Consider the following 112,439-nt stretch of genomic DNA (forward strand, 5'->3'; position numbering starts at 1 on the left):
CGCCGCCAAAGCCCTGATGGAAACTGCCGGCGTGCCGCTGGTGCCGGGTTATCACGGTGAGGCGCAGGATCTGGACACCTTCCGTGACGCGTGCGAGCGAATCGGTTATCCGGTGTTGCTCAAAGCCACCGCCGGCGGTGGTGGCAAGGGCATGAAGGTCGTTGAAGACGTCAGCCAATTGGCTGAAGCGTTGGCCTCGGCCCAGCGTGAAGCGCAGTCATCGTTCGGCGATTCGCGGATGCTGGTGGAGAAATACCTGCTCAAGCCGCGTCATGTGGAAATCCAGGTGTTTGCCGATCAGCATGGCAATTGCCTGTACCTGAACGAGCGCGACTGCTCGATTCAGCGTCGGCACCAGAAGGTCGTTGAAGAGGCGCCGGCACCTGGGCTAAGTCCGGAATTGCGTCGGGCGATGGGTGAAGCGGCTGTGCGTTCGGCGCAGGCCATCGGTTACGTCGGTGCCGGCACGGTGGAGTTTTTGCTGGACGCTCGCGGCGAGTTCTTCTTTATGGAGATGAACACGCGGTTGCAGGTCGAGCACCCGGTCACCGAAGCCATCACCGGGCTCGATCTGGTGGCCTGGCAGATTCGTGTTGCGCGTGGCGAAGCGTTGCCGATCACTCAGGATCAAGTGCCGCTGAAAGGGCATGCGATTGAAGTTCGGTTGTATGCGGAAGATCCGTCGAACGATTTCCTGCCGGCGACCGGGCGTCTGGATCTGTATCGCGAATCCGCAGCAGGGCCGGGGCGCCGTGTAGACAGCGGCGTTGAGGAAGGCGATGAGATTTCGCCGTTCTATGACCCTATGCTCGGTAAATTGATTGCCTGGGGCGAGGATCGTGAGCAGGCGCGGCTGCGGCTGTTGAGCATGCTCGATGAGTTTGCGATTGGCGGGTTGAAGACCAACATCAACTTCCTGCGGCGGATCATCGGTCATCCGGCGTTTGCAGCAGCGGAACTGGATACCGGGTTCATTCCTCGCTATCAGGAACAGTTGTTGCCAGCGCCTGCTGCGCTGAGCGATGAGTTCTGGGATGCGGCGGCGCAGGCTTTCGCGCAGAGTCTGCCGGGAGCAGCTCGGGCGGATGATCCAGCTTCGCCTTGGGCGCTTCACAGTGGTTTGCGGGCCGGATTGCCTCGTGAAATTACTCTGCATTTGAGTTGCGAGGGACAGGATCGGGCGCTGACGCTCGGTGCTGGCAGCAATGCAAAACTGATCGGCGAGCATCTGGTGCTCGAGCACGATGGGCTGCGTCGACAGCTGCGTGCGATTCGTCGTGGAGAGGTTCTGTACCTGCAATGGGACGGCGAGTTGCGGCGTGTTGAAACGTACGACCCGATCAGTGCTGTCGAGGCCAGTCACAGCCATCAGGGCGGTCTGACGGCGCCTATGAACGGCAGCATCGTGCGGGTTCTGGTGGAGGCCGGGCAATCGGTTGACGCCGGCGCGCAATTGGTGGTGCTGGAAGCGATGAAGATGGAACACAGCATCCGCGCGCCCCACGCCGGGGTGATCAAGGCGCTTTATTGCCAGGAGGGCGAAATGGTCAGCGAAGGCAGTGCACTGGTCGAACTGGAAGAAGCTTGAAAGGAGGATCGATCCTACGCCTGGCGAGGATCGATCTGACTAGTATTTGGCCGTCGCCTGAACCACAACGCCGATAATTCGGCACTCGTCGGTCAACAAGGCTTTCGGCCAGGTCGGATTGAGCGGCACCAGGTAACGCTGGCCGCCCTCTTCGATCAGTTTGCGGAAAATCGCCTCATCACTGTCCGGCCACTGGGCGATCACCAGTTTGCCGGGCTCGGCTTCAAGCGCCGGATCCACCAGGATCATCATCCCCTCGCCGATGCTTTGCCCGGTGGGCGCGGTCATCGCATTCCCCATCACGGTGAGCCAGAACGCCGGGCCGCGGGCGTGGTAGTCCGTCAGTTCGAAACGTCGCTTGTCCTTGGCACTCGAATACGCTGGCTGGCTCTCACGGGCCTCGATCGGCGCATTCCACTCGCTGACCGGATAGCGAAAGTAAGGGTTGTACTTCTGCGCCAGGGGCATTTCGTCGTCCGCATCGATCTGCGGTTCGCGAATCACCACTGCGACCTCGAGATACTCCATGCCCAGTGCTTTCAGCACGCGGTTCATCTGCGTGATGCCGGGCTCGCGGCGCTTGTTCAGCCAATGGCCGATACCGCCCTGAGACATGCCGACGCGCTCGCCGAGCTCGACTTGAGTGACGTTGAGTTCACTCATTTTGGCCTTGACCAACTCAATCCATTTATCCATGTGCGGCACCATACGTGGACGCCTGCGGCCAGCAAAACACATATTGTAGTATTTAAATTCTGGTCACAAATACCAATAGTACTATTCTTGAGTCACGGATTTGAATCGACCAAGGAGTGACCTTTCACCATGAATATCACCAGCAAAGACTTGCCCGACCTGCAAATGGACACCACCTTCACGTCCCCGCAAGGGTGTGCCGCTGCGCAACGGGCGTTGGACTATTACTTGAAACCAGCTGTGTCAGAACCGGAAGTGGATGAGCGCTTTTTCGGCGTAAACAGCAATCTGAGTGGCGAAGAATCGCTGGTCCACGCCTCGGATCTGCTGCGATGTGCAGCGGCTACGGCGTTCAAGGCAGCGGACAGCTTGCAGGGCGTCAATCGGGATCTGGCGTTTTCGGTCGTGCACATGGTGGACATGGCGCGGGCGATGGTTGATCACTCGCTCGATGGCGCGGTTCGCTGAAGACGGGAGTTCGGACGGACAGGAAAGAATTTTCCAATCGCGCAGATAAAAACATTTGACTTGCAAATGATAATGATTATTATTGCAAGCAGCTGGTCGCGAGATCAGTCGATGGACCAGAGACCTTAGGTCGGTCTTCTGGACTATCTCCTCATCAGGCTAATCACGGTTTTTGACCCGGCTTTTTGCCGGGTCTTTTTTTTGCCAGTTTTCTGGCTTGTGGCTTCAGGCTAATGAAGTCTTTGGGTGCCGCAAATTCGATGGCGCGGATAATATCAAAAGAATATTGCTTGGCAAGCGGACCCCGGCCACATTGGGGCAAAGTAATGCCAATTAGCACTTGAGAATCAATCGCACAGCCACTAAGCTGCGTTCGCGTCATGGAGGACGCCCCCCGCCGCAACCCGCAATTTACCTCGGTTTCACCCCTGTCTTGCGTGTAAAGTAGCCGCCATAAAAATCATATTCAGGAACCGATTATGACCGTGGCCAAATCTTCGTTCGACATCAGCGCCAACTTCGACAGCGGCAACATCCAAGTCATCGACATCAGCAATCCGCTCAACCCGGTTCTGGCAATTCGGCCAGATACCCGCAGCGCCCATTTCCAGTGGTTCCACTTCAAGGCCAGCGGCCTGCACGTCCATCAGGAACACTGGTTCCGTCTGGTCAACGCCAGCCAATCCTCATACAACAAAGCCTGGACCGGCTATCAGGCGGTCGCTTCCTACGACCACGTCAACTGGTTCCGCATTCCGACCCAATTCGAAGGCGACAGCCTGCGCTTCTGCCTCGAAGCCGAGCAGACTCACGCCTGGTTCGCCTACTTCGAACCTTACAGCCGTGGCCGTCATGACTGGCTGATCGAGCAAGCACTGACCAAGGCCGGCACCGAACTGCTGGCCACCGGCAAAAGCGTCGAAGGCCGCGACATCCAGCTGCTGCGCAAAGGCACCGGCGCTGAAGGTCGCCGCAAGATCTGGATCATCGCCCAGCAACATCCCGGCGAGCACATGGCCGAGTGGTTCATGGAAGGCGTGATCGAACGCCTTGAACATCACGACGATCCGGTGTTGAACAAACTGCTGGCCAGCGCCGATCTGTACCTGGTGCCGAACATGAACCCGGACGGCGCCTTCCACGGCCACCTGCGCACCAACGCCATGGGCCAGGACCTGAACCGCGCCTGGCAGAACGCCAGCCAGGAAGTCAGCCCGGAAGTACTTTTCGTACAACAGCAGATGGAAAAGTACGGCGTCGATCTGTTCCTCGACGTACACGGTGACGAAGAAATTCCCCACGTGTTCACCGCCGGTTGCGAAGGCAATCCGGGCTACACGCCGCGCCTGGAGAAACTCGAAGAGCACTTCCGCAGCCACCTGAAGCACACCACCAAAGATTTCCAGACCAAGTACGGCTACACCCGCGACGAACCGGGTCAGGCCAACATGACCCTGGCCTGCAACAGCGTCGGCCAGAAGTTCGACTGCCTGTCGCTGACCCTGGAAATGCCGTTCAAGGATCACGACGACGCACCGAACCCGCTCACCGGCTGGTCGGGCAAACGCTCGAAGCAACTGGGCAAAGACGTGCTGACCACCGTCGCGGACATGGTCGACACCCTGCGCTGATCCCCCCTGATTTTCGCTTCACGAAAGATCGCAGCCTGTCTGCGATCTTTTTTTTGCGTCGACTTTATCCAATCAGGTTGCAAATCAAAACCGGATTACTTACCGTCAATCAAGTTTCAAATTGAAACCTAAAAGGATCCGGGACATGAACACTGCAACCCTCGATAAAGGTGTCGTTCTGCTTTTCGCCATCGCCTGCGGCCTCGCGGTGGGCAACGTGTATTACGCCCAGCCGCTGCTGGATGCGATGGCCGACGCCTTTGGACTGTCACCGGGCAGTATCGGGATCGTCATGACGCTGACCCAGGTCGGCTACGGCCTCGGGCTGTTATTGCTCGTGCCACTTGGCGACTTGCTCAACCGCCGGCGACTGATCGTCACGCAAACGCTGTTGTCCGCCGCTGCCTTGCTGATGATTGCCATGGCCTCGAACAGCGCCTGGCTGCTGATCGGCGTCACCCTGACCGGCCTGCTTGCCGTGGTCACCCAGGTGTTGGTCGCCTACGCCGCAACCCTGGCTGTCCCGGCGCAACGTGGAAAGGTTGTGGGCGTGATCACCAGCGGCATCGTCGTGGGCATTCTGCTCGCGCGCACGGTGGCGGGCGGCATGGCCGATCTGGCCGGCTGGCGCTCGATTTATCTGCTGTCGGCGGGACTGACGCTGGTGATGGCCGTGCTGCTGTTTCGGGTGTTGCCCAAGGATGAAGAAGCACGACCGGGCACACGATACGTGGTACTGATCGCTTCAGTATTCACTCTGTTTCGTGAGGAACCGGTGCTGCGCCAACGAGCGATCCTGGCCCTGCTCACCTTCGCCAGCGCCATGGTGCTGTGGACGCCGATGGTGCTACCGCTCGCCGCCCCGCCGCTGTCGCTTTCCCACAGTGAAATCGGATTGTTCGGACTCGCCGGCGCGGCAGGCGCACTGGCCGCTGCCAGAGCCGGACATCTGGCGGATCGAGGATGGGGACAAAGGGTCAGCGGGCTCTCGCTGATGCTGATGCTGGGCTCGTGGCTGCCGATCGCACTCACCCAGTCTTCATTGTGGGCGTTGCTGCTTGGCGTCATCACCCTGGATCTGGGCTTGCAAGCCGTGCACGTCACCAGCCAGAGCATGATCTACAGCGTCCGCCCAGAGGCGCAGAGCCGACTGACTGCCGGCTACATGCTGTTTTACTCAATTGGCAGCGCCTCGGGCTCAATCGCCTCGACGGCCATGTATGCCTGGGCAGGATGGCCAGGAGTCTGCTGGCTGGGTGCCGCAATCAACATGGTCGCGCTGTTTTATTGGTGGCTCACACTGGCCACACCGAAACGTGGCGAGGCTGCTTGCGCCCTCGCCACGTCGGACTGACACCCTATCAACCGCGATGGCGTCCCCGCAGCATGCTGTCGAGCACCTCGTCGCGGCGCACCCAGCCATGGAACAGCGCCGCCGCCAGGTGCAGCAGCACGGTCAGGAACAACAGATACGCCAGATACCCATGAGCCTTGCGCAGCAACGCAAACACCTGCGCATCCGCCGGCACGATCGACGGCAATTGCAGCGACGTGCCAAGCATCACCGGATCCCCCGCCGCGCTGATCATCGCCCAGCCCAGCAGCGGCAGCACCAGCATCAGCGCGTACAGCAACAGATGAGAGGCCTTGGCCGCCATCACCTGCCAGCCCGGCAGATCCGCCGGCAGCGGCGGCTGACGAGTGCCCAGTCGCACCAGAATGCGCACGATCACCAGCAACAGAATCGCGATGCCCAACGGCTTGTGCAGATTGATCAGCCATTCATGCCGCGCCGACACCGAGGTCACCATGCCGGCGCCGATGAACAACATCGCGATGATCATCAACGCCATCAGCCAGTGCAGCAACCGCGCCAGCGGATTGAAATGAGTCGGTTGCGTGCTCATGGGCGAGCCTCCTTTTTGCCGGTCGGCAGTTGGCTGACTTCGCTGGTGCGACGCAGGTAGGAATCGGCGTAACCGGCCGAGCGCGCGGCCAGCAAGGGGTCGTCGGAACCCTGAATGCCGGCCGGCAGCACCAGCGGATCGTAGTTGATGTCACGGCATTCGCCGCTGAGTTGCGGCTGGGTCTTTTCCAGCACCAGAGTGCCGGCGTTCAACATCTTGCGACCGGCGGGCCAGCTCTTGCTCGCATCGTTCACCGGATCGTCGGCATTGGCCAACGTGATGTTCAACTGAAAGCGCAGCGGCCCTTCGGCCAGGCGTTGCACCAGGTCCTTCTCAAGGAAGTCGCTACCTTCAGGCGCAGTCGCACCGGCAGCGTCCTGGGCCAGAGGCGTCATGCTCCAGCGCACTGCCTGCTTCTTGCCGCTGGCATCCACCAGATAGAACGCGTTGACGCTGTTGTAGGTTTCCGTCGCGTAACTGGCAGAAGGTTTGGCGGTTTTAATCCAGGTCAGAAACGGCACGGCTTCCGGGTGTGCGGCAAAAAATGCCGGCACCTTGGACGGATCCGGCTTGCCCGTGGCAGGATCCGGCGATTGCGCCTGCTGCAACTGATAGAACGCCTCGGGCGTGCCGACCGGGAACACAGGCATGCTGTTCATCCCGGTGCGCCACTGCTGGCCGTTGGCTTGAGAGAAACGCAGCGCCAGACTGCGGATCGGTACGGCGCTGTCCGGCGCATACGGACTGCCGGCCGGCAAAGCGAAACGCCCGACCACCGGCGTGCGCGGCTCGTTGAACACTTGCGCGACAGAATACGGGCGAGCCTCGCCGCTGCTCTCGAAATGTCCGATCACGCAAACACCTTTGGCGTGATTGCGGCGAAAGCCGGGATGCACGCCGTTGTTCTTTTCCAGCACGTCGACCAACGCTTTTGGCGTCAGACGTTGTGGGTCAAATGAACCATGAACGTAGGCAAACGCCCCGGCCAGGGCTGCGACCACCACGGCGATTCCGCCAAGACGCAACACCAGGCTCGCGGCACTCAGTGGCGGGCGTTGTGGCCCGCCGGGCGATGAGCTGCGATCAACCATGAAGCACTCCAGGGCCATCGGCCACAAGTAGGAAGAATCAGCAAGACGCACGCCATCGGGATTTATTCCACGGCCCGGTATTTATTTTTCAGGACGTGGAATAACCTCCAATGCCGGGCGTCTTCCTAGTCCACAGCGTAGTGACTAGCAGAACTTCATGAGCGAATTCGACGAACAACTGAGAGAAATCATTCCCAGATTGCGGCGCTTTGCCGTGTCGTTGACCCGCAACGGCAGCAGCGCCGACGACCTGGTACAGGCCAGCCTGGAGAAGGCGCTGTCGGGTTGGGGCGACAAACGCGCCGATGGCGATCTGCGCGCGTGGCTGTTTTCGATCCTGTACCGGCAGTTTCTTGATGCGCATCGGCGTTCGCGGCGTTATGCGCGGATGCTCGAATTCTTCACCGGCCGCGATGACACCGAGCCCTCGGTGGAACGCACCGTGATTGCCCAATCGACCCTGCAGGCCTTCGACCGATTGCCCACCGAACAGCGCGCGCTGCTGCTGATGGTGTCAGTGGAAGGCCTGACTTATAAGGAGGTCGCCGAGATTCTCGACGTCCCCACCGGCACCGTGATGTCGCGCCTGTCCCGTGCTCGCCAGGCCCTGCGCCAGCTCAGCGACGGGGAAATCAACAGCCCTTCCTTGCGGATACTCAAATGATCAGTCTGCCCCCCAACGAACGTGACCTGCACGCCTATGTCGACCACCAGCTCAGCGAGGCCGACCGGCATGTGCTGGAAACCTGGCTCGCCAGCCATCCGGACGAAGCGGCGCAGGTTCGCGCCTGGCAACAGGATGCCCAGCACCTGCGCGCCGCCCTCGGTGGTGCGTTGCAACAACCGGCCAATCCGGACCTTGATCCGTCGCTGATCCGCCAGCGACTCAAACGCCAGTCGCGCCGCCAATGGGCCAGCGCGGCGGTGCTTTTGATTGCTGTCAGCCTCGGCGGTGTCGGTGGCTGGAAGGCCCGGGACATGACCGTGTTTCATCCCCCGGCACCGATGACGGACGCCTTGCAGGCGTACCGCTTGATCGCCCAGCAAGGGCTTCTGCCGGCGGACTACAAGGTCGACGGCGACGGCGATATCCAGCGCTGGCTCGACCGCTATTTCACTCAGGCCAATCGCCTGCCGGACCTGACGTCGGCGGGTTTTGCACCGGTCAGCGGCCGTCTGCTGAGTACCGATGAAGGCCCGGCGGCGATGGTGATGTATGAAGACCAGAACGGGCACAAGGTCAGTTTCTACGTGCGCCCACCGGGACCGAAAAATACCTTTCTGCCCCGGGGCAGCCGTCAGGACGGGGATCTGCAGGCCGAATACTGGTCCGGCAAGGGCTACAACTACGCGATGGTCAGCCCGACCGATACCCCGGCGGCGAAAATGCTCAAGCAATCCGTGAGTTTCTAGCCGCTTCAGAACCCCACATCCAGTACCACATTGTCCAGGTAGGTTCCGGCGGGCGGTGTGGTCTGGTCGGTGTAGATTTTCGCGTTGTAATTGAAGATCTGGCTGCCGGTGCCCAGCCCGTTGCCGGGGTTGACCTCGGCATCGCTGCTGGCCCGGCGGGCCGCGCCGACACTGCCCCAACGGGTGGTCCCGGCGCTCTTGAAAATGTCGTAGGCCAGATAGTTGCTGCCGGAAATCATCCGCCGCCGCCCGCCGACACTCAGCGCATTCTGCCCGTCGTTCAGCCCCACGGTGTAGGCACTGCCCTTGGTGCAGGCCAGGTTGATGGTCTGCCCGGTCACCACGGTAAAAGCGCTGATGACCGGCGCACTGCCAAAGGCGATGTTCGGCGCAGTAATGGTGCAGTCGTTGGCCACCGTCAGGTTGACCGTCAGCGTCGTGGTGCCACTGCTGATATCGCGTCCCAGACAGATGCCGCCGACGCCGATCCCGGAGCAGTAGTTCCAGTTCCAGAAGATGCTCAGGGTTTCGGTGTATACCCCCGCCGCCACGTTGCTGCCGATGGTGGTGCCGAAATAAAGCGGCACGGTTTTCGGCACGGTGCCGGCCAGCAAGCCGAGGGCATCAATGATGCCGTTGCGGGCGAAGTCATAGGCGGTGCCGCGCGTCAGCGGGTAACTGGTGCTGTTGTTGGCGTAGATCGTGTAGCCGATCACATCGCCAGTGGGCCCGAGCAAACCGCTCTGGGTCGAAGTGACGGTGGCCCAGAAATGGTCATTGTTGGTCAACAGCGACAGCAGCGAACCGGTACAACTCAAGCCGCCGTTCAGGGTGGAACTGGGTTGCGAGGTGGTGCGCACGGCGATCGAGCTGATGTTCCCGAACCCGGCCGGCGTGGTGGTGACCACCGAACACAGCGCCTGCGCCAGCCCCGGCAGCAGCAACAGCAGCCACAGAACAAGCCGCGCCCGGATCATTGGCACACCAACGGGCCGATCAGCGGCACTTCGTTCTGCTTCAGATCGACGCTGAATTGCGCCTGGCAGGTTTTGCCGTCCGCCAGGGTCACCCGCAGCGAATTTTGCGCCTGGAGGTTTTCCAGGTAGACCAGTCCGTCCCAACCGACCACCGTCCGCGCGCCGCTCTGTTCATGCAAAACGCCACTGCCCAGCGGCAATTCCTTTTGCTGCGCATCCACCAGCACGATGCTCGCGGCGATCACCCGGCTCAACGGAAACTCCAGCAGATAGCCACTGCCCCGGCGCACGGCAACACGTTGCTCGACATTCGGGCTGCGCACGTTGGCCGGCAGGTTCAGCGGATCGATTTCGTACTTGCCCCGGTAATAGGCGCTGCTCCACGGCACCAGCAAGTGACCATTGCGGTCGGTCTGACCGACCTGCTGGTTCTCGTAACGCACCGGAATGTCCGCGTAGCCATCAGTGCTGACCACCACGAACGCATCGTCGATACGATTGGCGGCGAACACTTGATCATCCATCCACACCAGCGAGCCGCTGGCATCGGCCCAACGGGTTTCGGCGTCGGACGTCCCGTAGACGCCCGCCTGCAATTGCACCGATTGCAGACGCCAGGTCACGTCCGCCTGGCGGTAATCGGCGCCGTCACCCTTGGCGTAGCCGAGATTGAAGCCCACCCCGCCCTCGGACGGCACGGCGCGGCTGTAGTTGACCCGCTGCTGCGTCTGCCCGGTCTTGCTGCGTTCGCTGCTGATGGCCAGGCTGCCGCGCAGGTCGAACGGAATCACCAGTTGCGCCTGCACCGCCCAGTTGCTGTCACCGATTTCACGGTTGGCCGACAGGTAGAAACTGCTGTTGCGCCACAGCGGTTTGCTCCAGCTCAGGTTGAGCAACCGTGTGCGGGTTTCGTCTGCCGCGCGAATGTCGAAATATCCGACGCCGAGACTGCCCCAGCGTTCGAGGTTGAGGCTCAGGGTCGCCTGCTCACTGCGCTTGCTGAGCGTGGTGTAAGGGCTATCGACCACGGTCAGGTCGGCATAGCGATCGCGGCGTTGCAGACGCTGATAGGAAAAGCTGTAGCGCTGACCGCTGTATTGATAACCGAGGCTCAGTTGCTGGCCACCGTCACCGTCGAAACGGCTCTGGCTGATCGCGCTGTTGAGCACCCCGAAATTGCCCAGCCGCAAGTTACCGCCCAGCCCCCCCAGAGTCAGGGAATCCGCCGCTTCGGCATGACTCTCCAGAGTAAACGTGTCGCTGACGCCATAACGCAAACTGCCCGAAGTCACGCCCGGCCCATAGCTGAAATCCTTCAGGCCGTAATCCCGGCGTAGCGTACCGGCGGCCACCGAAAAGTCGCTCAGGCCTTTCTGCAACAGGCTGCTGGTGACATAGAACGGCACCGTGGTCGACACCTGCCGGCCCAGCGCATCAGTGGTCACCACCACCGCCTCACCCGCGCCGTTGATAAACGGAATGTTGGTCAGGGTGTACGGCCCCGGTTGCAGATCGGTGCTGCTGGATTTGTAGCCGTTGATGAACAGATCCACCGAGGACGGCACTGCCGCTTCCCCGGCGAACTGCGGCAGCGGGTAGGTCACCAGATCCGGACGCACTGCAAAATCCCGCGAGAACTGCACGCCGCCCAGGCGCACCGAACTGCTCCAGGGCAAGGCGCCGCTGACCACGTCCCCGGCCTCGTAGGTCAGCATCCGCTCGTCGTCGGAATAGCGCCAGGTGGTGTCGTAGCGCAGATAACCGTTGTCCAGCGTGCTGACCGCATCCCCCGACAGCGTGCGGCGATATTGCCCGGTGTTCAACAACGTGCCCCAACTGTCGAACACCCGCACCTCGTTCCACGCCGCCAGATAGGTGCCGGCGTCGTCGGTGTCATTGAGGTACAGGTCATAGTTGAACAAGGCGCCGAAACTGCTCAGCGCCGGGGTGCGTGGATAGACTTCACGGTTGCCGATGAACTGCTCCGGCAGCCAGTCCGGCGGCACGTCGAGCAGCAAGCGCTGGCTGACGCTGTCGTAGTCGCTGTGCAGGCCCGGCAGGCCGTCGAGATCGACTTCGGCACCAGCGTCTTCCGGCAGCTTCATGCCGGTGTCGCGCAATACGCTGGCCGGCAGGAACAGGCGACCGCCACGCTGCTCCACCGCCACCACCCGACCGGTATTCATCTGGTTGACCACCAGTTCCAGAAACAACTGTGCATCGCTGACGGCCTCCATGCCGCTGGGAGGCGGCGGCAGTTCGCCGGCCCCGGATGGATGAATGAACATCAGGCACCACGCGCCGGTCATGAGCCACAACGGACGCTGAATACGGCGAGCCCATCCCGGACTCATTAGCGTGTTCTGTCCGTCAATGGACTGATTCCTCCTGAAACCGCTGGCGCCGAAGCCCGAAAGCTTCGGCATGACTCGCTACGGCTACCGCGCCGGCGGAATGCTCTGCACCTTTGCCGCGCCATTGATCCGCCCAGCCAATTCTCCCGCCACCGGTGCCGGTGCCGGCCAGCGCATCACCGCGCCGGGCAGCACGTAACCGAGCAGGCCTTCGGCCAACGGTTTACTTTGGCTGCCCTGCTTGATGGCGACATCAGTCAATCGCGCATGAACCGCGCCCTGATTGCGCACTTCCACATAAGGACGGCCCTCCACCGCCACCGTGCGCCAGCTCAATTGCGGCAGGCCGACGCCCTTGGGGTCACGCTGACGGGTGCTGTCTTCCTTGCTCCACAGCCCAGCGCCATACGCGAACAGGGGCACCGAGTAGCGCATCTGGAAGCGGATCGCCGCAGCGGTCTTGCCGTCTTCGGCAACGGGGGGCTGAGCCGAGGGGATTTCATCGATGATGATCCGGTACGCCAGTTCCTGGCCTGGCGGCACGTCCTTGGTTCGGGTCAGGCGTACCAGTTGCTTCTGACCCGGCTCGATCTTCGCCACCGGCGGGCTGCCGATCACCTCGCGCTGATTGCGGTATTGCTCTTCGAAACCGCTCTGGCTCCAGCCGAACACGCGGATCTGCAGGTTGGCGGTTTCAGTGCCGCGATTTTCCAGCCACAGCGCACTGGCCTGCTGGTCGGCCTCCAGCACCGGATCGATCGGCCAGATCAGCACCGAACTGGCGGCCTGGGCGTTGAGCGTCCCGAACATGACCAGCGCCAGGACGGCGCAACACACGGACGAATAGCGTGACGTGAAAAACCCCATGAACCTGCTCCTTGTCATTTCACATCACCACGACAGCTGCACCTGCAACACATCGCTGTATGTCCCCCCGGGCTGATTGCCCGGCAATTGCACCTGTCCGTAGATCGGCAGACTGATGTTGTTCGCATCGCTGTAGGCCACCGCCACACTTTGGCCGATGCCCAGGCTCTGGCTGTACGCCGCATCGCGAAACAACGCATAGGCCACCTTCGCGCTGCCTCCGCTGATCTGCATGCGTCGCCCGCCGCTGTTGTACTGGCCGCCATCGACCGTCATGTTCAGGGTCACGCCCGGCGTGCATTGCAGCGTGACGCCACCGGTCAACGCGACCTGCACCGTGCCGGTGGCCAGCGCCGAACGCGAACCGAAATTCAGCCCGCCATAGTTCGATACGCCCCCCACCACCAGACAGCCCGGTGTCACCGTGGCGCTGACCTGAAAACTCTGGCTGGTCACCGCCGCCAACGGCAGCGGCAAGCTGCCCGCACACAGCAGGAGCAGCGCCGCACAACCATGACGGCCCATGGCACTAGAACGTCAGTTCGACGGAAATCGTGTCGGTGTAAGTGCCCGCCGGCAGTCCGGCCTTGCCCACCGCCTGACCGTAGATGTTCACGGTCTGCGCCACACCGGTGCTGGCGGCGAGGTTGATCACCCCGTCGATGGCCAGCAATTGCGAGTGCCCGGCGTCGGTGTACAGGTCGTACGGCACATAGTTGGCGACCCCGTCGTACAGCGCCCGGGTGCCTCCTGGCGAGAGCCCGTCATGGGCGCCGGCCCGAACCTTGACCGTCGGCGTGGTGCCGGCCGAGCACAGGATCGACAGCGCCCCGCCCCCGCCGCCCAGCACTTGCCCGGTCGCGGTGGTGAACAGGCTGTTGGCGGTGCCGAAGTTCAACGCACCGAAGTTCAGCCCGGTAGAGCCGCCGGAGCCGTTGACCTGGCAACTGCTGATCAGGATCAGGCTGGAGGTGATCTGGCCGGTGACCGTGGTGGCGGCATTGACGCTGGAAGCCAGCGTCAGGCCGAGCAACGACAAACCTATCCTTGATGCAATCGTACGCATGGTGTCCGTCCTCTACGGGGTTACCAGTCGAGCGTCACCGTCAGGGTGTCGGTATAGACACCGGCCGGTACCGCGCGGGTGTTCGCCACCACCGAGCCAAATACCGGGATGGGTATCTGTGCGCCGCTGGTGACAGCGAAATTGTGTTGTTGACCGATGCTGTAGCTCTGGCTGCCCGAGGCATCGAGAAACAGCTGATAGGGGAGTGTCTGGCGCCCGTTGCTCAGGCGGCGTGTGGTGCCGTCGCCATGGGTGCCGCCGTCGATTGTCACGGTGAACCCGGTGACCGAAGGGTTGCAGGCGACATTGAGCTGGCCGCTGCCCGCTTCGCTGAGGCTGGCCTTGATCGGTGCGTTCCAGGTGGGGCCCTGCTGGCCGAAATCGAGAGTACCGAGCCCGTCCACCGGGCTGGCGGGGCTGGTGGCGTTGGTCACTTCGCAGCCGGCAATCAGCGTCAGCCGCGCAAGGATCTGCCCACTGACCGCCGCTGATGCGACCTCGGTGAACAACAGCAGCGTGGCTGTGGCGATTACCCGCCCGTGTCTGCCCATCATTGAGCCCCTACTCCTTCAGGATCACTCGACCACTGCGCTCATCATTGAACGCCCTTCCCTGCGCCACCCGGCTCCACCGGATGGCTGAAAAATCTCCACGATCACCAGGTGACCGTGACCTTCACCAGATCCGAATACCGGCTGACCCGTGGCACTTCGGCCATCCGCTCGATCCGCCCGTATAACGGCAAGTCGACCGTGCCGCTGTCCGGCACCCGGCCGCTGACCGGCACATCCACCACCAGCGGCACCCGCCGCGCGGCGTCCTGATACAAGCGATAAGGGATCGGCTTGCTGCCGGCCTCCCCCGCCATGTAGCGCACTTCACCGACTCCGCCGTGCAAACCGCCGTCGACGCGCAACTGGTACGGGGTGTCCGGGTTGCATTCCAGACGCGGCAGGCGCGAATGGGTCAGCGCCGCTCCGAGTGGGCCGTCGTGGTCACCGAGCCGCGCCGTGGTGCCGAAGTCGAGAACGCCCAGTTGCTCGATGCCGGCCTCGCGTTGCTGGCCGATCAACTGGCAACCGCGCTGCACATCGACCCGCACTTCGACCTGAAGGTCGGCGGCGTGGACCGGTAATATGAGCCCGCCCAGCAATGCCCAGACCATCCCTGCATTCACTGCCTGTTCCTTGATGGCGACAGCGTCTCTGCCGTTACAGTGTTTCAGGTTAGCAACGGACGGCAATTGCGCCAGTCGATTGGATCCAGCTATCCGCCGGGATATGTTTCGAAATCTTGGCAATACGTCGATTTATAGTGTTGAAAAAACCTGTACGCGCCGAAGATTGCTGTCTGGAAAAACGCCGGCCCGATAAAGCGCAGTGGAAGCAAAACTACCCGCCTGGTTACACTACGCCGCCGCGCTCGGGGGGAGCCGGCCCGATGATGACGGAGTGACTGAAGTGCCCGCCCGACCGCCCGAACGTTCGCGTCTGACCCAGCGTTGGTCAGCCTTGCGCCGCCTCTTCGGCAAACGCTCCACTGCCGCCAAGGGCCAATGTACCGCCAGCGCGCAATCGGTCCGTGACTATTTCCGAAACAAGGCCCACGGCCAGGGCTACACCCTCAGCCACAGCCAGCAGCGGGTCATCGACTGCATGGCCCATCAGGCCGGCCTGTTGTTCGGCACCCCTGCGCAAACCCCGCCCAGCCTGTATCTGCACGGAGCGGTCGGGCGCGGCAAGAGCTGGTTGCTGGACGGATTTTTCCAGGCGTTGCCGATCCAGCAAAAACGCCGCCTGCACTTCCATGGGTTTTTCGCCCAGTTGCATCAGGGCATGTTCGAGCACCGCGACCGCGACGACGCCCTCGCCGTCACCCTCGACGCGCTGCTGATGGACTGTCGGGTGCTGTGTTTCGATGAGTTTCACGTGCATGACATCGGCGATGCGATGCTCATCACCCGCTTGTTCAAGGCGCTGTTCAAGCGCGGGATCCTGTTGCTGGTGACCTCCAATTACCCGCCCGAAGGCTTGCTGCCCAACCCGCTCTACCACGCGCGGTTCAAACCGGTGATCGACCTGATCCATGCGCGCATGCAGGTCATGGAAGTCGGCGGCCCGCACGATTACCGCAGCCAGGCGCGCCGTCATGCGCATCAAATGTTCACCCAGGGTCATTACGTCTGGCCGGCCACCCCGGCGCAGCGCCTCGCCTTGAACCTGCCGCCCCTCAACGCCACGCCGTTGCCTTTGGCGGTCGGCAGCCGGCACTTGCAGGCGCGGCTGTGCGAAGACCGGCGCGTCGGTTTCACCTTCAACGACCTCTGCGAACAGCCCACCGCCGTGATGGATTATCTGGAACTCTGCCGGCGCTTCGACCACTGGATCATCGATGAACTGCCGGAACTGGGCGAATGTTCGATCGCCGCCCAGCAGCGTTTTATCAACCTGATCGACGTGCTCTACGACCAGGACAAACACCTGACCCTGCTCGGCCAGCTCCCGTTACGTGAAAGCCTCGGCGGTCAGGCGATCGATCTGGCCCGTACTCGCAGCCGGCTCGGGCAATTGCGGGAAGTGCACGAACCGGGCTGATTTGCCGTTATCATGCGCCCCATTTCCGGCGCCCCGGCGCCTTCTCGATAGCGATCATTTTCATGCACACCCTTGCACAACTGCGCGCCGGCGAACTGTCGGGCATCACCCGGCTGGATCTGGCTGAAGGCCTCAGCGAATTTCCGCCAGAGATTTTCAACCTGGCCGAAACGCTGGAAGTGCTCAACCTGAGCGGCAACGCCCTGAACCGCCTGCCGGACGACCTGCACCGTCTGACGCGCCTGCGCGTGCTGTTCTGCTCCGACAATCAGTTCACGCAATTGCCGGTGTGCCTGGGTCAGTGCCAGGCGCTGACGATGATCGGTTTCAAGGCCAACCGGATCACTCAGGTGCCCGGCGCGGCGCTGCCGCCGAACTTGCGTTGGCTGATCCTGACCGACAACGCCATCGAAACCCTGCCCACGGAACTGGGCGAGCGCCCGTTGCTGCAGAAACTCATGCTCGCCGGCAATCGCCTGCGCGCCCTGCCGCCGTCACTGAGCCAGTGCCATCGGCTGGAGCTGATCCGCATCGCCGCCAACCGGTTGACCGAGTTGCCGCAATGGCTGCTGACCCTGCCGAGCCTGACCTGGCTGGCCTACGCCGGCAATCCGTTGGAAACCGAAGCCGATGCCGCCGCGCTCGACGCTGCGCCCCTGATCGACTGGTCGGCGCTGCATCTGGATCAACGGCTGGGCGAAGGCGCTTCCGGGGTCATTTACCGGGCGCATTGGCAACCTGACAATCAGCCGGCCACGCCAGTGGCGGTCAAGCTGTACAAGGGCGAAATGACCAGCGATGGCTCGCCGCTGCATGAAATGAACGCGTGCATCACCGCCGGGCTGCACCCGAACCTGATCCGCGTCGAAGGCCGCATCGACCAGCATCCCGATGGCCAGCAAGGCCTGGTGATGCAGTTGATCGATCCGAGCTACCGCAACCTGGCCGGGCTGCCGAGCCTGGCGTCCTGTTCACGGGATGTGTATGCCGATGATTGCCATTTCAGCGCCGACGTTGCCTTGCGCATCGCTCGGGGCATCGCCTCCGTCGCGGGGCATCTGCACCGTCACGGCATCACCCATGGTGATCTTTACGGACACAACATTCTGTTGAACGATCAGGGCGACTGTCTGCTGGGGGATTTTGGTGCGGCGTCGTTCCATGCCATGGCGGACACGCCTGAAACCCGCGCGCTGCAACGCCTCGAAGTGCGGGCGTTCGGAATTTTGCTGGGGGAACTGCTGGCGCGCATCGACTCGGGGTTGAGCGATGAACAGCGTCAGGTGCTGGAAGCCCTGGAACAGCGCTGTTGTCAGCCGGATGTGCTGGCGCGGCCGGGGTTCGGCGAGATCAGCCAGGTGTTGCAAGACGCCTGAAAAAAATCGCAGCCCGAGGGCTGCGATTTTCTGGTGTGTCAGCCGGCCAGACCGACGAACATGTCCTGCACGTCGTCATGGTTGTCGAGGCCTTCGAGGAACGCCTCGACTTCAGCCATCTGCTCGTCGCTCAGGCCGCTGACCGGGTTCTTCGGCTGGTAGCCCAGTTTGGCCGACAGCACGGTGAAGCCTTGTTCCGGCAGGGCTTTCTGCACCGAGTCCAGGTCAGTCGGGTCGGTCAGGAACAGGGTCGCGCCCTCTTCGCCCGGCTCGAAATCCTGGGCGCCGGCTTCGATCGCGGCCATTTCCGGATCGGCGTCCGGGGTGTCCGGCGACGCTTCGATCATGCCGACATGGTTGAAGTCCCAGGCAACGGAACCGGAAGCACCCAGTTGGCCCTTGCGGAACGCCACGCGGATTTCCGCCACGGTGCGGTTGATGTTGTCGGTGACGCACTCGACGATCAGCGGCACCTGATGTGGCGCGAAGCCTTCGTAGGTCACGCGATGGTATTGAACGGTTTCGCCCAGCAGGCCAGCACCCTTCTTGATGGCGCGATCCAGGGTTTCCTTGGGCATCGAGGCTTTCTTGGCCTGTTCGACCACCAGACGCAGGTGTGCGTTGGTGGCGGTATCGGCACCGTTACGCGCAGCAATGGTGATTTCCTTCACCAGTTTGCCGAAGATCTTGCCCTTGGCGTTGGCTGCCGCTTCTTTGTGTTTAACCTTCCACTGTGCGCCCATTACTCACTCTCTTGATCTGTGGCGCCGAGACATCTATTGGCCGACGCATGGCGCCAAGTTTATACGGCCTAAAGTCGGCAATCGACCAAAAATTCCGATGCGCATCGACATCTTCTACGCGCCTTGTAGGGCGATTCTGAAAAACCGGTTTGCCACGTCCATTCAACGTCGCGTTTTCGTACCCTCTGTCGCCCGTATTGCCTGACAGAGCCCGCCCCCATGCTCAATGACAAGGAAAGTCCGTTTACGCTGACCCTGGCCGAAGGCGGGATAAGCCTGCCGGTCCTGCGCTTCAGCGGTCATGAAGCGCTGAATCAGCCCTATCGGTTCGAGATCGAGGTCATGGGTCTGGCACCCGCCTGGTCACCCGGCACACTGTTGCATCAGGCAGCGTTTCTGCACCTGGATGACGACCACGGGATTCACGGCATCATTCAAAGTGCCAGTTGCGAACACCGGGCGACGCACCGGATCGCCTACCAACTGGTGCTGGTGCCCCATCTGCAATCGCTCGAGCAACATTCCGTACGCCGGGTCTTCACACAATTGAGCGTGCCGGACATCCTTGAGCAACTGATCATCGAACATCACCTGCCTGCCCACAGCTATCGGTTCGAGATGACCGTCGGCCACTACCCGCTGCGCCCGTTCTGCATTCAGTACGAAGAAACCGACCTGGCCCTGTTGCAACGGCTTTGCGAGGAGGAAGGCATTCACTATCACTTCGAACATCAGCCGGACGGCCATGTGGTGGTATTCGCCGATGACAGCCTGAGCCTGCCGCAGCAACCGACGGCCATTCCTTTCAACACGCAGATCGATGCGCCGTCCACCGGCCTCAGCAGCCTGTTCCAGCGCCACGAGGCAGTGCCGCCTCAGATGCCCACCGGCGTGCGTGAACGAGGACAGCCGATCAGGGGCCAGGAGGCCGCTAACCACACGCTGGGAAGCGCCATCGCCCCACCGGGATTTCTGCCGAGCGCACAACGCTACGTCGCCCAACGCAGTCGCCGACTGCTGGAGCGCCAACGTTGCCGGTCGCGCTCGATCCTGGGGCGCAGCGATTGCCTGCGACTGCTCAGCGGGCGCCTGTTGCAGGTCATGGAGCACCCGGTGAGCGGGTTCAACGAGCAGTGGCTGATCACGGAATTGCGTCATCAAGGCCAGCAACCTTCGATTCTCGATCCAGTGCCGACGGTTCGTCGCTATCACAACGACTTCACGGCGCTCCCCTGGTCAACCCCGTTTCGCCCGCCGCAGAAACAACCGCGTCCTGGCATTCCGGGGTATCACCCGGCACAAGTGCTCGGCGCGCCGGGGAAACCGGCACAAGTGGACGATCAGGGGCGCATCGCCGTGCGGTTATGGCCCGAACAGCCTCATGCAGACGCAAGTGAAGGGCTGTGGTTGCCGGTGGTCATGCCCCATGCCGGCGGGGGCCTGCCTCGGGAAAATCTGCCCTGCGCCGGCAGCGAGGTCTGGGTGAGTTTTCTCGACAGCGATCCCGACCGGCCGATCCTCTGCCTCGACGCCTGCCGCCCGCGAACGTCGCAGCCCACAGAAACCGAGCCTGACGACGACCTCTTGCTCGACTGGCTGCTCAACCGCTCCGCCCCGCCGCGCTGACGATCAACCTTTGTCGGCCTTGCCCGCCGCCGCCGCGAATTTTGCCAGACGCACGTCAAGGTGCCGGGGCCGCCGACCGTGATCCTCGGCGCGCTCCTTGCGGCGAATGGCGTTGCGCACCATCAGCGAGCCGAGGTAGCGGATCGGCTCCGGCGGAAAGTAACCCAGCGGCCCGTTGACCAGCGGCGAGCGCGTCCACGGGTTGTCGAGGCCCTGCACCAGCGAAGCGAGAATCTGCCCGCCCATGTGGCACGGCCCGACACCGCTGCCGGAATAACCGAAACCGTAGAACACATTGCCGCTGGCACTCATCTGGCCGAAGAACGGCAGGCCGGTGACCGAGCGATCCGAAGGGCCGTTCCAGGTTGCGTCGACTTTCACATCGGCGAACGCCGGGAAGAAGTCGTCGAGGCTGCGCTTGAGCAGCCCGGTATAGGGCGATGGCTGGTCGAACACCGGCAGCATCCGCCCGCCGTAAGCGAAGGTGTTGCCACCCTTGCCGAGCATGATCCGGCCGTCCGGGGTGTTGTGGTAGTAGTGCACGAAAATCCGCGAGTCGAGCACGGTGACGCCGCTGGTCAAACCGATTTCCTGCAACAGATCCGGACGCGGTTCGGTGATCAGCATGTCGCTGGAAACGATCGCCACGCTGCGCTCGAACTGCGGAAAAGCACGGGCCATCCACGCGTTCATCGCCAGCACCACGCGGTCGGCGGTCACCCGGCCGTTCGCCGTGTGAAGGCGCGCCGGACGGCCCTCCTCCAGCCCGGTCATCGCCGTGCCTTCGTGAATCCGCACGCCCAGTTGCAACGCCACCCGGCGCAAGCCGCGCACCAGTTTGCCCGGCTGCACACTGGCGGCGGCCGGCGAGAACCAGCCTTCCAGATGTTTTTCCGATCCGGACATGCGCTGTACATCGGCGACCGGCCGCTGGGTAAACGAGTTGATGCCGTTGCGCTCCAGTGCCGCAATCACCGCATCGGTGGAGCCGCATTGCGCGCGGTTGGTGGCGGTGTAAAGCGTGCCATCGAGCCGGTAATCGGCATCGACGCCGTACTGCTCGCAGAACTCGCCGATGGCGTGGATGCTGCGCTCGGATTCCTTGACCAGACGCACCGCCTCTTCGACGCCGAACAGCCGCTCCAGGGTGAAATACTTGGCCGACCATGACAGCGCACAGCCGCCATTGCGCCCACTGGCGCCGGCGCCGCAGATGTCGGCTTCGATCAGCAACACGTCGAGTTCGGGGTTCTGCTGCTTGAGCATGATCGCCGTCCACAACCCGGTGTAACCGCCGCCGACGATGCACACGTCGGTGCGCACATCGCCTTGCAGCGGCGGGCAAGGTTCGGACGTGTCGAGCTGCAAAGCCTGCTCCAGCCAAAACGGTCTCATGAAAATTCTCCAGTCAGTTGGCCACGGCACAGCCTGCCGCGAGTGCCGCAGCAGGCCGCGAGGCAAGGGTTTTCAGTTACGCAGGGGTTTGATGGTCAGGGCGCGATTGGGCACTGAGGCACGCGGTTCCATGACGCCGACGGGGCGGCTGTTCCAGTGCGGAATCAGCACCAGCGCCGAGAACAGCGCACAACCGGCGAACACGATGAACACCGTCACCGAATCGAAGTAACCCGGCAGCAACCCACCGAGCACCGCACCGACGGAGCCGCAGCCATTGACGAATCCGGCCGCCGTGGCGCCGGCCTTGGCCTTGCCGAAGTCGATGGCGGCCGCGCCGCTGATCATCGAGTCCGGGCCGTACAGGGTCAGGCCCATCACGAACAACAGTGCGACCACCAGCATCACGCTGCCGGTGTGCAAGGCACCCATGAACAGCGCCAGCGTCACGGTCAGCGCCAGCAGGCTCAACACGCAGGCCGGCATGCGTCGGGCACCGAACAGTTTGTCCGACGCCAGACCAATCATGATCGGACCCAGCAGACCGGCCAGTTCAAACGCGGTGGGAATGATCGCCGCACCGACTTTGCCGACCGAGGGCATCTGTTCGAACACGATCACCGGCCCCCACAACAGAATCGCGTAACGCGCCGGTTTCAGCAGGAAATACGCCAGACCCAGCACCAGCACCGTGCGGTTGCGCAGGATTTCCTTGAGCGGTTCCCACATGCTGAGTTTGCTGTTGGCTTCGGCTTCTTCGGCGCTGATGACCGGCTCCGGCTCCACGGCGGGCAGGCCGACGTCTTCCGGTTTGTCGCGCTGGAAGATGAAGAACAACACCGCCACCACCGCGACCACCGCCGCACTGGAAATGAACGCCGCGTGCCACGATCCAATCAGCGTGTACGCCCACCAGCCGGCGAACGGCGACGCCACCAGACCGCCGAATGCATAACAGGAACTCCACAACCCGAGCACTCGCCCGCGCTGTTCGGAAGGGAAGAAACTGCCGAGGTTCTTGCACAGCCCCGACCAGCCGGTGGACTGCGCCAGCCCTTGAATCAACATACAGGTGGCGAAGATCGGCAAGGTCGCGAAACTGCCCATCACCAGCGCCGCAGCGGCGGAAATCAGCAAACCGCCAAGCACCACAACTCGCGGGCCGAAGCGGTCGGCGAGCATGCCCCAGGTGAACTGGCCGATGGCGTAGGCCGCCAGGTAAATCGCGTCGAGGTTGGCCATGGCCATTTTGTCGAGGGTGAAGCTGGGGTCTTCGGCGATGCCCAGTTTGGCCACCGAAAAGGCTTTGCGGGTGAAATAGAACGCGGCGTAAGCGAGCCAGGTGACAGCGAAGATCTGCATGCGCCAACGCGCAAGGGTGCCGATGTGCTTGTTCATTGTGGTTCTGACCTCAGGGTGTGAGTGTGCCGGCAGAATCGATGAGTAAACGCCTGTGTTTTTTATTGTTGAGCACTGCGATATCACCCCGTCCCTTCGGCGATACCGGTCAGATGAGTCCTGGTGTTGCACGCACAGGCTCATGGCCAGCGTCGCTGCCCGAGCGGGCAGTCAGCGTTGGCGTGAGCCGATCAAAGCAATTACTGTTTAATAAATAAAATCGATTTATCGTATTTCACACATAAGCTCAGCTTGTTACTGAGCTGCGCCTGTAAACGAGGTATCAGTCATGTCGGTTTCCCACGCCCAGCTCAAAGCCTTTCACGCCGTGGCGGTGCACGGAAGCTTCACCAAGGCCGCCGAGCGGCTTTATCTGACGCAACCGGCGATTTCCGACCAGGTGCGCAAGCTCGAAGAACGTTTCGGTGTGTTGCTGTTCCACCGCAACAAGCGCTCTGTGCGCCTGACGGATCTCGGTGAACGCTTGCTGGCAATCACCCAGCGTCTGTTCGTGGTCGAGGCCGAAGCCCAGGAGTTGCTGCAGGAATCCCAGGCGTTGCAGACCGGCAGCCTGATTCTGGCGGTGGATGCGCCGGTGCATGTGCTGCCGCAGATCGCCCGGTTCTGTGAGCGCTATCCGGGGATCAGCGTGAAGATCGAAACCGGTAATACCGATGAATCGCTGTTTCGACTGTTCAACTATCAGGCTGATCTGGCGTTGCTTGGGCGTGATGTCAGCGATGAACGTTTGTTGTGCGTGCCGCTGCGCAATGATCCGATGGTGGCGTTCGTGTCGCGCCATCATCCGTGGGCCGAGCGTGAATCGATCTGCCTGGAAGATCTGGACGACACGCCGCTGGTGCTGCGCGAACACGGCTCGGTGACTCGTCAGACGCTGGAAGAGGAAATGGCCCGCGCCGGGTTTCGCATCCGCCCGGCGATTCAGGTCGAAGGCCGGGAAGCGGCGCGGGAGGCAGTGGTGGTGGGGATTGGCGTGGGTGTGGTGTCGGCGGCGGAGTTTGGCGCGGACTCACGGGTCTGCGCGCTGCCGATTACCGACTGCACCCGGCGGTTGACCGAAACGCTGGTGTGCCTGCGCGAGCAGAGTTCGCGGCGGGTGGTGGCGACGTTTCTCGAGATGGTGCGCGAAAGCCTTGTGTAGTCAGTTCCGGCCCCTTCCCGAGCAAGCTCGGTCCCACACTGGAACCGCGGCGTGCACAAACCCTGTGGGAGCGAGCTTGCTCGCGAATGGCCGCGATACGGTTATCAGTTGGGCGCCAACCCGAAAAACGCCTGAATAAGCCTCAACTCCCGCCGCCGCTCCACACAGCCGATCATGTGCCGATTCACCAGCCCTTCTCCCGCAATGGGAATCGCGACGACGCGGGGGTCATGGCTGACCTCCACCGATGACACCACCCCAACCCCCAATTCAGCCGCCACCGCCTCCGTCACCGCCTCGCGACTGTCCAGTTCAAGCAACACCCGCGGACTCACCGACGCCTGCGCACAGGCCTGATCAAACGTGCGCCGGGTAATCGAACTCGGCTCGCGCAACACCATGATCACCTGATCCAGTTCCTTGAGCCTGACCTCGCCGCTGCGACTCGCCCACGGATGCCCAGCCGGCACCAGCGCACAGATTCGCGACTCACTCAACGCTTGCAGATGCAGGCCCTTGCGCGGCTCGACCTCGGTCAGCACCGCCACGTCAGCATGCTCGGACAATAACGCCGCCAGCGTTTCCTGAGCATTGCCCAACCGCAGATTCACCGTGATCCCCGGATACCGCGCCCGCAGGCTGGCGAGCATCGGCATGACCATGTGCGGGCCGTCCGCCGCGACCTCCAGACGCCCCGTGAGCAGCTGCCGATTGGCTTCCAGCAACGCCTGCGCCTCTTCGGCCATGCCGAACATCGCCCGAGTGATCGCCGCCAGTTTGATGCCCTCCTCCGTCAGCTCGACCCGGCGCGCCGTCCGTCGCAACAGCGTGATCTGGTAATGCTCCTCCAGCGCCTTGATGTGCCCCGTGACCGCCGGCTGACTGATGAACAACCGCGCGGCGGCACGGGTGAAGCTGCCTTCCCGGGCCACGGCGTCGAAGGCGCGGAGCTGGAACAGGTTCATGGATAACCCTCACTGATGGCTGGCATAACAACAAACAATTTGATTGATGATCCGCCGAATTGCAACGTATGCCCCGTAGCTTCATCCCACAGCGCTATCGCGAGGACACACGAATGAGTACTGCCGCACCCATCCTGCTCACTCCCGGCCCGTTGACCACCTCGGCCCGCACCCGCCAGGCGATGATGGTCGACTGGGGTTCATGGGATGACCGCTTCAACCAACTGACCGCCAGCCTTTGCGAGCAGCTGCTGGCCATCCTCAACGGCGCCAACAGTCACCACTGCGTACCGTTGCAGGGCAGCGGCACCTTCGCCGTCGAAGCCGCGATCGGCACCCTCGTCCCTCGCGACGGCAAGGTGCTGGTGCTGATCAACGGCGCTTACGGCAAGCGTCTGGCGAAAATCTGCGAAGTGCTGGGCCGCTCGTTCAGCACCTTTGAAACCGCTGAAGATGAGCCGACCACCGCCGCCGACGTCGACCGCCTGCTGCGCGCCGACAGCGACATTACCCACGTCGCGCTGATCCACTGCGAAACCAGCACCGGCATCCTCAATCCGCTGCCGGAAATTGCCCAGGTCGTCGAGCAACACGGCAAACGCCTGATCATCGACGCCATGAGCTCCTTCGGCGCGCTGCCGGTGGATGCGCAGAAAGTCCCGTTCGATGCACTGATCGCCGCCTCCGGCAAATGCCTCGAAGGCGTGCCGGGTATGGGCTTCGTGTTTGCCCGCAAGGAATCTCTGGCCGCAGCTGCCGGCAATTCGCACTCGCTGGCGATGGACCTGTTCGACCAGCACAGCTACATGAAGAAGACCGGTCAGTGGCGCTTCACCCCGCCGACCCACGTGGTCGCCGCGCTGCACGAAGCACTGCTGCAATACAACGAAGAAGGCGGCCTGCCGGCGCGGCACGCGCGTTACGCCGCCAACTGCCAGGCGCTGATGGACGAGATGGGCAAACTCGGTTTGCGCAGCTTTCTGCCTGCTGCGATCCAGGCGCCGATCATCGCGACCTTCCACGCGCCGAAAGATCCGCGCTACCAGTTCAAGGACTTCTACGAACGGGTCAAGGCCAAGGGTTACATCCTTTACCCCGGCAAGCTGACCCAGGTCGAAACCTTCCGCGTCGGCTGCATCGGCCACGTCACCCCGGCGCAGATGCGCGAAGCCGTCGCGGCGGTGGGTGAAGTGCTGCGCGAGATGGAAGTGTTAGAGATTTAAACCACACCAACAATCCCTGTGGGAGCGGGCTTGCCCGCGATTAGGCCCTGGCAGTCGACATCCATGGTGAATGTCAGACCGCCATCGTCGGATCGCCGCCCGGAGCAAGCCCGCTCCCACAAGGACAGCAAACTCCGAATTGCGTGTTATCACAGGAATTTCTGCAATGAACTACAACAACCCAACCAAACTGCAAGCCGCCATCCTCGACTGGGCCGGCACCGTGGTCGATTTCGGTTCTTTCGCACCCACCCAGATCTTCGTCGAAGCCTTTGCCGAGTTCGACGTCCAGGTCTCCATCGAAGAAGCCCGTGGCCCGATGGGCATGGGCAAGTGGGATCACATCCGCACCCTTTGCGATCAGCCGCAGGTTGCCGAGCGCTATCGCAAGGTGTTCGGCCGCACCCCGACTGACGATGACGTCACCGCGATCTACAACCGCTTCATGCCGCTGCAGATCGAAAAAATCGCCGAGCACTCGGCGCTGATTCCCGGCGCACTGGACACCATCGCCAACCTGCGTCAGCAAGGCATCAAGATCGGTTCCTGCTCGGGCTATCCAAAACAGGTGATGGACAAGGTCGTGGCACTGGCCGCCACTAACGGCTACATCGCCGACCACGTGGTGGCCACCGACGAAGTGCCGAACGGCCGCCCATGGCCGGCTCAAGCGCTGGCCAACGTGATTGCGCTAGGCATTGACGATGTCGCCGCCTGCGTGAAGATCGACGACACCGTGCCGGGCATTCTCGAAGGTCGTCGCGCCGGGATGTGGACCGTAGCGCTGATCTGCTCCGGCAATGCGCTGGGCCTGGATTACGAAGGCTACCGCGCACTGGGCAGCGACGCGCTCGCCAGCGAACGCAAGCGCATTCACGCGCTGTTCGAAGGTTCGCGCCCGCACTACATGATCGACACCATCAGCGATCTGCCGGAAGTGATCGCCGACATCAACCAGCGTCTGGCCAAGGGTGAAATGCCGCAAAACAACTAACCCCGACAAAAAAAATACCGCCGACTGAAACAAGCCGGCGGTATTTTTATTAATAAATCACAAATACTGAACAGATAACTTGCAAGCCATCATTCGTCCTCTTTCGGAACAACAGAATTATTCAGAAACCAGGTTACCCTGCGCGTCGTAACTCAACCCATCGGGATACTTCACAGAACCATCTGCCCGTTGTTCGGTTCCATCAGCCCAGACAATGCGTCCATCGAGATATTCGATTGTGCCGTCCGGCCACACAATGCGTCCGTCAGGCTGTTCGACCCTGCCGTCTGTATGCTGAATGATGCCGTCTGGACGCGTCACTGCCGTCTGTTGCGCATTCACCAGACTTCCATCGGCCAACGTGGTGGATCCATCCGGATGACGGCTGTTTCCGATCGCGCTCAGCAGGTTGATCAGCGCCACCGGGTCCACATTGATATTCAGCGTAGGCCACGGCATTGGCGGCCTTGCGACGGCAACAGGCTTGGTCGGCGCCACCGGTGGCTTGATTGCGGGCGAACCTGGCTTGACGGGAGCAGCAGGTTTTACCGGCGGTTTGACCGGCCGCACGGGTGGTTTCACCGGCGATACTGGAGGTTTGACTGGCGGTACTGGAGGTTTGACTGGCGGTACGGCGGGCTTCACCGGAGGCTTTGCCGGCTGCACCGGCGGCTTGACGGGCGGAACGGATGGCTTGCTCACCGGCCTGGAGGGCTGCGTAACTGCAGGCTTCGGTTTTGGCTTCGGCACAGGTGCCTTGGCCATTGCCTTTTTTACAATAAATCCATGTTTGTTATTAAGAAGAACATTAAAAGCCATTGTTAAATCCTTTTTACGAGTACAGCATCCTTGATCGACGCCATTGATTTATTTATCGAGCCAGATTTCAACTCTCGACTGCGCCCAACAATAACCACCTCACTCCAGGCACTCAAACTTTCGCAAATACAAAATATAAACAATGCCTTGTTACAGCCATTCAGTCGGTACTTTGGTCAGTCACTGCAATGCCAATGACATGCATCAATAAAAAACGGATCGCGGAGGAAGAATGGCCTCAACACGGTTACAGTTAAGGCATGCCGTCGCAGAACGGCACGCTTGAGCCCTGAACCGTGAGGAACGTCGTATGCCGTGGACAAATTCCGAATCCCGTTACAGCACCGTGTCGATCCTGCTGCACTGGCTGATGCTGGTGCTGTTGGTGCTGGTGTACGCCAGCATGGAATTGCGCGGCCTGTTTCCCAAGGGCAGCGGCGGTCGCACGCTGATCCGCGAAGTGCATTACATGCTTGGCCTGACCGTGTTCGTGCTGGTCTGGTTTCGCCTGTTCGCCCGCAGCCTGGGCCCTGCACCGAAAATCTTCCCGGCCTCGCCACAATGGCAAACCACCCTCGCACGCTTGATGCACTCGGCCTTGTACCTGTTCATGATCAGCATGCCGATCCTCGGCTGGCTGATCACCAGCGCGGAAGGTCATCAGGTGATGTTCTACGGTTTCGACCTGCCGTTGCTGGTGAGTGAAGACAAGGTGTTCGCCAAAGACGTCGAGCACTGGCACGTGCTGATCAGCACCATCGGCTACTGGCTGATCGGCCTGCATGCGTTGGCGGGGATCTATCACCATTACGTGGTGCGCGATAACACGCTGCTGCGGATGATGCCCAAGCGCAGCCAGGGTTAACCGTCGAAGCCGCGCCGGCCCTGCAAGCCGCCGGTGTGGACGAAGATCAAGCGTGAACCCCGGGCAAAGTGACCCGCCTCGACCTGTTGTTTGAGCGCCAGCAAGGCCTTGCCGGTGTACAGCGGCTCGAGAGGAATGCCACTGGCCTGTTCGGTTTGCGCGATGAGCTCAAGCAGCGTCGGATCGACCTTGGCGAAACCGTCACGGCTGGCGTCGATCAGCTCGTAGCCTTCAACGTCCCCGACAATCGCCTCGACATTGGCCGCGACGCCGTGATCGTCGGGTACGGCCATTGCGCCATACACTGCATGCTGTCCTGCCTCCGCCAACACCAATCCCGCGAGCGTGGTGCCCGTGCCACAGGCCAGCCACCAACCGTGATAGTCGTCCCAGCCGAGCTTGCCGAGTTGTTGACTGACCTGATCCTTCAATGACGCGCAACCCTGCGCCCCCGGCAAACCGCCGCCCCCTTCGGGCACCGGATGCAGCGTCGGATATTGCGCGAGCCACGATTGCCAGAACCCCGGCTCGTGCCGCGCCCGATAACCGCCGTAACCGAGCCAGTGCAGCTGCATGCCGAAGTCCTGCAGATCCCTGATTGTCGGCGTGTCCTGCGGATGCCCGCGCAACAGCCCGACCGTCGTGAATCCCAGGCGTTTGCCGGCGGCCGCCAGCGCATGCAGATGATTGGAGTGCGCACCGCCCAGGCTGATGATGCCTTCGGCACCCGCACGGTCGGCGGCCTTGAGATGTTCGACGAGTTTGAACCACTTGTTGCCGCTGATCAGCGGATCGATCCGGTCGAGACGCAAGATCGCGACTTCAATTCCGGTGGCGGTGAGCCAGTCCAGATGAAGCGGTTCGAGGGGGGCTTGAGGTAGCCAGTCAGCGGGGGGAAGAAGCATTGGCGACTTTTCGTTCTTAACAGAGCCAGCATTCTAGTCGCTCAAAGGACGCCATCGCGAGCAAGCTCGCTCCCACAAGGTTCTGCTGAGCTCACAACATCTGTGAACAACGCAAAACCTGTGGGAGCGAGCTTGCTCGAGATGGTCATTGGCACGCTGAATCTGGTTGCCGCGTTACAGCTCGGCGGCCAGACGCGAACCCTGATTGATCGCACGTTTGGCATCCAGCTCGGCCGCCACATCGGCGCCACCGATCAGGTGCACGTTCTGCCCGGCCTCGACCAGACCGTCGTGCAGCTCGCGCAGCGGATCCTGGCCGGCGCAGATGACGATGTTGTCCACCGGCAGCACTTGCGGCTCGCCGGTTTCGCCGATGCGGATGTGCAGGCCTTCGTCGTCGATCTTCAGATATTCGACGCTGTTGAGCATCTGCACCTGCTTGTTCTTCAGACCGGTGCGGTGAATCCAGCCGGTGGTCTTGCCCAGACCGTCGCCGACCTTGGACTTCTTGCGTTGCAGCAGGAACACGTCCCGCGCCGGTGCGTGCGGTGCAGCCTTGATCCCGGCCACGCCACCACGGGCTTCCAGATTCGTGTCGATGCCCCACTCTTTCCAGAACGCAGCGCGATCCTGACTGGTGGCCACACCTTCATGGACGAGGAATTCCGAGACGTCGAAACCGATACCGCCGGCGCCAATCACCGCCACACGCTTGCCGACCGGTTTGCGCTCAAGCAGCACATCCAGATAGCTCAGCACTTTGGCATTCTCGACACCCGGAATCGCTGGCAAACGTGGTGCAATACCGGTCGCCAGGATGACTTCGTCGTAACCGCCCTCGACCAGTTTCGCCACATCGACGCGGGTGTTCAGGCACACCTCGACGTGGGTGGTCTGCAGTTTGCGTTTGAAGTAGCGCAGGGTTTCGTAGAACTCTTCCTTACCCGGCACACGTTTGGCGACGTTGAACTGACCACCAATTTCACTGGCCGAATCGAACAGCGTCACCTGATGTCCGCGCTCGGCGGCCACGGTGGCAGCGGACAGACCGGCAGGACCGGCACCGACCACCGCGATTTTCTTGATCTGCTTGACCGGCAGGTAATTAAGTTCCGTCTCGTGGCAGGCACGCGGGTTGACCAGGCAGCTGGTGAGCTTGCCGCCGAAGGTGTGATCGAGGCAGGCCTGGTTGCAACCAATGCAGGTGTTGATTTCGTCGGCGCGGCCTTCAGCGGCTTTGTTGACGAAGTCCGGGTCGGCGAGGAACGGCCGCGCCATCGAAACCATGTCGGCATCGCCTTCAGCCAGAATCTGCTCGGCGACTTCCGGGGTGTTGATGCGGTTGGTGGTGATCAGCGGAATGCTCACCGAGCCACGCAGCTTGGCCGTGACCTTGCTGAACGCCGCACGCGGCACTTTGGTGGCGATGGTCGGAATCCGCGCTTCGTGCCAGCCGATGCCGGTGTTGATGAGGGTCGCGCCGGCCTGCTCGATGGCTTTGGCCAGGGTGACGATTTCTTCCCAGGTGCTGCCGCCTTCCACCAGATCGAGCATCGACAGGCGGAAGATGATGATGAAGTTCGGGCCGACCGCTTCACGTACGCGGCGAACGATTTCCACCGGCAGGCGCATGCGGTTTTCGTAGCTGCCGCCCCAACGGTCGGTACGGTGGTTGGTATGCGCGGCGAGGAACTGGTTAATGAAATAACCTTCCGAACCCATGATCTCCACGCCATCGTACTCGGCGGTCTGGGCCAGTACCGAGCAGGTGACGAAATCGCTGATCTGTTTCTCGATGCCTTCCTCGTCCAGCTCTTTGGGCTTGAACGGGTTGATCGGCGCCTGGATGGCGCTCGGCGCGACTTGTTTCGGGCTGTAGGCATAACGGCCGGCGTGGAGGATCTGCATGCAGATCTTGCCGCCCGCATCATGCACGGCGCGCGTGACAATGCGGTGCTTGAGCGCTTCTTCCTCGGTCGTCAGCTTGGCCGCGCCGGAGTACACGCCGCCCTCGTCGTTCGGGCCGATACCGCCGGTGACCATCAGGCCGACGCCGCCACGGGCACGCTCGGCGAAGTACGCCGCCATGCGTTCGAAACCACCCGGCTTCTCTTCCAGGCCGGTGTGCATCGAGCCCATCAGGGTGCGGTTGCGCAACGTGGTGAATCCCAGGTCCAGCGGGGCCAACAGGTGCGGGTATTGAGTGGCGGTCATCGTTAACTCCACAGCGAGCGATCACGGAAAATGCGGGAGCTCTGCGTCCCCCGTCAGTCATGTTCGACAGATTAGGAGTCGCATCGCTGTCACTCAATGACCGTAACTGACAAGTTATTGATCCAAATGCGCAGCGCCCCTTGGCAAGCCGGGGCTGGCGCCCTACCCTGTCCGCACACCCTGTACCCGGCTGTTGTTGGATTTCATGCGCAAACTTCTGTACCTGACTTTTTCCATGGCGCTCATCGCCGCGCTCACCTTCTACGCCATGTGGGCGGCTGACCGTCCGGCCGGTCATTACCTGTCGGACCTGCGGATCAAACTCGCGGTCGATCAGGGCACCCCCGCCGACCGTGGCAACCTGCTGGGCATCCAGCCCGAGCTGTTCCCCACCGACTACCAAAGCCCCGAACGCCTGCACCGCAAGCTCGCCGCCTATTTGCAGCAGGCGCAGGATCAGGGGCTGTTGAATGATAAAACCGTGGTCATCCTGCCGGAGCATGTCGGCACCTGGCTGATGATCAGCGGCGAAAAAGACGAGCTGTACCAGGCCGCCACCCTCGCCGAAGCGATGAACTGGCTGGCGGCGAGCAACCCGGTGCAGTTTGCTCGCGCCTGGCTTACCGCCAAGGGCAGCAGCCGTCTGGATGACGCGCACCTGCGCATGAAGTCCCGGGACATGGCCAAGGACTATCAGGCGCTGTTCGGCGGCCTGGCCAAGGAATTCCACATCACCCTGGTGGCCGGCTCGATCGTGTTGCCTGAACCGAACATCACCGATGGCCGGCTCAAGGCCGGCAGTGGCGCGCTGTACAACAGCACGGTGGTATTCGGTCGCGACGGCGCCCCGCTCGGCCAGCCACAGCGGCAGATGCGTCCGATCTTCGATCAGGACGAACCATCCAGCCCCCGCGAGGCTTCCCGGATCAATGTGGTCGACACGCCGGCCGGACGCCTCGGCGTGTTGATCGGCAACGACAGTTGGTACCCGGACAACTACCGCAAACTCGACGAACAAGGCGCGCAGCTGATCGCGGTGCCTGCGTTTGTCGTCGGTCATGGCGTTTGGGATCAACCCTGGAAAGGTTACAAAGGCTTGAGCGTGCCGGACTCGGTCAGCCTGAAACCGGGAGCAGTCAGTGAAGGCCAGGCCTGGCACCAACTGACCCTGACCGCGCAACCGTCGGCCAGCAAGGCGCTGGCCGGCATGAGTGTGTTTCTGCGCGGGCAGTTCTGGGACAAACCGAGTTCCGGGCAAAGTTTCCTCAGCAGCAACGGCCAGCAATTCGCCGACAGCGAAGCCCGTGGCGCACGCCTGCTGAACCTCTGGCTGTAATCCATGAAACCGCTGCCGATGCGACTCGGAGATCTGTCGGTGGGCTTCGTCCATAGCCTGGCCGATGCCGTGCGCAGCCATGACGTCGATCCGCAGCCATTGCTCGAACAGTACGGCCTGGATGCCGCACGCCTGGCCGAAGCCGGGGCGCGTCTGTCGATCCCGCGCTACATGCGCCTGGGGCATGGCGCGATTCAGCTGACCGGCGATCCGGCACTGGGTTTGCGCATGGGCCGGCTCAGTCGACTGAGTCAGGCAGGGCTGGCGGGGGTGACCGCCGCGCAGGCGCCGACCGCTCGTGAAGCCGCACGCTGCCTGATTCGTTTCGAACCGCTGTACGGCTCCAACTATCGCGGCCAGTCGAGTTTTCACGAAGACGCCAGCGGTGCGTGGCTGCGGTTCTACTCGATCAGCCCGTACAACGCTTACAACCGCTTTGTGGTGGATTCGATCATTGCCGGCTGGCTGCATCAGCTGTCGAGCATCAGCCCCGAGCCATTGCGTGCCGAACGGATCGAAATCGAATTCGACAGCCCGGATTATCGCGACGCTTATGCGGTGCTCGGCGATTGCCCGATACAGTTCGGCGCCGAACACAATCAACTGCGCCTGAGCCTCACCAGCCTGGCCCAACGCAACCCGGAGCATTGCCCCAGCACCTGGAAACATTTGCTCGGTTTGTGTGAACGGGAGCTCGAGCAATTGACCCGCACCCGCAGCCTGCGTGAACGCATCACGCAATTGCTCGGGCCGTTGCTCAATGGCGGCCGGGAACCCGACCTGGAAGAAGTGGCGGCACGCTTGAAGCTGCCGACCTGGACGTTACGGCGCAAACTGGCCGAGGAAGGCACGCAGTTTCGCGCGATCCTCAATGACACTCGCCGTGATCTGGCGATGACCTACATCCGCGACACCGAACTGGCATTCGGTGAAATCGCTTACCTGCTGGGCTTTGCCTCGGCCGAAGCTTTCCAGCGCGCCTTCAAGCGCTGGAACGGCCAGACACCGGGCGAATTTCGCCGCAGTCACCGCAAGACAGGCTGACGCCTCACAGCTCGGTGGCGTCTTCCGCAGGCTCTGGTGAATCCAGTTCGTAAGCCTGGAATTCGAGCAGTTCTTCTTGATAGTCATCCATCACTTAATCCCCCTGACGCTTGCTTGAAATGGCCTGGAACAAATGACCAGTGCCTCGAGCATAAAGTGCCCGTATGAAGGAAAAATGAAACACGGCCTTCATGAAATAAACGTAGCAGGTGGTCAGGAATTTATCGCGGGGAATTTTGAGAAGAACTCATCCATTGCACTGTGGGAGCGAGCCTGCTCGCGATAGCGAACTTTCCGACACATTGATATTGATTGTGCCGACGCTATCGCGAGCAGGCTCGCTCCCACAGGTTTACTGCCCGGAGGCAGGCATGGCCGGAATCGGCTCGGAGGGCGGCGGTATATCCGTCGGGTTGGCCGGAGGGGTGATGGTTTCCGTCGTGGGCGCAGGCTCGGCAACCGGTGCCGGGGTGATCGGTGCAGCTTCGGCCGGCGGTGCTACCGGCTCGGCACTGGCCGGGGCCGCTTCTGCAGGCGCTGGCGTCGGTGCAACAGCGGGTTCGGCGGCTGGCGCTGGGGCCGGGGCCGGTTCAGCCGCAGGGGCTGGAGCCAGCGGAGCCGGCGCCGCCTTGGCTTCAGGCACACCCAGGTCGGTTTTCGGTTTTTCGGTGATGTGCGCGGCTTTCTTCGCATCAGCCGGCAGGAACAGCTCGACCAGGGTGAAGAAACGCTCGTAGAACTTCTGCGACGACACGGTTTCGCTGGCGACCTTGACCATCGAATCGTCAGACGAGCCGATCGGCATCGACACCGAGCCCAACACGCCGACACCGAGGCTGGCCGAGTTGTTGGTCTTCTTCAGCGCGTAGCGGTCCTGCAGGGCATTGGCGAACACGGTGGCATGATGGCCGGCACTGCCATCATCGGCGCACACCACGTTGAAGCTGATCTCCAGGTGGGTTTCGCCGGTCTGCTGGAAGCTCTTGTGCCCACTGACCAGTTTCGGGTCACTGCTGGTAATGATGTAGCCCTGGCTGAGCAACGCTCGGCGGGCCGCTTCGCAACTGGCGGTGTCGGTCACCGGGTAATTGCGCGAAAAGGTGCCGGAGTCGTCGAAATTCTCATGCTCGTAGATAGGCTTGTCCTTGGAGCAGCCGGCAGCGGCGGTCAGCAACAACGCCAACCCGATGAAACGCACGGGAATAGAATTCAACATTAAACATCCTGAGGGAAAACGGTCCGGGGCGTATTGTGCAACAGATCGCTGCCCCGCGGCGTATGGATTAGTGTCTTAAAACAGTTACAACTCTACCGGTCATGGGCGACAGGAAAAAGTCGCACCGATAAATGATCGACAAACACCCGCAATTTGGCGGTCGCGTGCCGACTTGATGGCCACAGGACCCAGAACTGCCCGACGTGCTCCAGATGCTCATCGAGCACACGCTGCAGGCGACCCTGTTGCTGCGCCTCAACGATCATGAAGTCCGGCAGACAGGCGATGCCCATGCCCGCCAGCGCTGCATGCCTCACGGCTTCAATCGACGTACTGACCAGACGCGTCGGTAATGTCGCCTCGGAGGCACCCTCCTGGCGCTTCAGCGGCCAGGGCTCCAGTTTGCCGGTGGCGTGAAACGTATGGCGCAGGCAGGCATGCTCCGCCAGATCAGCCGGGACCAGCGGCTCGCCGCGTTCGCACAGATACGCGGGACTGGCCACCAACACCATGTGAAACTCGCCCAACGGTCGTGCCATCAATCGCGAATCTCGCGGTTTACCTGTGCGGATGACAGCATCGAAGCCTTCTTCAACCACATCCACCATACGATCGGTCAGGTCCAGATCCAGTTCGATCTGCGGGTACAGCGCCATGAATTCATTCATGACCGGCATCACCAGGTCATGCACCTGCGGCAGGCTGATCCGCAACTTGCCGTGAGGCGCCGCTGCCGCATCGCACAACTCGAATTCGGCTGCTTCGACCTCGGCCAGAATCTTGCGGCAACGCTCAAGAAACAGCGCCCCTTCACTGGTCAGCGTAATGCTGCGGGTGGTGCGATGAAACAACCGCACATTGAGCCGTGCTTCCAGGCGGGCGATGCTTTTGCCGACCGCCGACGAAGACACGCCCTGCAAGCGGCCGGCCTCGGTAAAACTGCGGGTTTCCGCCACCTGCACGAACACCGAAATACTGCCCAGGCTGTCCATTCTTCCCTCTCTGATTCACGACATTCCTGTCCGAGATGTTCGGAACCCTAACCTGTTTTTCCCGAATGTGCAGCGCCCTACCCTATGGCCTTCGTCTCCTTCGGCAAAATGGAAACCCGCCCATGAACGATGCACCACTCATTTCCCCCTCACTCGCCGGCACCGCCGAGCCCGCGGAACGATTACCGCTGGGCGCGCTGCTCGCGCTGGCCACCGCCGGGTTCATCACCGTGTTGACCGAGGCGATGCCCGCCGGATTGTTGCCACAGATGAGCGCGGGGCTTGATGTCTCTCAGGCTCTGATCGGGCAACTGGTCACGCTGTACGCCATCGGTTCGATGCTGGCGGCCATTCCGCTCACCATTGCCACCCGGGGCTGGCGTCGACGCCCGCTGTTGCTGGCGGCCATTGCTGGGTTTGCCATTGCCAACAGCATCACTGCGTTGTCGGAGCTGTACTGGCTGACCCTGGTTGCACGCTTGATCGCGGGCGTATTCGCCGGGCTGCTTTGGGCTTTACTGGCGGGATACGCGAGCCGGATGGTCGCGCCTCACCTGCAAGGCCGGGCCATTACGGTGGCCATGCTCGGGGCGCCCCTTGCGCTGTCGCTGGGCATTCCGGCCGGGACGCTGCTGGGCACGGCAGTCGGCTGGCGTCTGAGCTTCGCGATCATGACCGCGCTGACCGTGCTGCTGGTGATCTGGGTGCGCTGGCAAGTGCCGGATTTCGCCGGTGAACGCGCCGGAAAACGCTTGCCACTGCGTCAGGTGTTTACCTTGCCGGGGGTGCGACCCGTGCTGTTTGTGACTTTGTCCTACGTCGTCGCGCACAACCTTCTGTACACCTACATCGCGCCATTTCTGGAGCCATCGGGACTTGGCGTAGAAATCGACCGCGTGTTGCTGGTATTCGGCCTGGCGTCGGTGCTGAGCCTGTGGATCGTCGGCAGCCTGATTGATCGCTGGCTGCGTCAGCTGGTACTGGTCAGCGCTACGCTGTTCCTGCTGTCGGCGATCGCACTGGGCCTGTGGCGCGAATGGCCGGGCGTGATCTACACCGCCACCGCCGTTTGGGGACTGGCGTTTGGCGCGATGCCCTCGCTGTTGCAGACGGCTCTTGCGAAAACCGCCACGGAGTCTGCAGATACCGCGCAATCGATGCTGGTGACCCTGTGGAATGTCGGCATTGCCGGCGGCGGACTTGCGGGCGGTCTGCTGCTGAACAACCTGAGCGTCGGAAGTTACCCGTGGATCGTCGGGGGTCTGTTGCTATTGACCCTGTATGCGGCTGTCAAGGCCCGGAGCCATGGCTTCCCGAACGCCGGATAGCGCGCACAAAAAAGCCCCGGATATTCATCCGGGGCTCGGGTCTTGCGGCTCAGCCAGGCATCAGAAACGCTTGATGTCGGCTTCGCTTTCCAGCTGTTTGCGGTACGCCGCGAAGTCCTGCTGGCCCACACGCGATGCAAGGAAGCGACGGTATTGCGCTTTCTCTTCATCGGTCGGAGCCGCTGCTTCGTTCACGCCGTTCAGGCGCACGATGGTCAGGCTGCCGTCTGCCAGCGTCACGCTGGCGAAGGTCGGCTTGTCCTTGGCGGCCGGTTTCGGCATGCGGAACAATGCTTGCAGTACCGCTGGATCAACGCCTTCCTGAGCGCGGTGCGCCGCTTCAGTGACTTTCCAGCTCTGGCCGTCCACCGCCTTGTCCAGCGGCGTCTTGCCATCACGCAGGCTGGCGATCAGTTGCTCCGCCTTGGTCTTGGCAGCAGCGCTGGCGTGCTCTTTGGTCAACTGGGCGCGAATGGCGGTAGCCACGCTTTCCAGCGGCAATTGAGCAGGCTTCAGGTGCTCCTTGGCGCGCAGCACGATCACGGTTTCCGGATCCAGCTCGATGGCGGTGCTGTTGGCACCCTCTTCCAGCACTTCGGTGCTGAACGCGGCAGTCACTACAGCACGGTTGGCTGCAACGCCTTCACCACCTTCACGGCCGAACGGCTTGGAGGTGTGCACGGTCAGTTTCAGGTCCTGCGCTGGCTGGGCCAGGTCGGACGCTTCGAACGAAGAGTCTTCCAGTTGCTTGGTCGCCTCGACGAAACGCTGCTCGACTTGCTGGGTTTTCAGCTCGCGGGTCAGCTTGTCTTTCAGGCTGGCCAGGGTCGGCACTTCAGGCGCCTCGACACCCAGCAGCTTGATCAGGTGGAAGCCGAAGTCGGTGCGAACCGGCTCGGAAACCTGATCCTTGTTCAGCGAATACAGGGCTTTCTCGAAGGCTGGATCGTAAACGCCAGGACCGGCATAACCCAAGTCACCGCCGTTGTTGGCCGAACCCGGATCCTGCGAGAACTCCTTGGCCAGCGCTTCGAATTTCTCGCCCTTGGCCAGACGCGCCTGGACTTCTTCGATCTTCGCCTTGGCCTGAGCTTCGGTGGTCTTGTCGTTGACTTCGATCAGAATGTGCGCCGCACGACGCTGTTCCGACAGATTGGCGATCTCTTTCTGATACGCCGCCTGCAGGTCTTCATCCTTGACGGCGACCTGATCGAAGAACGAAGACTTCTTCAGTTCCAGGTAATCGATGACCACTTGATCCGGAGTCATGAATTCCTTGGCGTGCTCGTCGTAGTAAGCCTTGACCTCATCATCGGTCAGCTTCACGGCCGAAGGGTCAGCCTTGATGTTCAGCGTGGCGAAATCGCGGGTCTGCTTTTCCAGACGGGCAAAGGCCAGCACCTGAGCATCGGTCACAAAACCGCTGCCCGCCACACCGGCGCGCAGTTGGCCGATCAGCATTTCCTGAGCCAGCATCTGGCGGAACTGCATACGGCTGTAGCCCAGTTGGCGGATCACCTGATCGAAGCGGTCGGAGCTGAACTTGCCGTCGACCTGGAATTCAGGCGTCTGCAGGATCACTTGGTCCAGGGCCGCTTCGGAGAAAGCGAATTTCGATTGTTCTGCGCCTTGCAGCAGCAGTTTGCGATCGATCAGCCCCTTGAGGGCCGATTCGCGCAGCATTTTTTCGTCCAGCAAGGAGGCGTCGAAATCCTTGCCCAGTTGTTGCATCAGCTGACGGCGTTGCATATCCACCGCCTGGCTCAGCTCGTTCTGGCTGATTTCTTCACCGTTGACCTTGGCCGCCTCATTCTTGTGAGTCGTGGCCTGGAAAATGGCGTCGAAACCGGTCAGAGCCATCAGTGCAACGATGACTCCGATAATGGTCTTGGCAATCCAGCCTTGTGAATTGTCCCTGATATTCTGCAGCATGCGTCCCCCAGAAACGGTTGAACTTCAAAATTAGGCAACCGTGGAGCGTGGGTAGAATCCGGATAGAAGAAAGGCGCATCCGAGGATGCGCCTTCTCGTAACTGGCGGAGCGGACAGGGCTCGAACCCTCGATCCCGGTGTGACAGGCAGCTATTCCAACCGCCTGCTCTACCGCTCCGCTGCCAAGTCAGGCATGACCCCGACCCGGATGGGTAAAAACCTGAATCAAACTTAGTTGACGGCTTCTTTCAGGGCTTTACCGGCTTTGAAACCTGGCTTTTTGGCTGCCGCGATTTCCAGAGTCTTGCCGGTCTGTGGGTTACGACCGATGCGAGCTGGACGATCAGTCACGGAGAAAGTACCGAAACCAACCAGAACAACGGAGTCGCCAGCCTTGAGAGCGCCAGTGACGGATTCGATTACAGCGTCCAGCGCACGGCCAGCAGCAGCTTTCGGGATATCAGCGGATGCAGCGATAGCATCAATCAGTTCCGACTTGTTCACTCTAAGTCCCCTTATATCTATTTGAGTATGATTCTAAGTTTTTTGGTGAAAGCAAAAACGAGTGCTGAATGGCCTACAGACACTTAAGAGCCGCTTTATAACAAGGGCTCTAAAAAGCTGTCAAGGAAGCCCCCCAGGCAAAAGCGTATTAATGCGTGCTAATTCTTTCCTTAGAGTCAGACTCACGTTTTTCGTCCTTGGCAACTATCTCCGGAGCCACATCCGGCAAGGGCTCCGGCGCGTATTGCAGCGCAATTTGCAGGACCTCGTCAATCCATTTAACCGGTTTGATCTGCAGATCCTGCTTGATATTGTCAGGAATCTCCTTCAGATCGCGCACGTTCTCTTCCGGAATAATCACTGTCTTGATTCCGCCACGGTGAGCGGCCAGCAGTTTTTCCTTCAGACCGCCAATGGCGAGGACTTGACCACGCAGGGTGATCTCGCCGGTCATGGCGACATCGGCACGCACAGGAATACCCGTCAACGCCGACACCAGTGCAGTACACATGCCTACACCGGCGCTCGGACCGTCTTTCGGCGTAGCGCCTTCGGGCATGTGAATATGCGTGTCGCGCTTCTCGTGGAAGTCCAGGGGAATGCCCAGGCTCTTGGCACGGCTGCGCACCACGGTCAGGGCAGCAGTGATCGATTCGACCATTACGTCACCCAGCGAACCGGTCTTGATCAGTTGACCTTTGCCCGGCACAACAGCGGCTTCGATGGTCAGCAGTTCGCCGCCCACCTGAGTCCAGGCCAGGCCGGTTACTTGACCGATCTGATCCTGCTGCTCGGCCAGACCGTAGCGGAACTTGCGAACGCCGAGGAAATGCTCCAGCAGATCAGCTGTCACTTTTACCGAGAAGCGTTTTTCCAGCGCGTGCTCTTTGACCGCCTTGCGGCAGACCTTGGCAATCTGCCGCTCGAGGCCACGCACACCGGCTTCGCGGGTGTAGTAACGGATGATGTCGCGGATCGCTTCTTCGTCGAATTCCAGCTCGCCCTTCTTCAGGCCGTTGGCTGTAATCTGCTTCGGCGACAGGTACTTGACCGCAATGTTGATCTTCTCGTCTTCGGTGTAGCCCGGCAGACGGATGACTTCCATCCGGTCCAGCAGCGCCGGCGGAATGTTCATCGAGTTCGAGGTGCACAGGAACATCACGTCCGAGAGGTCGTAATCGACTTCCAGGTAGTGGTCGTTGAAGTTGTGGTTCTGCTCCGGATCGAGCACTTCCAGCAACGCCGACGCCGGGTCGCCACGCATGTCGCTGCCCATTTTGTCGATTTCATCGAGCAGGAACAGCGGGTTGCGCACACCCACTTTTGTCATCTTTTGAATCAATCTTCCTGGCATCGAACCGATGTAAGTCCGACGGTGACCACGAATTTCCGCTTCATCCCGCACACCACCGAGGGCCATGCGCACGAATTTGCGGTTGGTGGCATGGGCGATCGACTCGGCCAGCGAAGTTTTACCCACGCCTGGAGGACCGACCAGGCACAACACCGGGCCACGGATTTTCTTCACGCGCTTCTGCACGGCGAGGTATTCAAGGATGCGTTCCTTGACCTCTTCGAGGCCGTAGTGATCGGCGTCGAGAATGTCTTCGGCGCGGGCCAGGTCCAGACGCACCTTGCTCTGGGCCTTCCACGGCACCTGAACCAGCCAGTCGATGTACGAGCGCACCACGGTGGCTTCGGCGGACATCGGCGACATCTGCTTGAGCTTGTTCAGCTCGGCAGTGGCTTTGGCCAGGGCATCTTTCGGCAGACCAGCCGCGTCGATGCGCTTTTTCAGGTCTTCGATTTCGTTGTGGCCTTCGTCACTGTCGCCGAGCTCTTTCTGAATGGCCTTCATCTGCTCATTCAGGTAGTACTCGCGCTGACTGCGCTCCATTTGCTTTTTGACGCGGCCACGAATGCGTTTTTCGACTTGCAGCAGGTCGATCTCGGCGTCCAGCAAGGCCAGAACGTGCTCGACCCGAGCCGACAAATCGATAATTTCGAGGATTTCCTGCTTCTGCTCGATCTTCAGCGCCATGTGCGCGGCCATGGTGTCTACCAGGCGGCCAGGCTCGTCGATGCTGTTGAGCGACGACAGGACTTCAGCCGGGACTTTCTTGCCCAGCTGCACATATTGTTCGAACTGCGACAGCAGGCTGCGCACGAACACTTCGGATTCGCGCTCGGCAGCGTCGACTTCGTCGATCAGCGACACTTCGGCACGGCAGTGGCCATCGACTTCGCTGAAGCGCTCGACAGCGCCACGCTGCTCACCCTCGACCAGAACCTTCACGGTGCCGTCCGGCAGTTTCAGCAGTTGCAGAACAGTGGCGATGGTACCTACGCGATAGAGAGCTTCTTCACCGGGATCGTCGTCAGCCGGGTTTCTCTGGGCCAGCAGCAGGATCTGCTTGTCGCCCGTCATCGCGGCCTCGAGGGCTTCGATGGATTTCTCGCGCCCCACGAACAGCGGGATAACCATGTGCGGATACACAACGACATCACGCAATGGCAGGAGAGGCAATTCGATGGTGGTCTTCATGATTTCGCCTCTACGGCGGCCATATGGCCGTAATCAGATGGAATTAAGCTTGAAACCAAGATGGGGGCTGCCTTGAAAAAAAACAAGCGCAAAGCGGATGTAAAAAACGACATAAAAAAAAAGAGGCCCGAAGGCCCCTTCTTTGTTCCGGCAGACCGGGCGCTTAAGCGTCCGGCGCCGCCTTGGCAGTCGGCTCACTGTTTTCATAGATATACAGTGGCTTGGACTTGCCTTCGATCACGCTTTCATCGATCACGACTTTGCTCACCTCGGACTGCGAGGGGATTTCATACATCGTGTCGAGCAGCACACCTTCGAGAATCGAACGCAGGCCACGGGCACCGGTTTTACGTTCCAGGGCACGCTTGGCGACCGATTTCAGTGCGTCGGAACGGAATTCCAGATCCACGCCTTCCATCTCGAACAGCTTGGCATACTGTTTGGTCAGGGCATTTTTCGGTTCGGTGAGGATTTGCATCAGCGCAGCCTCATCCAGCTCGTCCAGCGTCGCAAGAACCGGCAGACGGCCGACGAATTCCGGGATCAGACCGAACTTGACCAGATCGTCAGGCTCGACTTCACGCAGGGATTCACCGACTTTCTTGCCTTCTTCCTTGCTGCGCACTTCTGCGTTGAAACCGATGCCACCCTTGGTGGAGCGGTTCTGAATGACCTTCTCCAGACCGGAGAATGCGCCACCGCAGATGAACAGGATGTTACGGGTATCAACCTGAAGGAATTCCTGCTGCGGATGCTTGCGGCCACCTTGCGGCGGAACGGAAGCGACCGTGCCTTCGATCAGTTTGAGCAAGGCCTGCTGCACGCCTTCACCGGAAACGTCCCGGGTGATCGACGGGTTGTCGGACTTGCGCGAAATCTTGTCGATTTCGTCGATGTAGACAATGCCCATCTGGGCTTTCTCCACGTCGTAATCGCACTTCTGCAGCAGCTTCTGAATGATGTTCTCGACGTCTTCACCCACATAACCCGCCTCGGTGAGGGTGGTTGCGTCGGCGATGGTGAACGGAACGTTCAGCAGGCGGGCCAGGGTTTCGGCCAGCAGGGTTTTACCGGAGCCTGTCGGGCCGATCAGCAGGATGTTGCTCTTGCCGAGTTCGACGTCGTCAGCCTTTTTGTCACGCTGGTTCAGACGCTTGTAGTGGTTGTACACCGCTACTGCCAGAACCTTTTTGGCACGCTCCTGACCGATCACATACTGATCAAGGATGCCGCTGATTTCTTTAGGCGAAGGCAATTTATGCGCGCTGCTTTCGGCCTGTGCTTCCTGCACCTCCTCGCGGATGATGTCATTGCACAGGTCGACGCACTCGTCGCAGATAAAGACCGAGGGGCCGGCAATCAATTTGCGCACTTCATGCTGGCTTTTGCCACAGAAGGAGCAATAGAGCAGCTTGCCGTTGTCCTCGCCGTTGCGGGTGTCAGTCATTCGTTCGATCCAAATCCGATAGGCTTGCAACACAAGATGAAGGCTATTGCGGGCTTTTTCAAGCCCGCCGCTGATCAGACGCGCCGACCAAGCCTATTTTGAGTCGCTTATTTTTAAGCTGGGCGCTGGTTGATCACTTCGTCGATCAGACCGTATTCCTTCGCAGCTTCTGCACTCATGAAGTTGTCGCGGTTGGTGTCGCGCTCGATTTCTTCAAGCGTACGACCGCTGTGCTTGGCCATCAGCGTGTTCAGACGCTCGCGGATGAAGAGGATTTCCTTGGCATGGATTTCGATGTCCGAAGCCTGGCCCTGGAAACCGCCCAGTGGCTGGTGAATCATCACGCGCGAGTTCGGCAGGCAGAAACGCTTGCCAGGTGCACCGGCTGTCAGCAGGAATGCGCCCATGCTGCACGCCTGACCAATACAAGTAGTCGATACGTTTGGCTTGATGAACTGCATGGTGTCGTAGATCGACATGCCCGCTGTCACCGAACCGCCCGGGGAGTTGATATAAAGATGGATGTCCTTGTCCGGGTTTTCCGCTTCAAGGAACAGCAATTGCGCACAGATAAGGTTGGCCATGTAGTCCTCTACCGGACCAACCAGAAAGATCACTCGTTCCTTGAGAAGACGCGAGTAGATGTCATAGGCGCGCTCGCCACGAGCAGATTGCTCGACAACCATCGGGACCAGGCCGCCGGCGGCCTGGATATCAGAGTTCTGCTGAATATAGGAATTACGGAACATGCTCTGCAGTCACTCCCAAATAGTCATGTCTTGAATACGCATAAGCCAGCTCGAAGGCTGGCTTATGGTGTGTGCTTCTAACGCAAAAACAATCAGTCGGCTTTTGGAGCTTCTACCGGCTTGACCGCTTCTTCGTAAGAGACCGATTTGTCGGTCACGCTAGCTTTCTGCAGAACAGTATCCACAACTTGTTCTTCCAGCACAACCGAACGGACTTCGTTCAGTTGCTGATCGTTCTTGTAGTACCAGGCCACAACCTGCTCAGGCTCTTGGTAAGCCGAAGCCATTTCCTGAATCATTTCGCGAACGCGGGCTTCGTCTGGCTTCAGGTCGAATTGCTTGACCACTTCAGCCACGATCAGACCCAGTACAACGCGACGCTTGGCTTGTTCTTCGAACAGCTCGGCCGGCAGTTGGTCTGGCTTGATGTTGCCACCGAACTGCTGAACAGCCTGCACGCGCAGACGGTCAACTTCGTTGGACAGCAGAGCCTTAGGCACTTCGATCGGGTTGGTGGCCAGCAGACCGTCCATTACCTGATTCTTGACCTTGGATTTGATCGCCTGACGCAGTTCACGCTCCATGTTCTTGCGAACTTCGGTGCGGAAACCGTCGATGCCGCTTTCCTTGATGCCGAATTGAGCGAAGAACTCTTCGTTCAGCTCAGGCAGTTTTGGCTCGGAAACGGTGTTTACAGTCACGGTGAACTCGGCGGTTTTGCCAGCCAGGTCCAAGTTCTGATAGTCCTCCGGGAAGGTCAGGTTCAGAACGCGCTCTTCGCCGGCTTTAGCGCCGACCAGGCCTTCTTCGAAGCCAGGAATCATGCGGCCGGAACCCAGCACCAGCTGAGTGCCCTTGGCGGAACCGCCAGCGAATACTTCGCCGTCAACCTTGCCAACGAAATCGATGTTCAGCTGGTCTTCGTTCTGGGCAGCGCGATCGGCTACTTCGAAACGAGTGTTCTGCTTGCGCAGGATGTCCAGCATCTTGTCCAGATCGGCGTCAGCCACGTCAGCGCTCAGACGCTCGACGGTGATGCCTTCGAAGCCCGCAACGGTGAACTCAGGGAACACTTCGAATACGGCTACGTATTCCAGGTCCTTGCCAGCTTCGAGCGATTTTGGCTCGATGGATGGCGAACCGGCCGGGTTCAGCTTCTGCTCAACCACAGCTTCGTAGAAAGATTTTTGAATCACGTCGCCGATCGCTTCCTGACGTGCGTCAGCACCGAAACGACGTTTGATTTCGCTCATTGGCACTTTGCCTGGACGGAAGCCAGCAATTTTGGCTTTCTGGGCAGTCTGCTGCAGACGCTTGTTGACCTGGCTCTCAATCTGCTCAGCCGGCACGGTGATGCTCATGCGGCGCTCAAGAGCAGTAGTATTTTCAACAGAAACTTGCATGGATATTCCTCGTTGCACAGACGTTAGCCGGCCGTTTCCGACCCAAGAATCAAGGGCAAGCATTCTAGTAGGTCAAACTCAAGAAGTCACCCTACTGAAAACGGGTAAAAAAACAGCAGGCCATTTGAAGGCGGGGACAAACGGTTGCGCCTCGCCCTGTTAGCAAATACAGCCAATTCAAGCCAGGGCTCTGCGCCAACCTCTTCTATATATAGAGGCGGTTGAATCATCTCCCTGACAGCCGACCTCGCAAGCAAGGCCGGCGGGCAGCGCAGCATCATCGAGCAACATTAATACGACGAAGCGCCCTGCCCTGCGACCCGAAACCTGCAGCCGCCAAAATCCGAAACCGTAAAACAAAAAAGGCGCCAGACTGTTAAATCTGGCGCCTTTCGGAATATGGGGTGGACGATGGGGATCGAACCCACGACAACGGGAGTCACAATCCCGTGCTCTACCAACTGAGCTACGCCCACCATACTGCGTGCCAAAGAAGCCAAACAACTTCTTTGTAGAACTTCACCCGGCCAACGGCATGAATGAAGCTTTGATTGGTGCGGATGAAGAGACTCGAACTCTTACGCCTCGCGGCGCTGGAACCTAAATCCAGTGTGTCTACCAATTCCACCACATCCGCAGATGAAGCTTTTTAAAGCAAAGGCGCCAGACTGTTACATCTGGCGCCTTTCGAAATATGGGGTGGACGATGGGGATCGAACCCACGACAACGGGAGTCACAATCCCGTGCTCTACCAACTGAGCTACGCCCACCATATCGCGCTACTTGTGCCAATGCTGCCTAATGGCGCACCCGGCAGGACTCGAACCTGCGACCATCCGCTTAGAAGGCGGATGCTCTATCCAGCTGAGCTACGGGCGCCTTGTTAGCTGTACCCTTGGAGGACTACAAACTAAGTGCTTTCCAGTCTCGCAAAACGTTGATTTCGCTCGACCTTCTTAACCAGTGCTAGGCTGTGCCCGACAAGTGCGACGAATAGTATAGAGCGACCCGAAGGTCGTCAAATCCTTTTTGAAAAAAATTCATTTAATTAAAGGGCTTAGAGGAATTTGCTGACCAAGCGCCTTTGCCCTCACCGTTTGACATGCGAGAATGCGTTCTCTTTTTTTCCCCTCTCGATGGTTAATCACGCGCAATGACTGCACAACTAATCGACGGCAAATCGATCGCCGCCAGCCTGCGCCAGCAGATCGCCCAACGGGTTGCCGAACGTCGCCAGCAAGGTCTGCGCACGCCAGGCCTCGCGGTGATCCTGGTCGGCAGCGATCCTGCCTCTCAGGTTTATGTCTCGCACAAGCGTAAAGACTGTGAAGAGGTCGGTTTCCTCTCTCAAGCCTACGACCTGCCTTCCGAAACCACTCAAGAAGCGCTGACCGATCTGATCGATCGACTGAACGACGACCCGGCAATCGACGGTATTCTGCTTCAACTTCCTCTGCCTGAGCACCTGGACGCCTCCAAACTGTTGGAACGCATCCGCCCGGACAAGGACGTCGATGGTTTCCATCCTTATAACGTCGGCCGTCTGGCCCAGCGCATTCCGCTGCTGCGCCCGTGCACCCCGAAGGGCATCATGACCCTGCTGGAAAGCACCGGTGCCGATCTGTACGGGATGGACGCGGTGGTTGTCGGCGCTTCCAACATCGTCGGTCGCCCGATGGCGATGGAACTGTTGCTGGCCGGTTGCACCGTGACCGTCACCCACCGCTTCACCAAGGATCTGGCCGGCCACGTCGGCCGCGCCGATCTGGTAGTCGTGGCCGCCGGCAAGCCGGGCCTGGTCAAGGGCGAGTGGATCAAGGAAGGCGCGATCGTGATCGACGTCGGCATCAACCGTCAGGAAGACGGCAAACTGGTCGGTGACGTGGTGTACGAAACCGCCCTGCCCCGCGCCGGCTGGATCACCCCGGTACCGGGCGGCGTCGGCCCGATGACCCGTGCCTGCCTGCTGGAAAATACCCTCTACGCGGCAGAAACCCTGCACGCCTGAGTCGCGTTTTTCGCGCACCGAGAACCCCGCCTTGTGCGGGGTTTTTCATGCCCTCGAAAAAACCTTTACCGTTCGCCGGAAACCCCTATTTTTACAGGGCTTTTCACGACTTTTTCATGCCCTTCAAACAACCATCGACAGTTCTTCAGCCATACTCCTAAAATGCGTCGTTTTTACGACACAGGCCGTTACAAATTACGGCATTTCCAACCTTCATGAGTTCGCCCGCGTGAATATTCGTCTGTCCATCCTGAGCCTGGTTTTTGCATTTTCAGGCACGCTCCTCACGCCAACGGTCAACGCCGCCGAAACTACCGCTGCCCCTCGAGACGCTTCGCAATTGAAGATTGCCTCCGGCAGCGCCCTGCTGATGGATCTGCAGACCAACAAAGTCATCTATTCCAGCAACCCGGACGTGGTGGTGCCCATCGCTTCCGTGAGCAAGTTGATGACCGGTTTGGTAGTGGTCGAAGCTCACCAGAACATGGACGAATGGATTGACGTCGACATCAGCCATACCCCGGAAATGAAAGGTGTGTTCTCTCGCGTCAAACTGCGTAGCGAACTGCCCCGCCGAGAGATGCTGCTGATTGCCCTGATGTCCTCGGAAAACCGTGCAGCTGCCAGCCTGGCTCACCATTATCCCGGCGGTTACGCTGCGTTTATCGCAGCGATGAACGCCAAGGCCAAGGCGCTGGGTATGACCAGCACCCATTTTGTGGAACCCACCGGTCTGTCCGAGCGCAACGTTTCCACCGCCCGCGACCTGAGCAAGTTGCTGGTGGCCGCGCATAAACAGCCGCTGCTCATCGAGCTGACCACGACCAAGGAAAAGACGGTCTCGTTCCGCAAACCCAATTACACCCTGGGCTTCCGTAACACCGACCATCTGGTCAACAAGGCCGACTGGGATATCCGCATCACCAAGACCGGCTTCACCAACCCTGCCGGCCACTGCCTGGTGCTGGTGACCCGCATGGCCAACCGTCCGGTGGCCCTGGTGATTCTTGACGCGTTCGGCAAATACACTCACTTCGCCGATGCCAGCCGCATCCGCAGCTGGGTGGAAACCGGCAAGAGCGCCAACGTTCCAGCGGTGGCTCAGCAATACAAGGCCGACAAAAACCTCAAGAGTCGCCAGAGCGGCGTGATCGAAGCCTCCAAGTAATCCGTCACCCATGAAAAAGCCCCGAATCGTCGGGGCTTTTTCATTTATGCAGTTATGCAGTCAGTCGTTGGGCAACGGCATCTTGTCGTCATCGGGAATGCCGTCACCGGCGCTCGGGTCGCGCGAATGCTCCGGCGTCACCACCGCAGGACGCGCCAGCGGATCGCGCATGGGACTTTCCGGATCCAGTACCGGATCAACTTCCGGCTCAGGCGTGGTTGGCACACTGTCAGGTTTGTGGTCGTCGAAACTCGAATCGGTACTCATACGCACCTCGCTTCAAGGCTTGAGATCCGCCAGCGGATCGTAGGGCTTGGCCGGACGTCTGGGATCATCGTCCAGCTGCACGTCCTTCGGTGCTTTAGCCGGACCAATGGGATCGACTTGCGGATCGTCCAGATCAGGCGAGTCCGGATCGAAGCCCAGATCGTCGCCACTCCCATGCTCGGAAGAATGCGGCCCGCTAGGTGAAGTTGGAATTGCCATGCTCATCTCCTGATACCTGGCCCGAAAAATACGGGACGCTACAGTTCAGAAGCGCATCCTCCGCTAGGGTGCCCGACAGGCGACGAACGGAACCTCAGTGCGCCGCCAGCGCCTTCCTGGCCTGCGCCGCTTCCCGCTCCTGCCCAGCCTGGGCCAGTGCGTCGGCAGCCTTGAGCCAGCGCTGTTGATCGACCGCCGCCGGAATCTGCGCCGGTTTCTGGATCAACACCGCCCATCCACCGGATTTTTCGAGGGCCGATTCGAACGAGCTGAAGCTCATCAATTCACGGCGATTCATCCCGGCGCGCAGCAGCACCTTCTGCTTCAAACGATCGTAGCCAGACAGGATCGCGTAGCGCGGCTCCGCCCAAAACGCCGAACCCTCGCTGAAACGCACCATCACCGGATACCCGGCCGCCACCTGCGTCAGCAGCGCTGGCAGGTTGCTGTCCAGCGGATACACAACCATGCCGTATTCACGCGCCAGGCTCTGCAGATTCTGTTGCAACTTGTCCTCGGCGCCCGGCAAATGCAGCGGCTTTTCCAGCAGACCCGGCGTGATCACGATGCCCTGCTGCGACAACAGGCTGGCCAGCACCTGCGGCCCGCTTTGAAAGGCCTCACCACGATAGAACGTGCCGCTGAGCTCGACCCGTTCCGGCAGGCGCTTGACCTCTGGCGCCACACTGCCCGCACACCCCACCAAAGCTGTCACGCAACCGGCCACCAGCAGCGCCGCGCGAATCCGGGAAAATAGCTGCACCATCGTCACTCTCTTGATCAGTTACCGGTCATCGTGTTCCGGCTTGGTCGAGGATCATAGGACGACGCATCGTTGCGGTATAGCCCAAAACGGCAGATGGATCGACTGCATAGAGCGAACTGATTGGTTATCACCGACCTTTGGTCAATAGCCTGAAACACGCCAGCGACTAGACTGTCAGTCAGACAAGAGCCAAAGCGCGAGCGCCCGACGCAGGGCAAAGAGGAGGCACAGATGAGCCTGACCATGACCATCGTAATGCTGATTGCCGGCTGGCTGGCCGTAGCCGCCGCCATGCTGTGGGGCGTGCTGCGGATTTCCCGCCGCCATCACCACCCGGTTCAACCTGCACCGACCAGGAAGATCGAGAAACACGAAGCCCGTCACGCCACCGCGCACTGACTGTCTGTAACCGACACAAACAAAAAGGCCGCCTGGACTCTCGCGAGTTCAGGCGGCCTTTGGTTTTCCGGCGATTACGCCTCGGCAGTCAATTTCTTCTGCTTGGCGCGGCGCGACATCATGTTCAGCACTTCAATCGAAGCCGAGAACGCCATGGCGGCATACACATAACCTTTCGGTACATGGGCGCCGAAGCCTTCGGCGATCAGCGTCATGCCGATCATGATCAGGAAGCCCAGGGCCAGCATCACCACCGTCGGGTTGTCGTTGATGAACTTGGCCAGCGGATCAGCTGCAAACAGCATCACCAGTACCGAGACAACAACTGCAATCACCATGATCGGCAAGTGTTCGGTCATGCCGACAGCGGTAATGATGCTGTCGATCGAGAACACCATGTCCAGCATCAGGATCTGCCCGATGGCGGCGGCGAAACCCAGGGTTACCGTCGAGGTTGCAGACTTCGGATCTTCCGGCGCCGGGTCCATGCTGTGATGGATCTCGGTCGTCGCTTTCCACACCAGGAACAGGCCACCGGCGATCAGGATCATGTCCTTCCAGGAGAACGCCTGGCCGAGGATCTCGATGACCGGCGCGGTCAACTGAACGATGAACGCGATGGTGCTCAACAAGGCCAGACGCATGATCAGCGCCATGCCGATGCCCAGGCGGCGAGCCTTCTGCCGATACTGCTCGGGCAGCTTGTTGGTCAGGATCGAGATGAAGATCAGGTTATCGATACCGAGCACGATTTCCATCACCACCAATGTGGCCAAGGCAATCCATGCGGTCGGGCTGGAAGCGAGTTCTAACAGGTATTCCATGGGTCAGTCCTGACTCTTGTAAGGCGATTTAGATGGTCTTGGAAGAAGATTCGGATTTTTCCGCATCTTTTTCCGGAGCTTCTTTTTTCTCGATCAGGCCGCCAGTGGCGTCGCTGAGCGCTTGTTCAGCGGCTTTGTGCGTGTCGTCGATCGCCTGTTTGGCGCTCTCGGCAGCCTTGCCCATCAGCTGCTGGGCGCTTTTTTCCGCCTGGTCGCAACCGGTCATAAGCAGTAAAGACGTAAACATCAGTGCCGGGATCGTGTATTTCATGAGGTTTCCTTCGAATGAATAGACAGGGTCGCAGACCACTCGTCGATGGCTGGGCATTCTAGGGAGACAAACACTTCAGGAAAATTCGTATTTTTAGCGGCTATACTTCGATTTATACGAACTGTATTTGACGGACCGAACCCCATGCTCAATTACCGACAACTGCACTACTTCTGGGTGGTGGCCAAGACCGGCAGCATCGTGCGCGCGTGCGAGCAACTGAACCTGACGCCGCAAACCATCAGCGGACAAATTTCCCTGCTCGAACAGACCTACGGCATCGAGTTGTTTCAGCGGGTCGGCCGGCAGCTTGAACTCACCGAAGCCGGGCGTCAGGCCCTGCCCTACGCCGAGCAGATGTTCCAGCTCGGCGGCGAACTCGAACTGATGCTGCGCGCCCAGCCCAACGAACAGCAGATCCTGTTCCGGGTCGGCGTGGCGGATGTGGTGCCAAAATCCATCGTGTACCGCCTGATTGCGCCGACCATGGAATTGAGCGAGCCGCTGCGCATCACCTGCCGCGAAGACAAACTCGAACGCCTGCTGGCGGACCTGGCAATCCAGCGTCTGGATCTGGTGATTTCCGACAGCCCCATGCCCTCGCACCTGGACATCAAGGGCTACAGCCAGAAACTCGGCGAATGCGGGATCAGTTTTTTCGCCACCGCCGAACTGGCGGCGCAATACGGTCAGGATTTCCCGCGCAGCCTGCACGGTGCGCCGCTGTTGATCCCCGGCGCGGAAACCGTGGTGCGCAGCCGTTTACAGCGCTGGTTCGCCGAGCAGCAGATTCAGCCGAGGATTGTCGGGGAGTTCGATGACAGCGCGTTGATGCAGGCGTTCGGCCAGTCCGGCAGCGGAATTTTCATCGGCCCGAGCGTGATTGCCGATGAAGTGAAGCGCCAGTACGGCGTCGAGTTGATCGGCCAGACCGATGCGGTGAGCGAGTCGTTCTACGCGATCTCGGTGGAGCGCAAGGTCAAGCACCCCGGCATCAAAGCGATTACCGAAGGTGCCCGACGCGAGCTGTTTACAGCCTTTTAAGCCGGCGCGCAGACGTCGCGCGGCTTGAGCACCATCAGCACCATGGCGAGGAAAATCGACAGCAGAATGAACCCGGCGGCGGCAAAGCCCACAAAACCCAGGCCGGCGCTGTCGATGACTCGACCACCAATGATCGCGCCCAGACCAATCCCGAGGTTGGCCCCGGCAATGTTCAGCGACGCGGCAAAGGCCGGCGCTTGCGGTGCGGCTTTCATCAAGCGCACATGGCTGACCAGAAACAGCGCCGCCTGGGTCACGCCCCAGATGCCCATCGCCGCCGCCAGACCCAGCGACGAATTGATGTTCGGCACCAGCGCCACCATCCCCGGAATCATGAATGCGCAGAACATCACCGAAGCCATCAGCGGATGACGATCCACCGCGCGACCGCCCAGCGAGTTGCCGATCAGACCGACCGCGCCAAAGCCCATCAGGCACCAGCCGACCACAGTGCCATTGAAGCCGGCCAGTCGCTCGAGGATGTCCGCCAGATAGGTGTAGGCGGTGAACATGCCGCTGAACACCAGGATCGACAGCAGCACATGGCCCAGCATCAGCGGGCTGCGCAGGATCTTGAACTGCGAAGCAAAACTGACCTGATGCTGGTGCAGGCTGGTTTTCGGCAGGTAGACAAACAGCAGCAACGCCTTGGCAAACGCGATCACCGCCAGAATGCCGAACGCACTGCGCCAGCCGAACGCGTCGGAAATCAGCGTGCCGACCGGAATGCCGAACACGGTGGCGCAGACGATGCCGAAGCCGATCTTGGCGATCGCGCGACCGGCGAAGTCCGGACCGACAATGTCCACCGCCGTTTCGCTGGCCAGCGCCCAGAACACCGGCAACCCCAGCGCCGGGATCAGCCGCGCAATGGCCATGACCCAGATGTTCGGCGCCAAGGCCGCCACGGTATTGGCCAGACCGAACATGATCAGGATGGTGATGAACAGCTTGCGCCGCTCGAAGCGGGCGAAATACGCGGTCAAGAAAGGACCGAACATCGCCACGGTGAAAGCGAACAGCGTGACCAGCAACCCGGCCTGCGGGATGGTGACGGCCAGGTCGCGGGCGATCGCCGGCAGGAGGCCGACGATGACGAACTCCGTGGTCAGCACCGTAAACCCGGCGGCGGACAACAGAAGGATGGGCAACAGCATGAGGAACTCCAGCAAAACGACGACACCAGCGCTGACCCGAAGGCCCGCTGGCAGAACTTGAAAATTAGGATGCGCAATCTTAACAGAGTGTTTCCAGAGTGACTTGCACAAACCTGTCCAAGTTGCCGATGAATGCGGTGGCAGATCGTCACATGCCTGAAGGAATCGGATGACCCTGTGATAAAGTCCGCGCCCTGCAAAACGTACACCTTGTTCAACCACCCGTTTAACGGCGTGGCTGGCGCGTCAGTCCTTTCGGTTCGTGTCTGTGGCCTGCCCCGATTCAACGCCCGGATTGCGCAATCTTGCACCCTATAAAAAAACAGAGATGCCGTTCATGACCGCTTCATCCCCTTCTCTATTGCAACGCCTCAAAAGCCTCAGTCTGGTCACGCAGATCCTGATCGGCCTGATTGCCGGCATCGCCCTGGCGCTGTTTGCGCCGGAAGCGGCCAAAGGCACGGCCTTCATCGGCAAGGTGTTCGTCTCGGCACTGAAAGCCGTGGCGCCGATCCTGGTATTTGTGCTGGTCATGGCCTCGATCGCCAACCACAAGCACGGCCAGGAAACCCACATCCGGCCGATTCTGTTCCTGTACCTGCTGGGCACCTTCGCCGCTGCCGTGGTTGCGGTGATTGCCAGCATGATGTTCCCGTCGCACCTGGTGCTGTCCACCGACAACATCGCCGTGAGCGCACCAGGCGGTATCAGTGAAGTGCTGCAAAGCCTGTTGCTGAGCGTGGTCGACAACCCGGTGAGCGCACTGATGAACGCCAACTTCATCGGCATTCTGGCCTGGGCCATCGGCATGGGCGTGGCGATCCGGCACGCCGGCGACACCACCCGCGAAGTACTGGGCGATCTGTCCAACGGCGTGACGGTGATTGTTCGTGTCGTGATTCGCTTTGCACCGCTGGGCATTTTCGGTCTGGTGGCTTCGACCCTGGCCACCTCCGGGTTTGGCGCACTGATCGGTTATGCACATCTGCTGGCGGTTCTGCTGGGCTGCATGCTGTTCGTGGCGCTGGTGATGAACCCGCTCATGGTGTTCTGGAAGCTGCGTCGCAACCCTTACCCGCTGACACTTCAGTGCCTGCGCGAAAGCGGCATCACCGCGTTTTTCACCCGCAGTTCGGCGGCAAACATTCCGGTCAATCTGGAACTGAGCAAGCGCCTGGGCCTGCATGAAGACACCTACTCGGTATCGATCCCGCTCGGCGCCACCATCAACATGGCCGGTGCGGCGATCACCATTACCGTGCTGTCCCTCGCTGCCGTGCACACTCTGGGCATCGCCGTGGACATCCCGACCGCGATCCTGCTCAGCGTCGTCGCCGCGATCTGCGCCTGTGGCGCCTCGGGCGTGGCCGGTGGTTCGCTGCTGCTGATCCCGCTGGCGTGCAGCCTGTTCGGCATCCCGAGCGAAATCGCCATGCAGGTGGTGGCGGTCGGTTTCATCATCGGCGTGCTGCAGGATTCGGCCGAAACGGCGCTGAACTCCTCCACCGACGTGCTGTTCACCGCCGCCGCGTGCCTGGGCGAAGAACAGAAAGCCCAGCGTCCGGCGTAAATCCCGGCGCAACAAAAAGCCCGCCAAGGTGCAAACCTTGGCGGGCTTTTTTATTGCTTCGCAGGGTTAAGCCGAGCGGTTTAGAACGCGCCCATGTAATCGCGCTTGCCCACTTCAACACCGTTGTGACGCAGCAGTGCGTAAGTGGTGGTGACGTGGAAGAAGAACTGCGGCAGGCCGTAGCTCAGCAGGTAAGCCTGGCCACTGAAGCGCTTCTCTTTCGGGGTGCCCGGGCGAGTCACGATCTCGATGCCTTCCTTGCCATTGATCTGCTCTGGCTTGATCTCGCCGATGAAGGCCAGAACCTTGGCGATCAGCGCCTGCAGCTCGGCGAAGGTGGTTTCGGTGTCGTCATATTTCGGGATTTCGATTTCGGCCAGACGCGAGGAAACGCCTTTGGCGAAGTCCACGGCGATCTGCACCTGACGCACCAGCGGAAACATGTCCGGGTACAGACGCGCTTGCAGGAAGGCGTTCGGGTCGATGTTTTTCTCGGTGGCGTGAGCTTCAGCCTTTTTCAGCACATCGCTCACGGCGTTGAGCATTTGTTGGAAAACCGGGACGGATGCGGCGTACAGGGAAATGGTCATGGCAGTCTCACGTGGTGGCTGGGTGAATCGTGGGGGCGATTATAGCCATGCTCGCGGGCGGCGCGGCTTGTCTTTTATCCAGCAAGGATTAGGCTAGGCGCCTTCGACTGCAGAGGGAACGCGCGATGACCACAGAATTTGAAACCAACTCCGACGAACCACGGCTCAACGCCACGGAAATCCGCATTCTGGGCTCGTTGATCGAGAAACAGGCCACCAGCCCGGAAACCTACCCGTTGACCCTCAACGCGCTGGTGCTGGCCTGCAACCAGAAAACCAGCCGGGAACCGGTGATGAACCTGACCCAGGGCCAGGTCGGCCAGAGCCTGCGCGCCCTTGAAAGCCGCGGTTTCGCCAAACTGGTGATGGGCAGTCGCGCCGACCGCTGGGAGCACAAGGTCGACAAGGCCCTGGAGCTGGTGCCGGCGCAATTGATCCTGACCGGATTGATGTTCCTGCGCGGCCCGCAGACCGTCAACGAACTGCTGACCCGCAGCGGTCGCATGCATGAATTCGAAGACGCCGAACAAGTGGTGCATCAACTGGAACGCCTGATCGCTCGGGATCTGGCAGTGCTGATTCCGCGTCAGGCCGGCCAGCGCGAAGATCGTTACACCCACGCACTGGGCGATCCGGCGGACATCGAGGCGATTATCGCCGCGCGCCAGAATCCGAGTGATCGCGGCGCGGCCAGCGGTGTGTCAGTCGAACGCATCGAAGAGCTGGAAGCGCGAATCGCGGCGCTGGAAGAGCGTCTGGCCCGCCTCGAAGAATGAGCGCACCGGGGCGGCGTTATTCGCCGTCCCAGTAATCCACCCCGTCCGCCTGCCGCGCCACCGCCACGAAGCCCGAGGCCTTGCCTTCGGCATCGACGCTGAAATTATCCATCACCGCGTATTTGTTCGAGTCCGGGTACTCGCAGATTTCCGGTTGCTGTTGGGTGCTGACTGCCAGATAGCGCAGTTCCGCAGCACTGGTGTTGATGATCTGATGCGCGGCTTCAGGACCGCCCGGCGGGCAGGCGATCACGTCGCCAGCACGAATCGGGAAACGCTCGACGCCCAAGCGCACCTCCCCTTCCCCGGCCACCACGTAGAACATTTCCTCATTGACCCGATGGCTGTGAAACGGACTGCCGCGCATGCCCGGCGGCAGCGCATACAGGCGATATCCGAGCTTTTGCGCGCCCAATTGCTGGCCGACCCGGGCGAACCGTTGCTGATAACGCCCGGCGGTTTCGCCTTCCGGAGACAGGGCTTCGGGGAGCGGTTCAAGTTCGACGTCATTCAGGTTGAGAATGGGCGGATACATGCAAACCTCGGCTTTTGTGATGGGCAAGTCTGCGCTTGCTGATGCGGCAGTATAGGCAAACTGTTCGGATCAAAAACCATGTCGCGGCCTTCGCGAGCAAGCTCGCTCCCACAGTGGAAATGCATTTCAATGTGGGAGCGAGCTTGCTCGCGAAAAAGACCGATCAGGCACCGCCTCTCCAAGTCTTTTAGCTACGGGCAAACGCCACCGCTGCATCGAACTGCTCAACCGTCGGCCGCACGCCGGTGTACAGCACGAACTGCTCCAGCGCCTGGATCGCGATCACTTCCAGCCCGGTGATCACTTTTTTGCCTTCGGCACGGCCACGCACGATCAACGGGGTTTCCGAGGGGATCGCCACCACATCGAACACGGTGTCGGCAGACTTGATCACATCCACGTCAAAAGAAAGCTGCCCTGCTTCCGGGCCGCCGTCCATGCCCACTGGGGTCACGTTGATCAGCATCTGCGGGCGTTCCTCGCCCAGTTCTGCCTGCCAGCGATACCCGAGGGAATCCGCCAGAGCACGGCCAGCACGCTCGTTACGGGCGACGATCAAACCATTCTTGTAACCGCCATCGCGCAAGGCACTGGCCACGGCTTTTGCCATGCCGCCGCTGCCGCGCAGGGCGAAAGTCGTGTCCTTCGGCACCGCGTGGGTTTCCAGCAACTGGGCGATGGCGATGTAATCGGTGTTGTAGGCCTTGAGATGGCCATTGGTGTTGACGATGGTGTTGATCGACTGGATCGCCGCCGCCGAGGCATCCAGTTCATCGACCAGCGCAATGCTGGCTTCCTTGAACGGCATCGACACTCCGCAACCGCGAATCCCCAGCGCGCGGATCCCGCCGACCGCACCGGCAAGGTCCTGGCTGCTGAACGCCTTGTAGTAGAAATTCAGGCCCAGTTGTTCATACAAATGGTTATGAAAACGCAGACCGAAATTCCCGGGACGCCCAGACAGGGACATGCACAATTGGGTGTCTTTGTTGGGGTTCATCTGCATGGGAGGCTCCTTCGAATGCACTTTCGGATGGACGGGATTAGCCAGACCATCGGGTTCTGAACGATCATAAGGCGGTCTGTTCCGGGCATCACAGCCGATGCCGGAAATCCGGTAAACAAACCGGTACAGACCTTACACAAAATTTACCTGGCGGCCGTGCTGTTTTTCAAAATGTTGCTGTCTTAGAAGTATCCCCGCGCCATCCCGAGCCTGTTGCAGGCCCGGACGCCGGGTCGAAGAACCGAGGAATTATCATGATTCGTAAACTCCCCATCGTGGCCTTGTTGATTGGTGCCTTCGCGATCACGGGTCAGGCAGAAGCCCACGGCGGTGGCTGGCAGGGCCCGGCGGTATTTGGTGCGATCGTCGGCTCGGCCATCATCGGCTCGGCGCTCATCAACCAGGATCGGCCGGTGTACGTCCAACAGCCCGTTTACGCTCAACCGGCACCGGTTTACGTGCAGCAACCGCCGCCACCGGTCTATTACCAGCCGGCCCCGGTTTATGTACAGCAGCCGGTCTATGTCCAACCGGCCCCGGTGTATTACGGCCCACCCCGTGGTTATTACGGTCGGCCGCACTATTACGGTGGTCCGCGCTGGTAAGCGGTACACGAAGCCCCGCTTGATAGCGGGGCTTTTTATTGCCTTCGCGATAGCCAACCGTCCGTCGGCCAAGGTCTGAAAAAATCTCGCCAAGGTCGCTGTGGGGACAGTTTGAACCGTTAAAGTCGGCATGATGGACTCGACCGTTGGGGGAAAAACACAAACGGTCATCTATTTGTCATGACGGAACCGCACTCTGAATCCGTCCGCATACAACAGGTTGATAACAACAAGGACGACTTGAATGCCTACACAGAATCCCCACCGCATCGTCGGTTTGTGCACCTCGAGCAAGGTCTACAACACCTTGACCGAACTCAAGCACCTGGAAGGCCACCGCACGGCGAAGTTTCTCGCGCTGTTGTCGGAAAACCTGGTGCGCAAGGGTTTTCTCAATGAACACGAGATCGTGCACATGCTCGATCAAGTGGTGGACTGAGCCAGCCCTCAGCGCCGTCAATGACCACTATCGAAAGCGTTGATTGTCCCTGAAACGGCCAACTCCCTAAGGTATCTCCATAGATTGATGGAGGTACTTTTCATGGCTCAGGTTCAAATCATGTCCGTTGTCGGCAGCGCCGTTCCCGCCTCGCTCAGAGCAATGGGTTTGCTCGCCTGCTGGTACCTGGTACGCGACGGCGAGCCGGTCAGCGGCCCGCTCACGTCCTTGCCGGCGGCTCAGGCGCTGTCGCAACAACTGCTCAACGGCCCGTTCAAGGCTTAAGGCAGCTGCACTTTCGGCTTGGTTTCGATGAACAGCGCCCAGCTCGACATGAACAGCGCCGCAATCAGCGGCCCGATCACAAAGCCGTTGAGGCCGAACACCGCCAGTCCGCCCAGGGTCGAGATCAGGATCATGTAATCCGGCATCCGGGTGTCCTTGCCCACCAGGATCGGGCGCAGGACGTTATCCACCAGACCGATCACAAACACCCCGAACAACCCCAGCACCACGCCCTGCCAGATCATCCCGCTGAGCAGGAAGTAAACCGCGACCGGCACCCAGACAATCCCCGCCCCCACTGCCGGCAACAACGATAGAAACGCCATCATCACCGCCCAGAGCAACGCGCTGGGAATGTCGAGAAACCAGAAAATCGCTCCACCCAGCGCACCCTGCGTGATCGCCACCAGCAGATTGCCCTTCACCGTGGCGCGCACCACCCGGTTGAACTTCAATTGCAAGCGACGCTTGTGGTGCTCCTCCAGCGGCACCGCCGTGCGCACCTTGCGCGCCAGTTCGGCGCCGTCGCGCAGGAAGAAAAACAGCAGGTACAGCATGATGAAAAAACTCACCACGAAATCGAAAGTGCCCTGGCCGAAACTGAACGCCTGGGTCGCCAGCACCTGACTGCCCTGCATGGAGGCCTTGACGATCTTCTCGCGCAAGGCATTGAGTTCACCCATGCCGAAGCGGTCGAGCAGATGTTGAAAATACGGCGGCAGGCTGTGCTTGAACTGCGCCAGATACGCGCCGATATCGAGCTTGCCGCTTTCGATGTTGTCGTAAAGCACCGCCCCTTCCTGCACCAGCAGCACGCTGATGACGATCACCGGCAGGATCGCGATCACCAGGCAGACACTCAACGTACACAGAGAAGTGAGATTGCGTTGCCATCCGAACTTCTGCTGCAACCGGCGCTGCATCGGCGCGAACAGGATGCCGAGAATCACCGCCCAGAACACCGCGCCGTAGAACGGCAGCAGGATCCAGATAAAGGCCACCGTCACCAGAAACAGCAGCACGGTGAGGGATTTGAATTGCAGACTCTTTTGGTTCATGTCCAGTCCATGTCAGTCAGGCGCCAACCGCGCCCGTCCCGCTTAGTCAGCCAGCGTCAGCGCGAGTGCCCTGTTTCTTCATGGAGCATAGATCCAGATCAATAAACCCTCGGCGCAACTGCTCTACCCTGCCGCGCTTTTGCGACCGACGCCGCCATGACGACCTCCTTCACCCCCGAACTGCTCGCCCCCGCCGGCACCCTGAAAAACATGCGTTATGCCTTCGCCTACGGGGCCGATGCGGTGTATGCCGGCCAGCCGCGCTACAGCCTGCGGGTGCGCAACAACGAGTTCGATCACGCCAACCTCGCGCTCGGCATCCGTGAAGCCCAGGCCCAGGGCAAGCGCTTCTACGTGGTGGTCAACATCGCGCCGCACAACGCCAAGCTCAAGACCTTCCTCAAGGATCTGGCGCCAGTGATCGAGATGGCGCCGGACGCTCTGATCATGTCCGACCCAGGCCTGATCATGCTCGTACGTCGGCACTTTCCACAGATACCGATCCACCTGTCGGTGCAGGCCAACACGGTGAACTGGGCGAGCGTCGAATTCTGGCAGCAGCAGGGGCTGAGCCGGATCATCCTGTCCCGTGAACTGTCGCTGGAAGAGATCGGCGAAATCCGCGAGCAAGTGCCGGGCATGGAGCTGGAAGTGTTCGTTCACGGTGCGCTGTGCATGGCCTATTCCGGCCGTTGCCTGCTCTCGGGTTACATGAACAAGCGCGATGCGAATCAGGGCACCTGCACCAACGCCTGCCGCTGGAAATATACGGCGCAGGAAGCCACCGAAAACCAGCTCGGCGACATCGTGCAGACCTTCGAACCGCAACCGACCCTCGGCCTCGGCGCCCCCACCGATCAGGTGTTCCTGTTGCAGGAAGCCAACCGTCCCGGCGAGCTGATGCCGGCATTCGAAGACGAGCACGGCACCTACATCATGAACGCCAAGGACCTGCGCGCGGTGCAGCACGTCGAGCGCCTGACCCGCATGGGCGTGCACTCACTGAAGATCGAAGGCCGGACCAAATCGCATTTCTATTGCGCGCGCACCACCCAGGTTTATCGCCGGGCCATCGACGATGCCGTGGCCGGTCGCGAATTCGACCGCAGCCTGATGACCGATCTGGAATCCCTCGCCCAGCGCGGCTACACCGAAGGTTTCCTGCGCCGGCACGTGCACGACGAATACCAGAACTACCAGAACGGCAGCTCGGTGTCGGAGCGTCAGCAGTTCGTGGGTGAGCTGACCGGCGAACGTCGGGATCGACTCGCCGAGGTCAAGGTGAAGAACCGCTTTGCCCTGGGCGATCACCTGGAACTGATGACGCCCAAGGGCAACTTCCATTTTGATCTGCACGAACTGCAGAACCTCAAAGGCGAAGCTATCGACGTGGCGCCGGGGGACGGCCACACGGTTTATCTGCCGATTCCGGATGCGGTGGATTTGCGGTTTGGCTTGTTGATGCGCGACGTGAGCAGGGCCTGATCCGACTCAGACAAATTCCTCGCGCAACATCGCCACAAATGCCTCACGCGCCGGGTGCACCCCGGCGTTTTCATGCCAGTAGAACAAGTTGTCGACGGCCGTCAGTTCGGGAAATTCGTAACCCGCACACCCCGCGCCTTTGGCGTACTGTTCGAACACCCCCTTGGGCACCAGCGCCACGCCAGCCCCGGCACTCACACAACCGACAATCGCCCCGTAACTGGCCAGGCTGACAATCGGCAGCGCCAGACCTTGACGCAACAACCAGTGCTCCAGCGCGGCGCGATACGGACAACCCTGCGGCCACATGAACACGGTTTTGTCCTGCAAATCAGCGATGCCCTGTACCGGCCCGAACGAAGTCGAAGCGATCAACAGCAACTCCTCGCGGTACATCGGCGTGCGCTTGAGCTGTGCGCGCTCGACGTCCACCGCAACGATCGCACCATCGAGACGATGGCTGACGGTATCGTCGAGCAGTTGGCCCCAGGTGCCGGTGGTCAACTCCAGCGCCACGTTCGGATAGCGCTTGTGAAATTTCGCCAGCAGGCGTGGCAGACGCCCGGTGGCCGAAGACTCAATGGCGCCGATGCGCAGCGGCCCGGACGGCTCGGCGGCAGGATCGACCGCGCGTTTGGCTTCGGCTGTCAGCGCCAGAATCTTCTCCGCGTAAGCCAGAAAGGTCTGCCCGGCAGGGCTGATCCGTAGCCCCCGCCCTTCGCGCAGAAACAGCGCCACACCCAGTTCCGCTTCCAGGGATTTGATCCGCGCGGTGATATTCGACGGCACACAAAACAGCTTTTCAGCCGCTTTGGCGATGCTGCCGAGCTCGGCCACGGTCTTGAACATGCGGATCTGCGCCAGCTCCATAATTCATCACTCTGAGTGAACGGTTTACGCAGTATAAGTCAGTTGTGGCGAATGATTTGCCACCCGGATACTCGGTGCATCAATCACCTTGGTGCCTCGCTCATGCCTTCCACTTCAGCTTTGAAAATCCTTTTGGCCATGGCCTTCGTGGTCGGTTGCTGGGCTTATTCGCCGACCGGTATCCACATCGGCCTGCAAGCCTACGAGCCCGGTCATCTGGCGCTGCTGCGGTTTCTACTGGCGTCGTTGTTGATGGCGGTGATTGCAGGCTTCAAGGGTATTCACCTGCCGCGTCTGCAGGATTTGCCGTTGTTGTTTGCGTTGGGCTTTTTTGCCGTCAGCCTGCATCACGTGGTGCTGAACATCGGCCAGCAAAGCGTCAGCGCCGGCGCGTCGAGTGTGCTGGCGCAATCGACGCCGCTGTTCAGCACGCTGCTGGCGCGGTTTGTGTTCAAGGATCGGGTCAGCGTCTGGCGCTGGGGTTGTGTGTTACTGGGGTTCGTCGGCGTGGTGATTGTGGTCAGCGGCAATCGCGGCCTCGGCAGCATCGACGTCCATGGTTTGTTGATATTGCTGGCCGCTGTGTCGTGGAGCGTTTACTTCGCCCTGCAAAAACACCACGCCCGGCGCTACGACGGGCTCACGCTGGTTTGCTACACGGTGTGGTCCGGCACGCTGTTGCTGTTGATCTACTTGCCGGGGCTGGCCGACAGCGTGGCCAGTGCGCCGCTGCGGGTGCAATGGGCGGTGCTCGGTCTTGGCGTGTTTCCCAGCGCCCTCGCCTATCTGGCGTGGGCATTCGTGCTCAAGCATGTGGACCTGAGCCGGGCGACGATGACGCTGTACCTGACCCCGCCGACCGCGATGGGGATTGCTTCGGTGAGCCTGGGCGAGCGAGCGACGCTGTTGGTGCTGGCGGGTTCGACGGTGGTGTTGATCAGTGTGCTGGCATTGAATCTGGAACGGCCGGTGGTGATCCGGGCAACTCAAACCTGATCCTGAATTATTTCGAAGCAGACGCCGCCTTCGTCGGATCGCCGCCCGGAGCAAGCCCGCTCCCACAGGGATTGGTGTCGGACGCGGGATCTGGGGCTGACACAAAACTATGGGAACTGGCTTGCCAGCGATAGCGATACGGGCGGGGATCCGACGATGAGGCCGGCCTGCCAACAGCTTTCATTCAAATCAACCCTGAGCCGAAAACCGGTCGCGACTGTTGGTCAGGTGCAGCCACATCGCCGCACGCGCCGCGTCCGGATCCTGACGCTTGATCGCGTTGAGAATCGCCTCATGCTCAAGATTCGCCAGTTGCCCGAGCTTGCTCAAATCCACCGCCCCGCGCTCGGCGGCGTTGACACGGGTACGCGGAATCATCGCGCTGCCAAGGTGCTGCATGATCTCGGTGAAGCAGACATTGCCGGTGGCTTCGGCAATCAGCAGGTGGAAGCGCCGGTCGGCTTCGACGCAACTGTCGTTGTTGGCCAATAGACGCTGATAGTCGTCCAGCGCCTGACGCATCTGCACCAGTTGCTGTTCGGTGCGGCGCTGCGCGGCCAGTGCCGCCGCCTGCGTCTCCAGGCCCATGCGCAATTCGAGAATACTGCGCACGCCCAACGCGGTGTCGACATTCAGCCGCAGGCCCTGCTCCGGTGCGCGTTCGATCACGAACGTGCCGATACCGTGCCGCGTCTCCACCAATCCCGACGCCTGCAATTTGGAAATCGCCTCACGCACCACGGTACGACTGACGCCGTGCTCCTGAACGATCGAGTTTTCCGAGGGCAACTTGTCACCGGGCAACATCTGGCCGAGCAGGATGCTCTGGGTGAGTTTTTCCACCAGATCATGGGCCAGGTTGTGTGCGCGTTTAGGGGCGGGGGCGTCGAGATCTTGTTGCATGGTCGGTTCCTTTGATCGGGGCAAACCGATCGTAGCACTGCGGGCAATGACTTGTATGAGCTCCTATGATTTCGGCCCCCAACTTGTATGACAACTCTCGATATTAGCTAGAAAACCTTCCACTTCGCCGAGCAATCTCCCCACGATCACCGGAACAGGATGCTCTGCCACGCCTGATACACCCCCTACAAGATCCAATAAAAACGGCACATGAAACCTAAAAAAGCATAAGAACTGCTCCCCGTAGACAAATTTGATTGAGCCCTGCCGCTTGTAGGACAAAAAAACCTAGTTGTATGATGTCTATCAACAACGCAACACCAGACACACCCCGCATAAAAATAACGAGTGGGAGAAAACCAAGTGAAATCATCCATTGCCGGGATGAACGAGGGCGCCGATTCCGTGCTGTCCTCGGCCATTGCCAAAGTCAAACGCCACGTCCTGCCGCTTTTCGTGATCATGTTCATCGTCAATTACATTGACCGGGTGAACATCGGCTTCGTCCGCACCCACATGGAACATGACCTCGGCATCGGTGCCGCGGCCTACGGTTTCGGTGCCGGGCTGTTCTTCATCGGTTACGCGCTGTTCGAGGTCCCTTCCAACATGCTGCTGCAAAAGGTCGGCGCGCGAATCTGGCTGACCCGCATCATGCTCACCTGGGGCCTGGTGGCCGCCGGCATGGCGTTCATCCAGAACGAAACCCACTTCTACATCCTGCGTTTTCTGCTCGGCGTGGCCGAGGCCGGGTTCTTTCCCGGGGTGATCTACTACTTCACCCGCTGGTTGCCGGGGGCCGAGCGCGGCAAGGCGATTGCGATCTTCCTCAGCGGTTCGGCCGTGGCCTCGCTGATTTCCGGTCCGTTGTCCGGCCTGTTGCTGCAGATCGAAGGTCTGGGTCTGCACGGCTGGCAGTGGATGTATTTCATCGAGGGGATGTTCTCGGTTGGCCTGTGCGTATTCGTCTGGTTCTGGCTCGACGCCAAACCCCACGACGCCAAGTGGCTGACCCGCGCCGAGCAGGATGCGCTGGTCAAAGCCATCGACGATGAACAACAGGCCCGTGAAGCCGCGACCCCGATCCGGCCGTCGCTGGGCAAACTGCTCAAGGATCGCCAGATCATCCTGTTCTGCCTGATCTACTTCTTCATTCAATTGACCATCTACGCCGCGACGTTCTGGCTGCCGAGCATCATCAAGAAAATGGGCGAGATGAGCGACTTCCAGGTCGGCCTGTTCAACTCGATTCCGTGGCTGCTGTCGATCATCGGCATGTACGCGTTCGCCTCGTTCTCGGCGAAGTGGAAACACCAGCAGGCGTGGGTCGCCACGGCGTTGTTGATCGCCGCCGCGGGGATGTTCATGTCCACCACCGGCGGGCCGATCTTCGCTTTCGTCGCGATCTGCTTTGCCGCACTGGGTTTCAAATCCGCGTCATCGCTGTTCTGGCCGATACCGCAGGCTTATCTCGATGCGCGGATCGCCGCCGCCGTGATCGCGCTGATCAACTCGGTGGGCAACCTCGGCGGATTCGTCGCCCCCACCACGTTCGGCCTGCTGGAACAACACACCGGCTCGATCCAGGGCGGCCTCTATGGTCTGGCCGCGACCTCGATCATCGCCGCAATCATCGTGTTCGCCGCCCGCATGACACCCAAATCCGCACCTGACGTCGCCGTGGCCGATGCCGCGCCGAAACACGCCTGAATCCGCTTGAAAGGACAACAAGACATGACCGCACACGACATCGCCAAAGCCCCGATCATCACCGAGATGCAAGTCATCCCGGTGGCCGGCCACGACGGCATGCTGCTCAACCTGAGCGGCGCCCACGGGCCGTTTTTCACCCGCAACATCGTCATCCTCAAGGACAACGCCGGCCACACTGGCGTCGGTGAAGTGCCCGGCGGCGAACGCATCCGCCAGACCCTTGAAGACGCGCGCAGCCTGGTGGTCGGCAGCCCGATCGGCACGTATCAGAAGATCCTCAACCAGGTGCGCCAGACCTTCGCCGACCGTGACGCCGGCGGCCGTGGGCTACAGACCTTCGACCTGCGCATCACCATTCACGCGGTCACTGGCCTCGAAGCCGCCCTGCTCGACCTGCTCGGCCAGCACCTCGACGTGCCGGTAGCCGCGTTGCTCGGCGAAGGCCAACAGCGCGATGAAGTGAAGATGCTCGGTTATCTGTTCTACGTGGGCGATCGCCAGGAAACCGACCTCGCCTACCGCAGCGAACCGGATGCCGACAATGACTGGTTCCGCGTGCGTCACGAAAAAGCCATGACCGCCGACGCCGTGGTGCGTCTGGCCGAGGCTGCCCACGCGCGCTATGGCTTCAAGGACTTCAAGCTCAAGGGCGGCGTCCTCAGCGGCGATGCCGAAATCGAAGCGGTGACCGCACTGGCCGAACGCTTCCCTGACGCGCGCATTACCCTCGATCCGAACGGCGCGTGGTCACTCAAAGAAGCGATCCGTTTGTGCCGCGACCAGCATCAGGTGCTGGCCTACGCCGAAGACCCGTGCGGTGCGGAAAACGGTTACTCGGGCCGCGAAGTGATGGCCGAATTCCGCCGCGCCACCGGCCTGAAAACCGCCACCAACATGATCGCCACCGACTGGCGCGAAATGGGTCACGCAATCCAGTTGCAGTCGGTGGACATCCCGTTGGCCGATCCGCATTTCTGGACCATGCAGGGCTCGGTGCGGGTGGCGCAGATGTGCCATGAATGGGGCCTGACCTGGGGCTCGCACTCCAACAACCACTTCGACATTTCCCTGGCGATGTTCACCCACGTCGCGGCCGCTGCACCGGGCGACATCACCGCCATCGACACCCACTGGATCTGGCAGGACGGCCAGCGCCTGACCAAGGCGCCGCTGCAAATCGTCGACGGCTGCGTGCAGGTGCCGAAGAAGCCGGGACTGGGGGTGGAGCTGGACATGGACCAGGTGGCCAAGGCCCATGAAATCTATAAAGGCATGGGCCTGGGCGCGCGGGATGACAGCGTGGCGATGCAGTTTCTGATTCCGGGCTGGACGTTCGATAACAAGAAGCCGTGCCTGGTGCGCTGACCCGTATTCAACGCAATTCCCTGTGGGAGCGAGCTTGCTCGCGATGGCAGAGTGTCAGTCGATTACTTTTCGAAATTGAGGCCGTCTTCGCGAGCAAGCTCGCTCCCACAAGGACTTTCACCAGCCTGAAATTTCCAGCAACCAGTGTTTGAACGCCGCCATCGCCGACGTCTCCGGCCGTGACTGCAACCGCGTCAGCCAATAGCTGCCGGTGGTGATTTCGATGGCAAAGGGTTGGCGGATCAGGTCCGCCGCCAGTTGCCGGGCAAACATCAACGGCGGCGCCAGTGCCACCCCGCCACCCTGCATTGCCGCTTCCATCATCGCCAGCGACGAGTCGAACACGATGCTCTGGGGCGGCGCGGCATGGGTCGCCAGACCGGCTGCGTGAAACCACTCCGGCCACTCATCGGTGCGGTAGGAACGCAGCAAACGCTGCTGCAAAAGATCCCCCGGCGTGTGCAACTGTCGGGCGATTTCAGGCACACAGAGCACCGACAATGGCGCCTCCAGCAAACGGGTCGCCTCGATACCGTGCCACGCGCCGGCGCCAAACCGGATCGCGTAATCCAGCCCTTCGGCGGCGACGTCCACCCGATTGTTGTTGGTCGACAGCCGCAAATCTATGAGCGGATGTTTCGCCTGAAAGTCCTCCAGCCTCGGCAACAACCAGCCCACCGCGAAGGTGCCCACCGCGCCGACCGTGAGCATTTCCCGATATTGCCCGCCTGCCAGACGCTCGAGCATCTGCGCGATATGATCGAACGACGTGGTCAGCACCGGCAGCAGGGTTTCGCCCTCGCCGGTCAGCATCAGCCCACGGGGCAGGCGTTTGAACAGGATCACGCCGAGTTGCGCCTCCAGGCTTTTGACCTGATGGCTGACTGCGGCCTGGGTCACGCACAACTCCACGGCGGCGCGGGTGAAACTCAGGTGGCGCGCAGAAGCTTCAAAAGCGCGTAATGCATTCAACGGCAATTGAGGTCGAATCATGCCAGGTCCCAAATTTTTCTAATGGCTCGTCCGAGTTTTCATCGTTTGTCGAATGACGCCGGACTGCCTAGATTTGCGGCGCTGATCAGCAACCCGATGAAAAAACGCTCGCAGTGTAGCGGGATAACACCATCAACACTCATGGAGAGTGGTTCAAGCATGTCTTCGATCAACCTGAACAAACTCAAGCCCTTCAGCGCTGTCGGACTTTTCTTCAGCGCCGCCACCTGCCTGGCCGCCCCGCAAACCGACGATCAGTTGCAGGCGCTGGTCGAGGCCACCGTGACCCCGGTCATGCAGCAACAGGATATCGCTGGGCTGGCGGTGGCCGTGACCGTCGATGGCAAGGCACATTACTTTAACTACGGTGTCGCCGACAAAAGCAGCGGGCAAGCGGTGAGTGAAAATACCCTGTTCGAAATCGGCTCGGTGAGCAAAACCTTCACCGCAACCCTCGCCGCCTACGCCCAGGCCAGCGGTAAACTGGAATTCTCCGACAAGGCCAGCCAGCACTGGCCTGAACTGAAAGGCAGCGCCTTCGACCACATCAGCCTGCTGCAACTGGGCACCTACAGCGCCGGCGGCCTGCCGCTTCAGTTCCCGGATGCAGCGGATTCTTCCGACAAGATGCTCGGCTATTACCAACAGTGGAAACCGACCTTTCCGGCCGGCAGCCATCGCCTGTATTCCAACCCGAGCATCGGCCTGTTCGGCTACCTGGCCGCAAAAAGCCTCGGCCAACCGTTCAATCCGGTCATGACTGAAACCCTGCTTCCGAAACTCGGACTCAAGCACACCTTCCTTTCAGTGCCGGCGTCTGAAGAGAAGCTCTACGCCCAGGGCTATGACAAAAACAACAAACCCGTTCGCGTCAGCCCCGGCGCCCTCGATTCCGAAGCCTACGGCGTGAAAACCAGCGCCGCCGACCTGCTGCAATACGTCCAGGCCAACCTCGACACCGCCAAACTCGAAGCACCGCTGCAAAAAGCCGTCGCCCTCACCCACACCGGTTACTACACCGTCGGCGACATGACCCAGGGCCTGGGCTGGGAACGCTACACCTACCCGATCAGCCTCGAACGCCTGCTGGACGGCAACTCGACGCCAATGGCCATGGAAGCGCACAAGGTCAAATGGCTCAACCCGCCACAGCCTGAACCGGCGAACGTGCTGCTCAACAAGACCGGCTCCACCGGTGGCTACGGCGCGTACGTCGCGTTCGTGCCGTCGAAGAAAGTCGGGATCGTGATTCTGGCGAACCGTAATTACCCGAATGCTGAGCGGGTGAAGATTGCGCACAGGATTCTGGGTGAGTTGACCCGGTAATCACGCCATAAAAAACGGGCGACCCGAGAAGGTCGCCCGTTTTTGTTTGGGGGTTTGAAAACTACGCCTGTAGCTTCCAGCCCAGTACATCCATCAGGTCGCAGCTGTCACGTAGAGGGATTGCCAGCACCCGGGCGAAGTCCTGCAACAGTAATGAGTCATGACCGATGCCGTCGCTGAGGGAAAGGGTTTCCAGCAGCTGAGTCACGCTTCGTAATCGGTAGGCAGCTGTACCGTGGAGTACGTCTACCGGAGCTTCGCGGTCGATCAGGAGGCAGGGAATCTGGCAGTCGATGCCGGTAATAGGGATGTAGCGGGGTTTGGGATTAGCGATTTGTTCGCGGGAATCTGGGTTGGTGGGAGTTTCGGCTGCGTTCGAATCAAATTCTTTCATGTGTGAATATCTCGTGCAGTTGGAGAAAAAACTGCCGAGCTCCCTTCCACGAGAGGGTGGCAGCTTTGCGCAGGTGTGGAAGTCCGGGATCCCAAAAAACCCGGTGCACTCGAGAGTGCTCCTGCGCATAGCTGCCATAAGCAAACAATGTTGGTATAAAGGCGCCAACAAGTGTTTACAGGCGCACATGCGCATTCAGGATTCACCGGACTTCCACATCCGACCGCTGATTTTGCAGCGGCCCGATGAGGTTATCGGCGTACGACTCAAGCCACCAGTTCACCAACGCCGCCGCGTTTTGAAGGAAACGTCCGACGGATTTGAAGGGTGTTGCCGCGTAAATTTCCGGGCACATTCAGCAATGATTTTCAAAGGTGACCGGCTGAAAGAGATGCATCTAAACTGCACCGCATTGCCGGGTTATCGCGGATGAAATGACGTTCGCCAAACACCTGACCGACTGAAACACAGAGGGGGATTAATGAAGATCGACAGCCTCAAACTCACGAATGTAGGTCGGTTCAATGACATCACCGTTCATTTGGCTCCTCTCTCCGGCCCCCATTCCAACATCACAGTTTTCGTGGGAATCAACGGCGCCGGTAAAACCACCCTGCTGAAAGCGCTCACCACCTGCCTGAGCTGGCTGATAGCAAGAATTCGCACCCGAAAAGGCAATGGCAGTCATATCGCAGAGGAAGACATTCGTAACGGGACCCCGGCTGCCATCGTCTCGATCGCGGTAGCAGAACCTGCACATCCGCGAGTCAATCCCGAGTCTGATCCCGATGAAGAAGACGATGTATTCGTATGGGGTATGTCACACAGCAAGCAGGGCGGGAAAACGGCTCTGAGCAGCTCCCTGGAAGACGTAAATCTGCTCGCCGATCACTATCGCGCCCTGATGACAGCCGATGACAACGCCTCACTCCCCCTGATCGCCTACTATCCGGTGGAGCGATCGGTTCTCGAAATCCCGCTGAAAATCAAAAGCGGACAAACCTTCGATCAACTGGCGGGCTACGACGAATCCCTGAAACACAGCACCGATTTTCGTGGCTTCTTTGAATGGTTTCGAGAGCGCGAAGACAGCGAAAACGAGTCCGGTATTTCCGATTCCGCATTGAACGAAATAGCTCAAAAATTTGGTCCTGAAAGCGAAGCCTGGAAGACGTTATCCGAGCTCAAAGCTTCGTCCCGTGACTCCCAACTGACGGCCGTCCGCTGCGCCATCGCGGCCTTCATGCCGGGCTTCACCAACCTGCGAATACAGCGACAACCTCGCCTGCACATGGCGATCGACAAGGACCGCGTCACTTTCAATGTCGCCCAATTGTCACAAGGCGAAAAATCGATGCTGGCACTGGTCGGCGACATCGCCCGCCGACTGGCCATGATGAACCCGTCACTGGACAATCCGCTCCACGGCGAAGGCATCGTCCTCATCGATGAAGTGGACCTTCATCTGCATCCGGAATGGCAGCTCAACCTTATCCAGCAATTGAACAAAACATTTCCAAACTGCCAATTCGTGCTGACAACCCAGTCTCCCTTGGTCGTTAGCGAAGCAAAAGATGCACTGGTTTACGTGCTGAATGACGACGAGCTCTACGAGCGCAATAGCCTTTGAAAACTCGATGTCAGTCAGATGCGGATCAGAACCAAAGAAACCGGCATCGCAGAACAGTGTTGGAATGTCATCCGTGACCACCTGCGGTCATCTTCAGATCAAAACACCGTGAGCAAAAAAAATGGCGAACGCTTGATAACGTTCGCCATTTTTATTCAGAGCCTGCCTCAATCAATCATCCGGCATTTCCGGCGGCTTGGCCGGTTTGGCTGGCTTCACCGGTTTTGTCCCTTTCGCACCCTTGGCCGGCGCCGGTTCTGCAGCGGCCGGGGCAGTGACCACGGTGGAGGTGGTTTCTTTCTCGGCGGCAGGCAGCGCATCAATGGTGTCGAAGATCTTCTTCAAATCGACCGCCGCCGCTTCATCCCCCGAAGCCGTCAGCTTGGTCTCTCCATCCTTGCCCACCAGGAAAACCTTCGGATACGCCCCGGCGCCCAGCTTCAGCGAGCGCAGCAGCGCCATGGTTTGCTGCTGCTCGAGGCTTTTGCCATCGACCTGACCGCTCATGCTCAGGATGGTGTAAACCTTGATCTTGCGGTCGGCGATGCCTTGTTTGTTGGCCGGATCGTCCAGCGCTTTTTTCAGGCTGACCCAATATGAATCGACCGTACTGGAAGCGATCACGATCACCGGGCGGTTGATGCCCTTGTCGACGTCCAGAGGGGAATCGCCGTCGGCGGCGAACAGGGGGCCGGCAATCGCCAGCAAGAGTGTCAGGGTCAGTGACCTGATGAGCATGCGCATCTCCTTTTGATATCCACGCTCTAATGATTGCGCATCGCGGCGATTGTTCCGGGGGGTGCCCGGCAAAAGTGTTTCGCCTTGCCCAAAGCTTAGGTCAGCACCGATTTTGCGCAACCGGTTGAGCGCGATCCTGTCGCGCATTTGATTACCTTTTATGACCGCATTAGGGTGGAGGTTCAGCCTGCGAAATGGAGTTCAACGCGCATGCACATCGACTACCTCTGCCATCACCCGCAACTGATCGAGGAACTGGCCGAACTCAACTTCAAGGAATGGGGCCAATACAGCCCCGAAGATACCCTCGCCAGCCGCACCGAACGCATGCGCGCCGCCTGCGGTAAAGGCGCGATCCCCAGCGTGGTGGTGGCGATCGAAGACGGAAAACTGCTCGGCGGTGCGCTGCTGATCGACAGCGACATGGACACGCGCCCGCAACTGACGCCGTGGCTGGCCGGCGTCTACGTGAAGGCCGAACAGCGTGGCCGTGGGATCGCCTCGCAACTGGTCAACCGCATCGTCGAGGAAGCCGCCGCACTGGGTGTGCCGCAGTTGTACCTGTACACCGATGCCGCGCAGTCACTGTATGCGCGGCTGGGTTGGGAGGTGCTGGAAGAAACGGAGTACGACGGTTTGCCGGTGACGGTGATGAAGCGGGCGCTCGATCAGAACGCCAGCTTGTAACCGATCAACACCAGCATCGTCGCCAGGCACGGGCGCAGCAGTTCATCGGAGACTCGACCGGTCAGGTGGCTGCCGAGCCAGATGCCCGGCAACGAACCGACCAGCAGAAAGCCCAGCACGCCCCAGTCCATGTTGCCCATGCTCGCGTGGCCGAGGCCGGCGACCAGGGTCAGAGGTACGGCGTGGGCGATTTCGGTGCCGACCAGGCGGCGGGTCGGCAGCAGCGGATAGAGGATGAACAATGCGACGGTGCCGAGGGCGCCGGCGCCGATGGAGGTCAGGGCGACCATGGTGCCGAGGATCAGACCGGTGATCACGGTCATGACATTCAGGCGCGCGCCGCTCGGGTTGTAGTTGCCGCCGGCGCGTTTGTGGGCGAATTCCAGCAGGCGTTTCTTGAACAGAATCGCCAGCGCCGTGGCGAACAGCACGAAGCCCAGCGCTTGCTTGATGATGGCGTTCATCGCGTCCGGCGCGGTGTGCAGGGTGCTGAGGAACCACAAGGTCATCGCCACCGCCGGGACACTGCCCAGGGTCAGCCAGCCGGTGATGGCCCAGTCGATGTTCTTGTTCTTCCTGTGGACCAGCACGCCGCTGGATTTGGTGATGGCCGCGTATAGCAGATCCGTGCCCACCGCCGTGGCCGGATTGATGCCGAACCACAGCAGGATCGGCGTCATCAACGAACCGCCGCCGACACCGGTCATGCCGACGATGAACCCCACGACCAGCCCGGCAATCACCAGGCCGAAATTTGCCAATTCCATTAAGACGTCCAGACAAACCACAGGAAAAATCCGGCCCGCAGCATAACCAGTTTTCTTATATCGACCTATATCGATCGGATCTATCGTTATGCAATTTTTTGTTTGTCAGTGCTGCCGTCGGCCCGGTTTGAAACTGTGGGTGCTGTTAAGCCAGACCGTGGCCAGTGCGATCAGCGACAGGATCAGCAACGCCCACGGAAACGACATCGCCCCTGCCCGATCCAGCAGCAATCCGCCGAACAATCCGCCGCCGGCAATCGCCACGTTCCAGGAAGTGGTGAGCATCGCCTGCACCACATCCACATGTTCTCCGGCGGAGTCCGCTGCGGCGGTGAGCAGCAACGTCGCCGAGCCGCCGAACGACAGGCCCCACACCGCCATGCAGGCATAAATCAGCCAGGGCGACGGCGCGACCAGTGCCAGCACCAGCGCAGTCACGGCAAACACCGCAAGGCTGATCAAGGCAAGCCCACGCAACCAGCGATCCACCAGCAGACCAATGATCCAGATCCCCAGCAGCGAACACAGACCGAAGACCAGCAGCACCAGATCGACCCGCTCGCCAAGACCGGCCTGCGTCAGAAACGGCGCGATGTAGGTGTAGAGAATGTTGTGTCCAAGCATCCAGGTCAGTACCACGAACAGCACCGGACGCACGCCAGGCAGACGCAGCGATTGCATCAGCGGCAATCGCTCGGCGCGGGCCTGACCCGGACGATCCGGCACCGCGATAACGATCCACGCCGCCAGCACCAGCGCCAGTGCCGACATGATCCCGAACGAGGCGCGCCAGCCGATCACATTGCCCAGCCAGGTGCCCGCCGGCGTACCCAGCGACAACGCCACCGGCGTGCCAAGCATGGCAATCGCCAGCGCCCGACCCTGCTGGTGCACCGGCACGATCCCCCGCGCGTAGCCAGCCATGATCCCCCACGACAGCCCCGCCGCCATCCCGGCCAGAAATCGCGACGCCAGGGTCAGTCCGTAATGGCTGGAAAACGTGGTGATGGTGTTGAACAGCAGAAACCCGCCGACCGTCATCAGCAGCACCCGCTTGCGCCCCCAGCCACGGGTGGCGACCGTCAGCGGAATCGCCGCGACAATCGAGCCCAGCGCATACAGCGTCACCAGTTGCCCGGCCAGCACTTCGCTGACGTTGAGGCCGGCGCCAATCTGCGGCAACAGGCCCGCTGGCAGGGTTTCGGTGAGGATGGCGATGAAGCCGGTCATGGCAAACGCCAGCAATGCGGCGTAAGGCAGTTTGTCCGTGCGGGTGGCACGTTCCAGGCTCGAGTATTCGGCGCTTGCGGGGTCGGTCATGACAGGTGCAGCTCCCTTTGAGTCAAATCGGACGACAGATTGTATACAAACCTTATCGATCGCCACTCTACCCGACTTGGCTCACTGCACTGGCAAAAAATTCAAGAACAGCAGGCTCTGGGCGTAATTCAGACCGATGCGCCGGTAGCGTTCGTCGAGCATCTGGGTCAGCAGATCCAGGCGCGCCACGACTTTGCCGAACTCCGTGGCAAAGCTCAGGTTGCTGCCCTCCTCGGAAATCTCGTTGGAAAACAGCAGCGGCTGGCCTTCCTTGTTCTGCCGCTGGGCGAGGATCCACGTGGCCTTCTCGATGTTGCGTGCAGCGTTGTTGACGAAGGTCGGATTGATCGCATCGGTCATGTAGAACTCGGTGCGGTTGCCGTGGGCGGTGACCAGCATGCTGCCGATCGCATAGATGAATGCGCCGACCCGGTCGCCGAGGAACTCCGGGCTCATGGCATAGCTCAGCGCCGCCAGGTCTTTTTTGCCGCCGAGGGTCGGCAAAGGCTGTTGCTGTTCGATGGCCAGCCGTACTTGTTTGACGGCAGTCTTGACGTCGAGGAACCCGGATTTGCGCAGCTCTTCAGGGTTGCGCAAATACAGCTTGCCCATCAGCCGATAGAGGCTGTCGAGGTTGTCGCGCATCGCCAGCGTGGCCATGCGGTCGACGCTGGTCTGGAGAAATTCCTGAGGCCTGCCCTCGCGCATCTGGGTGATGAAATTGTTGCCGTCCTGATGGCTGCAACCGCCGAGCAACAGCGTCGACAGACAGGCCAGCAGCAGGCACGGGCGATGAATGAATGCAGCGGTGTGGCGCAAAACTCTCGGCATGAATTCTTTGACGGACACGTTCCTGTGCGGCGGAAGTCACCGCACCCTGGCCATGGATAGAGCCGGGGATTTCGCAAAAGTGCAGTGCCGGCGTGGATTCCCGACCTTCGGCGCAATGGTGCCCAATCAATTTAGTCCGACTTTATTTTTGCATTAACCGTTTCATCCGCTATAAATTCTCACTCAACCATTAATTAGCATGACTATTTAGCGATTTTCAAAACAACAACAAAAAGGAAGGTCAACCATGCTTCAATCCCGACACTCACTCTGCGGCCTCGGACTGTCCCTGATGATCGCCACCCTCTCCGCCCAGGCCGCCGGCCTGTCCAGCGAACACAAAGCGTTCGGCAAAACCAATGACGGCACACCCGTCGAGCAATACATCCTGCGCAACAGCCACGGCATGCAGGCCACGGTCATCACCTACGGCGCTACCTTGCAGGCGCTGCAGGTGCCGGACAAACACGGCAAGCTCGACGACATCGTCCTCGGCTTCGACGATGTGCAGGGTTATCAAAAAGGCACCGCGTACTTCGGCGCGACCATCGGCCGCTTCGGCAATCGCCTGGCCGATGGCACCTTCGAACTCGACGGCAAACGCTATCAAGTGCCGCAGAACGACAAGACCAATGCCTTGCACGGCGGCACTCAGGGCTTCGACAAAAAGGTCTGGAAAGCGACGGAAACCAAAGACAAGGATTCGGTCGGCGTGACCCTGACCTACCTGTCGGCGGATGGCGAAATGGGTTTCCCCGGCAACCTCACCACCGAAGTGACCTACCGCCTCACCGACAGCAACGAGCTGCGCATCGACTACAAGGCCAGCACCGACAAACCGACGGTGCTCAACCTGACCAACCACAGCTACTTCAACCTCGCCGGCGCCGGCAATGGCGACATCCTCAAGCAAGTCGCCACCCTGCATGCCAGCCATTACACCCCGGTCACCGCCAAACTGATCCCGACCGGCGAACTGGCGCCCGTGGCCGGTACGCCGATGGACTTCACCAAACCGACCGCCATCGGTCAGCACATCAAGGCCGATCATCCGCAATTGAAATTCGCTGAAGAAAAACAAGGTGGCTTCGATTTCAACTGGGCGCTGGACACCAAGGGGGACGTCAGCAAACTCGCCGCCGAAGTCAGCGACCCACAATCCGGTCGCCACTTACAACTGTTCACCAACGAACCGGGCGTGCAGTTCTACACCAGCAACTTCCTCGACGGCACGGTCAAGGGCAAGGGTGGCAAGGTCTATCCGCACTGGGGCGCGTTTACCCTGGAGACCCAGCACTATCCGGACTCGCCGAACCAGCCGAACTTTCCGAGCACCCGGCTGGATCCGGGACAGACCTACAGCCAGAGCGTGGTGTTGAAGTTTTCTGCGAAGTAAAAGCAAAAGATCACAGCTTGTGGCAGCGCCTACAGAGGAAAATTAATCCTGATGGAGGGCTGTTGCAGGCTGCGATCTTTTTGCTTTTTGAATCCCTGGACTAGTTGCTGCCCACTCTGGATATCGACCGGGGCAAACAGGGGTAAAAGAAACTCAGAGACTCAGCTGATTACGGCGCCTTTCGGGCCACTGGCAATCAGCGCCGCCCCGCAGGCGGTTTTCATACCGTCCAGCACGATAGGCACGCCATCGACAGTGTAGGTGCTACTGCCCTCGGCAATCGGGAAAACCCCCTTGCACAATGGGCAACTGACCTTGTGACCGACTCCGGCAATCGGTTTGCCGTTGAGGTCGGTCCGGGAGAATGCTTCGAGGACCTTGCCACCGTGAGTGGTGGAGTCGCCGAGGCGGATTGCGTCTTTCATGTTGTCACTCCTTTGACCGGCTACTCGTCCTGTTGCCGATGATGCCATCAAGGGCTACTTTTTTGGCTAGCTGTTCAAACGCTGGACTGAAATCGCCAATCCTGTTGATCATCTCGAAAAACCACTGAAAAGACTCCTGCACGAAATCTTCATCGGAAACTCTGTCGGGATACATGACGCAAAATAAGCCTCTTACGACTGCATCCTCGTTATCTTCAATGTCGACATCGCGTCCTTTCGCTTCCAGAAAATCCCAGCATTTGACTCTGGCAGCATTTAACTCCTTTTCATTTTTGCCCCCCTCAAACCAGTATCTCTGCGCAGCTGCGAACGCGCGTTTGACAATAGGGGAAACTTCTTCGTCCTGAAGCACCATACCGACGCCCGCACACATAAACTTCATTATGTTCCGAGCCGCATCGGCTTCAGTCTTACCTTTATTCAACCGTTCTGAAAAATGAACAACTTTCTCATGACTAATCATAGTGGACTCCAAGAGTTGAGAGTACGGAGCCACAACTTTAAGGGCGCCAGTTTCATACAACGTAAAAGTGACGAAATAATCCACCCCCTCTTAATTTCTTCATGCCATCACTCCTTCTGGTTGGGAGCAGATGGCATTATTCATTGCATATTACTGCCGGCACAAATCTGTCGAACCAAGCGTTTGAAAGAATTTGAGCAAGCCTGTAATTTTGCTTCGTTTATCATCGAATCGGGAGAAAGGCACTCGTACGTTTCACACACTGATTTCCTTGCCATGTCACCAAAACGCTCATTATCAAAATCGCACTCAATAGTTGATATCATGTATGAGCTTTTTTTGGATCGCCGACCAAATCTCATTACAATCTTTCTATCAAAAATCAGCGCCCCTTCACTTTTATCTTCGGAGAAATAGAACGAAATCCGATTATCACCCGTCTGTCTCAACGCTGTAGCAAATGGTTGCTTTTTCAAAAGAGAAGTCAACCTCACCCCACATGCAACACCAAGGCCGCACCCTAATGCCTCACTCACGAAAAAGTATTGCTTAAATACTATCGATATTTTTTGACGCAAATAAGAAACGCTGTATTCCTTCTCGAAAAAATGAAAATCATCCAGATCTCCAACCAACTCAAAATCAGCATTTATAAATTCCGGCTCAGAGAAATCGTTCAATCCAAAAATATTTGGTTGAAGATTACCTGCTCCTTCTAAAAACAGCGCAATCAGCTTATAAAAATCAGCAACAATCATATATTCTCTTAGTTGCGCGCTACCTGATTCGTTCCTGCGGCATGGTGCCCACTCATACACAAAAATTACCATGCACAAAGGTGACAGATTCATATAATGGAAAAACTATACAAAAACAAATCCACCCCCATTACTCCATCAATCAAAATTGAGGAATATCAATGTGATTTTTGCGAAGAATTGAAGTTATTTTTTCTACGAATTTGGCCGGCAGCTCGCTTGGAGTTCCATAGACATCTACTATTCCGACTTCGACCGCGCTATCCACAATATGACAAAAATCGTCAATATCTTGAGATGGAATCGATTGCCTAAGTTCTTGAGGCATATCATCCCCCCTTCCGTTGAGCGGCAATAGCGCACCCCTTCTCTCCCACTCAGCCAAGTCACGGCCTTCAGGACGACTATTAAGGTGGGCTATCAACTCATCGACCGTCACGTGCTGAATAGACTTTGCTGCGCAATAAGCATTTAAAGATTTCGATGCATAGAGTTGCAAATCTATCGGAGAAAGTTTTAAAAGCCTGTTCGAAAACTCTGACATCAAGAATTTCCTCCGCACCCAGTGACAACATTAAAGTTAAACTTCTTTACTAGGGGGCTACAAACTGAACCAAGCGGCTTGTTAGTGCCATGCACATCACGGACGCCGTCCCCCCTAACTCAAAAAAATAAATCCGTGCCTATTACTCCAATGGGCAACTATCCTCCTGACCAAGCCCAGAAATCGGCTTTCTATTAAGATTAGTCTGGAAGAATGCTTCGAGTACCTTTCCACCGTGAGTGGTGGAGTCGCCCAAGCGAATGGCGTCTTTCATGTTGTCACTCCTTTGACCATGGCCTGTCTATTTGCACTGACGCACAATGCAGACCTTCAACCGCTCTTCAAACATTGCCCTTGATGCGAAATGCTTCCTTGAGCGGCACCTTTTTATCGTCATCACCATCCTCAAGACATCTATAGTCGCTGCCGCCCAACGCCGAGAGCATGGTTTGGTAAAGGCTCAATGACTTGAAATTGACCTGAAGCCACAGAACGCTCTCACTTTCATAGATCAATCGAGCGTCATAATCAGCGCTGCTGTTGAGCGACTGATCTTTCAGGTAGAGGTCACCAGGCTGTTGCACGCGAACGCATGCGCCGCCGCCCTCTACTTCCTTCATTACTTCGCTGGCTGAAGTGGCGTCGTTGAACACCAGCTTGCATTCATAACTCATTGCAAAAAACAAATCCGTCCCAATTATTGGTCATACCTCAAACATACGCCTTCTCGCGAAAGGGGTTTTTATTGTGAAATTTCGTGTTAACGGTGTTGGAGTCCAATTGGAGTCGGTTCGAACCAAAGTGTTTGTGAGCTCTGAAAATTCGATTATCTGTTCCGGATGGCCTGAGATTAGTATTGCTCGAGTATCAGAGAGATCTTCACCTAGCATGACGACAGTACACTTTTTTGAAAATAGCATTGCCGTTATTTTATAAAATAACTCTAATGAGGAGGCCTCAGAGAAATCTGTTCCTGAGGCTCTATACACCTCAGAGACTACACCGAGGATTTCTTTTTTATCACTTTCATTAAGTTCTATCTCTGATAAAAATATTAATGCATTCCATCCTTTGTACGTGGCAGTCAAAAGGGTTTTTATTTCTTCGCTGCTAGAGAGGGCAGAGAGGTCACAGAAATGATGTTTCCCCTCAATATCCAAGTCTAATTCCAAGTGTCTTCTTTTGTTCGCTGCGACCAAGCCAAGCTTCCCAAACGCTCTTTTATGCTGGCCTAATTTCTTCGCGATACTGCTACTGGAATCGAGCTCGGCAGCAAGCACCGCATATATATTATGCCGAAAAAAAATGGGAGCCAAGCAATCAAAAATCAATCCATAATCATAGCCTGTAGCCAGATACCATATCGAGTCGCATGAATTATCAAAGCGAAATCCTGCAGATTTCGAAGCAAGAACGGACCCGGCATCAACTAAAGCTTTCATTGTGGGCATCCTTTAGACCTTTGATTCTCATATGAATAATGCTCTCCGTTGACACCGTGGTAGTGGGGGAGTTCATAGGTGTCATTATCCTTAAACTCGTGCCCGGCGTCGTGTATTTTTACGGAACCTATTGGTGTTTCACCCCCCGCTTTCTGACCGCCACTGGTGAGGGTTTCAACTTTATATCTCTCACTAGGGTGAATGCCTTTACGTGTGTCCTCTGGATCCTTGATAGTTCTAGAGTTATAACTTTGAGACGTAGGAATATTTTTCGAACGCATCGCAGCCCTTCGTGCCGCTCTCTTTGAAGGAAATGTTTGGTCTCCTGGTAACTGAGTACGTCGAGAGCACGATGGAGTTAACCCGAACGGATCGATCCAGCCTGTCGGGTTAGGAGCATAAGCATAAAGATTGAGTCCCCCCGCGTAGCTAATCGGGTCCTTACTAATAAACCGCCCAACCTCCGGATCATAGTACCGATACCGGTTGTAGTGCAGCCCCGTCTCATGATCGTGATACTGCCCCTGAAACCGTATCGGGTTCGTCACGCCATGCTGCCGCGCCCATTCTGAACGCTGTTCCGTCACCTGCCCCCACGCCTTGTACTGCGCGGTCCAAGCCATGTTGCCTTGTGAATCCGTCAGTTCCTGCGGCGTGCCCAAGTGATCGCACTGGTACCAGGCCAACGCATCAAACGGTAATGCCCTTGCCTTGTGATTCCACACCGGGTCTTCATCGAGGCTGTATTCACCACTGTAATCCGGCAGCCCCATCAGATTGATCGGCGCATGCCGTACAGCCTGTGCAACAGGGACAAAAGTGCCCGGTTCAAAGACGTAATGCACCGTGCGTCCCGGCTCGCCATCGCCCTGCGCCAGACTGCTTTCCCACGCGAGGTTGTCGCCGTCCCATCCGTAAAGCGTAAAACCGCAGCCAAGTTCGCGTTGTTTGCGGGCGTGCTCGTTTCTGTTCCAGAGGGAACCGGCTTCAGGCCGCTGTTTATAGTGCGCTCGGGAGTTTTTGTGCAGGCGGCGTCCCAGTGCGTCGTAAGCGAAATCCACGCTCAGATGTGGATCTTCGAAATGCACCAGTCGATCAAACAGGTCCCAACGCATATCGCTACGCTGACCGTTGTGCCAGCGCTGGATCTGATTACCGCGTTCGTCGTAGTCGTAGTGGGTGCCGGCGTATTCGCGCAGCAGGTTGTCGACCAGTTTGCTGCGCGGCGGCGTCAGATCCAGTGGACGACGGATTTCGTCAGTCTTGTCATCCAGCAGGTTACCGGCCGGATCGAAGGCGAACGTTTCAACGCCTTGACGCGTCACGGCGCTGAGCAGTCGGCCGACGGGATCGTAACGATAGGCGAGCGGGCCGCGGCGACTGTCGTTAATGTCAGTCAGTTGGCCGGCAGCGTCGTATTTGTATTCGCGCTTGAGCAGCGTGCTTTTGTCATCGCTGCGCCCCAGCAGTTGCTCCTGCAAGCGACCGGCCGGGTCCCAGCTTTGAGTTTGCAGCAGGTGATTGCCTTGGTGGCGGGCAACTTCGCGGTGCAGGTCGTCGCGTTCGTAACCGATCAGCTCATGCTCGTCCAGGCGCATGCCCAGCAGGTGGCCGCTGCCGTAAGTGAGCCAACTGACGCGGTGGCCGTCCGGGCGAACGGTGGCAACACGCTGGTTAAGCACGTCGTACTCGTGCTGCCAGATCGCGACGGTGGGCTTTTCCAGTCCGAGGTAATGTTGGTGTTCGCGCAGCAGATTGCCGGCCGGGTCGTGGAACCATTGCAGGCGGCTGTCGGCGTTGTCGGCCAGCACCATGTTGCCGTTGCCATCGTAGGCAAAGGTTTCGCTTTGCGACTGCTCGCCCAAGGTGGCGCGACGTTCAGTCAAACGTCCCATCGGGTCGAAGCTCACCGAGATGACGCGTTTGCCATTGATCGATTGGGCAAGGCGACCGGTTAGCGAGTCGTACTGATAGCGTGTGCTGCGCCCGTCAAATCCGCTCTCTTCCAGCAGTCGACCGACCGGGTCATAGTGGAAGTGTGCGCGTTGTTCGTTTTCGTTTTCCAGAGCCGTTAGCCGTCCGAGACGGTCCCAGCGATAGCGCAGGGTTTGCTCGGCGGCATCGACACGTTCGGCGATCAAACCGGCCGCGCTGTAGCTCCAGGTAGTGCAGCGATCGAGACCGTCGACATGCGTCAACAGCCGGCCTTCGGCGTCGCGTTCGAAGCGCTCTTCAGTCTTGTCCGGGTGCTTGATCAGCACCAGTTGGCCAGCCTTGTATTCGTATTCGGTGGCGTTACCGGCGGCGTCGGTGAAGCAGATCATCTGCCCCAGTTCGTTGTATTCCCAGGCGCTGGTCTTGCCTGAGCAGTCGACGTACTCGACCATTTGCCCGGCGTCGTTGTAGTCCAACGTCTTTTCGTTGCCGTTGGCGTCCTTGATCGCGGTGGGCTGACCGGATTTGTTGTAGGCGTATTCGGTTTTGTTGCCCAGCGGATCGAGCGCTTCGACCAGGTTGCCTTGGTCGTCATAGGCGCGTTGCCACTGACCACCCTCGGCATCGCTGATTTTGATCAGCATGTCTTGATCGTCGTAGGCGTAATGCATCACCGTGTGATCGGCACGGATGTGTTCGAGCAGGTTACTGCGTTCATCGTAGCTGTAGCGATCGGTGCTGCCGTCGGCATTGACACGGCGCACGATGTTCTTGGCCTCATCGCGGAAGAACCATTCCGAACGCTCGTCCGCGTAGCGAATGCGGTAGGTGTAGCCAAGGATGTCGTAGTAGTGCCAGGTCTCGTTGCCGAGGGCGTCGGTGACGTAGGTCAGACGGATGTTTTCGTCCCACTCCAGGCGCGTGTCGAAGCTGCCGTCGTCCGCCCATTCGCGGATGGCTTTGGCCTTGGAGCCCGGGCCGTCCCACTGCAGGTTCATGCCGCGTCCGGTGCGGTCGGTGTAGCGGGTGATCAGGTGATGCTGGAACTGATACGACCAGACTGCACCGTTCTCGTCCTGTGCTTGAATCAGGTCGCCATAGGCGTCGTACTGGTAGGCGCAGAGCTGTCGCTGCGGTTCGCCGTCAACGATTTGCCAGAGACCCGTCAGTCGGCCGTGATCGTCGATCATCGTACCGAGGTGCAGGTGGACTTTGGTGAAGTCGTTTTCCTGATAGGTGATCAGGTCCGAGAGCACCGATTGTTCGCCGTGCCGATGCTCGTAATGCAGCATGATCCCGGCGCCATTGCGCAGCGAAATGTTGGTCAGCACATAACGCTGGCCACGACGGACGTAGGTTTCCTTGCGTTCGAAACCGTGGCACAGCAATAGCTGATCTTCGCTGGCACGAATGAGGGTGATGTTTTCGATGGCGTCGTAATGAAACAGACCGACTTTGGGCAGCGGATAGCTGTGGTCACGGCCGTCGGCACCGTAGAAGGTCAGGCCATCGTCCACGCAGTCGAAACGTGTGGTGAACTCGCTGATCCAGCGGGCGCCGAGCTCGCTCTGATCGTAGGCGTCGAGGCGTGAGTTGTAAGTGCGTGTCCATTCGATCGGGAATGGGCCGGGCAGGCTGAAATCGGTATGGCTTAGGCTTTCCGAACCCAAAGCGAAATTGATGCTGAAGTCCGTGGCGCATTCGCAGGGGCCTTTCTTTGGATTGGGTGCGCCTTTCGCCGGTGCCTGTTGGCCGTGGGCGGCCAACTGCCCCTCAGATGCCGTACGCTTCGCCTGTCCGGTCTTCTCCGGATGGACGGCGGCGTTCTGGCCATGGGCATTGCGCTTGCGCCACAACGTCACGGCGCTGGAAAGAATCAGCAGCAACCAACCGATGGAGTTCTGAACGGACTCATCATCCAGCTTGCTCAACTGGGTGCGCAGCTCCGGACCCATCGCCCGCAGTTTCGCGGTTTCCGTAGCAACCCGCTTCTTCACCTCATCGGGCAGCAGGTGATCGGCCGCACTGTTGGCCAAGCCTTTGCCTGCGGCCTTATAAGCGCTGCACGCGGCGCCGAAGATGTTGCCGAACGATGCAAGGGGATCATTCTTGAATTGATCGACCGCCGCACTCGCTTGTGCGCCAGCCGCGTTCAGGTCGCCCTTGGCATCAAGCTTGCCATTGGCCACCGTCTCGAGGCCTTTGGCAATCTCGTTGATGACGTCCTCGCCCAGCTTGCCAGCGTCCGCCAGAATGCCCGGCAGCTTGCCTTTGGCCTGTTCAACGAAATCGTCGAGCGTACCGATGATGGACTCGTTCAAGTGTCCGATCAGGACTTCGATGACCGATGAACTGAGCAGCATCTTGCTGGTGGCCTTCATCTCCTGACGCACCAGAAACAGGGTTGGGCGCAAGGTCATGCGTGCTGCCGCCATTGCCGGTGGCAGCGGCAAAACACCGATCAGATTGATACCGAGACTGGCCCACGCGAGTAGGTCGCGTTTCTGCGCGTTCGACAGGGTGACGATGTCACCCAGCGCATCGACCAGCGCCATGATGTTGCCTACCACGGGTAAGGCGCCGGCGACGTTCTTGATCCGGTCGAGGGTGACCACGCCGCCACTGGCCGATTGCAGCCAGGCATCGAAGGTCGCCGCGCTGCTGGCGACATCCTGAATGTCGATGGCATTTAAAGGAACGATCGCAACCTGAGGTTCACGTTTTACAACAGCAGTTTCAGTGGTCATGACAGCATCTCACCCGCCAGCAGGCCCGGGGTTTTCAAGGAAGTTTTTGGAAGCGTCGGCGCCGGCAGACTCGGCAACTTGCCGCTCTTGCTGGCCGCCCCGAGAATCCCCGACGCACTCGGCATCGCCGCACTCGCCAGTTTCGGCAGCCCGGCCGCTCCGCCCTGCATCACGCCTTTCACCTGCTGCGCCGTTTGCATCGCGCCTTGCGCGGTCTGCATTGCACCCATCCCTGTCTGTGCCAATTCCTTGCCCTTCTCCAACATGTCCCAGTTCTTGCTCGGCAGCGCCTGCGCCACCATGGCCTGCACCTGACTCGGCACGTCTTCGGCGCCCGGCGGATTCAACGGCCATTCCGGCTTGCCGATGTAGCTGCCCTCGCTCCAGGTGTCCGCCGGATCCTTGCCGAACAGCACCCGCGCTGGCCCCGGTGCGGCACCGGCAACGCTGGCGAAGCCCTTCGCGTCGAGCTTGCCCTTGATGCTTTTGCCCAAGGCATCGATGACTTCGTAATCGCCTTCCTTGATGCCCTGACGCCCGGCGTACTGGTTGAACAGCTCCAGATTGCCCTTGCCCGGTTTCGGCGGTTCCGGGAACACGCCCGCCAGGGATTTCGCCCCGGTGTAGGCAAAGTTCGCCGCGTGGGCGGTGTACGGGCCGCTGGTGGCGTGGGTGATGCCGCCGGCGTTGTAGGTGGTGGCGCTGCCGCCGCCCTGGATCACCAGTTCGGTTTTGGCAGTGATGGTGATGCGGTCGGCGTTGGCGGTGATGTTGAGTTTGGCCAGCAGGTTGATGCTGTCCTTCAGTGCCTTGACGTCGATGTCGCCGGAGGCCGCCACCAGCCGCCAGCCCATGCTCTGCACGAACAGGCGCATGCCACGACTGGCACTGGCCAACAGACGTTTGCCGATGGAAAGACTGGTGTGCCCGGTGCTGCTCAGCGCCAGGTGTTCGCCGGTGGCGATGTGGCTGGAGCGCGGTGTGGTCAGGGCGATGCCGGCGGGGCTGGCGAGCACCAGATGCGGCTCGGTGAATTCGGGGAATTCATTGGCGGTGAGGTTCGCCGGGCCGCTTCCGAGCACGCCCTGATGCTGCGCGTGCAAGGCCTTGGCCACGTCATCCTGATCGCCCGCTTCCTGGGCTTGAAGCTCTTTGGCCTGTGTGGCGAAACTGTCCTGTTGATCGCTGGCCGTGGCCAGACGCTCGGCGGTTTCCGGCAGGTCCTTGTGGTGTTTCGATTCGTTCGGGCGCGGTTCGGTGGTGATCAGCAGACCGGCACCGGCCCGCACGGCGCCGTGGCGGTCGGTTCTTAATTCAAAACCTTCACCCCGAGGCTGACCGCCGCTTGGACGCGGATGGGTCAGGTAACCGAGGTTGATCGCGCTCGCACCGTGATCACTGCGCAGCGCGATGCTGATCTCGCTGGTGGTGTCGTCGATGCGCAGTTCGTTGGCGCGGCTGCCCTTGTATTCCTTGCTCTTGACCGTGGCCAGGGTCTTGAAGTCCGGCAGCTTGTACGGCGGCAGGTTGGCGCCGTGGTACAGGCAACCGGTGATCAGCGGCTGGTCGGGATCGCCTTCGAGGAAGGTGATCAGCACTTCCATGCCGACCCGTGGAATGTTGATCGAGCCAAAGGTTTCCGCCGCCCAACTGGAGGCCACGCGCATCCAGCAGGTGGTCTTGTCGTCGTGCTGGCCTTCGCGGTCCCAGAAGAACTGCACCTTCACCCGGCCGTACTGGTCGCAGAAGATTTCTTCACCTTCGGGACCGGTGACCACGGCGCTTTGCGAACCGAGAACCTTGGGTTTCGGGTGGTCCAGCGGCGGGCGGTACGGCACGTCCCAGGGGATCGCGCTGAAGCGGTTGCGATAGCCCTGATGGAAGTCGTCCTTGTCGTCGGTGGTGTCGCTGGTCACCGACTCTTCCAGCACTTGCGGCTGTTTGCCTTCGTGGAAGATTTCGGTGAGCAGCCACAGGTCGTTCCACGTCGGGTTGGCGTGGTCGGTCAGGGCCAGAAAATGCCCGGTGACCAGAATCGGCTGGTCGCTGTTGCCCTCGGCCAGGCGGTAGTCGCTGCGATGGCGTTCGAGGTTGCGATTGGCCAGGTGTTTGCCGCGCTCGCGATCCACGAATCGGCCCGGGTAATCGTAGTCTTCCAGGTCCGGCTGGGCGCTGCTTTTTGCGTCGCTTTCCAGCTCGATCTTCGGTTTGACGAAGTCGTAATCGCGCCGCGTGGTGCGGCTGGTGCGGGTGGCCAGGCGCAGGCCGAAACGCTTGACCACCGGTTGGTCCGCCACCAGTCCGGAGTCCTGCTGATAGGCCACCGGCGCCAGTTTCGGGAACACCGTCTGGTCATCGCCGAAGGTCAGTTTGTGGCCGCTGGCGGTGTGCTGGAAGTGGTAGTGAATCCCCTCCTCTTCGCACAGGCGCTGGACGAAGTGCAGGTCACTTTCATCGTACTGGGTGCAGTAGATGCGCTCGGGATAGATCGCACTCAGCTGGAAGTGGTAATCGCTGGCGAGGATGCCGTGTTCTTCCAGCACCTGACTGATGATCTGCTGTACGGTCATCTGCTGGAAAATGCGCTGGTTGAAACGGTGCGCGAGGTACGAAAGCTGCGGTCGCAACGAGATTTTATAGCGGGTCAGGCGTTTGCCGGCCTCGCCTTGGGCAATGCTGTAAACCAGCCCGTGAATCCCGCTGCCGCTCGGCGACAGTTGAAGAAACGCCAGTTTGTGCAGCAGGCTTTCGAGGTTGATCGAGGCCTTTTCGCTGACCAGTTCCAGCTCGAATTCAAAGGGCGTGTTGAGGGCTTCCCGACCGGTGAACGACAGCACCTGAAAGTCAGTGTCCGCGCCATCGATGGTCAGATTGAAATGAGCCTGGTTGGCCGGTGAGAACATTCCCTTGTCCCTCGTGCTGTGCTGCGATGCGCGCCAGATCGCTAAGGATCTGGCGGCAAAAAATCTTTGAGTAGTGAAGATGCCTCGACCGGCTAAACCGGCCGAGACGGTACAACCATCAGCCGCGATTAAACGACTGGAGCACGCCAGTCATCGGAACCCGAAGTACCGGATACTTCGTGGGTCCAGGTGATTTTGCGGTAGGTGAACTGCACTTCTTCCAGGTGGGTGAAGTGGGCGTTGCCTGGATCCTGGCAGTTGTGCATTTTGTTATTGATGGCGACGATGATCGCGTCTTCCAGTTTGGTGGTGTAGTAGTGCTCTTGGGTGCCTTGCGCCGAAGTGCGGTACCACTGGATAACGATTTCGCTCATGCGCTCGCCGGAAGTCAGAGCTGCTTGCAGCAGTGGCGAAGCCTTGTCGTAGACCTTGGTGATCACAACTGGCTTGTGCACGCGCTGACCGGTTGGCTGACCGGATTGCGGGTCACGCGGGATGATCACGTCGTGGGTGAACGCCTGAACCATGACCTGGTCTTCGTGACCTTCCTGGTAGGTGTTGCCAACGGAGTCGGCGGTGAAAGCGCCGGCAGTGATCAGGCCTTGTTTTTCGCCGGTAACCGACATGTACGCTGGTGTTGCCATGGGGTGTGCTCCTTGCTGAGTCGTTGGGTGCGCTGACAGGTGATATCACCTATGAGGCGGCCAATGGCCATCAAATAGCATGCCAATTTTATCAAGCCCTTATAAACCGGGGGTTGGGTGAGTTTTCTTCGCCATTGCGGCGAAAATTCCCACTGTATTCGTCGAAAAGTGCGCAAGAAGTTGCGCTGTACTGTGCAACTTCTTGCGCACTTGGCTGGAGGCCTTGCTCGGCAGGGCCTGTAGCGGTTTTTGCCTTGGTTTTATTACGGACAGCTGCGCAACTTCTTGCGCACTTCAGAAACGCCCGTTCATTACATTGGAACAAGAGAACTTCGCAATAAACGCCTCAACTGCATTTGGAACCCATGGGCTATCCTGCTGCCCACTTAAAGGTATCGACCGTTTCAGAAAGGAGGTTTGAATGCGTACCCTCGAATTGGCTGGCGTGCAGGTTCCGGTGATTGGCCAGGGCACTTGGCGCATGGGCGAAGACCGCTCGGCGCACACGCGTGAAGTGGCGGCCCTGCGCAACGGTATCGAGCTGGGCATGACCCTGATCGACACCGCCGAAATGTACGCCGAGGGCGGTGCCGAAAGCGTGGTCGGCGAAGCCATCGCCGGTCTTCGCGATCAAGTGTTCCTGGTGAGCAAGGTCTACCCGCACAACGCCAGCCGCAAAGGCATTCCCCAGGCTTGCGAGCGCAGTCTGCGCCGGCTCGACACCGATTACATCGATCTCTATCTGCTGCATTGGCGCGGCCAGTATCCGCTGGAGGAAACCGTCGAGGCCTTCGAGCGTCTGCGCGAGGACGGCAAGATCGGCCGCTGGGGAGTCTCGAACTTCGACGTCGACGATCTTGAGGAACTGTCGAACTCGGCCTGCGCGACCAATCAGGTGCTGTACAACCTGGAAGAACGCGGCATCGAATTCGACCTGCTGCCGTGGTGCCAGCAACAGCGTATGCCGCTGATGGCGTACTGCCCGATCGGCCAGGGCGGCGCGATGCTGGCCGAGCCAGTACTGAAACAGATTGCCGCTCGTCACGGCGTGACCCCGGCACAGGTTTCGCTGGCGTGGATTCTGCGTCAGGATGGGGTGATTGCGATTCCCAAGGCCGTGCGCCCGGAACACGTGCAGCTCAATGCACAAGCGGCGCAGCTGCAACTCGAGGCCGGGGATCTGGCGGCGCTGGACCAGGCGTTTCACGCGCCACAACGCAAGCAGCGGCTGGCCATGGTCTGAGCCACCCGCCGACTGACAGAGGGCTTCGCCATGAGAAGCACTGATCAGGACGATCCATTCAATCTGCAACGCTTCGTGCTCGCCCAGGATCCGGTGTTCGCACGGGTCCAGCGCGAGCTCGACGAGGGCCGCAAGCGCAGCCACTGGATGTGGTTCGTGTTCCCGCAGTTCGCCGGGCTCGGCGGCAGCGAGATGTCGCGGCGGTTCGCGATCAGCTCGGCGCCGGAAACTCGTGCCTACCTCGGCCACCCGTTGCTCGGCGCCCGGCTGCGGACCTGCACGCAACTGGTGCTGAATGTGCAGCAACGTTCGATTGCCGAGATTTTCGGCCATCCGGACGACCTGAAATTCCACTCATCGATGACGCTGTTCGCCCAATTTGCCGACGACGACAGCCTTTGGCATCAGGCGCTGGAGCGTTACTTCCACGGCATTCAGGACGAATGGACCCTGCAACTTCTGGACTCAAAACAAGCCCAACTGCCCCCCGATCAGGGTTGAGAAATCGTCGTCGACAAACGGCAGGATCGCATCCGCCACCGGTTGCAGCTGGCGGGTGATGTAGTGGTCGTAATCGATGGCCGCGCGGCGCACTTCCAGCGGCTCGGGGCCGGCCAGGGTGATGACGTAGCTGATCCAGCCACCGTTCTGATACTGGCGCGGGCGACCGTGTTGCGCGTTGTAATCGTCCGCCAGCCGAGCGGCACGGACATGCGGCGGTACGTTGCGTTCGTAGTCATCGAGCGTGCGGCGCAGGCGCTTGCGGTAGACCAGTCGCTCGTCGAACTCGCCGGCCAAAGTCTTGCGCACGTACTCGCGCACGTAATCCTGATACGGCTTGCGCTGGAAGATCCGCTCGTACAGTTCCTGCTGGAATTGCCGGGCCAGCAGCGACCAGTCGGTGCGCACGGTTTCCAGGCCTTTGTAGACCATCTCTTCTGTGCCGTCGGCGCGGGTCACCAGGCCGGCGTAACGCTTTTTGCTGCCCTCTTCCGCGCCACGAATGGTCGGCATCAGGAAGCGTTTGTAGTGGGTTTCGAACTGCAATTCGAGGGCGCTTTCCAGCCCGTATTGCTCACGCACATGCTCGCGCCACCAGTCGTTGACGTGCGCAACCAGCGCCCGGCCGATGGTCGCCGCCTCTTCCTGACCGTGGGGGCGACGCAGCCAGACGAAGGTCGAGTCGGTATCGCCATAAATCACCGCGTGACCCTGGGCCTCGATCAACTGCCGGGTGCGCAGCATGATCTCGTGGCCACGCAGGGTGATCGAGGACGCCAGTCGTGTATCGAAGAACCGGCAACCGCTGGAACCGAGCACGCCGTAGAAAGCGTTCATGATGATCTTCAGCGCCTGGGACAAGGGCGCGTTGTGTTCGCATTTGGCGGTCTCACGGCCCTCGGCGACCCGGGCGACGATGGACGGAAGGCAGTGCCGGGTGCGGGAGAAGCGCGCGCCGCGAAAACCCGGCACCGAGTCGCTGTCATCGGGATGCTGCAAGCCTTCGATCAGCCCCACCGGGTCGATCAGAAAGGTGCGGATGATCGACGGATAAAGGCTCTTGTAGTCGAGCACCAGCACCGACTCATACAACCCCGGCTGCGAGTCCATGACAAACCCGCCGGGGCTGGCCTGCGGAGGATTGGTGCCAAGGTTCGGCGCCACAAAACCCTGACGATGCATCAACGGCATGTACAAATGGGTGAACGCCGCCACCGAGCCGCCGCTGCGATCCGCCGGCAGGCCGGTGACGCTGGCGCGCTCCAGCAAAAACTTCAGCAGTTCGGTCCTGGCGAAGATCCGCGTGACCAGCTCGCAGTCCTTGAGGTTGTACTTGGCCAGCGCCGGTTTGTCCTCGGCGAACATGCGGTTGATCTCGTCCATGCGCTGGTACGGGTTGTCGATCGACTTGCCCTCGCCGAGCAGAGTCTGGGCGACGTTTTCCAGGCTGAACGACGGAAAGCTCCAGGTCGCCGAACGCAGGGATTCAATGCCATCGATAATCAGCCTTCCTGCCGCTGCCGCGAAGTAATGAGTGCGGCTGCCGTGTTCGCGCCACTGCATTTCCTCGCCGCCACGCCCGAGCTTGAGCGGCACGCCCAGACGCCGGGCGTGCTCGTGGAGAATGCGCAGGTCGAATTGCACGAGATTCCAGCCGATGATCGCGTCGGGGTCGTGACGGGCGAACCACTCGTTGAGTTTCTTGAGGATCAGGGTCCGCGATTCGCAGTACTCGAGGTCGAAGTCGACGATGCTGTGATCGCCGTTCGGCGCACCGAGCATGTACACCTGCCGCTCGCCGCAACCTTCCAGGGCGATGGAATACAACTCGCCCTGCTCGGTGGTTTCGATGTCCAGCGAGACCAGCCGCAGTTGCGGACGATAGTCGGGCGCAGGCTTGAGATGGGCGTCGAGCAGCACACCGTCGGCATCGGGCGTACCGTTGAACCACACCGGCGCGGTGATGAAACGCTCCATCAGGTAACGCTCGGGCGGCCGCACATCGGCTTCAAAGACATCGACACTGTGACGGTTGAGCGCGGTTTCCAGGCGCATCAACTGACCGTGCTGCTGGCAATACAGCCCCAGCACCGGACGATGTTCGAAATCCTGCAGAGCCAAGGGGCGCAGTTCGACGTTCTTTTCGTCCGCCAGTACCCGCTCGGCCTGCTCGCGCTGCGCCGCCGGGATGAACGCCACCGACGGCTGATGCGGCAAGCGCACACGGCGCGGCCCGGCGTCGGTCGCCAGCCAGAACTCGACTTCGGTGCCGGCCGGGGTGTCGCGCCAATGCCGGGTCAGGACGAAGCCCTGCTGTAAATCCACCACTGCGACCTCAAGAATTGATTCAGACGGGCATTCTACGCGGCATTGCCACAACCGGTGACAAAGGCCTCGCCATGAAAAACCCGGTCAAATGACGTTTTTTGCGTGTTATCTGCCGTTTTGCGGCCTTGCTCTGCGCGCCTGCGTCTACGATGCTTGGAGAACAACGACAACACCTGAGTAACCGCCATGAAAACCGTCGCCCAACTGCTCAAGCTCAAAGATCAGAAAAATCAGGAAGTGCACCAGATCAAACCCGATCACATGGTGCTCGAAGCGCTGATGAAAATGGCCGAGAAAAACGTCGGCGCCCTGCTCGTGGTGGAAGACGACAAAGTGGTGGGCATCATCAGCGAGCGCGATTACGCGCGCAAACTGGTGCTGCATGGGCGCTCTTCGGTGGGTACGCCGGTACGCGACATCATGGTGGCGAACGTGATCACGGTGGACACCCACCAGACCGTCGACACCTGCCTGGGCATCATGTCCGACAAACGCCTGCGTCACTTGCCGGTGGTGGAGGACGGCAAGTTGATCGGCCTGTTGTCGATCGGCGACCTGGTCAAGGAAGCGATTGCCGAACAGGCCGAGCTGATCAAACAGCTGGAGCAGTACATTCGCGGGGAATAGTCCCAGACTTCACACGACCCCTGTGGGAGCGAGCTTGCTCGCGATAGCGGTGTATCAGGTAAAAAGTATCTGCCTGACAGACCGCCATCGCGAGCAAGCTCGCTCCCACAGTTGTTTGTTCAAACGGGCCAATGCCGCGCGAAGACCGGCGCCAGCACCGGGTGCCGGTCGATGCGCTGCAGCCATGCATGGAAACCGGGTCGGGCCTGGCGCAGGTGTTCGCGGGCACCGGCCCAGCGCGTGACCACCGCCGCCAGCACGTCCAGCGCCCCCGGCGTTTCATCGTCCAGGTAAAGCTCGGCGGAGAACTGGTCGGCAAACACCTCCCAGGTCCAGTGCAGGCGTTCCCGCGCACCCGCCATCAGGTTCTGCCGCGAGGCCTCGTCCGGCATCACCAGCCAGCGCTCGGGGTAATCAATGACGCCGATGGCCGCGTAGCAATTGCTGACGATGTACACCAGACCACGGATCGCCTGATCCCGGTCAGCCCCCTTGGCAGGCAAAAGACCGGATTGCGGGAAGCTCAGCCCCAGATGAATCAGGATCGCCGCACTTTCGGTGATTGCACTGCCGTCCGGCAGTTGCAGGGTCGGGATCTGTTTGAGCGGATTGAGCCGCGCCAGCTCCTGCGCCGCTTCCGCGCTGGCCTCGATATCGATGAAACGGTAAGCGACCTGGCACAACTCGAGCGCCGCCTCGATGGCCGCCGCCCCTGAATTGCGATGTCCGTAGAGCTGATACATATCCCCTCCTCCGCTGCGAAAGGCATCCTGCCTGGCCCTATTTATAGCTGTTGTATCGAATTTGGCACGGATTGCGCATTCATCGGCAGCTTGCGAATCCCTGATCTCGCAAAACAGCGCTGGCGGTGCCCATCCCGCACCAAGAGCAATCAGCGAACGCTATCCGCGTTCTTGTAAGGTGCGATACCGAACCAAAAGTTCGCGTATCCGAGCTGGCAACAAGGAGTTCACCGCGTGAATCTTCACCTGCTGCGCCACACTCTTCTTTCCGTGCCCCTGTACCTGCGCCGTGTTCGCCCTCCGAACTGTCCGTGCATTCCTTTTATTACCTGAGCGCCTGCACTATTTATTTTTTAAATAGCACGCAAGAAGTCATTGCGTGCGCGCTGCATTAATGAATGCAACAACACATTGCTCGACAATAACTTCCAGACAGCACACCGCTACAACTTTTACTGTTCGGCGTTAATTTCTTAAGCGCACCAAAACTGCACTTACAGTCATTACACCGACCCAGCGGAACAACCGACTTTACTTAGACAAGAACAAGGAACACCGCCTGTGACCCGCTAAAACACTGACCCGCACCAAATCAGTCCGCCACGCACCATCACGCGACCTGGAAGACCCGAGAGCAGCCGCTCTATCTCGCTCAACAGCGCGATACCGAGCCAGACCTGTCTCGCCTTGGAGAAAGCCCTGTAAACCGGGCTGTCGGGAGGTTATGCACCCATGAAAACCGGCTTGCTTAATGAAACTTACATAAATGCGACATACGTATCATCCGAGAAATATCCGCTACACAATTTGTCACTTTCTGGCACAGCGGTTGCTATTGCATCAACCATGAGGGCAGGAACGATGTTCGCCACTCAATTGCACACTCACTCATAAAAGAACAGCCACGGACCGGATCAATGAACCATCGAAGTCGATGTTACTGAAGCAATAAGCTGCACAAGCCATGCTCAATAGATAGTTCAACTGTCGGCTTCTGCACACCTATATAAAAGTTGCGACCAATTACTCGAGCAACGCTGTGTTGTTCGAACGGCACCTTATTGCCCTTCATCCACCCGAGGGAGCTTTAATGAACGATGCGGTAAAGCACAGAACGCCGCCGGGGCCAGTACCGAACGCAGCGCTTGCGTCGGTGGCGGGTCGGCCCGTCTACAAGGCCAACACTTCGCAGCCCGGCGGGCTGAACAAACAGCAGATGCTGTTGCTGGTGGCGGTGTCGGCGTTGATACACGGCGGCGCCTGGTGGTTTTTCCAGCAGGCGCGGGCCGAACCGCTGCCCACGCCACCGGAAATTCCGGAAATGACCGTCGAGCTCACCAGCCCGACACCTCCGGCCCCGCCGACACCGGAGCCGCCACCGCCGCCACCGCCCGAACCCGAACAACCGGTGGAAGACGAGGACGCGGTCAAGCCGCCGCCCAAACCGGTGGAGAAACCCAAGCCGATCGAAAAACCGAAACCGGTCGAGAAACCCAAACCGGTGAAAAAAGTCGAGCCACCGAAAGCGCCACCCGCACCTGCACAACCGGCAGCGCCTGCCGCTCCGGCCACCCCGAGCGCGCCCCCGGCACCTGCTGCGGCACCGGGCCCGGTGAAAGAGTCGGCGGCGATTTCCGGCCTCGCCAGCCTTGGCAACCCGCCGCCGGAATACCCGTCACTGGCCCTGCGGCGCAACTGGGAAGGCAGCGTGGTGCTGCGGATTCAGGTGCTGGCCAACGGTCGCGCAGGTTCGGTGACGGTGACCAAATCCAGCGGCAAGCCGCAACTGGATGACGCGGCGGTCGCGGCAGTAAAGAACTGGAAATTCATTCCGGCCAAGCGCGGCGACACACCGATCGACGGCTTCGCCACCCAGACCATCGACTTCAAATTGCCGCAATGACGGCACAACAACCGAACTCACAACCGATTAACGCAAGCGAGGTGTAGCCATGAACGATTCTTTGTCTTCGATGATTGTCCCCGGCGTGCTCTGGGGGCTGGTGCTGTTTTCCGTAGTCAGTTGGGCGATCCTGCTGGTCAAGTCGGCGCAGTACCTGCGCCAGAAAACCCAGAACAAACAGTTCAGCAAAGCTTTCTGGGGTGCACCGGATCTGCTCACCGCTGCCGAGCACGCCAGTCAATATCCGGGCTCGCTGGCGCGGATTGCCAGCAGCGGTTTCGAAGCCCTGCTGGTGGAAGAGTCGCCCCGCACCACCCAGCAACTGGCGCACACCATCAACCGCTCCGACCGACTGGAACGCAACCTGCGCCAGCAGATCCAGAAGGAACGCCGCTCGCTGGAAAACGGCCAGGCGATCCTCGCCAGTATCGGCAGCACCGCGCCGTTCATTGGCCTGTTCGGCACCGTGTGGGGAATCATGGAAGCCCTGCAAAGCATCGGCGCCAGCGGTTCGGCCAGTCTGGAAACCGTGGCCGGGCCCATCGGCCACGCGCTGATCGCCACCGGCGTGGGGATTGCCGTCGCGGTGCCGGCGGTGCTGATTTACAACTTCTTCCTGCGGCGCCTGAAGCTGGCCTCGGCGGACATGGATGACTTCGCCCACGACTTCGACGCCCTCGCCTCGCGCAGTGCGTTTTCCATCAGCCGCCAGGCCATCGCCAAATCCACGGCCGCCGTGCGGGAGGCCAGCTGATGTCCTTTTCCACTCAAGACAGCGATGAAGTGCTCAGCGAAATGAACGTCACGCCACTGGTGGACGTGATGCTCGTGCTGCTGGTGGTGTTCATCGTCACCGCGCCGCTGATGACCAACGCGATCAAGGTCAACCTGCCAAAAACCGACGCCGTCGCCCCCGCCGAAAAGAAAGACCCGGTGGTGGTCAGCGTCGATCAGGACGGCAAGTTCTTCCTGGCCAAGACCGAGCTGGCGCCGGAATCGCTGGAGGCCAGCCTCAAGGAGGTCAAGGCCAAAGATGCCGACGTACGCGTGCAGCTGCAGGCCGACTCCGCCGTGAATTACGGCCAGGTCGCCAAAGCCATGGCGTCCATCGAGCGCTCGGGCATCACCAAAATATCGGTGATGACCACCCGCTGACGGCGGTGCCGGGCGCGCTGTGAGGGACGCGCCCGCCACCGTTCGTTGAATCCCGCCGCAATCGGCCGACCGAAAAACGCAGCGCGTCTTCGGAGGGGATCGGCTTGCTTGAAGAAAGTGGTTTTCGCGGCGCGGCACCACCGTGCTCCGTGCAAAGAGGGCTCACAAGGCCATTTCGATAAACGTCTAACAAAGTCGGAAACAACCATGCTGATGAACACTCCACGCTTCACGCTCAAACCTTTGGTGGCGACGATTTCCCGCCACCGTTTCGTTCCGTTGTACCTGGTGGCCATGGGGATGGGCGCCGGGGTTCAGGCTGCCGAGGACGACAACAGCGTCCCGGCCGCCGCTGCGGTGGTCGCGCCGACCACGCAACTGCAACGGGTCGAAGTGACCGGTTCGGCGATCCGTCGGGTCGACGCGGAAACGGCGGTGCCGATCACCGTGCTCAAGGCTGAAGAGCTGCGCAAACAGGGCGTGACCACCACCGCCGAACTGGTGCAGCGCATCACCGGCAGCCAGTCGATCAACAACAGCGCGGGCTCGGTCGGCGCGGCCACCGGCGGCGCATCGTTCGCCGACATGCGCGGCATCGGCGCGAACAAGACGCTGGTGCTGCTCAACGGTCGCCGGCTGGCCAACAACGCCCTGTCGGGCACCAACTCGGCCGGCGGCGCGGTGGATCTGAACATGATCCCGTTTGCCGCGATCGAGCGCGTGGAAGTGCTGCGCGACGGCGCCTCGGCCCTGTATGGGACCGACGCCATCGGCGGCGTGATCAACTTCATCACCAAGAAATCCATGACCGACGGCCAGCTCACCCTCGGCGGCGAAACCCCGACCCACAGCGGCGGCGGTGCGACCAAGGACATGAGTGCCAGTTGGGGTTACGGCGACCTGGAGCAGGACCGCTTCAACGTGCTCGGCGTGTTCAACTACAACAAGCAGCAGAACCTCGACGCCAACGACCGCTCCTTCGCCCGCGACTACGTGCCCGGCCGTGGCCTGGACCAGACCTCCGGCACCGCGTTTCCCGGCAACTACAGCCAGAACGGCAACGCCACCAACCCGCTGGCCAACAGCAATTGCAACGGTCCCAACCTGGTGGCCCGCGACGGCCTCTGCCGCTTCAGCACCCGCGAATACATCGACCTGGTGCCGCAGACCGAGAAGACCTCGTTCTTCGGCAAGACCACCGGCAAACTGGCCGACGACCACAACGTCAACCTCGAATACTTCTGGTCGCGCAACAACAACGCCACCGCTGTCGGCCCGGCGCCATTGACCGGCCTGAGCCTGGATTCCTCCTCGCCCTACTACCCCGGCAACGGCATCACCCCGGCGCCCACCGGTTTCGCCCTCGACCCGACGCAACCGGTGGACGTGAACTGGCGCGAAACCGCCGCCGGCCCGCGCGAATCGAAAGACCAGAACACCAGCCAGCGCTTTCTGCTGAGCTTCGACGGTCTGGTCGGCGGCTGGGATTACAACGTCGGCGCCTCGTACAACCAGAACAAGATCGTCTCCAGCGTCACCAGCGGCTACGTCAGCGATCAGGCGATGATCGACGGTCTGGCCAGCGGCCTGCTCAACCCGTTCGGCCCGCAGACCAGCGCCGGTCAGCAGTACATCGACCAGGCCATGTACCACGGTGCCTATTCCACGGCGGTCGGGCGGGTCGCCGGTTTCGACGGGCGGATCAGCCGCGAGATCGGTGACTGGTTCGGTGCCGGCCCGTCGGGTCTGGCGCTCGGTGGCGAGTACCGCAAAGAGAAATTCCACCAGGACTTCGAGTCATTTGCCGGCGACATCCAGAGCCTGGGCATCGACCCGGCCGGCAGCGTCGAAGGTGACCGCAGCGTGAAAGCCGCCTACGCGGAAATCAACGTGCCGGTGCTCGACAGCCTGGAATTGTCCGCCGCCGTGCGTCACGACAAATACAGCGACTTCGGCAGCACCACCAACCCGAAATACTCGTTCCGTTATCAGCCGCTCAAGGAACTGGTAGTGCGCGGCGCCTACAGCGAAGGCTTCCGCGCGCCGTCGCTGTATGAGTTGTATTCGCCGCGCAGCATCACCTACACCCAGGGCTACTACAACGACCCGGTGCTGTGTACCGGCGGCGTGGTGCAACCGGGCGGCAACGGCGGGCGCGATTGCGGTCAGCAGTTCCTCAACCAGATCGGCGGCAACGAAGACCTGGCCCCGGAAAAGGCGCGCAACGTGACGCTGGGCTTCGTCTATCAACCGGTCAGCAATCTGTCCGTGGGCCTGGATTTCTGGTGGATTCACATCTCCAACCAGATCCAGCCGTTCCCGGAATCCACCGTGTTCGATCAGGCCGGCAGCTACCCGGACCGCTTCGTGCGCAACGCCGACGGCACGCTCAATTACATCGTCACCGGCAACGCCAACCTCGGCATCGTCGAAACCAACGGCGTCGATGTGTCGCTGGACTATCGCTTCCCGAACACGCCGTACGGTCAATTCGGTATGGGTCTGCAAGGCACCTATGTCGACGAGTACGACTTCCAGAGCACCATCAAGGGCCCGTTCACCGACAAGGTCGGCGACTTCAAGGGCGACGGGGTGATTGCCCGCTGGAAACACAACCTGACCGGTTCCTGGACCTTCGGCGCAGCCCGTGCGGCGCTGACCAACCGTTTCACCACCGGCTACAACGACTACGACCGCGAGACCAACGCACGGGTCGCGTCGTACTCGGTGTGGGACCTGTCGGCCGGCTACACCTTCGACAAGGTGCTGGACGTCGATGCCGGGGTGAAGAACCTGTTCGACCGCGATCCGCCGTTCTCCAACCAGGCCTACAACTTCCAGAGCGGCTATGACCCGCGCTACACCGATCCGCTGGGCCGCACGCTGTTTGCGCGCATGACGTATCACTTCTAAGGATCGAGCACTGCATAACCCTGTGGGAGCTGGCTTGCCAGCGATGGCGTCGTGTCAGCCGACATCGACTGCACTGACATACCGCTATCGCTGGCAAGCCAGCTCCCACATGGGTCCTTGTTCTTTCAGAGGTTTGAGGAGTGATCTCATGAGCTTTTTGCGCAACATGGCCGGCCTGCTGCTCGGCAGCGCGCTGCTGTGCAACGCGGTATCTGCGCTCGCCGGCGGCAGCTACGCGATGACGGTGTACGGCGAGGCGCCGAAATACCCCGCCGGTTTCCGGCACTTCGATTTCGTCAATCCCGATGCCCCCAAGGGTGGCTCGCTCAGCCGCGCTTCGATGGAGATCGGTCAGTACAACTACATCACCCCGTATGCCGATCAGGGCATTTCCGTAGTGCAGATCAATGACTGGGTGTATTCGCCGCTGGCGTTCCGCTCGCTGGACGAGCCCTACACCGTCTACGGTCTGGTGGCGCAAACCATGGAGCGCGATCCCGGCGGTCTGTGGGTGCGTTTCCACCTGAATCCCGAGGCGCGTTTCGCCGACGGCACACCGATCACCGCCGAGGACGTGCGCTACACCTTCGAGCTGTTGATGACCAAGGGCAGCCTGAGTTATCGCCAGCAATACGCCGATGTGCAGGACGTGCTGATCGAAGGTCCGCGACAGATTCGCTTCACCTTCAAGAACAACCTCAACCGCACGCTGGCGCTGGATCTGGCGTCGTTGCGACCGGTGCCCGAGCACTGGTGGAAAACCCGCGACTTCGCCAACGGCGGAGGCTTCGAACCCCCGCTGGGCAGCGGCCCGTATCGAGTGAGCAAGGTCGACGCGGGGCGCAGCATCGGTTTCCAGCGCGATCCGGATTGGTGGGGCAAGGACCTGCCGGTCAGTCGCGGGATGTACAACTTCGACAGCCTGACGGTGAATTTCTACGGCGACACCGACGTCGCCCGGCAACTGCTGCAGGCCGGCGCGTTCGACTACAACCGCGAGTTTTCCTCGTCCGGCTACGTGGTCGGCTACGACAGCCCGGCCCTGCGTGACGGTCGCCTGCAACAGGCGATTCTCGCCCCGGACAAACCGACCAGCGCCCAGGGTTTTGTGTTCAACCTGCAGAACCCGTTGTTCAAGGATCGCCGCGTGCGTCAGGCGCTGAGCCTGTTGTGGGATTTCGAGTGGACCAACAAGCAGATGATGCGCGGCTTCTACGTGCGCCAGAACAGCTACTGGCCGAAGAGTGAAATGGCCGCCACCGCCCTGCCCGATGCAGGGGAACTGGCGATCCTCGAACCGCTGCGCGGACAGATTCCGGACGAGGTTTTCAGCCGGGTCTATCGGGCGCCGAAAACCGATGGCAGCGGCTACATCCGCGACAAGCAGTTGCAGGCCCTGAAGCTGCTGGCCGAAGCCGGATGGACGCCGAAAAACAATCGGCTGGTGAACGCCGCCGGCGAGCCATTCGAGTTCACCTTCCTCGACGGCCAGGGTGGTTTCGACCGCATGCTGCTGCCCTACAAACGCACCCTGGCGCAGATCGGCATCACCCTGAATCTGCGGCGTATCGATTCGGCGCAGTACATCAACCGGCTCAACGCCCGGGACTACGACATGATCGTCACCAGTTTCCCCCGCAGCGGCGATCCGATCGTCTCGCCGGGCCGCGAGTTGTACAGCCTGTATGCCTCACAGAGCGCCACACAAGTCGGCAGCTCCAATTCGATGGTGCTGGCGGACCCTGCGGTGGACCGGCTGATCGACGGCCTGGTCCAGGCCAATACCCGCGACGCCATGGTGCGTTACGCCCGCGCCCTCGACCGGGTGCTGCAATGGGGTGACTACATGATTCCCAACTACTACTCCAAAGGCACGCCGACGGTGTATCAGAACCGCTTCGGCAGGCCGCCGGTGCAGCCGATTTACAGCGAAGGCCTCGACACCTGGTGGGAGGTCTCGGCCAAGCCGCTGACCAATCAGCAGATGAGTGCTCTGCACTCGCTCGCGGGGGGCCAATGACATGTGGCGTTATCTGAGTCGACGTCTGTTGCTGATCATCCCGACGCTGCTGTGCATTCTGGTGGTCAACTTCGTCATCGTGCAGGCCGCGCCCGGCGGCCCGGTGGAACAGGCCATCGCCCGCCTGCAAGGCTTCGGCGGGCACAGCATGGGCGGCGCCAGCGAGGTCACCGCGATCGGCGGTGCCGGGCGCAGCAGCCGTGGCCTGGACCCGGCGCTGATCGAAGAGATCAAGCACCACTACGGCTTCGACAAGCCGATGCACGAACGCCTGTGGCTGATGCTCAAGAACTATGCGCAACTGGACCTGGGCAGCAGTTTCTTTCGCGGTGCGAAGGTCACCGATCTGATCGTACAGAAGCTGCCGGTGTCGCTGTCCCTCGGCCTGTGGGCGACCTTGATCACCTACCTGATCTCGATCCCGCTGGGCATTCGCAAGGCGATCAAAAACGGCAGCGCATTCGATGTGTGGAGCAGCACGGCGATCATTGTCGGTTACGCGATGCCGGCGTTTCTGTTCGCGATCCTGTTGATCGTAGTGTTCGCCGGGGGCAGCTACGTCAACTGGTTTCCGGTACAGGGGCTGGTCTCGGACAACTTCGACAGCCTGAGCCTGTTGGGCAAGCTCGGCGACTACCTCTGGCACCTGGTGCTGCCGGTGACCGCGCTGGTGATCGGCGGTTTTGCGACGCTGACGATCCTGACCAAAAACAGCTTCCTCAACGAGATCAGCCGTCAATACGTGATCACCGCGCGCGCCAAGGGCCTGACCGAAAGACGCGTGCTCTACGGCCATGTGTTTCGCAACGCGATGCTGCTGGTGGTGGCCGGTGTGCCGTCGGCATTGATCGAGGTGTTTTTCGCCGGCTCCCTGCTGATCGAAACCATCTTCAACCTCGACGGCCTCGGGCGCATGAGCTACGAAGCGGCGGTGTCGCGGGACTACCCGGTGGTGTTCGGCACGCTGTTTCTGTTCACCCTGTTCGGCCTGTTGATCAAGCTGATCGGCGACCTCTGCTACACCCTGCTCGACCCGCGCATCGACTTCTCGGCGAGGACTGCCTGATGTTCACACTCTCCCCTCTGGGCCGGCGGCGCATCGCGCAATTCAAGGCCAACCGTCGCGGGCGCTGGTCGCTGTGGCTGTTCATCGGGCTGTGCCTGATCTGCCTCGGCGGCGAATTGATCGCCAACGACAAGCCACTGGTGATCCGCTACCACAACGCTTTCTACTTCCCGATCCTCAGCGATTATCAGGAAACCGATTTCGGCGGCGAGCTGCCGTTCCAGCCGGATTACGCCAGCAGTTACGTACACAAACTGATCGAGGATCAGGGCGGCTGGATGCTGTTCCCGCCGATCCCGTTCAGCTACGACACGGTCAATTACGACCTCACCGAACCGGCGCCGAGCCCGCCGTCCTCCAGCAACTGGCTGGGCACCGACGATCAGGCGCGGGACGTGTTGGCGCGGGTGATTTTCGGCACGCGGATTTCGATTCTGTTTGCGCTGATTCTCACCGCCGTCAGTGCGCTGGTCGGCATCGTCGCCGGGGCGTTGCAGGGTTATTACGGCGGCTGGGTCGACTTGCTCGGGCAACGGGTGCTGGAGATCTGGTCAGGGCTGCCGGTGCTGTACCTGCTGATCATTTTGTCCGGGTTCGTCTCGCCGAGTTTCTGGTGGCTGCTGGGGATCATGGCGCTGTTTTCCTGGCTGGCACTGGTGGACGTGGTGCGCGCCGAGTTCCTGCGCGGCCGCAGCCTGGAATACGTCAAGGCTGCACGAGCCCTGGGCCTGACGGACAGCGAGCTGATGCGCCGGCACATTCTGCCCAACGCCATGACCTCCACCCTCACCTACCTGCCGTTCATTCTGACCGGCGCCATCGCCACCCTCACCGCGCTGGATTTTCTCGGCTTCGGCATGCCCGCCGGCACCGCGTCGCTGGGTGAACTGATCGGACAGGCCAAGCGCAATCTGCAAGCGCCGTGGCTGGGGCTGACGGCGTTTTTTGCCCTGGCGCTGATTCTGTCCCTGCTGGTGTTTATCGGCGAAGCCTGCCGTGACGCGTTCGATCCGCGATCCTGATCCCCGGAGCTGAAATGACCGATAACCTGATTGAAATCCGCGACCTGCGCGTCGCCTTCGCCGGGCATGAAGTGGTGCACGGCGTGAACCTCGACATCCGCCGTGGCGAGTGCCTGGCACTGGTCGGCGAGTCCGGCTCGGGCAAGTCGGTGACGGCGCACTCGATCCTGCGCTTGCTGCCAGGCAAAACTGTCAGCAACACGGGCAGCATCCGCTACAACGGCGTGGATTTGCTGCACGCCAGCGAGCAGCAGATGCGCAGCTTGCGCGGCAACCGCATCGCGATGATTTTCCAGGAGCCGATGACCTCGCTGAACCCGCTGCACACGGTGGAAAAACAGATCAGCGAAGTGCTGGAGATCCACAAGGGACTCAAGGGCCGCGCCGCGCGCCAGCGCACGCTCGATCTGCTGGAGCTGGTGGGCATTCGCCAACCGTTGCAGCGCTTGAAGGCCTATCCGCACCAGCTCTCCGGCGGCCAGCGGCAACGAGTGATGATCGCCATGGCGCTGGCCAACGAGCCGGAATTGCTGATTGCGGATGAGCCGACTACAGCGCTGGACGTGACCGTGCAGCAGAAGATTCTCGAGCTGCTGATCGAGTTGCAGCAACGCCTCGGCATGTCGCTGCTGTTGATCAGTCATGACCTCAATCTGGTGCGGCGCATCGCCCAACGGGTGTGCGTGATGCGCCACGGAGAGATCGTCGAACAAGCCGATTGCGAAACGCTGTTCCGCAACCCGCAGCATCCTTACAGCCGCCTGCTGATCGAGGCGGAACCGTCGGGCGCGCCGGTGCCGAGTCGCTACGATCACAACCTGCTGGAAGTGGACGATCTGAAAGTCTGGTTCCCGCTGCCCAAGGCGTTGTTCAGCCGCACCCAGGAATACATCAAGGCCGTGGACGGCGTGAGTTTCCGGCTGCAACGGGGCAAGACCCTGGGGATTGTCGGCGAGTCTGGGTCGGGCAAGTCGACGCTGGGCCAGGCGATTCTGCGGCTGGTGGAATCCGAGGGCGACATTCGCTTCGGCAACAAGCAATTGAGCTTGCTCAATCAGCGTTTGATGCGTCCGTTGCGCCGGCAGATCCAGGTGGTATTCCAGGACCCGTTCGGCAGCCTCAGCCCACGGATGTCGGTGCAGCAGATCATCGCCGAAGGCCTGCTTACACACGGCATCGGCACGGCCGAGGAACGTGAGGCAGCGGTGATCCGCGTGCTGGAGGAAGTCGGCCTCGATCCGCAGAGCCGCCATCGTTATCCCCACGAATTCTCCGGCGGCCAGCGCCAGCGCATTTCCATCGCCCGGGCGCTGGTGCTGGAACCGGCGCTGATTCTGCTCGACGAACCGACCTCCGCGCTGGATCGCACAGTGCAGAAACAGGTGGTGGAATTGCTGCGGCAGTTGCAGATCCGCCATGGGCTGACGTACCTGTTCATCAGCCATGACCTGGCGGTGGTGCACGCGCTGGCGCACGACTTGATGGTGATCAAGGACGGCAAGGTGGTGGAACAGGGAGCGTCGCGCCAGATTTTTGCGGCGCCGCAGCATGCGTATACCCAGGAACTCCTGAAAGCCTCCGGCCTGAAGCCTGACAAAGATCCCTGTGGGAGCGAGCTTGCTCGCGAATGCGGGGTGTCAGCCACATAAATGCTGGCTGACACTACGCCATCGCGGGCAAGCCCGCTCCCACAGGGATTGCAGTGTTTTCAAAATTATTTGTCGGGCCACTGCATCCAAACGCCTTCGTCACGGGTAGTCCCTGTAACAGCCCTCTTTCGGCTGTCAGCGGTTTACCCTTTTTCGGAGAAACACTGATGAACATCACACAACTGATCGGCCTCACCGGTTTGCTCGCCGTCGCTTCGACAAGTTTTGCCCAAAGCAGTTATCCCGACGCGATCAAGGTGCCGGACGGCCACAAGATCGCGATGGAAACCACCGGGGTCGGCGAGATCACCTACGAATGCCGGGACAAGGCCAATGTCGCCGGCCAGACCGAGTGGGTGTTCGTCGGCCCGAAAGCGGTGCTCAATGATCGCAGCGGCAAACAGGTCGGCACCTACTTCGGCCCGCCCGCCACCTGGCAAGCGCAGGACGGCTCGAAAGTCACCGGCACGCAACTGGCCGTTGCGCCATCGAGCCCGGGCAACCTGCCCTATCAACTGGTCAAGGCCAATCCCGCTGAGGGCAAAGGCGCCATGAGCGGCGTGAGCTACATCCAGCGTGTCGCGCTCAAGGGCGGCGTGGCGCCGGGCAGCGAATGCACGGCGGCGAACAAGGGTAAACAGGAAGTGGTGAAGTACCAGGCCGACTACATTTTCTGGGCGGCGAACTGAGCCTGACTGGACGTTTGGCCGATGCTTGCTAGATTGCAGGACATGCCATTGCCCGAAACCGCGTTCGATTACGAAGCCCGCCTCGCCGCCTGTGCCCGCGGCGAGCGCGGGGCCCTGCGCGAATTGTATGTGCAGGAAAGTCCGCGGCTGCTGGGTGTGGCCCGGCGTCTGGTGCGTGACACGGCGCTGGCCGAAGACATCGTTCACGACGCGTTCATCAAGATCTGGGCTGGTGCGGCGGGTTTCGATCCGGCGCGCGGTTCGGCCCGGGGCTGGATGTTCAGCGTGACCCGGCATCTGGCGCTGAATGTGTTGCGCAATCACAGTCGGGAAATACCGTTACTCGAAGACGACGACGCACTCCATGTCGATGACGCATTCGACGCACAGGCCAATTCAGCGCGCATCCACCGCTGCCTGCATCAACTGGAACCGCAACGCCGCCGCTGCATCCTTCACGCCTACGTCGACGGTTACAGCCACGCGCAGATCGCCCAACGCCTCGACACGCCGCTGGGCACCGTCAAAGCCTGGATCAAGCGCAGCCTCAATGCGTTGCGGGAGTGCATGGGATGACCACCGAATCGGCGCAGGAACGCGATGAACTGGCCAGCGAATACGTGCTCGGCACCCTCTCGGCCGAAGCGCGCGCCGAGGTGCAACGGCGCTTGCCCAACGAGCCCGAGCTGCAAGCGGCGGTGGATGCCTGGGAACGGCGTCTGCTGGAACTGACCGACCTCGCCCCGGCGCATCAGCCCTCGTCGCAGTTGTGGCAGCGCATCGAACGCAGTGTCGGGCAACTCACCCACAAGAGGGCGCCAGAGATTTCCTGGTGGAACCGTCTGTCGCTGTGGCGCGGATTGAGCGCTGCCGGGTTGGCCGCGACTTTGTTGCTGGGTTCGATCCTGTTGACCCAGACCACACCGAAACCGAGCTTTCTGGTGGTGCTGGTCGCCCCACAGGACAAGGCGCCGGGCTGGGTGATCCAGGCCAGCAGTCCACGGGAGATTCAGTTGATTCCGCTGGGCGTGGTCGAGGTGCCAACCGACAAGGCGCTGGAGTTCTGGACCAAGGCCGACGGCTGGCAAGGCCCGGTGTCGCTGGGGCTGGTCAAGCCGGGGCAGGCGCTGTCGATCCCGCTGGACAAACTGCCACCGCTGCAACCGAACCAGTTGTTCGAGCTGACGCTGGAAGGCGCCAGCGGTTCGCCGATCGGCAAACCCACCGGGCCGATCCAGGCGATTGGCCGCGCGGTGAAGGTGCTTTGACAAACCATCATCGGCGTCGATGTTCACCATCACGTCAATGAAGTTCTCTTAAAAACTCCCGGGCGTAACATCCGCTCCATACCAAACAAACAACACCCCCGGAGCAAAAATCATGAAACGCCAAGTCATCCTCAGCATTGCCCTCTCGGTTCTGGCCTTCAACGCATTTGCCGCCAAACCGGCCCACACCATGATCGCCGAAGGTGGTTCGGATCGTCTGATTGAACGCCGCGTTGCTGAAGGTGGTTCGGATCGCTTGATTGAACGCCGCGTTGCTGAAGGTGGTTCGGATCGCTTGATTGAACGTCGCGTTGCTGAAGGTGGTTCTGATCGTCTGCTGGAACGTCGCGTTGCCGAAGGTGGTTCTGATCGTCTGCTGGAACGTCGCGTTGCTGAAGGTGGCTCTGATCGTCTGCTGGAACGTCGCGTTGCTGAAGGTGGCTCGGATCGTCTGATTGAACGTCGCGTTGCCTGAATGAATGGCTTGATCGCAACAGCCCAGAAAAAACCCGGCTCCCGTCAGCCGGGTTTTTTTATTCCCTTTTGATCGTCCTCAGCCCTTGGCCATGCAGCGCCGATAGCGCTCGTCGACCCGTTTGGCAAACCACGCCGTGGTCAGTTTGCGGGTGATCTTCGGGCTCTGCAGCACGATGCCCGGCAACACCGCGCGGGGCAGTGACTTGCCTTCCGCACGCTCCGCCAGCTCGAAGACCCGTTGATACAGCTTGGTCTCCTCGAAAGCCAGGCTATCGCCCTTCTCCAGTTGATCGCGGATCACCGGATTGCGCATGCCCAGCGATTTGCCGAGGGCGCGCACCGCCAGTTCGGTACTGCCCGGCATGATCGCGCCCGGGCGGATCAAGTCGCCATCCAGCGCCAGCGGAATGCCCGAAGCGCGGCTGACCGCGTTCTGAAACGCCGCGTTGCGACTGGCGTACCAGCCCGCATTGAAGTCGGCGAAGCGGTACAGCGGCTCACGATAACTCACCGGATAACCCAGCAAATGGGCGATACCGAAATACATCCCGCCCCGACGGCTGAACACCTCGCGGCGAATCGTCCCGTCCACCGGGTACGGATAGTCCTTGGCGTGCCGCTCGGCGAATTCGATGCTGACCTGCATCGGCCCGCCGGTATGCACCGGGTTGAAACCGCTGAACAACGTGCGGCCCATCGGCACCGAGCCGATGAAGTCGTCGAAAATCGCGCTCAATTCCTTTTCGCTGCGGGCGGCGCTCAGGCGTTCGCTGTAGGTCTTGCCGTTGGGCGAGCGCACCTGCAAGGCGCCGCTGACCAACAGGCTCGGGATATGCACCTTGGCGGCGCGGCGGTCGATTTCGTCACGGGCGATCTTGCCCAGGCCGGGCACCGGCGGATCGACCTGGAAAGTGGACTCCTGCTCGGCGACGGCCAGCACCGAACACAGGTTTTGCGTGGTCGGGCTGATGCCCTGGGCGGCGAACGCGGCATAGATGTCGGTGGCCCAGCCCTGGCGGTCGGCGGTTTTGGCCGGCAGCAGGCGCACGATCTGCGCCTTGACCTCGGCGGGCGGGCGCGGCGCAGGTTCTTCGCTGCGTTGACCGGCGCAACCGGCCAGCACCAGCAGCGCGGCGAGGCTGACGAATAATCGAGGGGTGTGCATAACGCTTCATCCAGTCCGTTGAGCCGGGTTAACCCTACGCTCAATCGCAGGGTGCAGGATAGGACTGCGGGCCGGCGGCGCTGTTCCATCGTCCCGTTTGGCAGGCCGACTGGCCGCCCTCGCCGTCTGATCCATACTTGCTGCTGCACATTCAGTGGCAAGCCTCAGGTCAGGACACGCGAGGAGGACAGACCATGAACCGCAGTGATGTTCTGATCATCGGCGCAGGCCCCACCGGACTGGTGCTGGCCCTGTGGCTGAGCAAACTGGGCGTGCGCGTGCGCATTATCGACAAGAGCTCCGCCCCCGGCACCACTTCACGGGCGCTGGCGGTGCAGGCGCGCACCCTTGAGCTGTACCGGCAACTGGATCTGGCCGATGCGGTGGTGCGCAACGGCCACCGGGTGGCGGCGGCGAATTTCTGGGTCAAGGGCAAACCCGTGGCGCAGTTGCCGCTGAACCGGATCGGCGAAGGCCTGACGCCCTATGCCTTTCTGGAAATGTATCCGCAGGACGAACACGAGCGACTGTTGATCGACCGCCTCGAAGACTA

At 60.3% G+C, this 112,439-nt stretch carries 106 protein-coding genes, 4 tRNA genes and 1 pseudogene (2 of these 111 only partly in view); 50 read left to right on the forward strand and 61 right to left on the reverse strand.

The features are described from left to right. On the forward strand, positions 1–1,588 hold the 3' portion of the coding sequence (locus tag IHQ43_RS18605; protein WP_192561637.1) for an acetyl/propionyl/methylcrotonyl-CoA carboxylase subunit alpha. 362 nt of this gene lie to the left of the window's left edge; 1,588 of the gene's 1,950 nt are visible here — the last part of the coding sequence; the start codon falls outside the window, past its left edge; it ends in the stop codon at positions 1,586–1,588. Between the two features lie 39 nt (positions 1,589–1,627). On the opposite strand, the gene IHQ43_RS18610 is transcribed toward IHQ43_RS18605, so the two are convergent. After that, complete coding sequence (locus IHQ43_RS18610) at positions 1,628–2,284, reverse strand: LexA family protein (protein WP_192561638.1); 657 nt, start codon at positions 2,282–2,284, stop codon at positions 1,628–1,630. Positions 2,285–2,413: 129 nt separating this feature from the next. On the opposite strand from IHQ43_RS18610, the gene IHQ43_RS18615 reads away from it, so the two are divergent. Beyond that, the gene (locus tag IHQ43_RS18615) at positions 2,414–2,752 is read left to right on the forward strand and encodes a DUF6124 family protein (protein ID WP_192561639.1); all 339 of its coding nucleotides are present in this window, start codon (positions 2,414–2,416) and stop codon (positions 2,750–2,752) included. A gap of 163 nt (positions 2,753–2,915) precedes the next feature. On the opposite strand, the gene IHQ43_RS18620 is transcribed toward IHQ43_RS18615, so the two are convergent. After that, on the reverse strand, positions 2,916–3,134 hold the full coding sequence (locus IHQ43_RS18620) for a hypothetical protein (protein ID WP_192561640.1): 219 nt from the start codon (positions 3,132–3,134) through the stop codon (positions 2,916–2,918). A gap of 97 nt (positions 3,135–3,231) precedes the next feature. Between IHQ43_RS18620 and IHQ43_RS18625 the strand changes: the two genes are divergently transcribed. Both IHQ43_RS18625 and IHQ43_RS18630 read left to right on the forward strand, forming a co-directional pair. Beyond that, entirely contained in the window at positions 3,232–4,383 is a 1,152-nt protein-coding gene (locus IHQ43_RS18625) for a M14 family metallopeptidase (protein WP_192561641.1), read from the forward strand. Between the two features lie 145 nt (positions 4,384–4,528). Next, positions 4,529–5,737 carry an MFS transporter gene (locus IHQ43_RS18630; protein WP_192561642.1) on the forward strand — a complete coding sequence of 403 codons (1,209 nt, stop codon included), beginning with the start codon at positions 4,529–4,531 and terminating at the stop codon, positions 5,735–5,737. Between the two features lie 7 nt (positions 5,738–5,744). Here IHQ43_RS18630 and IHQ43_RS18635 read toward each other — a convergent pair whose 3' ends face one another. Together IHQ43_RS18635 and IHQ43_RS18640 are read right to left on the reverse strand one after the other, a co-directional pair. After that, the gene (locus IHQ43_RS18635) at positions 5,745–6,290 is read right to left on the reverse strand and encodes a cytochrome b (RefSeq protein WP_192561643.1); all 546 of its coding nucleotides are present in this window, start codon (positions 6,288–6,290) and stop codon (positions 5,745–5,747) included. Beyond that, entirely contained in the window at positions 6,287–7,381 is a 1,095-nt protein-coding gene (locus tag IHQ43_RS18640; RefSeq protein WP_192561644.1) for a catalase family peroxidase, read from the reverse strand. Before IHQ43_RS18640 ends, IHQ43_RS18635 begins: the two co-directional genes overlap by 4 nt. Before the next feature lie 157 nt (positions 7,382–7,538). On the opposite strand from IHQ43_RS18640, the gene IHQ43_RS18645 reads away from it, so the two are divergent. Together IHQ43_RS18645 and IHQ43_RS18650 are read left to right on the forward strand one after the other, a co-directional pair. Then, positions 7,539–8,045 (forward strand): RNA polymerase sigma factor, encoded by a 507-nt coding sequence (locus IHQ43_RS18645; protein WP_192561645.1) that lies wholly within the window; start codon positions 7,539–7,541, stop codon positions 8,043–8,045. Beyond that, positions 8,042–8,794 (forward strand): anti-sigma factor family protein, encoded by a 753-nt coding sequence (locus tag IHQ43_RS18650; RefSeq protein ID WP_192561646.1) that lies wholly within the window; start codon positions 8,042–8,044, stop codon positions 8,792–8,794. Before IHQ43_RS18645 ends, IHQ43_RS18650 begins: the two co-directional genes overlap by 4 nt. Positions 8,795–8,799: 5 nt before the next feature. Here IHQ43_RS18650 and IHQ43_RS18655 read toward each other — a convergent pair whose 3' ends face one another. The 7 genes from IHQ43_RS18655 to IHQ43_RS18685 all read right to left on the reverse strand — a co-directional run bounded on the left by IHQ43_RS18655 (position 8,800) and on the right by IHQ43_RS18685 (position 15,223). Next, positions 8,800–9,771, reverse strand: coding sequence for a Csu type fimbrial protein (locus IHQ43_RS18655; protein WP_192561647.1), 972 nt, complete (start codon positions 9,769–9,771; stop codon positions 8,800–8,802). After that, a complete protein-coding gene (locus tag IHQ43_RS18660) occupies positions 9,768–12,125 on the reverse strand; it encodes a fimbria/pilus outer membrane usher protein (protein ID WP_192561648.1) in 2,358 nt (785 codons plus the stop codon). The genes IHQ43_RS18655 and IHQ43_RS18660 overlap by 4 nt, the downstream gene beginning before the upstream one ends. 84 nt (positions 12,126–12,209) lie before the next feature. Next, a complete protein-coding gene (locus IHQ43_RS18665; protein WP_192561649.1) occupies positions 12,210–12,992 on the reverse strand; it encodes a fimbrial biogenesis chaperone in 783 nt (260 codons plus the stop codon). A 24-nt stretch (positions 12,993–13,016) separates the two neighbouring features. Continuing rightward, a complete protein-coding gene (locus IHQ43_RS18670; RefSeq protein WP_192561650.1) occupies positions 13,017–13,517 on the reverse strand; it encodes a Csu type fimbrial protein in 501 nt (166 codons plus the stop codon). A gap of 4 nt (positions 13,518–13,521) precedes the next feature. Then, a complete protein-coding gene (locus IHQ43_RS18675) occupies positions 13,522–14,058 on the reverse strand; it encodes a Csu type fimbrial protein (RefSeq protein ID WP_007951533.1) in 537 nt (178 codons plus the stop codon). Positions 14,059–14,078: 20 nt separating this feature from the next. Then, entirely contained in the window at positions 14,079–14,612 is a 534-nt protein-coding gene (locus IHQ43_RS18680) for a Csu type fimbrial protein (protein ID WP_192561651.1), read from the reverse strand. Between the two features lie 101 nt (positions 14,613–14,713). Continuing rightward, entirely contained in the window at positions 14,714–15,223 is a 510-nt protein-coding gene (locus IHQ43_RS18685; protein WP_192565030.1) for a Csu type fimbrial protein, read from the reverse strand. 295 nt (positions 15,224–15,518) lie between these two features. Between IHQ43_RS18685 and zapE the strand changes: the two genes are divergently transcribed. Next, on the forward strand, positions 15,519–16,652 hold the full coding sequence (gene zapE, locus IHQ43_RS18690; protein ID WP_192561652.1) for a cell division protein ZapE: 1,134 nt from the start codon (positions 15,519–15,521) through the stop codon (positions 16,650–16,652). Positions 16,653–16,714: 62 nt separating this feature from the next. Further along, the gene (locus tag IHQ43_RS18695) at positions 16,715–18,028 is read left to right on the forward strand and encodes a leucine-rich repeat-containing protein kinase family protein (protein WP_192561653.1); all 1,314 of its coding nucleotides are present in this window, start codon (positions 16,715–16,717) and stop codon (positions 18,026–18,028) included. Between the two features lie 38 nt (positions 18,029–18,066). Here IHQ43_RS18695 and IHQ43_RS18700 read toward each other — a convergent pair whose 3' ends face one another. Then, the gene (locus tag IHQ43_RS18700; RefSeq protein ID WP_007951538.1) at positions 18,067–18,771 is read right to left on the reverse strand and encodes a YebC/PmpR family DNA-binding transcriptional regulator; all 705 of its coding nucleotides are present in this window, start codon (positions 18,769–18,771) and stop codon (positions 18,067–18,069) included. Between the two features lie 219 nt (positions 18,772–18,990). On the opposite strand from IHQ43_RS18700, the gene IHQ43_RS18705 reads away from it, so the two are divergent. Then, positions 18,991–20,397 (forward strand): type VI secretion system Vgr family protein, encoded by a 1,407-nt coding sequence (locus IHQ43_RS18705; protein ID WP_192561654.1) that lies wholly within the window; start codon positions 18,991–18,993, stop codon positions 20,395–20,397. Between the two features lie 3 nt (positions 20,398–20,400). On the opposite strand, the gene IHQ43_RS18710 is transcribed toward IHQ43_RS18705, so the two are convergent. Both IHQ43_RS18710 and IHQ43_RS18715 read right to left on the reverse strand, forming a co-directional pair. Further along, positions 20,401–21,798: an FAD-dependent oxidoreductase gene (locus IHQ43_RS18710; protein WP_192565031.1), complete on the reverse strand. Its 1,398-nt coding sequence runs from the start codon at positions 21,796–21,798 to the stop codon at positions 20,401–20,403. Between the two features lie 66 nt (positions 21,799–21,864). After that, positions 21,865–23,190, reverse strand: a complete 1,326-nt coding sequence (locus IHQ43_RS18715; protein ID WP_192561655.1) for an MFS transporter — start codon at positions 23,188–23,190, stop codon at positions 21,865–21,867. A 289-nt stretch (positions 23,191–23,479) separates the two neighbouring features. Here IHQ43_RS18715 and IHQ43_RS18720 point away from each other — a divergent pair, with 289 nt between their 5' ends. Continuing rightward, positions 23,480–24,352, forward strand: coding sequence for a LysR family transcriptional regulator (locus IHQ43_RS18720; protein WP_064380790.1), 873 nt, complete (start codon positions 23,480–23,482; stop codon positions 24,350–24,352). Between the two features lie 104 nt (positions 24,353–24,456). Here the strand turns inward: IHQ43_RS18720 and IHQ43_RS18725 are convergent, their stop codons facing one another. Next, positions 24,457–25,317 carry a LysR substrate-binding domain-containing protein gene (locus IHQ43_RS18725; protein ID WP_192561656.1) on the reverse strand — a complete coding sequence of 287 codons (861 nt, stop codon included), beginning with the start codon at positions 25,315–25,317 and terminating at the stop codon, positions 24,457–24,459. Positions 25,318–25,430: 113 nt separating this feature from the next. On the opposite strand from IHQ43_RS18725, the gene IHQ43_RS18730 reads away from it, so the two are divergent. Continuing rightward, positions 25,431–26,540 (forward strand): 2-aminoethylphosphonate--pyruvate transaminase, encoded by a 1,110-nt coding sequence (locus IHQ43_RS18730; protein WP_192561657.1) that lies wholly within the window; start codon positions 25,431–25,433, stop codon positions 26,538–26,540. 166 nt (positions 26,541–26,706) lie between these two features. After that, complete coding sequence (gene phnX / locus IHQ43_RS18735) at positions 26,707–27,534, forward strand: phosphonoacetaldehyde hydrolase (RefSeq protein WP_192561658.1); 828 nt, start codon at positions 26,707–26,709, stop codon at positions 27,532–27,534. A gap of 117 nt (positions 27,535–27,651) precedes the next feature. Here phnX and IHQ43_RS18740 read toward each other — a convergent pair whose 3' ends face one another. Beyond that, positions 27,652–27,957 carry a hypothetical protein gene (locus tag IHQ43_RS18740; RefSeq protein WP_192561659.1) on the reverse strand — a complete coding sequence of 102 codons (306 nt, stop codon included), beginning with the start codon at positions 27,955–27,957 and terminating at the stop codon, positions 27,652–27,654. Between IHQ43_RS18740 and IHQ43_RS18745 the strand changes: the two genes are divergently transcribed. Next, positions 27,944–28,387 (forward strand): hypothetical protein, encoded by a 444-nt coding sequence (locus IHQ43_RS18745; RefSeq protein WP_192561660.1) that lies wholly within the window; start codon positions 27,944–27,946, stop codon positions 28,385–28,387. The genes IHQ43_RS18740 and IHQ43_RS18745 overlap by 14 nt on opposite strands. A gap of 276 nt (positions 28,388–28,663) precedes the next feature. Continuing rightward, positions 28,664–29,218 carry a cytochrome b gene (locus IHQ43_RS18750; RefSeq protein WP_192561661.1) on the forward strand — a complete coding sequence of 185 codons (555 nt, stop codon included), beginning with the start codon at positions 28,664–28,666 and terminating at the stop codon, positions 29,216–29,218. Here the strand turns inward: IHQ43_RS18750 and IHQ43_RS18755 are convergent. Then, on the reverse strand, positions 29,215–30,123 hold the full coding sequence (locus IHQ43_RS18755) for a 1-aminocyclopropane-1-carboxylate deaminase/D-cysteine desulfhydrase (RefSeq protein WP_192561662.1): 909 nt from the start codon (positions 30,121–30,123) through the stop codon (positions 29,215–29,217). The two genes, IHQ43_RS18750 and IHQ43_RS18755, sit on opposite strands and share 4 nt — an antisense overlap. A 174-nt stretch (positions 30,124–30,297) precedes the next feature. Beyond that, positions 30,298–32,337: an NADPH-dependent 2,4-dienoyl-CoA reductase gene (locus IHQ43_RS18760; RefSeq protein ID WP_192561663.1), complete on the reverse strand. Its 2,040-nt coding sequence runs from the start codon at positions 32,335–32,337 to the stop codon at positions 30,298–30,300. 205 nt (positions 32,338–32,542) lie between these two features. Here IHQ43_RS18760 and IHQ43_RS18765 point away from each other — a divergent pair, with 205 nt between their 5' ends. Further along, complete coding sequence (locus IHQ43_RS18765) at positions 32,543–33,673, forward strand: nitrilase-related carbon-nitrogen hydrolase (RefSeq protein ID WP_192561664.1); 1,131 nt, start codon at positions 32,543–32,545, stop codon at positions 33,671–33,673. A gap of 3 nt (positions 33,674–33,676) precedes the next feature. Beyond that, entirely contained in the window at positions 33,677–34,717 is a 1,041-nt protein-coding gene (locus tag IHQ43_RS18770; RefSeq protein ID WP_192561665.1) for an AraC family transcriptional regulator, read from the forward strand. A 352-nt stretch (positions 34,718–35,069) separates the two neighbouring features. On the opposite strand, the gene IHQ43_RS18775 is transcribed toward IHQ43_RS18770, so the two are convergent. Continuing rightward, positions 35,070–35,933, reverse strand: coding sequence for a DUF2242 domain-containing protein (locus IHQ43_RS18775; RefSeq protein WP_192561666.1), 864 nt, complete (start codon positions 35,931–35,933; stop codon positions 35,070–35,072). Between the two features lie 92 nt (positions 35,934–36,025). Then, positions 36,026–36,925, reverse strand: a complete 900-nt coding sequence (locus tag IHQ43_RS18780) for a LysR family transcriptional regulator (RefSeq protein WP_192561667.1) — start codon at positions 36,923–36,925, stop codon at positions 36,026–36,028. Positions 36,926–37,047: 122 nt separating this feature from the next. Here IHQ43_RS18780 and IHQ43_RS18785 point away from each other — a divergent pair, with 122 nt between their 5' ends. Continuing rightward, complete coding sequence (locus IHQ43_RS18785; protein ID WP_192561668.1) at positions 37,048–38,253, forward strand: MFS transporter; 1,206 nt, start codon at positions 37,048–37,050, stop codon at positions 38,251–38,253. A gap of 60 nt (positions 38,254–38,313) precedes the next feature. Here IHQ43_RS18785 and IHQ43_RS18790 read toward each other — a convergent pair whose 3' ends face one another. The 10 genes from IHQ43_RS18790 to IHQ43_RS18835 all read right to left on the reverse strand — a co-directional run bounded on the left by IHQ43_RS18790 (position 38,314) and on the right by IHQ43_RS18835 (position 47,713). After that, a complete protein-coding gene (locus IHQ43_RS18790) occupies positions 38,314–40,185 on the reverse strand; it encodes a SurA N-terminal domain-containing protein (RefSeq protein WP_192561669.1) in 1,872 nt (623 codons plus the stop codon). A gap of 231 nt (positions 40,186–40,416) precedes the next feature. Further along, entirely contained in the window at positions 40,417–40,689 is a 273-nt protein-coding gene (locus IHQ43_RS18795; RefSeq protein ID WP_002552737.1) for an HU family DNA-binding protein, read from the reverse strand. A 148-nt stretch (positions 40,690–40,837) separates the two neighbouring features. Then, positions 40,838–43,234: an endopeptidase La gene (gene lon, locus IHQ43_RS18800; RefSeq protein WP_192561670.1), complete on the reverse strand. Its 2,397-nt coding sequence runs from the start codon at positions 43,232–43,234 to the stop codon at positions 40,838–40,840. 163 nt (positions 43,235–43,397) lie between these two features. Then, on the reverse strand, positions 43,398–44,681 hold the full coding sequence (gene clpX, locus IHQ43_RS18805) for an ATP-dependent Clp protease ATP-binding subunit ClpX (protein ID WP_016775335.1): 1,284 nt from the start codon (positions 44,679–44,681) through the stop codon (positions 43,398–43,400). Positions 44,682–44,794: 113 nt separating this feature from the next. Further along, positions 44,795–45,430: an ATP-dependent Clp endopeptidase proteolytic subunit ClpP gene (gene clpP / locus IHQ43_RS18810; protein ID WP_007951559.1), complete on the reverse strand. Its 636-nt coding sequence runs from the start codon at positions 45,428–45,430 to the stop codon at positions 44,795–44,797. Positions 45,431–45,522: 92 nt separating this feature from the next. Then, positions 45,523–46,833: a trigger factor gene (gene tig, locus IHQ43_RS18815; RefSeq protein ID WP_192561671.1), complete on the reverse strand. Its 1,311-nt coding sequence runs from the start codon at positions 46,831–46,833 to the stop codon at positions 45,523–45,525. 400 nt (positions 46,834–47,233) lie between these two features. Next, a tRNA-His gene (locus IHQ43_RS18820) sits at positions 47,234–47,309 on the reverse strand. A 76-nt stretch (positions 47,310–47,385) separates the two neighbouring features. Then, positions 47,386–47,470, reverse strand: a tRNA-Leu gene (locus IHQ43_RS18825). A 58-nt stretch (positions 47,471–47,528) separates the two neighbouring features. After that, a tRNA-His gene (locus IHQ43_RS18830) sits at positions 47,529–47,604 on the reverse strand. Positions 47,605–47,636: 32 nt separating this feature from the next. Next, positions 47,637–47,713: transfer RNA gene (locus IHQ43_RS18835), tRNA-Arg, on the reverse strand. A gap of 274 nt (positions 47,714–47,987) precedes the next feature. Here IHQ43_RS18835 and folD point away from each other — a divergent pair. Both folD and pbpG read left to right on the forward strand, forming a co-directional pair. Continuing rightward, positions 47,988–48,842, forward strand: coding sequence for a bifunctional methylenetetrahydrofolate dehydrogenase/methenyltetrahydrofolate cyclohydrolase FolD (gene folD, locus IHQ43_RS18840; protein WP_192561672.1), 855 nt, complete (start codon positions 47,988–47,990; stop codon positions 48,840–48,842). A gap of 229 nt (positions 48,843–49,071) precedes the next feature. Further along, positions 49,072–50,010 (forward strand): D-alanyl-D-alanine endopeptidase, encoded by a 939-nt coding sequence (gene pbpG / locus IHQ43_RS18845; protein ID WP_011335039.1) that lies wholly within the window; start codon positions 49,072–49,074, stop codon positions 50,008–50,010. Between the two features lie 60 nt (positions 50,011–50,070). On the opposite strand, the gene IHQ43_RS18850 is transcribed toward pbpG, so the two are convergent. The 3 genes from IHQ43_RS18850 to IHQ43_RS18860 form a co-directional block, all read right to left on the reverse strand. Continuing rightward, complete coding sequence (locus IHQ43_RS18850; protein WP_192561673.1) at positions 50,071–50,277, reverse strand: hypothetical protein; 207 nt, start codon at positions 50,275–50,277, stop codon at positions 50,071–50,073. 12 nt (positions 50,278–50,289) lie between these two features. Then, positions 50,290–50,496 carry a DUF6021 family protein gene (locus IHQ43_RS18855; protein ID WP_192561674.1) on the reverse strand — a complete coding sequence of 69 codons (207 nt, stop codon included), beginning with the start codon at positions 50,494–50,496 and terminating at the stop codon, positions 50,290–50,292. 94 nt (positions 50,497–50,590) lie between these two features. Beyond that, the gene (locus tag IHQ43_RS18860) at positions 50,591–51,262 is read right to left on the reverse strand and encodes a peptidase C39 family protein (RefSeq protein WP_192561675.1); all 672 of its coding nucleotides are present in this window, start codon (positions 51,260–51,262) and stop codon (positions 50,591–50,593) included. Between the two features lie 231 nt (positions 51,263–51,493). On the opposite strand from IHQ43_RS18860, the gene IHQ43_RS18865 reads away from it, so the two are divergent. Next, complete coding sequence (locus tag IHQ43_RS18865) at positions 51,494–51,661, forward strand: hypothetical protein (protein WP_192561676.1); 168 nt, start codon at positions 51,494–51,496, stop codon at positions 51,659–51,661. A gap of 74 nt (positions 51,662–51,735) precedes the next feature. Here the strand turns inward: IHQ43_RS18865 and IHQ43_RS18870 are convergent, their stop codons facing one another. Both IHQ43_RS18870 and IHQ43_RS18875 read right to left on the reverse strand, forming a co-directional pair. Further along, the gene (locus IHQ43_RS18870) at positions 51,736–52,485 is read right to left on the reverse strand and encodes a TerC family protein (RefSeq protein WP_096822339.1); all 750 of its coding nucleotides are present in this window, start codon (positions 52,483–52,485) and stop codon (positions 51,736–51,738) included. A gap of 28 nt (positions 52,486–52,513) precedes the next feature. Further along, positions 52,514–52,756, reverse strand: coding sequence for a hypothetical protein (locus IHQ43_RS18875; protein ID WP_192561677.1), 243 nt, complete (start codon positions 52,754–52,756; stop codon positions 52,514–52,516). A 144-nt stretch (positions 52,757–52,900) separates the two neighbouring features. On the opposite strand from IHQ43_RS18875, the gene nhaR reads away from it, so the two are divergent. Then, on the forward strand, positions 52,901–53,800 hold the full coding sequence (gene nhaR / locus IHQ43_RS18880) for a transcriptional activator NhaR (RefSeq protein ID WP_007951569.1): 900 nt from the start codon (positions 52,901–52,903) through the stop codon (positions 53,798–53,800). On the opposite strand, the gene IHQ43_RS18885 is transcribed toward nhaR, so the two are convergent. Then, complete coding sequence (locus tag IHQ43_RS18885; RefSeq protein ID WP_192561678.1) at positions 53,797–54,957, reverse strand: MFS transporter; 1,161 nt, start codon at positions 54,955–54,957, stop codon at positions 53,797–53,799. The genes nhaR and IHQ43_RS18885 overlap by 4 nt on opposite strands. Before the next feature lie 337 nt (positions 54,958–55,294). Here IHQ43_RS18885 and sstT point away from each other — a divergent pair, with 337 nt between their 5' ends. Continuing rightward, complete coding sequence (gene sstT / locus IHQ43_RS18890) at positions 55,295–56,527, forward strand: serine/threonine transporter SstT (RefSeq protein WP_192561679.1); 1,233 nt, start codon at positions 55,295–55,297, stop codon at positions 56,525–56,527. Between the two features lie 80 nt (positions 56,528–56,607). Here sstT and IHQ43_RS18895 read toward each other — a convergent pair whose 3' ends face one another. Continuing rightward, positions 56,608–57,117 (reverse strand): DUF1993 domain-containing protein, encoded by a 510-nt coding sequence (locus IHQ43_RS18895; protein ID WP_007951572.1) that lies wholly within the window; start codon positions 57,115–57,117, stop codon positions 56,608–56,610. A 125-nt stretch (positions 57,118–57,242) separates the two neighbouring features. Between IHQ43_RS18895 and IHQ43_RS18900 the strand changes: the two genes are divergently transcribed. Next, positions 57,243–57,893 carry a YceH family protein gene (locus tag IHQ43_RS18900; RefSeq protein WP_192561680.1) on the forward strand — a complete coding sequence of 217 codons (651 nt, stop codon included), beginning with the start codon at positions 57,243–57,245 and terminating at the stop codon, positions 57,891–57,893. Positions 57,894–57,909: 16 nt separating this feature from the next. Here the strand turns inward: IHQ43_RS18900 and IHQ43_RS18905 are convergent, their stop codons facing one another. Both IHQ43_RS18905 and IHQ43_RS18910 read right to left on the reverse strand, forming a co-directional pair. Beyond that, positions 57,910–58,428, reverse strand: a complete 519-nt coding sequence (locus IHQ43_RS18905) for a cupin domain-containing protein (protein ID WP_192561681.1) — start codon at positions 58,426–58,428, stop codon at positions 57,910–57,912. A 187-nt stretch (positions 58,429–58,615) separates the two neighbouring features. Continuing rightward, a complete protein-coding gene (locus IHQ43_RS18910) occupies positions 58,616–59,434 on the reverse strand; it encodes a shikimate 5-dehydrogenase (protein ID WP_192561682.1) in 819 nt (272 codons plus the stop codon). Between the two features lie 254 nt (positions 59,435–59,688). Between IHQ43_RS18910 and IHQ43_RS18915 the strand changes: the two genes are divergently transcribed. From IHQ43_RS18915 to IHQ43_RS18925, 3 genes are all read left to right on the forward strand, one after another. Further along, positions 59,689–60,039, forward strand: a complete 351-nt coding sequence (locus tag IHQ43_RS18915; RefSeq protein WP_007951578.1) for a hypothetical protein — start codon at positions 59,689–59,691, stop codon at positions 60,037–60,039. A gap of 244 nt (positions 60,040–60,283) precedes the next feature. Beyond that, entirely contained in the window at positions 60,284–60,478 is a 195-nt protein-coding gene (locus IHQ43_RS18920; RefSeq protein WP_192561683.1) for a hypothetical protein, read from the forward strand. Between the two features lie 102 nt (positions 60,479–60,580). After that, on the forward strand, positions 60,581–60,763 hold the full coding sequence (locus IHQ43_RS18925; protein ID WP_192561684.1) for a hypothetical protein: 183 nt from the start codon (positions 60,581–60,583) through the stop codon (positions 60,761–60,763). Here the strand turns inward: IHQ43_RS18925 and IHQ43_RS18930 are convergent. After that, complete coding sequence (locus IHQ43_RS18930; RefSeq protein ID WP_192561685.1) at positions 60,760–61,821, reverse strand: AI-2E family transporter; 1,062 nt, start codon at positions 61,819–61,821, stop codon at positions 60,760–60,762. The genes IHQ43_RS18925 and IHQ43_RS18930 overlap by 4 nt on opposite strands. Positions 61,822–61,977: 156 nt before the next feature. Between IHQ43_RS18930 and trhP the strand changes: the two genes are divergently transcribed. Next, the gene (gene trhP / locus IHQ43_RS18935) at positions 61,978–63,306 is read left to right on the forward strand and encodes a prephenate-dependent tRNA uridine(34) hydroxylase TrhP (RefSeq protein ID WP_192561686.1); all 1,329 of its coding nucleotides are present in this window, start codon (positions 61,978–61,980) and stop codon (positions 63,304–63,306) included. A 6-nt stretch (positions 63,307–63,312) separates the two neighbouring features. On the opposite strand, the gene IHQ43_RS18940 is transcribed toward trhP, so the two are convergent. Beyond that, positions 63,313–64,176, reverse strand: a complete 864-nt coding sequence (locus IHQ43_RS18940; RefSeq protein WP_192561687.1) for a LysR family transcriptional regulator — start codon at positions 64,174–64,176, stop codon at positions 63,313–63,315. Between the two features lie 102 nt (positions 64,177–64,278). On the opposite strand from IHQ43_RS18940, the gene IHQ43_RS18945 reads away from it, so the two are divergent. Then, the gene (locus IHQ43_RS18945) at positions 64,279–65,172 is read left to right on the forward strand and encodes a DMT family transporter (protein ID WP_192561688.1); all 894 of its coding nucleotides are present in this window, start codon (positions 64,279–64,281) and stop codon (positions 65,170–65,172) included. Between the two features lie 189 nt (positions 65,173–65,361). Here IHQ43_RS18945 and IHQ43_RS18950 read toward each other — a convergent pair whose 3' ends face one another. Beyond that, complete coding sequence (locus tag IHQ43_RS18950; RefSeq protein ID WP_192561689.1) at positions 65,362–66,075, reverse strand: FadR/GntR family transcriptional regulator; 714 nt, start codon at positions 66,073–66,075, stop codon at positions 65,362–65,364. A gap of 363 nt (positions 66,076–66,438) precedes the next feature. On the opposite strand from IHQ43_RS18950, the gene IHQ43_RS18955 reads away from it, so the two are divergent. Further along, positions 66,439–67,785, forward strand: a complete 1,347-nt coding sequence (locus tag IHQ43_RS18955) for an MFS transporter (RefSeq protein WP_192561690.1) — start codon at positions 66,439–66,441, stop codon at positions 67,783–67,785. 24 nt (positions 67,786–67,809) lie between these two features. Next, a complete protein-coding gene (gudD, locus tag IHQ43_RS18960) occupies positions 67,810–69,153 on the forward strand; it encodes a glucarate dehydratase (protein ID WP_192561691.1) in 1,344 nt (447 codons plus the stop codon). Positions 69,154–69,270: 117 nt separating this feature from the next. Here the strand turns inward: gudD and IHQ43_RS18965 are convergent, their stop codons facing one another. Beyond that, a complete protein-coding gene (locus tag IHQ43_RS18965) occupies positions 69,271–70,146 on the reverse strand; it encodes a LysR family transcriptional regulator (RefSeq protein ID WP_192561692.1) in 876 nt (291 codons plus the stop codon). Positions 70,147–70,305: 159 nt separating this feature from the next. On the opposite strand from IHQ43_RS18965, the gene ampC reads away from it, so the two are divergent. Next, positions 70,306–71,472, forward strand: coding sequence for a class C beta-lactamase (gene ampC / locus IHQ43_RS18970; protein ID WP_192561693.1), 1,167 nt, complete (start codon positions 70,306–70,308; stop codon positions 71,470–71,472). A gap of 61 nt (positions 71,473–71,533) precedes the next feature. Here ampC and IHQ43_RS18975 read toward each other — a convergent pair whose 3' ends face one another. Beyond that, positions 71,534–71,806 carry a hypothetical protein gene (locus IHQ43_RS18975; RefSeq protein WP_098968500.1) on the reverse strand — a complete coding sequence of 91 codons (273 nt, stop codon included), beginning with the start codon at positions 71,804–71,806 and terminating at the stop codon, positions 71,534–71,536. 541 nt (positions 71,807–72,347) lie between these two features. Between IHQ43_RS18975 and IHQ43_RS18980 the strand changes: the two genes are divergently transcribed. Then, positions 72,348–73,496, forward strand: a complete 1,149-nt coding sequence (locus IHQ43_RS18980) for an AAA family ATPase (protein WP_192561694.1) — start codon at positions 72,348–72,350, stop codon at positions 73,494–73,496. Positions 73,497–73,667: 171 nt separating this feature from the next. Here IHQ43_RS18980 and IHQ43_RS18985 read toward each other — a convergent pair whose 3' ends face one another. Further along, complete coding sequence (locus IHQ43_RS18985) at positions 73,668–74,234, reverse strand: DUF4174 domain-containing protein (RefSeq protein ID WP_192561695.1); 567 nt, start codon at positions 74,232–74,234, stop codon at positions 73,668–73,670. A 210-nt stretch (positions 74,235–74,444) separates the two neighbouring features. Here IHQ43_RS18985 and IHQ43_RS18990 point away from each other — a divergent pair, with 210 nt between their 5' ends. Next, positions 74,445–74,921 carry a GNAT family N-acetyltransferase gene (locus IHQ43_RS18990; protein ID WP_192561696.1) on the forward strand — a complete coding sequence of 159 codons (477 nt, stop codon included), beginning with the start codon at positions 74,445–74,447 and terminating at the stop codon, positions 74,919–74,921. Here IHQ43_RS18990 and IHQ43_RS18995 read toward each other — a convergent pair. The 3 genes from IHQ43_RS18995 to IHQ43_RS19005 all read right to left on the reverse strand — a co-directional run bounded on the left by IHQ43_RS18995 (position 74,903) and on the right by IHQ43_RS19005 (position 77,839). Further along, on the reverse strand, positions 74,903–75,688 hold the full coding sequence (locus tag IHQ43_RS18995; protein WP_011335062.1) for a sulfite exporter TauE/SafE family protein: 786 nt from the start codon (positions 75,686–75,688) through the stop codon (positions 74,903–74,905). The genes IHQ43_RS18990 and IHQ43_RS18995 overlap by 19 nt on opposite strands. A 105-nt stretch (positions 75,689–75,793) precedes the next feature. After that, positions 75,794–77,008 (reverse strand): MFS transporter, encoded by a 1,215-nt coding sequence (locus IHQ43_RS19000; RefSeq protein ID WP_192561697.1) that lies wholly within the window; start codon positions 77,006–77,008, stop codon positions 75,794–75,796. A gap of 81 nt (positions 77,009–77,089) precedes the next feature. Next, on the reverse strand, positions 77,090–77,839 hold the full coding sequence (locus tag IHQ43_RS19005) for a hypothetical protein (RefSeq protein WP_192561698.1): 750 nt from the start codon (positions 77,837–77,839) through the stop codon (positions 77,090–77,092). A 247-nt stretch (positions 77,840–78,086) separates the two neighbouring features. Here IHQ43_RS19005 and IHQ43_RS19010 point away from each other — a divergent pair, with 247 nt between their 5' ends. After that, entirely contained in the window at positions 78,087–79,235 is a 1,149-nt protein-coding gene (locus IHQ43_RS19010) for an aldose epimerase family protein (RefSeq protein WP_192561699.1), read from the forward strand. Positions 79,236–79,396: 161 nt separating this feature from the next. Here the strand turns inward: IHQ43_RS19010 and IHQ43_RS19015 are convergent, their stop codons facing one another. From IHQ43_RS19015 to IHQ43_RS19060, 10 genes and pseudogenes are all read right to left on the reverse strand, one after another. Then, positions 79,397–79,660: a PAAR domain-containing protein gene (locus IHQ43_RS19015; RefSeq protein WP_192561700.1), complete on the reverse strand. Its 264-nt coding sequence runs from the start codon at positions 79,658–79,660 to the stop codon at positions 79,397–79,399. A 4-nt stretch (positions 79,661–79,664) separates the two neighbouring features. Continuing rightward, positions 79,665–80,144 (reverse strand): hypothetical protein, encoded by a 480-nt coding sequence (locus IHQ43_RS19020; protein WP_192561701.1) that lies wholly within the window; start codon positions 80,142–80,144, stop codon positions 79,665–79,667. A gap of 140 nt (positions 80,145–80,284) precedes the next feature. Beyond that, a complete protein-coding gene (locus IHQ43_RS19025) occupies positions 80,285–80,902 on the reverse strand; it encodes a hypothetical protein (protein ID WP_192561702.1) in 618 nt (205 codons plus the stop codon). Between the two features lie 142 nt (positions 80,903–81,044). Then, a complete protein-coding gene (locus IHQ43_RS19030) occupies positions 81,045–81,446 on the reverse strand; it encodes a hypothetical protein (RefSeq protein WP_244142218.1) in 402 nt (133 codons plus the stop codon). 148 nt (positions 81,447–81,594) lie between these two features. Further along, positions 81,595–81,720: pseudogene (locus IHQ43_RS19035) on the reverse strand (PAAR domain-containing protein); the annotation flags it as partial. A gap of 67 nt (positions 81,721–81,787) precedes the next feature. Continuing rightward, positions 81,788–82,120, reverse strand: coding sequence for a hypothetical protein (locus tag IHQ43_RS19040; protein WP_192561704.1), 333 nt, complete (start codon positions 82,118–82,120; stop codon positions 81,788–81,790). Between the two features lie 30 nt (positions 82,121–82,150). Beyond that, the gene (locus IHQ43_RS19045) at positions 82,151–82,888 is read right to left on the reverse strand and encodes a hypothetical protein (RefSeq protein ID WP_192561705.1); all 738 of its coding nucleotides are present in this window, start codon (positions 82,886–82,888) and stop codon (positions 82,151–82,153) included. Continuing rightward, positions 82,885–87,570: an RHS repeat-associated core domain-containing protein gene (locus IHQ43_RS19050; RefSeq protein WP_244142219.1), complete on the reverse strand. Its 4,686-nt coding sequence runs from the start codon at positions 87,568–87,570 to the stop codon at positions 82,885–82,887. The genes IHQ43_RS19045 and IHQ43_RS19050 overlap by 4 nt, the downstream gene beginning before the upstream one ends. After that, positions 87,567–90,473, reverse strand: a complete 2,907-nt coding sequence (locus IHQ43_RS19055) for a type VI secretion system Vgr family protein (RefSeq protein WP_192561706.1) — start codon at positions 90,471–90,473, stop codon at positions 87,567–87,569. Before IHQ43_RS19055 ends, IHQ43_RS19050 begins: the two co-directional genes overlap by 4 nt. Before the next feature lie 128 nt (positions 90,474–90,601). After that, positions 90,602–91,117 carry an Hcp family type VI secretion system effector gene (locus IHQ43_RS19060; protein WP_007949952.1) on the reverse strand — a complete coding sequence of 172 codons (516 nt, stop codon included), beginning with the start codon at positions 91,115–91,117 and terminating at the stop codon, positions 90,602–90,604. 421 nt (positions 91,118–91,538) lie between these two features. Between IHQ43_RS19060 and IHQ43_RS19065 the strand changes: the two genes are divergently transcribed. Both IHQ43_RS19065 and IHQ43_RS19070 read left to right on the forward strand, forming a co-directional pair. Then, positions 91,539–92,360: an aldo/keto reductase gene (locus IHQ43_RS19065; protein ID WP_192561707.1), complete on the forward strand. Its 822-nt coding sequence runs from the start codon at positions 91,539–91,541 to the stop codon at positions 92,358–92,360. Positions 92,361–92,390: 30 nt separating this feature from the next. Further along, a complete protein-coding gene (locus IHQ43_RS19070; RefSeq protein WP_192561708.1) occupies positions 92,391–92,861 on the forward strand; it encodes a DUF1810 domain-containing protein in 471 nt (156 codons plus the stop codon). Here IHQ43_RS19070 and IHQ43_RS19075 read toward each other — a convergent pair. Then, complete coding sequence (locus IHQ43_RS19075; RefSeq protein ID WP_192561709.1) at positions 92,826–95,186, reverse strand: DNA polymerase II; 2,361 nt, start codon at positions 95,184–95,186, stop codon at positions 92,826–92,828. The two genes, IHQ43_RS19070 and IHQ43_RS19075, sit on opposite strands and share 36 nt — an antisense overlap. 189 nt (positions 95,187–95,375) lie before the next feature. Here IHQ43_RS19075 and IHQ43_RS19080 point away from each other — a divergent pair, with 189 nt between their 5' ends. Continuing rightward, positions 95,376–95,816, forward strand: coding sequence for a CBS domain-containing protein (locus IHQ43_RS19080; RefSeq protein ID WP_007959054.1), 441 nt, complete (start codon positions 95,376–95,378; stop codon positions 95,814–95,816). 119 nt (positions 95,817–95,935) lie between these two features. Here IHQ43_RS19080 and IHQ43_RS19085 read toward each other — a convergent pair whose 3' ends face one another. Beyond that, the gene (locus tag IHQ43_RS19085) at positions 95,936–96,559 is read right to left on the reverse strand and encodes a glutathione S-transferase N-terminal domain-containing protein (RefSeq protein WP_192561710.1); all 624 of its coding nucleotides are present in this window, start codon (positions 96,557–96,559) and stop codon (positions 95,936–95,938) included. A gap of 1,090 nt (positions 96,560–97,649) precedes the next feature. Between IHQ43_RS19085 and IHQ43_RS19090 the strand changes: the two genes are divergently transcribed. The 12 genes from IHQ43_RS19090 (at position 97,650) to IHQ43_RS19145 (ending at position 110,719) form a co-directional block, all read left to right on the forward strand. Further along, a complete protein-coding gene (locus tag IHQ43_RS19090) occupies positions 97,650–98,462 on the forward strand; it encodes a TonB family protein (protein WP_192561711.1) in 813 nt (270 codons plus the stop codon). 49 nt (positions 98,463–98,511) lie between these two features. Beyond that, positions 98,512–99,216 carry a MotA/TolQ/ExbB proton channel family protein gene (locus IHQ43_RS19095; RefSeq protein WP_085608298.1) on the forward strand — a complete coding sequence of 235 codons (705 nt, stop codon included), beginning with the start codon at positions 98,512–98,514 and terminating at the stop codon, positions 99,214–99,216. Continuing rightward, positions 99,216–99,617, forward strand: a complete 402-nt coding sequence (locus IHQ43_RS19100; protein ID WP_011335072.1) for an ExbD/TolR family protein — start codon at positions 99,216–99,218, stop codon at positions 99,615–99,617. The genes IHQ43_RS19095 and IHQ43_RS19100 overlap by 1 nt, the downstream gene beginning before the upstream one ends. A 207-nt stretch (positions 99,618–99,824) precedes the next feature. Beyond that, a complete protein-coding gene (locus IHQ43_RS19105) occupies positions 99,825–102,530 on the forward strand; it encodes a TonB-dependent receptor (RefSeq protein WP_192561712.1) in 2,706 nt (901 codons plus the stop codon). Positions 102,531–102,678: 148 nt separating this feature from the next. Next, positions 102,679–104,550, forward strand: a complete 1,872-nt coding sequence (locus IHQ43_RS19110) for an extracellular solute-binding protein (protein ID WP_192561713.1) — start codon at positions 102,679–102,681, stop codon at positions 104,548–104,550. Position 104,551: 1 nt separating this feature from the next. Beyond that, on the forward strand, positions 104,552–105,616 hold the full coding sequence (locus tag IHQ43_RS19115; RefSeq protein WP_192561714.1) for a microcin C ABC transporter permease YejB: 1,065 nt from the start codon (positions 104,552–104,554) through the stop codon (positions 105,614–105,616). Next, positions 105,616–106,638 carry an ABC transporter permease gene (locus IHQ43_RS19120; RefSeq protein ID WP_127798879.1) on the forward strand — a complete coding sequence of 341 codons (1,023 nt, stop codon included), beginning with the start codon at positions 105,616–105,618 and terminating at the stop codon, positions 106,636–106,638. Before IHQ43_RS19115 ends, IHQ43_RS19120 begins: the two co-directional genes overlap by 1 nt. 14 nt (positions 106,639–106,652) lie before the next feature. Then, on the forward strand, positions 106,653–108,287 hold the full coding sequence (locus IHQ43_RS19125; protein ID WP_192561715.1) for an ABC transporter ATP-binding protein: 1,635 nt from the start codon (positions 106,653–106,655) through the stop codon (positions 108,285–108,287). A gap of 167 nt (positions 108,288–108,454) precedes the next feature. Further along, a complete protein-coding gene (locus IHQ43_RS19130; RefSeq protein WP_085686629.1) occupies positions 108,455–108,976 on the forward strand; it encodes a DUF3455 domain-containing protein in 522 nt (173 codons plus the stop codon). A 42-nt stretch (positions 108,977–109,018) separates the two neighbouring features. Continuing rightward, positions 109,019–109,552, forward strand: a complete 534-nt coding sequence (locus IHQ43_RS19135) for a sigma-70 family RNA polymerase sigma factor (protein ID WP_192565032.1) — start codon at positions 109,019–109,021, stop codon at positions 109,550–109,552. Next, positions 109,549–110,244, forward strand: a complete 696-nt coding sequence (locus IHQ43_RS19140; RefSeq protein WP_192561716.1) for an anti-sigma factor — start codon at positions 109,549–109,551, stop codon at positions 110,242–110,244. The genes IHQ43_RS19135 and IHQ43_RS19140 overlap by 4 nt, the downstream gene beginning before the upstream one ends. Positions 110,245–110,356: 112 nt before the next feature. After that, a complete protein-coding gene (locus tag IHQ43_RS19145) occupies positions 110,357–110,719 on the forward strand; it encodes a hypothetical protein (RefSeq protein ID WP_192561717.1) in 363 nt (120 codons plus the stop codon). Between the two features lie 78 nt (positions 110,720–110,797). On the opposite strand, the gene IHQ43_RS19150 is transcribed toward IHQ43_RS19145, so the two are convergent. Further along, on the reverse strand, positions 110,798–111,886 hold the full coding sequence (locus IHQ43_RS19150; protein WP_192561718.1) for a DUF1615 domain-containing protein: 1,089 nt from the start codon (positions 111,884–111,886) through the stop codon (positions 110,798–110,800). A 194-nt stretch (positions 111,887–112,080) separates the two neighbouring features. On the opposite strand from IHQ43_RS19150, the gene IHQ43_RS19155 reads away from it, so the two are divergent. Next, positions 112,081–112,439, forward strand: partial view of an FAD-dependent oxidoreductase gene (locus IHQ43_RS19155; RefSeq protein WP_192561719.1) — the 5' end (the start) only. 1,171 nt of this gene lie beyond the right edge of the window; the window shows 359 of its 1,530 coding nt (coding positions 1–359); the start codon lies at positions 112,081–112,083; its stop codon lies beyond the right edge, outside the window.

This window comes from Pseudomonas gozinkensis, assembly GCF_014863585.1.
GTDB classification, from domain to species: domain Bacteria; phylum Pseudomonadota; class Gammaproteobacteria; order Pseudomonadales; family Pseudomonadaceae; genus Aquipseudomonas; species Aquipseudomonas gozinkensis.

What these genes read in the sequence shown, in the direction of transcription:
- IHQ43_RS19060 (WP_007949952.1), bottom strand. Translation starts at nt 91,117, where the DNA reads ATGGCAACACCAGCGTACATGTCGGTTACCGGCGAAAAACAAGGCCTG.
- IHQ43_RS18725 (WP_192561656.1), bottom strand. Translation starts at nt 25,317, where the DNA reads ATGAACCTGTTCCAGCTCCGCGCCTTCGACGCCGTGGCCCGGGAAGGC.
- IHQ43_RS18930 (WP_192561685.1), bottom strand. Translation starts at nt 61,821, where the DNA reads ATGAACCAAAAGAGTCTGCAATTCAAATCCCTCACCGTGCTGCTGTTT.
- IHQ43_RS18925 (WP_192561684.1), top strand. Translation starts at nt 60,581, where the DNA reads ATGGCTCAGGTTCAAATCATGTCCGTTGTCGGCAGCGCCGTTCCCGCC.
- IHQ43_RS19125 (WP_192561715.1), top strand. Translation starts at nt 106,653, where the DNA reads ATGACCGATAACCTGATTGAAATCCGCGACCTGCGCGTCGCCTTCGCC.
- IHQ43_RS19000 (WP_192561697.1), bottom strand. Translation starts at nt 77,008, where the DNA reads ATGACCGACCCCGCAAGCGCCGAATACTCGAGCCTGGAACGTGCCACC.
- IHQ43_RS18940 (WP_192561687.1), bottom strand. Translation starts at nt 64,176, where the DNA reads ATGGAGCTGGCGCAGATCCGCATGTTCAAGACCGTGGCCGAGCTCGGC.
- IHQ43_RS19095 (WP_085608298.1), top strand. Translation starts at nt 98,512, where the DNA reads ATGAACGATTCTTTGTCTTCGATGATTGTCCCCGGCGTGCTCTGGGGG.
- IHQ43_RS18945 (WP_192561688.1), top strand. Translation starts at nt 64,279, where the DNA reads ATGCCTTCCACTTCAGCTTTGAAAATCCTTTTGGCCATGGCCTTCGTG.
- IHQ43_RS18730 (WP_192561657.1), top strand. Translation starts at nt 25,431, where the DNA reads ATGAGTACTGCCGCACCCATCCTGCTCACTCCCGGCCCGTTGACCACC.
- IHQ43_RS19055 (WP_192561706.1), bottom strand. Translation starts at nt 90,473, where the DNA reads ATGTTCTCACCGGCCAACCAGGCTCATTTCAATCTGACCATCGATGGC.
- IHQ43_RS18695 (WP_192561653.1), top strand. Translation starts at nt 16,715, where the DNA reads ATGCACACCCTTGCACAACTGCGCGCCGGCGAACTGTCGGGCATCACC.
- IHQ43_RS19100 (WP_011335072.1), top strand. Translation starts at nt 99,216, where the DNA reads ATGTCCTTTTCCACTCAAGACAGCGATGAAGTGCTCAGCGAAATGAAC.
- IHQ43_RS19080 (WP_007959054.1), top strand. Translation starts at nt 95,376, where the DNA reads ATGAAAACCGTCGCCCAACTGCTCAAGCTCAAAGATCAGAAAAATCAG.
- IHQ43_RS18900 (WP_192561680.1), top strand. Translation starts at nt 57,243, where the DNA reads ATGACCACAGAATTTGAAACCAACTCCGACGAACCACGGCTCAACGCC.
- IHQ43_RS18870 (WP_096822339.1), bottom strand. Translation starts at nt 52,485, where the DNA reads ATGGAATACCTGTTAGAACTCGCTTCCAGCCCGACCGCATGGATTGCC.
- IHQ43_RS18855 (WP_192561674.1), bottom strand. Translation starts at nt 50,496, where the DNA reads ATGGCAATTCCAACTTCACCTAGCGGGCCGCATTCTTCCGAGCATGGG.
- IHQ43_RS18685 (WP_192565030.1), bottom strand. Translation starts at nt 15,223, where the DNA reads ATGGTCTGGGCATTGCTGGGCGGGCTCATATTACCGGTCCACGCCGCC.
- IHQ43_RS19145 (WP_192561717.1), top strand. Translation starts at nt 110,357, where the DNA reads ATGAAACGCCAAGTCATCCTCAGCATTGCCCTCTCGGTTCTGGCCTTC.
- IHQ43_RS18665 (WP_192561649.1), bottom strand. Translation starts at nt 12,992, where the DNA reads ATGGGGTTTTTCACGTCACGCTATTCGTCCGTGTGTTGCGCCGTCCTG.
- IHQ43_RS18780 (WP_192561667.1), bottom strand. Translation starts at nt 36,925, where the DNA reads ATGGACAGCCTGGGCAGTATTTCGGTGTTCGTGCAGGTGGCGGAAACC.
- IHQ43_RS18885 (WP_192561678.1), bottom strand. Translation starts at nt 54,957, where the DNA reads ATGCTGTTGCCCATCCTTCTGTTGTCCGCCGCCGGGTTTACGGTGCTG.
- IHQ43_RS19150 (WP_192561718.1), bottom strand. Translation starts at nt 111,886, where the DNA reads ATGCACACCCCTCGATTATTCGTCAGCCTCGCCGCGCTGCTGGTGCTG.
- lon (WP_192561670.1), bottom strand. Translation starts at nt 43,234, where the DNA reads ATGAAGACCACCATCGAATTGCCTCTCCTGCCATTGCGTGATGTCGTT.
- IHQ43_RS19135 (WP_192565032.1), top strand. Translation starts at nt 109,019, where the DNA reads ATGCCATTGCCCGAAACCGCGTTCGATTACGAAGCCCGCCTCGCCGCC.
- IHQ43_RS18670 (WP_192561650.1), bottom strand. Translation starts at nt 13,517, where the DNA reads ATGGGCCGTCATGGTTGTGCGGCGCTGCTCCTGCTGTGTGCGGGCAGC.
- IHQ43_RS19120 (WP_127798879.1), top strand. Translation starts at nt 105,616, where the DNA reads ATGTTCACACTCTCCCCTCTGGGCCGGCGGCGCATCGCGCAATTCAAG.
- ampC (WP_192561693.1), top strand. Translation starts at nt 70,306, where the DNA reads ATGTCTTCGATCAACCTGAACAAACTCAAGCCCTTCAGCGCTGTCGGA.
- IHQ43_RS18645 (WP_192561645.1), top strand. Translation starts at nt 7,539, where the DNA reads ATGAGCGAATTCGACGAACAACTGAGAGAAATCATTCCCAGATTGCGG.
- folD (WP_192561672.1), top strand. Translation starts at nt 47,988, where the DNA reads ATGACTGCACAACTAATCGACGGCAAATCGATCGCCGCCAGCCTGCGC.
- tig (WP_192561671.1), bottom strand. Translation starts at nt 46,833, where the DNA reads ATGCAAGTTTCTGTTGAAAATACTACTGCTCTTGAGCGCCGCATGAGC.
- IHQ43_RS18630 (WP_192561642.1), top strand. Translation starts at nt 4,529, where the DNA reads ATGAACACTGCAACCCTCGATAAAGGTGTCGTTCTGCTTTTCGCCATC.
- IHQ43_RS18920 (WP_192561683.1), top strand. Translation starts at nt 60,284, where the DNA reads ATGCCTACACAGAATCCCCACCGCATCGTCGGTTTGTGCACCTCGAGC.
- IHQ43_RS18765 (WP_192561664.1), top strand. Translation starts at nt 32,543, where the DNA reads ATGCGCAAACTTCTGTACCTGACTTTTTCCATGGCGCTCATCGCCGCG.
- IHQ43_RS18775 (WP_192561666.1), bottom strand. Translation starts at nt 35,933, where the DNA reads ATGTTGAATTCTATTCCCGTGCGTTTCATCGGGTTGGCGTTGTTGCTG.
- IHQ43_RS18995 (WP_011335062.1), bottom strand. Translation starts at nt 75,688, where the DNA reads ATGGAATTGGCAAATTTCGGCCTGGTGATTGCCGGGCTGGTCGTGGGG.
- gudD (WP_192561691.1), top strand. Translation starts at nt 67,810, where the DNA reads ATGACCGCACACGACATCGCCAAAGCCCCGATCATCACCGAGATGCAA.
- IHQ43_RS18750 (WP_192561661.1), top strand. Translation starts at nt 28,664, where the DNA reads ATGCCGTGGACAAATTCCGAATCCCGTTACAGCACCGTGTCGATCCTG.
- IHQ43_RS18950 (WP_192561689.1), bottom strand. Translation starts at nt 66,075, where the DNA reads ATGCAACAAGATCTCGACGCCCCCGCCCCTAAACGCGCACACAACCTG.
- IHQ43_RS19050 (WP_244142219.1), bottom strand. Translation starts at nt 87,570, where the DNA reads ATGACCACTGAAACTGCTGTTGTAAAACGTGAACCTCAGGTTGCGATC.
- IHQ43_RS18965 (WP_192561692.1), bottom strand. Translation starts at nt 70,146, where the DNA reads ATGATTCGACCTCAATTGCCGTTGAATGCATTACGCGCTTTTGAAGCT.
- IHQ43_RS19040 (WP_192561704.1), bottom strand. Translation starts at nt 82,120, where the DNA reads ATGAGTTATGAATGCAAGCTGGTGTTCAACGACGCCACTTCAGCCAGC.
- IHQ43_RS18875 (WP_192561677.1), bottom strand. Translation starts at nt 52,756, where the DNA reads ATGAAATACACGATCCCGGCACTGATGTTTACGTCTTTACTGCTTATG.
- IHQ43_RS18610 (WP_192561638.1), bottom strand. Translation starts at nt 2,284, where the DNA reads ATGGATAAATGGATTGAGTTGGTCAAGGCCAAAATGAGTGAACTCAAC.
- IHQ43_RS18760 (WP_192561663.1), bottom strand. Translation starts at nt 32,337, where the DNA reads ATGACCGCCACTCAATACCCGCACCTGTTGGCCCCGCTGGACCTGGGA.
- IHQ43_RS18850 (WP_192561673.1), bottom strand. Translation starts at nt 50,277, where the DNA reads ATGAGTACCGATTCGAGTTTCGACGACCACAAACCTGACAGTGTGCCA.
- IHQ43_RS18705 (WP_192561654.1), top strand. Translation starts at nt 18,991, where the DNA reads ATGCTCAATGACAAGGAAAGTCCGTTTACGCTGACCCTGGCCGAAGGC.
- IHQ43_RS18635 (WP_192561643.1), bottom strand. Translation starts at nt 6,290, where the DNA reads ATGAGCACGCAACCGACTCATTTCAATCCGCTGGCGCGGTTGCTGCAC.
- IHQ43_RS19115 (WP_192561714.1), top strand. Translation starts at nt 104,552, where the DNA reads ATGTGGCGTTATCTGAGTCGACGTCTGTTGCTGATCATCCCGACGCTG.
- phnX (WP_192561658.1), top strand. Translation starts at nt 26,707, where the DNA reads ATGAACTACAACAACCCAACCAAACTGCAAGCCGCCATCCTCGACTGG.
- IHQ43_RS19085 (WP_192561710.1), bottom strand. Translation starts at nt 96,559, where the DNA reads ATGTATCAGCTCTACGGACATCGCAATTCAGGGGCGGCGGCCATCGAG.
- clpP (WP_007951559.1), bottom strand. Translation starts at nt 45,430, where the DNA reads ATGTTCCGTAATTCCTATATTCAGCAGAACTCTGATATCCAGGCCGCC.
- IHQ43_RS19045 (WP_192561705.1), bottom strand. Translation starts at nt 82,888, where the DNA reads ATGAAAGCTTTAGTTGATGCCGGGTCCGTTCTTGCTTCGAAATCTGCA.
- sstT (WP_192561679.1), top strand. Translation starts at nt 55,295, where the DNA reads ATGACCGCTTCATCCCCTTCTCTATTGCAACGCCTCAAAAGCCTCAGT.
- IHQ43_RS18660 (WP_192561648.1), bottom strand. Translation starts at nt 12,125, where the DNA reads ATGAGTCCGGGATGGGCTCGCCGTATTCAGCGTCCGTTGTGGCTCATG.
- IHQ43_RS18915 (WP_007951578.1), top strand. Translation starts at nt 59,689, where the DNA reads ATGATTCGTAAACTCCCCATCGTGGCCTTGTTGATTGGTGCCTTCGCG.
- IHQ43_RS18905 (WP_192561681.1), bottom strand. Translation starts at nt 58,428, where the DNA reads ATGTATCCGCCCATTCTCAACCTGAATGACGTCGAACTTGAACCGCTC.
- IHQ43_RS18985 (WP_192561695.1), bottom strand. Translation starts at nt 74,234, where the DNA reads ATGCTCATCAGGTCACTGACCCTGACACTCTTGCTGGCGATTGCCGGC.
- IHQ43_RS18615 (WP_192561639.1), top strand. Translation starts at nt 2,414, where the DNA reads ATGAATATCACCAGCAAAGACTTGCCCGACCTGCAAATGGACACCACC.
- IHQ43_RS19110 (WP_192561713.1), top strand. Translation starts at nt 102,679, where the DNA reads ATGAGCTTTTTGCGCAACATGGCCGGCCTGCTGCTCGGCAGCGCGCTG.
- IHQ43_RS19140 (WP_192561716.1), top strand. Translation starts at nt 109,549, where the DNA reads ATGACCACCGAATCGGCGCAGGAACGCGATGAACTGGCCAGCGAATAC.
- IHQ43_RS18625 (WP_192561641.1), top strand. Translation starts at nt 3,232, where the DNA reads ATGACCGTGGCCAAATCTTCGTTCGACATCAGCGCCAACTTCGACAGC.
- IHQ43_RS18700 (WP_007951538.1), bottom strand. Translation starts at nt 18,771, where the DNA reads ATGGGCGCACAGTGGAAGGTTAAACACAAAGAAGCGGCAGCCAACGCC.
- IHQ43_RS18680 (WP_192561651.1), bottom strand. Translation starts at nt 14,612, where the DNA reads ATGATGGGCAGACACGGGCGGGTAATCGCCACAGCCACGCTGCTGTTG.
- IHQ43_RS18980 (WP_192561694.1), top strand. Translation starts at nt 72,348, where the DNA reads ATGAAGATCGACAGCCTCAAACTCACGAATGTAGGTCGGTTCAATGAC.
- IHQ43_RS18990 (WP_192561696.1), top strand. Translation starts at nt 74,445, where the DNA reads ATGCACATCGACTACCTCTGCCATCACCCGCAACTGATCGAGGAACTG.
- IHQ43_RS18785 (WP_192561668.1), top strand. Translation starts at nt 37,048, where the DNA reads ATGAACGATGCACCACTCATTTCCCCCTCACTCGCCGGCACCGCCGAG.
- IHQ43_RS18650 (WP_192561646.1), top strand. Translation starts at nt 8,042, where the DNA reads ATGATCAGTCTGCCCCCCAACGAACGTGACCTGCACGCCTATGTCGAC.
- nhaR (WP_007951569.1), top strand. Translation starts at nt 52,901, where the DNA reads ATGCTCAATTACCGACAACTGCACTACTTCTGGGTGGTGGCCAAGACC.
- IHQ43_RS19065 (WP_192561707.1), top strand. Translation starts at nt 91,539, where the DNA reads ATGCGTACCCTCGAATTGGCTGGCGTGCAGGTTCCGGTGATTGGCCAG.
- IHQ43_RS18715 (WP_192561655.1), bottom strand. Translation starts at nt 23,190, where the DNA reads ATGAACAAGCACATCGGCACCCTTGCGCGTTGGCGCATGCAGATCTTC.
- IHQ43_RS19010 (WP_192561699.1), top strand. Translation starts at nt 78,087, where the DNA reads ATGCTTCAATCCCGACACTCACTCTGCGGCCTCGGACTGTCCCTGATG.
- IHQ43_RS18895 (WP_007951572.1), bottom strand. Translation starts at nt 57,117, where the DNA reads ATGACCATTTCCCTGTACGCCGCATCCGTCCCGGTTTTCCAACAAATG.
- IHQ43_RS18770 (WP_192561665.1), top strand. Translation starts at nt 33,677, where the DNA reads ATGAAACCGCTGCCGATGCGACTCGGAGATCTGTCGGTGGGCTTCGTC.
- IHQ43_RS19005 (WP_192561698.1), bottom strand. Translation starts at nt 77,839, where the DNA reads ATGCCGAGAGTTTTGCGCCACACCGCTGCATTCATTCATCGCCCGTGC.
- IHQ43_RS19015 (WP_192561700.1), bottom strand. Translation starts at nt 79,660, where the DNA reads ATGAAAGACGCAATCCGCCTCGGCGACTCCACCACTCACGGTGGCAAG.
- IHQ43_RS18620 (WP_192561640.1), bottom strand. Translation starts at nt 3,134, where the DNA reads ATGACGCGAACGCAGCTTAGTGGCTGTGCGATTGATTCTCAAGTGCTA.
- IHQ43_RS19105 (WP_192561712.1), top strand. Translation starts at nt 99,825, where the DNA reads ATGCTGATGAACACTCCACGCTTCACGCTCAAACCTTTGGTGGCGACG.
- IHQ43_RS18755 (WP_192561662.1), bottom strand. Translation starts at nt 30,123, where the DNA reads ATGCTTCTTCCCCCCGCTGACTGGCTACCTCAAGCCCCCCTCGAACCG.
- IHQ43_RS18675 (WP_007951533.1), bottom strand. Translation starts at nt 14,058, where the DNA reads ATGCGTACGATTGCATCAAGGATAGGTTTGTCGTTGCTCGGCCTGACG.
- IHQ43_RS19025 (WP_192561702.1), bottom strand. Translation starts at nt 80,902, where the DNA reads ATGATTGTTGCTGATTTTTATAAGCTGATTGCGCTGTTTTTAGAAGGA.
- trhP (WP_192561686.1), top strand. Translation starts at nt 61,978, where the DNA reads ATGACGACCTCCTTCACCCCCGAACTGCTCGCCCCCGCCGGCACCCTG.
- IHQ43_RS18720 (WP_064380790.1), top strand. Translation starts at nt 23,480, where the DNA reads ATGTCGGTTTCCCACGCCCAGCTCAAAGCCTTTCACGCCGTGGCGGTG.
- IHQ43_RS18640 (WP_192561644.1), bottom strand. Translation starts at nt 7,381, where the DNA reads ATGGTTGATCGCAGCTCATCGCCCGGCGGGCCACAACGCCCGCCACTG.
- IHQ43_RS19090 (WP_192561711.1), top strand. Translation starts at nt 97,650, where the DNA reads ATGAACGATGCGGTAAAGCACAGAACGCCGCCGGGGCCAGTACCGAAC.
- IHQ43_RS18860 (WP_192561675.1), bottom strand. Translation starts at nt 51,262, where the DNA reads ATGGTGCAGCTATTTTCCCGGATTCGCGCGGCGCTGCTGGTGGCCGGT.
- IHQ43_RS18790 (WP_192561669.1), bottom strand. Translation starts at nt 40,185, where the DNA reads ATGCTGCAGAATATCAGGGACAATTCACAAGGCTGGATTGCCAAGACC.
- IHQ43_RS18865 (WP_192561676.1), top strand. Translation starts at nt 51,494, where the DNA reads ATGAGCCTGACCATGACCATCGTAATGCTGATTGCCGGCTGGCTGGCC.
- IHQ43_RS19070 (WP_192561708.1), top strand. Translation starts at nt 92,391, where the DNA reads ATGAGAAGCACTGATCAGGACGATCCATTCAATCTGCAACGCTTCGTG.
- IHQ43_RS19130 (WP_085686629.1), top strand. Translation starts at nt 108,455, where the DNA reads ATGAACATCACACAACTGATCGGCCTCACCGGTTTGCTCGCCGTCGCT.
- IHQ43_RS18910 (WP_192561682.1), bottom strand. Translation starts at nt 59,434, where the DNA reads ATGCAGATGAACCCCAACAAAGACACCCAATTGTGCATGTCCCTGTCT.
- IHQ43_RS19020 (WP_192561701.1), bottom strand. Translation starts at nt 80,144, where the DNA reads ATGATTAGTCATGAGAAAGTTGTTCATTTTTCAGAACGGTTGAATAAA.
- clpX (WP_016775335.1), bottom strand. Translation starts at nt 44,681, where the DNA reads ATGACTGACACCCGCAACGGCGAGGACAACGGCAAGCTGCTCTATTGC.
- IHQ43_RS18655 (WP_192561647.1), bottom strand. Translation starts at nt 9,771, where the DNA reads ATGATCCGGGCGCGGCTTGTTCTGTGGCTGCTGTTGCTGCTGCCGGGG.
- IHQ43_RS19030 (WP_244142218.1), bottom strand. Translation starts at nt 81,446, where the DNA reads ATGTCAGAGTTTTCGAACAGGCTTTTAAAACTTTCTCCGATAGATTTG.